Source organism: Leisingera aquimarina DSM 24565 (assembly GCF_000473165.1).
Classification (GTDB): domain Bacteria; phylum Pseudomonadota; class Alphaproteobacteria; order Rhodobacterales; family Rhodobacteraceae; genus Leisingera; species Leisingera aquimarina.
Genome location: NZ_AXBE01000012.1, coordinates 115,343 through 230,685 on the forward strand (window position 1 = coordinate 115,343; position 115,343 = coordinate 230,685).

Consider the following 115,343-nt stretch of genomic DNA (forward strand, 5'->3'; position numbering starts at 1 on the left):
GCTATCAGATCGCCGGCGGCGAAGCCGCGTTCCGGGCGCGGCCCTTCCTGACGGTGATGGTCTGCCATGTGGTGCCGCCGATGCGGTTTGCCGAGGAAGCCTGCGAGGTGCTGGAGGCGGCGATCAGGGCCGGCTTCCCGGTGCAGCTGATCAGCGCGGGTCAGGCCGGGGCAACCAGCCCCGCCACAATCGCCGGGTCGCTGGTGCAGGCGGTTGCCGAAACATTGGCCGGGCTGGTTTTTGCCCGGCTGGTGGACCCGGAGGCCAAGTCGATCTTTGCCCCCAAGCCGCTGGTGGCCGATCTGCGCACCGGGTCGATGTGCGGCGGCGGCGGCGAGCAGGCAATACTGATGGCGGGCGCGGCCCAGATGGGGTGGCATTTCGGCCTGCCGGTTTCCTCCATCGCGGGGATCACTGATTCCAAATGCCTGGACGCGCAATACGGCGCCGAGAAATCGCTGGCCGTGGCGATGGCCGCCCATGCAGGGTCCAACATTGTGACCCAGGCGGCGGGCATGCAAGCGAGCCTGCTGGGCGTCAGCCATGCGGCCTATGTGAGCGACAATGACCTGCTGGGCAACATCCTGCGCACGATCCGCGGGGTCGAGGCCACGCCGGAAAATATTGCCGCCGATGTGATCGCCCAGGTGTGCCGCGGCGAAGGCCACTATCTGGGGGAGCAGCACACTTTTGAGCGGATGAAGTGCGACTACTTCTATCCGCACATCGGCGACCGCCGGTCCCCTCGCGAATGGCAGGAGGATGGCGCCCGGCCGGTTGGCGACGCCGCGCGGGACACGGCCCGTGAAATTCTGGGCGCGCATTTTCCGCAGCATGTCAGCGATGAGACCGACCGCGCACTGCGCGCTGCATTTGATATCCGGCTCACCCGTGAACAGATCGGCAGGCCCGCATGAGCAACAGTGAACTTAGCAGCCGCGCCCGTGCGGCGCTGCCCGGCGGCGTCAGTCACGAGCTGCGCTACCGCGCGCCGCATCCGGTCTTCATCGAACGCGCCGCAGGTGGCGAGAAATGGGATGCGGTGGGGCGCCGCTACATCGACTTCAAGATGGGGTCCGCCAGCCAGATGCTGGGCCACGGCCACCCTGCAATTGTTGAGGCGCTGCAACGGCAGGCCAACCGCGTGATTTTCAGTGCCGACTGCCACGCGGCCGAGACCGAATGGGCGGAATGGGTCAACCGGCTGTTTCCCTGCGCTGAACGCACCCGTTTCACCTCCTCGGGCAGCGAGGCGACGATGCTGGCGATGCGGCTGGGCCGGGCCTGGTCCGGCAGGGACAAGGTGCTGCGGGTGGACGGCCATTACCACGGCTGGCACGACCACGCATTGAAAGGGGCCAAGGCGGGCAGTCTGCAGACAGCGTCATTGGGGGTTCCAGCTGCGGTGACGGGCCTGATCGAGGTCTGCGCTGCTGATCCGCAGGCGATGCAGGCGGCCCTGCAGGACAGCAGCATCGGCACCGTGATTATTGAGGCTTCCGGGGCCAATTATGGTTCTGTGCCGCTGTCTGCGGACACTTTGCGTGCCCTGCATGACGCGGCCCGGGCTGCAGGTGCAGTGCTGATCTTTGATGAGATCATCACCGGCTTGCGCTGGTCGCCCGGCGGGCGGCAGGCGCGCGACGGCATCGTGCCGGACCTGACGACGCTGGCCAAGGTGGTGACCGGCGGCCTGCCGGGTGGTGCCGTCTGCGGCCGGACGGAGATCATGGAGCTGATGAACAACGCCGCCGCGCGGGACGGGCTGTCGCCGCCGGTCAGCCACAAGGGAACCTTCAACGGCTCCCCGCTGATTGCCGCGGCCGCCTGCGCGGCGATGCCGTTGCTGGCCACCGGAGAGGCGCAGGTGCAGGCCGATGCCATGGCAGAGCGCCTGCGCCGCGGCCTTAATGCCCTGATGGCGCGGCACGGGATTGCGGGATGCGCCTATGGGGAGAGTTCAACCTGCCACCTGCTGTTTGGGGCAGCAGACCCAGAGGGGCTGAGCCCGGCTGCAATCCGCAGCGTGCCGCCTGCCTTGGTGGCCGGCCTTCGCGGCGGCCTGCTGGCGCGCGGCGTGGATCTGATGAGCCATACCTCCTGCGTGACCTCCGCGGCGCATACCCCGGAACTGATAGACGAGGCGCTGGACGCCTTTGATGCTGTGTTTGCCGCACTTATCCAGGACGGAGTGCTGCAATGACCCTGCCATCCTGCGCCCGCACAGTGATCATCGGCGGCGGTGTCATCGGCTGCTCCATCGCCTATCACTTGGCCCGCGAAGGGCGGACCGACATCGTGGTGCTGGAACGCTCCAAACTGACCAGCGGCACCACCTGGCACGCGGCAGGGCTGGTGCGCCGGCTGCGGCCCTCGGCGGCGCTGACCAGGCTGATCAACTACTCGATCGACCTTTATGGCGCGCTGGAGGTGGAGACCGGCCAGGCCACCGGCTGGACCCAGACAGGTTCGCTGACGCTGGCGACCAACCCGGACCGGCTGATCAACATCAAGCGGCAGGTGTCGCTGGGCCGTGCCTTTGGGCTGGAGGCCGAGGTGGTGGATGCCGCCCGAGCCAAGGAGCTGTGGCCGCTGATTGAAGCAGACGATGTGATTGGCGCGGTCTGGTCGCCTGCCGATGGCCGCGTGAACCCCTCTGACGTGGCGCTGGCGCTGTCCAAGGGTGCGCGGGCGCGGGGGGTGCAGATCTTTGAGGACACCGCCGTCACCGGGCTGCGGAAGAAGGGCGGGCGGATTTCCGGCGTCGCGGTGGGCGATCATGTGATCGAAGCGGAGGAAGTGGTGATCGCCTGCGGCCTGTGGTCGCGCGAGGTTGCGGCGATGGCGGGGGCGCATATGCCGCTCTATGCCTGCGAGCATTTCTACATCCTGACCAAGCCGTTGCAGGAAGTGCAGGCGCTCGGCAAGGGCGCGCATCTGCCGACATTGAACGATCAGGACGCGTTCCTCTATGCCCGTGATGATGTCGAGGGGCTGCTGGTCGGCTGTTTTGAACCGCACGCCAAGGGGCTGCCGCTGGACCGGCTGCCCAAGGATTTCTCCTTCGACCTGCTGGACGAGGACTGGGACCACTTCATGCCGATGATGGAAAACGCCTTGCGCCGCATCCCCGCCTTGGAGAAGGCCGAGGTGCGGATGCTGCTCAATGGCCCCGAAAGCTTCACCCTCGACAGCCAGTTCATGCTGGGGGAAAGCCCGGAGGTGCCGGGGCTGTTCCTGATGGGCGGTATGAACTCCACCGGCATCGCGCTGGCGGGCGGGGCTGGGCGCGCGATGGCGGAGTGGATCATTGCGGGCGAGCCGGCGATGGATCTGAACGAGGCTGACATCCGTCGCTTCAGCCCCGAGATGAACGTGCTAGGCGCGCTGGAGGCCCGCATTCCCGAGGTACTGGGCCGCCATTACGACAACCCTTATCCGGGCCAGTCGATGGAGACCGCCCGCGGCCAGCGCCGCTCGCCCATCCACGCAGGGCTTGTGGCGGCCGGTGCCCGTTTTGAGCCCCGCGGCGGCTGGGAGCGCGCGGTGCATTTCGGCGGTGAGGAGGCGCATCTGCCACTGACTTTCGGCGCGCCTGCCTGGCGCGATCAGGTGGGCCGCGAAGTGGAAGCCTGCCGCAGCGGCGCCGCCATTCTGGACCAGAGCGTCTTTGGCAAGATCATGGTCCAGGGGCAGGATGCCTGCGCCTTCCTCAACCGCCTCTGCGCGGCGCAGATGGACATCCCTGAGGGCCGTATCGTCTATAGCCAGGTCCTCAACGCCAGAGGGGGAGTTGAGAGCGACATCACCGTGCGCCGGCATGGGCCGCACAGCTTTCTGATGACCGTAGGTGCGGGCGAAGTGGTGCGTGACTTAAAGCGGATGCGCGAGACCAAGGGCGATTTCCACGTGGAGTTCACCGATGTGACCAGCGGCTATGCGATCCTTGGCCTTGCGGGCGCAAAGGCCCGCGAGGTGCTGCAAGCCACCTCAAACAGTCCTGTACCGGATCTGAGACGTTTTCAGTTTGCCCCGGTTGAGATTGGCCTAGCGCGCGGCTGGGCCGGTCGCCTCAGTTTCACCGGCGAGGAGGGCTATGAGCTTTACATCCCTGCCGACATGGCGATGGCGGCCTATGAGGCGCTGTTGGCAGCGGGCGCGACCCACGCCGGGCTTTATGCCAGCGGTTCGCTGAGGATCGAAAGCGGCTTCCGGGCCTTTGGCCATGAACTGGGTCCCGGCACCACGCCGCAGGAGGCTGGATTGGGTGCCTTTTGCGCCTTTGGCACCGGCTTCGCTGGTGAGGAAGCGCTGACGGGCCACACCCCGGAACGCCGGATCGTCTCGATCCTGTTTGATGATCCGGAGGCGATCCCGATCCATGACGAGCCGATCTATTTCGATGGCAAAGCCGTGGGGCAAATTACCTCGGCCGCCTGGAGCTACCGCTATGGGCGCTCGGTTGCGCTGGCGATGATCCATGCACCCTTGGACCAGCTGGCCAAAAATACTGTTGTCAGCGGTTTTGAAGTTGAAATCGCCTGCACCCGCCATGCCGCCAAGGCCTCCTTGAAACCCGCCAAAGAGGCGTTTGCACATGACTGACACCATCCGCACCACGCAGGTCGCGATCATCGGCGGCGGCATCATGGGCGTGGCTGCCCAGTTCCAGCTGGCGGAAAATGGCTGGACTGATACGATCCTGTTTGAAAAGGCCGAGCTGACTTCCGGTTCCACCTGGCACGCGGCGGGGCAGATCGCCCATGCGGTGGGTTCGCGTCTGGCCGGCTGGATCAACAAGACCTCGATCGAGACCTACAAACGGGTCGAACAGGAAACCGGCCAGTCCATCGGCTGGCACGAGGTTGGCGGCTTCCGCATCGCCACAACCGAGGACGAGGTGGACTGGATGAGATCCATCATGGGGGTTGGCAAGCTCCTTGACCTGCCGATGGAGCTAGTCGGCCCGGAAGAGGTCGCCCGCGTAAACCCTTTCTACAAGGTGGACGACGTCAAGGCGGCAGTGCGGACATTCGAGGACGGCCATATCGACCCGTCCTCTGTGACCATGGCGCTGGCCGCTGCGACCCGGGCGCGCGGTGCCAAAATAGAACGCCGCAATCAGGTTCTCGGCGCTTCCCGCAAGGGCGGTATGTGGCTGCTGCGCATGGAAAAGGGCGATGTTCTGGCGGAACACGTGGTGATCGCCGCGGGTTCCTATGCCAATCAGGTCGGGGAGTGGTTCGGGCTGAAGATCCCTTCGGTCAGCTGCCTGCACCATTATCTGGTGACCGACACTGTTCCGGAGTTTCTGGGCCGTCCTGAACTGCCTGTGATGCGCGACAACGCCTATGGCGGCTATATCCGGCAGGAGCAGAAATCCGGCCTCATTGGCATCTACGAGGGTCATGTCTGTCCCACCGTCTGGGAGATGCCGCAGGGCGCGCCCTGGGCTGCAGAGAATGAGCTGTTTGAGGCGGACTACGACTCCATCGGCGAATTCCTGATGATGGCGTTTGAGAAGATGCCGGTGCTGGCGGAGCTGGGCATCAAACGCGTGGTGCGCGGAGCGATCACCCATACGCCGGATGGCGGCATGCTGGTGGGGCCGTCGGGTGCGCCGAATGTCTGGCTGTCCTGCGGCTCCTCCATCGGGCTTGCCTGGGGCGGCGGCGCAGGCAAGGTGCTGGCTGACTGGATGGTGCATGGCGAGACCCAGATCAACACCCGCGGTCTTGATCCGCGCCGTTATGGCAATTTCTCGACCGATCATTTCATCGTAGAGCGCACCAAGGATGAATTCATGCGCCGCCATGACACCCCGTGCCCCGGCAAGCAGTTCGAGAGCCTGCGGCCGTTGAACCGCCATGTGCTCTATGACCGGCTGGCCGCAAAGGGTGCGGTCTTCGGCGAGGTCGCAGGCTGGGAGCGCCCGCGCTACTTCGGCGCGGTTGGCGAGGTTGAGCAGATCGGATGGGGCCATCAGCCCTGGCATGCCAAGGCGATGGCGGAGGCCAGGGCAACGCGGGAGGCGGCGGGTGTCATTGATCTTTGCGCCTTTGCCCAGTTTGAGATCACAGGCCGGGATGCAGGCGCGCTGCTGGACCGGCTGTCGGCCAACAGGGTCCCGTCCCGCGACGGGCGGATGAGCCTCAATCACCTGCTGACAGATAAAGGCCGGTTCGAGACCGAGATCACCATCTGGCGCATGGCCGAGGACCGCTTTTTCACCGGCTCGCCGATTGCCCGCGCTAACCCGGATTTCGGCTGGATCAAGTCGCATATCTGCGACGGTGAAGACGTTCAGATGATCAACCGCAGCCAGGATTGGGGCATGCTGGCGCTCTCTGGCCCGGCCTCGCGCCGGATCCTGGCGGAGCTGACGGATGCGGACCTCTCGAACCGGGAGTACCCGTGGCTGTCCGGGCAGGAGATCACCGTGGCGGGCATACCCTGTTACGCGCTGCGTGTTTCCTTCGTGGGGGAGCTTGGCTGGGAGCTGCACGCGCCGCTCGCGCAGATCGGTGCTCTCTATGACGCTCTGTTTGCCGCCGGGCAAAAGCACGGGCTGACCGATCTGGGGTCTTATGCTTTTAACGGGATGCGGATGGAGAAAGCCTACCGCGCTTCGGGCGAACTGACCACCGACGTGGGGCCGCTGGATGTGGGGCTGGAGCGGTTTGTGGCCGCCGAAGGCCGCAGCTTCCTGGGCAAGGACGCCCTGCTGGCGTGCGATCCGGCTAGGGAACTGCTTTACGCGGAACTTCACGCGGACGGAATCGACATCCACGGCGGCGAGCCGGTGCTGCTGGATGGTCAACCGGTCGGGCTGACCACCTCCGGCGGCTATGGGTACACCGTCGGCAAATCGCTCGGCTGGCTGTTTGTGCGCAAGGGAACCCCGCGTGAGGGCCTCAGTGTGCAGATCCTGAACCGTAAAATTCCCGTGACCGTCCACCCGGACGCCATCTTTGACCCGCAGAACCTGCGGCCCCGATCCGAGGATTAATACATGACCATGATTAATGGCGGCGAGGCCGTCTATCGCGTTTTGAAGGCCAATGGCATTGATACCGTATTCGGCCTGCTGGGCGGGTCCATGCTAGAACTGTACGACGCAATTTATAAGGGCGGGGAAATAGCCTATGTCGGTGCCCGGGATGAGCGTGCAGCGGGTCATATGGCTGACGCCTGGGCGCGGATGACCGGCAAGCCCGGGGTGGTGCTGGGGGCGCAGGCGGGGCCGGGGGTGGTCAACACCGTGACGGCGGTTGCAGAGGCGCAGCTGGCCTATTCGCCGCTGGTGGTGATCGCCGGAGCCATCACCCGGGCCGACCAGTGCAAGGACACCTTTCAGGAAGTGGATCAGGTGGCCCTGTTTGCGCCCATCTCGAAACGCTCGGTCATGGTCACTGATCCTGCGCGCCTGGCGCCGATGCTGGAGGATGCGATCCGGCTCGCCAATTCAGGCCGCCGCGGGCCGGTTGTGCTGCATGTGCCGCGCGACCTGTTTGCTGCCGACGTGCCGGCCACTGCTCCCAAGCCGGTGAATATCGCCCGCCCGGGGCCTGGGGCGCCGGAAGACATCAGCGCCATCGCGGCAATGCTTTCCGCTGCAAAACGTCCGGTGATCTTTGCAGGCGGCGGGTTCAAATGGGGCAGGGGGTGTACCGCGCTGACCGCTCTGGCCGAAACCTTGGAGGTGCCGGTGGTGGCTTCGACCGGCCATGCCGACGTGATGCGCCACGGCAATCCCTGGTTTGCAGGTCAGGCCGGGCCGCGCGGCAACCGGGTGGCCAGCCGCCTGACCAAGGAAGCCGATGTGATGGTGGTGCTGGGCGCGCGGCTGGGTTTCAACTCCACCTTTCACAGCAATGATTACGTCGGCGCGGAGACCCGTATCGCCCATGTGGACATCGACGGCTCTGCCGTGGGCCGCTACTTCCCGGCCGAGATTGCGGTGCAGGCCGATGCCGGGCTGACGGCCGAGGCGCTGACCACGGTGGCATCTAAACCGGCGGCGGATGAATGGCGCGCTGCCTTCAAGGCGGACATGGCTAGCCTTGCCGCTGAACGCGCGGAGGAAGCGCGGATCGCCACCCTGCCGATGCATCCGCGCCGGGCGCTGGCGGAGATCCGAGCCGCGTTGCCGGAGAACGCCATCGTCACCCTGGACACCGGCAACACCTGCCTGCAGGCCGCCGACCGGCTGGCCCACTATGAGCCGATGAGCCTGATCACGCCGCTGGACTTCGGTCTGGTCGGCTTTGGCCTGGCCGCGGCCATCGGCGCCAAGGCTGCCGCGCCGGAGCGCCCGGTGGTGGCGGTGATGGGTGACGGCGCAGTGGGCTACACGATGATCGAGATCCAGACCGCCATTCAGCACAGGCTGCCGATCATTGTGGTGGTCCTGGATAATGAGGCCTGGGGGGCTGAGAAAGCCTACCAGCAGGAATTCTATGGCGGCCGCCTGCTGGGCGCGGAAATCACCTCGCCGCGCTATGACAGGTTTGCGGAGCTTTGCGGCGGCAGAGGCATCTGGGTCGATGGGCCCGGCGAGATGGGTCCGGCCCTGGAGACTGCGCTGGCCAGTAATGAGACCACCATCATTCAAGGCAAAATTGATCCGGGTGCGCTGATGACCCTGCGCAAGGATCTGTTCAAGGCACCGCACAAGGACTGAGACCATGACGACCTGGGACACGATCATTATCGGCGCCGGCAATGCGGCCTTCTGCGCCGCCCACGCCGCGCGGGAAAAGGGGGCAAGCGTGCTGATGCTGGAATGCGCGCCAGAGGCGGAAAACGGTGGCAACTCCCGCTATACTGCAGGCGCCATCCGCTTTGCCTATGACGGGGTCGAGGACATCCGCGCGCTTTGCCCGGACCTGAGTGAAGAACAGATCGCCATCACCGATTTCGGCACTTACACCGAGGCGCAGTTCTTTGACGACATGTTTCGCGTCACCCGCTTCCGAACCGATCCCAACTTGTGCGAACGGCTGGTAACCACCTCGCGCGAGACCATGCACTGGATGCGCGGCAAGGGCATCCGCTTCATGCCGATCTACGGGCGGCAGGCGTTCAAGGTCGATGGGCGGTTCAAGTTCTGGGGCGGGCTGACGCTTGAGGCCTGGGGCGGCGGCCCCGGCCTGGTGGATGCACACACCAGAATTGCCAAAGAGGCCGGTGTCGAGATCCGCTATGAAACCCGGGCAGTGGAGATCTTGACCGACGGTTACGCAGTGACCGGCGTCAAGGTCCGCCACGGGGGAGAACTTCAGGATCTTCACGCGAAATCCGTGGTGATTGCCTCAGGCGGCTTTCAGGCCAGCCAGGAGATGCGCACCCGCTACCTTGGCCCCGGTTGGGAGATGGCCCGGGTGCGCGGCTCCCGCTTCAACACCGGCGAGGGGATCAAGATGGCGATGGCGGCCGGCGCCTCCACCTATGGCAACTGGTCGGGCTGCCACGCGGTCGGCTGGGACTACAACGCACCGGAGTTCGGCGACCTGGATGTGGGCGACGGCTTCCAGAAGCATTCCTACCCCTGGGGGGTGATGGTCAACGCAACGGGGCGCCGTTTTGTCGACGAGAGCGCGGATTTCCGCAACTACACCTATGCCAAATACGGCCGGGTGATCCTGAACCAGCCGGACCAGTTCGCCTGGCAGGTTTTCGACGCCAAGGTAACCCATCTGCTGCGAGACGAATACCGCATCAAGCGGGTGACCAAGGTGACAGCCCCGACGCTGGAGGAGCTTGCGCACAAGCTGGAGGGGATCGACCCGCAAGGCTTTCTCGATGAAATCCGCACCTACAATGCAGCGGTGGACACGGACACGCCGTTTGATCCGAACATCAAGGACGGCCGAGGCACCCGGGGGCTGAGCGTGCCGAAATCCAATTGGGCCAACACCATCGACGAAGGCCCGTTCGAAGCCTACCAGGTCGGTTGCGGCATCACCTTCACCTTCGGCGGGCTGAGGATCGACCCGGACAGCGCGCAGGTGCTGGACAATGACCTTGCGCCGATCCCGGGCCTGTTCGCGGCAGGGGAACTGGTCGGCGGGGTCTTCTATTTCAACTATCCTGGCGGGACCGGCTTGATCAGCGGATCTGTTTTCGGCCGGCTGGCGGGGGCGCATGCCTTTGGCGGATAGGGACAGCTGGCTTTCTCAAATGGAGACGGGCAGGCCACAGGATCTAAGTGAATGGGCTGATGGCTGAGTCGCCTGCACGACGTTGCATGATGAAACCACTTTCCGGAAACTGTTGTCTCTGACTGGCATGTCAGCTTTCTGACAAGTATCAGCCGTTCGCTGATCCTGAAGAATCCGGCATTCTGGGCTCGTTCCAGGTTTTCGCGGCGTCCGGCGTGAACGTCCGGTCTCGGCCGACCCAATAGTTAATGCGCCAGTTATAAACTGATGTAATTCAATGACTTAGAAGACGTCGAAGTCAGCCTTTTTGTGTGTAGGCGGTTAGCCGGGGTGCCGCGGCCCGGATGCCTCCTGGGCCACGCTGTGAGTGCCTTGTAAACCCCATCCAGGAATGTCACCGGCTGCGCAAAGCAGTAATGTCACCACAGGGCGCAACGGGAACAAGGCTTTTCAGCCCGCAGATCTCAAATATCGAAGGGCTGGAAAGCCTTGTGGGTAAAGGGGATGCCTATAGCGATTTTGACCTTGCGAGCTTAATGATCAGCGCTAGGAAAACCGCCGCCACTGCCGGTATTGCAACAAATGTGATCGGGATGCAGAAAAACACTGCGCCATGTCTCGCGATCAACTCGTCGCGTTCCGAAAGTTCGAAAGGCAGGTATCCCATCAGTGCAATCAACACGGCACCTGTTAGGAATGTCGCTCTCTTGAGCATTACAGATTGCTCGCCTCTTTTTTAATGAACTATGAGCCGCCTTTATTGGTAACTTGCCCACCGCAAACCGGTCAATCACCGATAACCGGCACCTCTGGCACACCCAGCTTGCGAGGCCTGGGCTGATACCCCATCTTCTCGGAGTTGGTCCGCAGCTTGGGCTTTGGCGGCGCCTTCTCCTGCATCTCTTTGACATAGGCAAGGACCGCGCCGAGCCGCTTGTTCTCGGTGACGGCCGCATGGGTGACGCGCTGGTCCATATCAAAGATCCTGTAGGGCAGGGCCTGGCCTTTCCAGCGCACCTCGAAGCCCCCATCCGCAAAGGCATAGGTATCAACGTATTTTCCGATAAGGGCGCGTGACAGCGCGTTCTCTTCCAGCATGATCCGCTTGCGGTCATAGGAGAACGTGAGCTGCTTGCCGACATAGCGGTTCTCGCGCCAGCACAGAACTTCCGCCAAACGGCCCGGTTCCACATTCAACGCCCGGTGCAGGTTATCCGGTTTGGCCGGGGCCTTGGAAAACTTGGCGTTGAAGCGAGTTTTGAAGCCTTCCAGAAAGGCGTTTCCGGCCTCCATATTCGAAACACCTGCCAGTCTCAGCTCTTTGACAAGCCGGTCCTGAAGCGTGCGGTTGGCCCGTTCAACGCGGCCTTTGGCCTGAGAGCTGTTTTCGCACAGGATCTCGATGTTCAGCTCATTCAGCGCGCGCCCGAGCTGGGTTATGCCTGCGCCATTCCTGGCGTCTTCTTTGCCACCCCGGAATACCGAATGTTTGTCGCTGTAAAAGGCCACGGGACGGCCATGCTGAAGCAAGTAGCTGTTCAGCGCCTCGAAATAGCTGAGCGTGCTTTCCGACTTCACAAACCGCAGTTCGGCGAAGACCTCAGGAAGCTACATCTTGGCTAACTGTAACGACCTGCGAACATAAACGACTCGACCTGCAATCATAGTGATTATCGGCCCGAATTATTTGCATCTATCGAAGGGGCCAAACCCGAATAATCTGCGAATGAACCCACATTGTTTGCAACCAGCCTGCAATCATCCGGGCCGAACCCAGATTACGTGCGAACGGTAGGCCGGTTGGAGTGCTTGGCATGTTTAGGTTGAGCGAAGGCAGCGCAGCAACTGCCGTTCGCTGCACGGGTCATAAACACGAAAGACGCCGGACAAAGTGCCGTTTCGCTGCATGCTGCCACAATGGCAGGAAACTGCGTACTTTGTCTGGGGCGGTCCTGATGAGCGCGGAAGCAGAAGTTCGCGGCAGCCTCTTGCCGGTCCTAAGGCGGGAAAGAAGCCGACGATCAGAACCGGCACCCGGACCGTTGCCCCTTAGCAAGGAGCTACCTGAACAGTTCAACACCGCCAACGGGCCGAAGCCCATGCAATTTCAAGCGGAAATTCGTTTACGCCCAGAACCCCTGTTAAGTTGCTGACTGGCTTAACTACCAGCCTTTGCCTGGAAAGCCTCCGCATGGCTGGGAAACAGTGTCTGAAGGAAATTCAGTGTCTGCTCCAGCGCCCCTTCCCGAGTGTAGATGTGCGGAAACAAGTGCAGCTTCTGCCAGTATCCGTCGGTCAGCGAGTCAATCCAGCCGCCGGCCTTGTCGGCCTTGCCGGGGTCCTCCGGTATCAGTTCGTGGCAGATCTCGGCGAGCATTTGAGACCTCTTTTCCTCGAACTCACCGGTGATTTCGGCGTATTGAGGCACGAAATTCTGCTCCCCGAAGAAGGCAAACCAGATGGCGAGCGCGCTGGGGTTGCAGATCTTGGGGCTGAAGTCCGCCTCGATGATCGTGCGCAGGCGGGCCGCCGGGTCCTCGGGCGCTTTTTCCAGTGCCGCCTGCCAGTGAGCCTCGTAGGTCTGGTACTGATCGCGCAGCGCCTCGGTCAGAATGCCGGTCTTGGACTTGAAATAGAAGACGGCAACGCCCTGCGACAGCCCGGCTTCATTGGCCACGGTTGCCAGCGTCGTCTTGGCCAGGCCATTGGCCACGATCGATTTCAAGGTAGCATCGAGAATCTGCCGCCGCCGCATGTCGGCGTTTTCCTTGCGTTCCTTGCGCGGCTTCCTGCCGCTGCCCTGCGATGCCACCATGAGAAATCCAGATTTCAATTTTCTTCCTTGTTCCACACTTCTTCGCGGCTGTCAGCCGGATTATTTTTATTTGAGCGCTCAAAAAAACTTTACCGGAAAATTCTTCTCCTCTAGGCTCCGGTGAACGACAGCCGGACCAGGAGAGATTCATGGGGCAACACGACAGATTTGACGCCATTGTGGCCGGGGCCGGGCACAACGGGCTGACCGCGGCCTGCTACCTGGCCAAGGCCGGGCTGAAGGTTCTGGTGGTGGAAAAGAACGATTGGATCGGCGGCGCCGCGGTGAGCCGGTCCCTGCATGAGGGCTGGACCTATTCCAATTGCTCTTACGTCTGCTCGCTGCTGCGACGTGAGATCGTGCGCGACCTGGAGCTGCCGAAATACGGGCTGCAGGTGATCCCCTATGAAGGCGGCGCCAGCTTTGACAGCGATGGCGACTACTTTGCCTATATGTCGGATCATGACGCCTTGCGCCGGGAAATCTCCCGCCATAGTGCCCGCGATGCCGATGCCTATGACCGGTTCAGCCAGACGGTGATCCGCCAGTGCCGTTTCATCCGGCCCTTCCTGCTGCGTAACGCGCCGGACCCGACCTCGCTGAAGCCGCGCGATATTGGCGAGCTGCTGTTCCTGATTAAGCAGGCGCATGGGCTGGGCAAGAAGGAGCTGGGCGAGACCCTGCGTTTCTGGTCGATGTCGATCGGCGATTTCCTGGATGAGCATTTTGAGAATGACCTGATCAAGGCGCATATCGCCGGCGCGGGCATCATCGGCACCGGGCTGGGCGTCTACTCCCCCGGCACCGCCTATGTGCTTCTGCACCACTACATGGGCGATGTGGACGGCGCGATCGGGGCCTGGGGCTTTGCCCGCGGCGGCATGGGCGCGATCTCCAACGCGCTGGGAGCCTGTTTCGAGGAGGCAGGCGGCACCATCGTCACCGGCTCCGGCGTCGACCGGTTTCTGGTCAGCAATGGCAGGGTGACCGGAGTGGCGCTGGCCAACGGCGACGAATACCACGCGCCCATCGTCGCCTCCAACATGGATGTGAAACGCACGTTCCTGCAGCATACCGGCGAGCAGTACCTGCCTGGCGATTTCGTAAAGGCGGTCAAACGGTTCAAGATCCGCGGCTCCTCGGGCAAGCTGAACATCGCGCTGGACGCGCTGCCGGAGTTCCCCGCCGCTCCCAAGGGCGCGCCTTTCCTGCGCGGCGATCTGCATTGCGCCGAAAGCCTGAACGAACTGGAGCGCGCATACGACGACTGGAAGGAGGGACGCTGGTCGCAGAACCCTTACTTCGACATGCTGATCCCCAGCCAGATCGATCCGACAATGGCACCGCCGGGCAAGCACATGATGACTGTCTTTGTGCAATACGCCCCATATGACCTGGAGGTCGGCGGCGTGCGCGCGGGCACCAACTGGAACGGCCAGACACGCGGCGCTTTTGCCAATTGCGTCTTTGACAAGCTGGAGCAGGCCTGCCCCGACATCCGCAGCAAGACTGTGCATGCAGAAGTCCGCACCCCCTGGGACATCGAGCAGGAGGTGGGCCTGACCGAAGGCAACATCTTCCAAGGCGAACTGACCTTTGACCAGCTGCTCTTCAACCGCCCGGTGCCGGGCTACGCGCAATACGACACTCCCATCAACGGCATGTATATCGTCGGTTCCTCCGCCCATCCGGGTGGCGGGGTGATGGCGGCGCCGGGGGCAAATGCCGCCCGCGAAATCCTGCGAAATATCGGCCGGGGCGGCAACATGACCGGCTACGCGGCCTGAGGAGCGGAAGATGACCACACCAAACTACGACGCAATTGTCATCGGCGCCGGCCACAACGGGCTTACCGCTGCTGCGACACTGGCCCGCAAGGGTAAATCCGTCTGCGTGATCGAGAAGAACGCAACCGCCGGAGGCATGGCCCGCAACACCACGTTTGCAAATGGGATACAGGCGCCGGAGATCGCGCATCTGCTGTATAACCTGCACCCCAAGGTGAAGAAGGAACTGGGCCTTGGCTCCGTCCGCGCACCGCTGGAGGTGCGCGATCTGCCCGCGGTTTCGCTGTCGGAGGACGGCAACCACGCTGTGATCCGCAACGGCAAGGCAGAACTGGCTGATGGCCGCCCGCACCCCGAAACCGCGCCCTTTGGCGAACTGATGCGCCGCCTGACGCTGTTTGCCGGGCTGCTGGGGCAGCTTTCAACCAAATCCCCACCCTCGCTTGAGGACGGCCTGGCCAGCCTGGACAAGCTCACGGAACTTGCCGGGCTTGCAAAGCTGGGGCTGGATCTGAAACGGATGGGCAAGAAGGACATGCGCGAATTCCTCCGCGTGCTATTGTCCAACGCCTATGACCTGATCCTCGACGACCTCGAGGACGGTCCGCTGGCGGGCGCACTGGCAGCGGATGCGGTGCGCGGCGCCTTCGCCGGGCCGCGCTCGCCGGGGACAGTGTTCTCTCTGATGTACCGTCTGGGCCAAGGCGGCGGCGCGCAGCTGCCGTTGGGCGGCATGGGTGCGGTTGCAGCAGCATTCGAGACCGCGGCCCGCGCCGCCGGGGCGGAAATCCGCACCGGTACTGGCGTGGCCCGGGTGCTGACCGAAAACGACCGCGCGGCAGGTGTGGTGCTGGAGGACGGCACCGAAATCTCCGCCCGGGCAGTTCTGAGCAACACCGGACCGATGCCCGCGATGATACTGGCGGGGGCGGAGCATTACGACGTGGAAGCGGTGCGGCGGATGCGCAACCAGCGCTGCAAGGGCACCGCGGCCAAGGTGAACCTGGTCCTGAACAGCGCGCCGAAGTTCAAGGGCCTCAGCCCGGAACTCACCGCAGGGCGGCTGCTGATCGCCTCCAGCGCCACTTATGTAGAGCGTGCCTTCAACCCCGCGAAGTACGGGGAAATGCCTGAAAATCCGGTGATTGAGGCGGTTATTCCCAGCCTGTCCGAGCCAGGGCTGGCCAAAGACGCGCAGCATGTGCTTTCCGCTGTTGTCAGCTCCGTTCCCTACGCGTTGGAGGGCGGCTGGGATGAGGCCGCACGGGAAAGTCTGGCAGCCGTCACAATTGCCACGCTGGAAAAATACGCCCCCGGCATCGGCGCGCTGGTCTCGGACTGCCAAGTGCTCAGCCCCGCCTGTATCGAGGCACGCACGGGCGCGCCGGGGGGGCATTGGCACCATGCGGAGATGGGCATCGATCAGATCCTGACGGTGCGGCCCGCCAACGGCATGGCGCACTACCGGTTCGGGCCGGAGGGCTACTACCTCTGCGGCGCAGGTGCCCATCCGGGCGGCGACGTGACCGGGCTGGCCGGCCGCAACAGCGCTTTGCAGCTTCTAAAAGACGGGGTGATCTGATGACCAAACATGTACCCATCGGGCTGATCGAAACCCCGTTCCAGCCACGGCTGGAGGCGCTTAGCACCGCCAAGAGCTGGACCAATTGGGCGGGCTATGTATCACCCGCGATGCTGGACACGGTGGAGTTCGAGTATTTCGCGATCCGCAACCAGTGCACCCTTTTCGACATCTCGCCGATGCACAAGTACCGCATCACCGGGCCGGATGCCTTGAAGGTGGTGAACCGGCTGGTGACCCGCGACGCGGCCAAGCTGCGCGACGGGCGGGTTGGCTATGTCCTGTGGTGCGACGAAGAGGGCATGGTGATCGACGACGGCACTCTGTTCCGCTTCTCGGAGACTGATTTCCGCCTGTGCTGCCAGGAGCCGATGTACACTTGGCTGCTGGACACTGCCTGGGGCTTTAACGCGGAGATCACAGACGAAAGCCAGGACATCGCGGCGCTGTCGCTGCAAGGCCCCACGTCGTTCTCGTTGTTGCAGGACGCGGGCCTGCAGGTTGTGGCGGAGATGAAACCCTTTGACTGGCGCGAAATAGAGCCGGATCTCTGGGTTTCGCGCACCGGGTTCACTGGCGATCTTGGCTATGAGCTGTGGGTTCCGAACGGCAAGGCGCTGGAGCTCTGGGACCGTTTGTGGGCCGCAGGCGGCCATTGGGGCCTGAAAGCGATTGGATTTGAGGCGCTCAACATCTGCCGGATCGAGGCCGGGTTCATCGCCGCCGGCTTTGACTTCCAGCCAGTGCATACCGCCATGCGTCTTGGCCGCGGCCGGAGCCCGCTGGAGCTGGGTTTTGGCAAGATGGTGGATTTCACCAAGGGTCACTTCAATGGCCGCCGCGCTTTGCTGAAACAGCAGGAAGCCGGTCTGCGTTACCACCTGCGCAAGATTGACATCGGCGGCTTCAAACCCGCGGATGGCGCGCTGATCTACCACAAGAAAAAGAAAGAGGTGGGGCATGTGACCTCCGGCGTCTGGTCGCCCACCACCAAGCGCAACATTGCGCTGGCCGAGTTCAAGGCGCCGTACGGCGAGAGCATCACCGATGACCTCTGGGCCGAAGTCTACGTTAATGAGGAAGGCCAATGGGACAGGCGGCTTGTGCCGGTCGCCATCGAAGAAAAGCCCTTCTTCATCAATAGCCGCGCGCGGGCGACCCCGCCGCGCCCGTTCTAATCCGTAACAGGTATCCCAATGACCAAGATGAAACCGAACACATTCGCAAACGAACCAAGCCCGGACACCCTGCATGAGTGGGATCGGACTCATCAGCTGCATCCTTGGATGGCAATGGACGACTGGCGCGGTTACGACAACATGCTGATGGAGACCGCCGATGGCATCCATCTGTGGGATGCTTCCGGCAAGCGCTATATCGACGGGCCGGGCGGCATGTGGTGCACCCAGATCGGCTATGGCCGCCAGGAGATGGCCGATGCCATCGCCGCACAGGTGATGAAGCTGCCCTATACCTCGCCCTTCACCAACACCACCGAGCCGTCGGCTGTGCTGGCGAAGAAGATCGCGGACATTGCCCCAGGGGATCTCAACAACGTCTTCTTCACCACTGGCGGCTCCACCGCTGTGGATACCGCACTGCGCACCATGCAGTACATGAACAACCGCCGCGGCCAGCCGCAGAAGAAAAAGATCATCGCCCGCGAGAAGGGCTATCACGGCTCCACCTATCTGGCCCATTCGGTGACCGGCAAGGAGCGCGACCAGAGCCAATTCGACTTCGAGACCCGGCTGGTGCATTTCTTGCCCGACGTGAACCCCTACCGCCGCCCCGAAGGCATGAGCGTCTCGGACTGGTGCGACGCCAAGGTCGCGGATCTGGAACACGCAATTGCAGAGATCGGCGCGGACAAGATCGGCGCCTTCATCGCCGAACCGATCCTGTCCTCCGGCGGCGTCATCGTGCCCGCGCCCGGCTACCACAAGCGGACTTGGGAGCTGTGCCGCGAGCATGACATCCTCTACATCTCCGACGAGGTGGTGACCGGCTTCGGCCGCCTCGGCCACTGGTTCGCGTCCGAGGAGGTTTTTGGCATCCAGCCCGACATGATCACCTGCGCCAAGGGGCTGACCTCCGGCTATCTGCCGCTGGGCGCCTGCATCATCTCCGACCGGGTGATGCAGCAGATGAGCCATCTGGGGACGCCCTCCTCCTACACCAACGGTTACACCTATTCGGGCCATCCGGTGTCCTGCGTCGCGGCGTTGAAGAACATCGAGATCATCGAGCGCGAGGGTATTCTGGAGCACGTCCGCGCCGTCACCCCGCATTTCCAGGCCCGCCTGCGCGACCTGATGAAATTTGATATCGTCGGCGACGCCCGCGGCGAGGGGCTGCTGGGCTGCATCGAATGCCAGGCAGAGGATCTGGGGGCCGAGCGCAGGATCGGTTCGATGATTGATGATGCCTGCGAGGAGATGGGCCTGATCGTGCGCCCGCTGATCAACATGGCTGTGTTCTCGCCGCCGCTGATCATCACCCTGGACCAGATCGACGAGATGTTCGACATCCTGGAGCGTGCCATCCAGCAGGTCGAGGCGCAGCTGGCAGCGTGAGGCTGGAGGAGGTGGCACAGGCTCCCGTCACCCTTCCCGAACTGGCGCGCGCCAAGGGTTTCCGGTGCCCGCCCTTTTTGCTCCTGCACTATCATGCCGCCGGGCATGCGGCCGCCATGCACACCACTGAACAAGCGGTGCGCCGATCCTCTCACAGTCAGTTTTGGAGAACGTGCGGTGCCGCGGACACTGCCGCGAAACCGGTATTTTTAGAGGGCTTCCCCCTTACACGGTATGCTCGCGCCGCCCGTATTTCTCGGCAATATCAATATTCTGGCCTAGGTCCATCGCCGCGCGGTAGCCGCTTTGCACGGCGGCGGCGATGAGATGCGGAGCTTCGGCATCGCCGATCCGGGCCACCGATTTGATGCCGGCCTCCTGCAGCCCGTCTCCCATCGCCTTCAGCCCGTCGTATAGCCTCAGAACCGGCAGGCGGCGAGTGAGGGGGATGATGGCGTCGCAGACAAAGATGCTGCGGGCGCCCGAGAATATGCAGGAAAGTACTGCTTCCCCCTTCTGTGCGGCCACCAGCATCCGATTGGGCACCACCGCGACGCCTGACTCGATCAAGGCGGCGTTCGACTGGTAGACCTCCGTGGTCCACTGTCCCCAATCGCAGGGGCGGCCTGCGGGTGTCACCAGGGTGACCCGGTGCCCCTCCTTGCGCAATTGCAGCGCCAGCACCGAGCCGAGGTAGTAGTGGTCGTCATCATAGATCACCACGTGATCCGCGTTAAGCGCTGCGCCGTTCAGCACGGTTTCTGCCGAAACGATCATGCCGGGCACTTCCTCCTCCAGCCCGGTGTCGGAATGTCGTCCGACGGTGTCCGTTGCCCAGACCGCCCCGGTGGCTGCAATCACATGGGAGACGTCCAAGTCCAGCACATCAGACGCCTCCAGCGGGCTTTCCGGATAGACCTCCACATTGGGCAGCTTTTCGATCTGCCCGACGCGCCAGTCGCGCACGCGGGCCCATTCGCTCATCCCCGGCAGGCGGGATTCGCGGGTGACACGCCCGCCCAGGGTCCGGCTGGCTTCTGCCAGCATCACCGAATGGCCGCGCTCGCCCAGCACCCGGGCCGCTTCCAGCCCGGCGGGGCCGGCGCCTACCACCAGCACCTTCTCAGGGGCTGTGCTGCGGCCAGTTTTCTCCGGATGCCAGCCCTGGCGCCATTCCTCGCCCATGGTCGGGTTCTGGGTGCAGCGCAGTGGCACCCCCAGAGAGTCGTGGGCGTAACAGATGTTGCAGCCGATGCATTCGCGGATGTCCTCGCTGCGCCCCTCTTCGATCTTCTTGGGCAGAAACGGATCGGCAATAGACGGCCGCGCCGCGCCGATAAGGTCCTGCCCGCCCTGGCGGATCACCTGCGCCATTGTGTCGGGCGAGGTGTAGCGGCCCACTGCCACCACCGGTTTCGAGGTCAGCGATTTCGCCTGCGCAATGCTGTCGGTGAATGAAGCTTCTTTCACAAACCGGCTCGCTCCCATCTCGACGCCGTAGTCGGGCACCACCAGATCCCAAAGGTCCGGCAGATCCGCCAGCATCGCAAAGGCGTCATAGCTTTCCGCATCCCCCAGTCCGACGCTGAAGCGGGTGGCGACGGCGCATTTGTGGCCGACCGCCTCTTTGGTTTCCTTGATCAGCTCGCGCACCAGCCGCACCCGGTTCTCCAAGGAGCCGCCGTATTCATCGCTGCGGGTGTTGTTTACCGGGTCAAGGAATTCCGACAGCAGGTAGCCGTGGGTGGCGTAGACGTAAACAACGTCGAACCCGGCCTCGACAGCCCGCAGCGCCGCATCGCGGTGCCATTTGCGGATGTTGCGGATGTCCTCGCGGTCGATCTTTCGCGCTTGGCCAGGATGCAGCACGGTGGCATCCGTCTGCGGCCGGTTGCGCAGGCCCAAGGGCGCCAGCCGGGTGCCGAAATTGGTCACCATGCCGCCGCCGATCCACAGCTCCACACCGGCCAGCGCGCCATGCTCATGCACGGCGTCCGTCATCAGCCGGTTGGCGCGGATGTCATCCTGATCCCACAGCGCGGCATAGGGGTAATAGTCGTTGTCCGAGGTCGGGTGGATTGAGCAGAACTCGGTGTTCACAACACCCCAGCCGCCTTCTGCCTTCATCCCGCGCATCGCCGCCACGGTCCGCGGCCGCCGCCAACCCATGCCCGCGCAGTGCGGCACCTGGTAGAACCGGTTTTTTGTCTCCACCGGGCCGATTTTCAGCGGCTGGCACAGGATGTCATGACGGGGATCGCGCATCGGCAAGGACCTTTCAGGAGGCGGGTTTCATCTCTAATTTATTTGAGCGCTCAAATAATTCTTGTGTCAAGCCGATTTCCCTCCTAACCTTTTCCTATCACGGCCGGACCTGTGCCTGAGAGGGTAAAGCGCGGGGGAATAGGGCCGCGGCAACAGGGAGACTTTCATGAAAATTTTGAAAACAGCCACGGCGCTTGGCATGGTCCTGTCCCTTCAGGCAGGCGCGATCCTGGCCGCCGATGCGGACCTGACCGTATTCGACTGGGCCGGCTATGAGGATCCTGAGTTCTTCTCTGCCTATATCGCAGAGCACGGGGACGGTCCGACCTTTGCCTTTTTCGGGGATGAGGAAGAAGCCTTCCAGAAACTGCGTTCGGGGTTCCGCGCGGATGTTGTGCACCCCTGCTCGCAATCGGTCCCGAAATGGATCGAGGCAGGGCTGCTGGCACCGCTCAACACCGCCCGGATCGAGCGTTGGGATGAGCTGGAGCCGAGTTTCCGCGACATCGAGGCCTACACCAAGGATGGTAAGAGCTACTTCATCCCGGCCGACTGGGGCAACACCGCGGTCACCTATCACACGGAACACCTGAGCGAAGCGGATGTGGCCAGCCTGCAGGCGTTTGCGGATCCCAAGCACCAGGGACGGATATCCATCGGCGACAATGTGGATGACGCTTACGCCCTGGGGTTCCTGGCAACTGGTGTCACAGACTGGACCAACGCAACGGACGCGCAATTCCAGGCGGCCTCCGGCTTCCTGCGCAAGGTGCATCAGAATGTGCGCACCTACTGGTCCGACGGCGCCTCGCTGGCGCAGTTGATGCAAAGCGGCGAAGTTTATATGGCCTGGGCCTGGAACGAGACCTACTCAACGATGAGCTACGAAGGCCACCCGATCGCAATCAGGCGCGACACCGAAGAGGGCGCATCCAGCTGGGTTTGCGGCTATGCGAAACTCGCCAATGCGCCCGGCTCCGAAGACAAGTTCTATGACTTCATCAACGCCTGGCTGGAACCGAAAACCGCCAATTATCTCGTCAGCAGCTGGGGCTATGGCCACGGCAATGCCAAGGCGATGGCGAACATGAACGCCGGGGACTTGGCGGCAATGGGGCTTGAAAGCAGCGAAAGCCTGCGCGCCAAGACCCTGTGGCAGGCACCCGTTCCTTCGGCGTTGCGCGAGAAGATGATCGCTGAGTTTGAACTGATCAAGGCCGGGTTCTGACACAAGCCCAGAACCACCGATAATGAAACGCCCCGCCGGTTTGGCGGGGCGTTTTCTTGTTTGCCGAAGTGCTTTACGAGGGGTGTCGTCCGGCCCTCTCTATTGGAACAGCACGATGGAGTCCGCGCCCCACCCCACCGGCACCTCGCTGCCGGGCGGCACGATGGACCGGCCTGCGGTGTTGCGCATCGAGATGGTCACATCCTCGGCGTGGCCCGGCAGGCGCACGCTGTAGTAGGTCATGTCGCCATAGTAGGCGGTGCCCGTTACCTCGCCCCTGGCAACGTGTTCGGTCTGCTCGCTGCCTTCGAACAGGATGGTCAGCATCTCCGGGCGGATGCCGATGGTCTCCAGGTTCCGCAAGTCCAGCCCTTCGGGGACCTGCGCCGACGACAGCTCGATGCTGCCAAGCGCCGGAATGTCGAGCGCCAGATGGCCGTTCATCCGGCCGGTGGCGCGGGCGTCGAGGAAGTTCATCACCCCGATGAAGGATGCCACCCGCCGGTCTACAGGACGCCGGTATAGCTCCTCCGGCGAGGCCAGCTGGGCGATGCGGCCGTCGAACATCACCGCGATGCGGTCCGACATGGTCAGCGCCTCCTCCTGGTCGTGGGTCACCAGGATGAAGGTGATGCCGAGCCGCTGCTGCAGCTGGCGCAGCTCCACCTGCATCTGGTCGCGCAGCTGCTTGTCGAGCGCCGACAGCGGCTCATCCAGCAGCACCACCTTGGGCTTCATCACCAGCGCCCGCGCCAGCGCCACCCGCTGGCGCTGACCGCCCGACAGCTCATGCGCAGCACGGGACCCCAGCCCGCCTAGATCCACCATCTGCAGCGCCTGTTCCACTTCGCGGGCGATCTCGGCCTTGGGCGTTTTGCGGGTCTTCAGGCCGTAGCCCACGTTCTCGGCCACGCAGAGGTGCGGGAAGATCGCATAGGACTGAAACACCATATTGGTGGGGCGCCGGTTGGCGGGGACGCCTGCCATGTCCTCACCCGCGATCACGATGGTGCCGTCCGTCGGCGTCTCGAACCCGGCGATCATCCGCAGCAGGGTTGTCTTGCCGCAGCCCGAAGGCCCCAGCAGCGAGAAGAACTCGCTCTCGTGGATGGTTGCATTGATGCCTTTCAAAGCCTGGAAGCTTCCGAAGGTCTTGGTGACGCCCGCAAGGTCAATGATGGGCTTGGTAGATAGGCTGGCCATGTCAGGCAAATCCTCCGGTGGCTGAAGCTTCGATACCCTGTTTCCGCGCGGCGCGGCGGCGGAACCACTCGGCCAGGATCAAGAGCAGGACGGACAGGGCCAGCAGGATGGTCCCCAGCGCCATCACCGACGGCAGCTTTCCGGGGAAGCGCAGCTGGCTCCAGATGTAGACCGGCAGGGTGACCTCCGTGCCGGTCAGGAAGAAGGCGATGATGAACTCATCCAGCGAGATGGTGAAGGTGATCAGCAGGCTGGACACCACGCCCGGCATGACCAGGGGCAGAACCACGCGGCGGAAGGTGCCCCAGCGGCTTTCGCCCAGGTCATAGGAGGCCTCCTCCAGGCTTTGATCCAGCCCCTGAAAGGCGGAGTTCAGGATGACGATGGAGAACGGCGTGCAGATCAACACGTGGCCCAGAACCACGGTCGCCAGCGACAGCGGCATACCCAGCTGCATCAGCAGCACCAGCAAGGCTACCGCCACGATGATTTCCGGCAGCACCAGCGGCAGCATGATGAAGCTCATGATGCCGCGTTTGGCGGGAAACCGGTAGCGCGCCGCAGCCCGCGCCGCGCAGGCGCCGAGAATGGTGCTCAGCACCGCCGACGACAGTCCAACGACCAGCGAATTCCGCACCGCGCCATGCAGGGATTCGGTCTGCCACAGCACGTCGAACCATTGGGTGGTGAAGCCGGTCAGCGGAAAGGAAATGATCGTGGCATCGTTGAAGGCAAACATCGGCAGCAGGATCACTGGCGCGTAGAGAAACACCATGTAGGCAACGGCGTAGAGTGCCAGCCATTTGGCCGAAAGACCTTTTAAGGCGGATTTCATTGCACTTTGCCTCCAAACCGTTTGCCAAGAAGGAAAATCACTGCGCTGATGCTGGCTACGATCAGCATTGATGTGATTGCCAGCGCAGCCCCCAGCGGCGCGTTGTTTGCCTTGCCGAATTGAATCTGGATCATGTTGGCGATCATCAGCCCGTCGGTGCCGCCAACCAGTTTCGGGGTGATGAAATCGCCGATGGTCGGGATCAGCACGATCAGGGTGGAGGCGACCACACCGGGCATTGCCAAGGGCAGGGTGATCCGGAAGAACCGCCGCACCGGCCCGTCGCCCAGGTCTTCCGCCGCCTCCAGCAGCGAGCGGTCGATTTTCTCAAGCGCCACGAAAATCGGCAGGATCGCAAAGGGCGCCCAGGCGTGCGCCAGAGTCAGCACCACGGCGTTGGCATTGTAGAGCAGGAAGGTCAGTGGCTCGTCGATGATGCCCAATCCCGTGAATGCTGTGTTCAGCACACCGTTGTAGCCCAGGATGACTTTCCACAGGAACACCCGCAGCAGATAGCTGGTCCAAAAGGGCACGGTGATCAGGAACAGCCACAGCGCTTTGCGCTGCTTGACGTGAAAGGACAGGTAATAGGCGATCGGAAACGCCAGACCCACGGTCACCGCCGTGACGATCAGCGAGATATTCAGCGAGCGGAGCAGCAGCGCACGGTAGATTGGCTTGGTCCAGGCCTCGCGGTAGTTGTCCAGCGTGAGTGTGGTGTCGAGATCCAGATAGTTCTGGGTCCAGAAGCTGAACGTCAGCACCATCACCAGCGGTGCGGCCAGCATCAGCAGCGAATAGAGCAATGTCGGGCTGATCAATGCGAGGCCCTGGCGCCTCTCTCCGGTTAACATTCCTGGCTCCTCCTGGCCGGTTTTCAAGGCGCCGCCGGTGCTGAGGCGGCGCCCGCACTCATGTGCTGCCCTGCTGCGCGAGCAGTGCGGCGTTGCGGGCTTGCAGCTGCCCAGATTCCGGTTCGTCATGCTCCAGAACCGGAAACAGCTTGCGCAGCTCATCGTGGTAGCTGCGCACGCCGTGCTCCAAATCCGACAGGATCACGCCATCATAGCCGCTGGAGAAGGCCGCCTCCCAGCACCATTCGATCAGCTGCTCGTCCTCTTTTGAAGTGATCCGGTCGATCCGCCCGCTGAGGTAGCGCGCAGCGCGCAGCTGCCGGTCCTCGGAGGGCCGTTTGTAACAGGCGGCACGCTGGATGGTGCGGCCGTTTTCCACCGGAAACTCGTGGTAGAAGATCACCGAGTCCGGGTAGATGCCGAACACCAGGTTGGGGAAAAGCCCCAAATAGAGCCAGGCGGCTTGATGTTCGTCGTCGAGTGCCTCGGTGCGGGGCAGCAGCTTCTTGTAATTCTTCACACTCCACATCCGCCCGGAACCGGGGCGGAAAGCGCCGAACGACCGCGCAGCGCCATTGCTGAACGGCTGGTCTGCATAGTTGCTGCCGAACAGATCATGCAGGCCGGGATGCGCCAACGGCACATGGTAGCCTTCGTTGTCCACATCGCGGACGCATTTCCAGTTGGCGGCAATTTCCGTGGAGCTGATTCCGCTCCCGTCCGGCAGCAGCTCTGCCAGGCCGTAAGGCGCCAGCTCTTCTTCGAACTGCGCCATCACCTCGGAAACGGCGGGCTGCGGTCCCGGCTTGAAACGGACAAAGACAAAACCGTGCCAGATGTCCATCTCAACCGGTTTCAGGCCCCATTCCACCGGATCCAGATCCGGCAGGGTCTCGGGCCGTGCTGCCCCGCGCAGGGTGCCATCCAGATTGAAGGCCCAGCCGTGGAACGGGCAGATGATAGCGTTCTTGCAATGGCCCTTGTCCTCAGCCACGACACGGCTGCCGCGATGGCGACAAAGGTTGTGAAAGGCGCGCACTTCGCCATCCGCCCCACGGACCACCAAGGCCCGCTCGCCAGTGAAATCCGCGGCCATGAAATCGCCGGGCTCCGGCACATCATTGACGTGGCAGACAAGCTGCCAATGACGGCGGAATAATAGCTCCTTTTCTTCTTCCAGAAGTTCCGGATTGGTATAGCTCCACGCAGGCAATCCAGTACGGCCGGCTCTCGGATCAGATTTAAACAGCACGTCGTCCTTCATGTGGGTCTCCTTCCCTCTGACCGGAATCCGTAGCATTTTTTATTTAAGCGCTCAAACAAAAAATTTTTGCCGGGATTTGCATTCGTGGCTGGACAAAGCAGGAATCCGGCCTCAAATTTGAGCGGTCACTCAAACGTCGAGGGGAGAAGCAATGCGCCGCGCGAGAAGCCGCAGAAGACCCGCCGCCTCCGTTGCAGCACCTGTCAGCAAGGGCCCGCACTCGCTGGCCACGCCTGCCTACGCGCCGCTTACGCAGGCGCAGGTGGACCGGGTCGTGGACACGGCGATTGAGTTGCTGGCTACCTCCGGCGTGGTATTCGAACCTGGCGGCGAAGCGGACACCCTGCTGCGCGGTGCCGGCTGCACGCTGTCGGATGAGGGCATCGTAACGATCCCGGAAACCGTCACCCGCAGGGCGCTGGAAACCGCCGCCCGCTCCGCCACGCTATGGGACCGCAACGGCGAAAACCCCATTTCAATTGACTGCGATCACACCTGGTTCATGCCCGGCATGACCTGCATCGCGGTCTATGACGAGGAAACCGGCGAGCCGCGCCCCTCGACCCGCGAGGACCTGGCCCTGATCACCCGGGTTGCCGACAAGCTGCCGCATGTCGACGGCGTTTGCATTGCAGTGAAGAACGTCGAAGAGTCGAACCAGTTCGGCGAGATCGACGAATTCGCCTGCCTTATGGAAAACACCACCAAGCCGCTGGAATACCTTTGCGAACACCCTTCCTCGCTGGATGCGGTGATCGAGATGGCGGCCGCGCTGCGCGGAACGCACCAGGCGCTCCGGCAGAAGCCTTATTTCCTGCATCTGATCACACCGCTGCCGGTAAACCTTGCGCGGATCCATTCGGACCAGATCATTACCGCCGCCAGGGTGGGCATCCCTGTGAGTGTCGGCACCCTGCCGATTGGCGGTGCGTCGTCGCCCATCACCCTGGCCGGCTGCATCACCCACGCGCTGATGACGGACTTTGCTGCAGTCGTCCTTGGACAGCTGGCTGCCGAGGGCAGTTTCTGCGTGGGCAGCTCTGACGTGAATTTCATGGAGCCGGTCACCGGCGCCATCGGCAGTTTCTCCCAGACATCAGTCGGCGACATGGCGATGTGCCAGGCGCGCCGCTCGCTGGGGTTTCCGTCGCTGACAGGGATCGGCGGCTGTTCCGTTGCCCGCCGTTTCAACCAGGATGCAGTCTGGGAAATCTCATCGAACATGACCCAGATGTTCTACAACCGCCCGGCCACGATCGATTACATGGGTTCGCTCGATCAGGGGCTCACTTATTCGCTGCACGCCCTGCTGTTGTGCAACGACCTTGCGGGGTTGCTGCGCAAGATGTGGCAGGGCCTGGAAATCTCGGCCGATCAGATGGCCATCGACCTGATCCGCGAGGTTGGCCCCAACGGTAATTTCCTCGCCCATCAGCACACGGTCGACAACTGCCGGACCCAGGTCTGGAATTCCCGCTACTTCGGCCCGAACATCCCGCTGAGCAACGCCGGGCTTGCGGATCAGGACCTGCTGAAGCGCATTGACAATGACCTCAAGGAGATGCTGGCAGTGCTGGAGCAGCCGGAACTGCCGCCGGAAACCAAGGCAGCTGTTTCCGCGATTTTAAACAAGTACAGTGATCACGCGGTCTAATCCGGGACGCAGCTTTGATTTTTTCCCGGGCACGTCATAAAAGCTGGCTTCCTGCCCTTTGAGTCTAAGCCGACCGCTTCCGCGGAGAGGTTTTGGCTTGCAGCGACAGTTCGGCTGGATCAGCACCGCGGTCAGCTAGCACTGGCAAATGCCGCCGGGCGCACAAACGGCAGGAATGCTAAGCCTGCGCTGCGACGTCAGCCGGCCTGGCGAATGTCTTTTGGGGCCAACCCTACCGTGGTCGACGTCAATATCGCGAGCTTGGCGCTAGTTCATGCAAGACGCAGAAATCGGTAATAATGGGCTCGTTCGTTGAATCCGCCGCGCTAAGGACGAACGTCGGCTTAGCCGAAAATCCTTAGACCCCATGATCGGTTTCTGAACAGACTGGGTTAGCGGCCTCTCCCGCGGCATTCTCCGTTCGAGGGTTGCGCCCGGTTGGCGGGTGCCGTGCCTCAAGAATGGGGGAGAGACCACATGCAGGATAGCACGTTCATCGGTCTGGATGTCCACAAGGCGACAATCTCGGTTGCAATTGCAGAGGGCGTACGGGGCGGAGAAGTCCGCCACCTGGGGAAGGTGCCGCACCGCCCTGATCAGGTCCGCAAACTGGTCGTAAAGCTGACGGCCAAGGGGGCACGGCTGCATTTCTGCTATGAAGCAGGCCCCTGCGGCTATGGCCTCTATCGCCAGCTTGTCGAGATGGGGCATGACTGCATCGTGGTGGCGCCATCGCTGATCCCGGTGAAAGAGGGCGACCGGGTGAAGACCGACCGTCGCGATGCAGTGATGTTGGCGAAGCTGCATCGAGCTGGAGAGCTTACGGCGGTCTGGGTGCCGGATGCGGCGCACGAGGCGATGCGCGATCTGGTGCGTGCCCGCGCGACCGCGATGCGGGTGGCAGGCAAGGCGCGTCAGCACCTTCAGGGCTTTCTGTTGCGCCACAGCCGGAATCTATCCCGGCAAGAAGGGCTGGACGGGGGCATACCGGCGCTGGCTTGCGACAGTGGGCTTCACACATCCAGCGCAACAGATCGTCCTTCAGGATTACATCGATGCCGTCGCGGATGCCGAAGCGCGGGTCGAGCGCCTGACGCGGCAAATCGCAGACCTTTTGCCAACCTGGAGCCTCGCGCCGGTCGTTGATGCGATTCAGGCGATGCGTGGTGTCGTCTTCATCGTTGCAGTGACGGTGGTGGCCGAGATCGGAGACTTCCAACGTTTCGATAATCCGCGGCAACTGATGGCTTATCTGGGGCTGAAGCCATCGGAGCATTCCAGCGGGGGCAGCGTGCGGCGAGGCGGGATCACGAAAGCAGGCAGCGGACTTGCCCGGCGCGCGCTGATCGAGGGCGCCTGGAGTTACCGGATGCAGGCGCGCGTCAGCCCGAAGCTCCTTGCCCGGCTGGAGACGCTGCCGCAAGCTGTCCGCGACATCGCCTGGAAAGGACAGCTCAGGATGTGCCAGCGCTATCGGCATCTGATTGCGGCCGGAAAAGCCAAAGTGGTGGTCATCACGGCGATCGCGCGCGAGATGGTTGGGTTCATTTGGGCGATCGCCCGCACCGTCTCACCCGCCAAAGCCTGAGGAGACCACGAGCAACAACGCCTCGACCCTTTCCGGTGCGCAGGGTTGGGGACGGAACGCGGTGGGGAACCCTTGTGCCCTGTTATGGGCCGACACTGGAGCAACCTCGCGGGCAATGGCCCAAATGAACCCAACCATCTCCCGCGCGACCGCGGTTGTGGCAACGACCTTCGGTTTGCCCGCTGCCATCAGATGGCGATAGCGCCGGCACATCCGCAGCTGCCCGTTCCACGCAATATCGCGCACCGGCTTGGGTAGCGCTTCGAGCCGGTCGTAGAGCTTCCGGCTCACGCGCGGCTGCATCCGGTAGCTCCAAGCGCCTTCAATCAGCACCCGGCGTACCAGCCCGCTGCCCGCCTTGGTGATCCCGCCGCGGCGGACCTTCTCTCCGCTTGACGCTTTTGAAGGCGTCAAACCTAAATACGCCATCAGCTGGCGCGGATTGCCGAAGCGGCTGAAGTCGCCCACCTCGGCCACGACCGTCACCGCCACGATGAAGGCCACGCCTCTCATTGCCTGCACGGCCTCGACCACCGGTGCCAGGCTCCACTCCGGCAGCTGTGCCGTGATCTGGTCCTTCAGGCGTCGGACGCGGGCCTCTGCATCGGTTACGGCATCGACATAGTCCTGGAATACGATCTGCTGCGCCGGGTGCTCGAACCTGACAGTGGTCAGCCAGCGCCGGTAGGCCTTGGTCCATCCCTTCTTCCCAGGATACACCCGGCCATGCCGCACCAGGAAACCCTGAAGATGCTGCCGCGACTTGCCCAACAGCTTCATTGCCGCGGCACGTGCCCGGACCAGGTCCCGCATCGCTTCATGCGCCGCATCCGGCACCCAGACCGCGGTCAGTTCTCCGGCACGGTGCAGCCTGGCCAGCATCACGACGGTCTGTCTTCACCCGGTCTCCAGCCTTCATTGACACCAGAGATGGCGCAACCACGTCACAGGCATGGCCGAGTCCGGTGATCTGCCGGTGCAGACCATATCCGCACGGGCCGGCTTCATAGCAGAAATGCAGCTGCCGGGCTCTTCTACTGATCCTCTCGACGAGCTTGCTGATATGATCGGGCCGGTTGGGAATGTTGCCCCAGGCGCGGACTTCGCCGCCGCGTTCTTCGCTCGCAACCGCAACCGAAACCGTGGCTTTGTGGACGTCCAGGCCTATGAATATGATATCCTGCATTTGGTCTCTCCCCCATTCTTGAGGCACTACGCCAGCCAATCTGGCGCAACCCTCGAACGGAGAATGCCGCGGGAGAGGCCACCGGCCCAGTCAACTTGTGACCCCGATCATCCGGTCTAATGGGCAACCACCAGGTCCGTCGGCTGCCGGTGCTGGATGAGGAGGGGCGGCTGGCGGGGCTGTTGCCGGTTACGGACATTGCCGTGCATGCCTCGGAGCAGCAGGCCGGGGAGGCGCTGGGTGGAATTGCCGAGTACCGTTAGCGGCGGGGCCTAGGGTCAGGATTCATAACCAGTAAATGACTAACGCCGCGCGGGCGATTGCTGACAGGAATACCTCGGGGCACCTGTCGCAGCGTGTTGCGGCGCGCCTGCAGTCCTTGAGCCTGCCGGACATGATCTCGATACGGTTGCGCCGTTTGTAGCGGCGTTTGCCGTATTTCACAGGCTTCTTGCGCTGCTTTCGACCGGGGATACAGCCGCGCCCCCTTTGTCTTTTAACGCTTCCCTGAACCCGCCGGCGTCATAGCCGCGGTCCCCAAGCAGCCAACCGGCTTTTGGCAAGCTGCTTAGCTGCGCCCGCGCGCCGATGTCGTCGCTGACCCGCCGCCTGACAGGCGATGTTTGCATCGCCGAGAAGGGGCCCGGCGGTGATAAACAGGCTGAGCGGCCGGCCCTGGCGGTCGCAGATGGCATGCAGCTTCGTGTTCATGCCGCCTTTGGTCCGGCCCCTCTCGGGACATTGCTGCGCAATGCCCTGCCGGGCAAGGGATCAGGCGTCCACGCCCCCCTTTTTCACGCCCGTACCGGTCGCTGTCCGATGGGCTTTCAGATAAGTTGCGTCCACTGCCCGGCAGTCGAAACGCAGTTTCGATGAGAGGGGGTCATCACAGTCTTCTCTTCCCTGTGACCGGAGACCGGCCCGGCCATCATTCGAGCGAAGATGCCATTCTCGCTCCAGCGCTTCCACCGGCTGTAAAGCGTTCACCGGGCTGACGCCGCCCCGCTGGGGCGACGGTCCCGCCTCACTGCGCGGACAGTATTCAGCAGGAGCGTCCCGCCAGCGCAATCCATTGCGGTTGATGAAGGTTCGTCGGGAAAACGATTCACTGGATCGTTTTCTGATCCTCCTCACTCCCGCTCAAAACGCGCCGGTCATCGACGCGAGGCTTGCCGGGGGACCTGGGAAAGAAGGGTTCAAGACGCGCCATCTGCGCGTCGCCCAGCCGGAAAAGATCAGACATGTACACCGCTCGTTTTCGAGCTCTGAATCACACGGCAAATCGGAAATCAATGCATCCTGACCCTAGTCCGGAGGGCATTCCCCGCAATAGTCACGTTTCAGGTGAAAGCTTTGGGCAGGCAAAATGTACACCCGAAACTTTGTTACTGTAGAGTATGTTTTCTCCTCAATGAGGAGACATTTGGGCAGAAAGCAAATCCGTCCATGGGTATTCCCCTCAGTGATTTTGGGCAGGATAAGATCCAACAGTTCCTTGGTCGGGTTCCAATACCGGTTTGCACCAGGATGGTCTGCGCCGATTGGCGGATCTTCTGCATCCCTGCCTTGGACGGGGTCCTGCAACGCCCACCGAAGAGGCATGCACCGAAAGCTTGGGAAGGCGTTGGCTGGGTGCGGGGCGGCAGCGCGAGCCTCGCGACCACCGCTACGGCCCTGGGTTTGGATTTTGGTGACGCCAACCATATAGAGGTTTCCGGAAATGTACCAGCAGGCCGTTTCATGCCGCCTGGAGTCGCTTTGAGAGCTCAGGCTGATCAGATCATGTTGAAGTAGCTGCGGTAAAAGCCGGGCAGGCTCCATTCCATCTCGGACAGCGGGCCGGGCGCAAAGCGGTGCGAGTTCACTCCCTCCTGATTGTGGCGGATGATCCGTTCGTCATCAAGCGAGGTGACATGCCAGAGCCAGGTCAGGGCGCTGGTGTCATAATCGACGCCGGGTTCGGCATCGCCGCGCACATACCACGCGATCTGGATGTCCGTTTCCTGCAGGGATCTGGGCACAAACCGGTAGCCCACCAGGTGGTCGGCATAGATCAGAAAATAGTTCAGCGTACCGACAGCCAGGTCGGTTGCTCCGCCATCGTGGCCGGTCAGGCGGCCCAAGGGCGGGGCCAGCGGCCCGCCCTCCTGGCTGCCGGTCTGGTAGCCGGGGAACAGCGGGTAGCGGCGCCAATAGACATCGGACCCCGGCGCCAGCGCGTTGGGACCGGTCAGGTCCAGTTCCTGCACCGGCAGGCCAATGGCTGCGGAGCGTTCGCGCAGGGCTTCGCCATATTTTTCCACATCCGCAGGATCCTTCAGCGAGTGGCTGCGGGAATATTCCTGGTGCGACGGGGCGCAATGGTAGCACTCAAGATAATTTTCAAGCGCCAGTTTCCAGTTGGCGGGAACCGGATAGGAAGCCTCATGCGCGAGTTTCAGATTCTCCAGCTGCATCGGTGCAGACAGCGGCGCCAGCAGGTTCAGGCTTTCCTCAAGCGGCGGCGGATTGTCATCGGCACAGACGAATATCAGCCCCTGGAAGATCTGCACCTGCACCGGGAACAGGCCATAGTCGGCAGGATCAAAATCCGGCCCCATCGCGCGGCCGCCGCGCAGGCGCCCGTCCAGGCCGAATGTCCAGGCATGGTAGGGGCAGGAGAACACCCGCGCAGTGCCCTGCTTTTCCAGGCAGACACGGGAGCCGCGGTGGCGGCAGACGTTCAGATGCGCGCGCACTTCATTCTCGCGGTCACGCACCACGATCACCGATTCCGGGCCGTAGTCGAACAGGAAATAGTCGCCCGGCTCTGCAATCTGGCTGACATGGCCGACCCAGATCCAGTTGCGGTTCCAGAACATCTTGATGTCGTGGTCATAGACCGCTTCCGAGGTATAGAAATGGCGGTCCAGCGCAAAGCCCTCCTGATGGCTGTCCATCAGTGCGTGCATCACTTGCAAATCATCGTTGGGCATCAGGTGCCTCCCATATCGTTCAGAGAGATCAGTTCACGGCGGAACCATTCGGCGTCAGCCGCCGCCGGATCGCGTTCGAAATTGCGTGCGGCCAGATGGCCGGCAAAGACCGCATCGGCAATCAGGCCCGGAGCAGCAGCGTCGCCGATCAGCTCCAGCGTGGTGAAGCGGTGGGCGTGGTTTGCCTTCAGGTCGTCGCAAAGCGCGGTGTCCCGCTGGCGGGAGGTCACCATCAGCAGGCTGGCGCAATTCACGCGGCGGGTGAGGCTGGTGTAGATGCAGGCCAGCTCCGCGCCGGTGGCATCCGCTGATTGCAGGGCATGCAGCGGAGCGATCTCCACACCCGCTTCCAGCAGCTCGGCTTGCACCCGGTGCTGTTCCAGCGTGAGTTCGGTGAACGCTGAGGCGATCGAGCCCGGCGTCACCAGCACAACCTTGCGGCCTGCGGCAGCCAGATGGCTGGCCAGCACCCCGCCGATGTAGCCCTGATCGTCATCGTAAAGCAGCACCGGGCCATTGTCCGGCGGCAGGGTGCCCGCCATCACATCGTCGGGCGTAAACACGGGTATGCCCTTGATATCCAAGGGCAGCGGCGACGTCCGCCCGCGCCCGTCGCGGTGCCAGGTGCTGCCGGTGGCAAGGAACACATTGGGGATGCCCAGATCTGCGACCTCCGCTGCGGTGACCGGGCTGCTGGTGAACATCTGCACATTGCCGCGCTGCTGCAGGTCCCACAGGCGGTTGTCGGCAACCCGTTTCCAGGCGGACAGGCCCTTCAGCCGGCTTTCCTTCAGTACCCTGCCGCCGAAGTCCTCTGCGGCTTCGGTCAGCGTCACCTGATAGCCGCGCTTGGCCAGCTGCATCGCGCATTCCAGCCCGGCAGGGCCGGAGCCGACCACCAGTGCCGCTTCCTCATTCTGTTTCGGGGCGATCACTTCGGGGTGCCACTTGCGCCGCCATTCCTCTCCCATGGTGGGGTTCTGGGTGCAGCGGATGGAAACACCCAGATTGTCAGCTGACACACAGATATTGCAGCCGATGCATTCGCGGATCTCCTCGATCCGGCCTTCCTCGATCTTTTTCGGCAGGAAGGGGTCGGCAATCGACGGACGTGCGGCACCGATGAGGTCCAGCACGCTCTTGGAGACCAACGAGGCCATAAGATCCGGCGAGGTGAACCGCCCGACGCCTACCACAGGCTTGTTCGTCACCTGCTTCACGAAATCGGTGTAAGGGATCTGATAGCCGTCCTCGGGCTGGAAGCGTGTCGTCATACTGTCGTTGCTCCAGTCGGCGACATTCACGTCCCAAAGGTCGGGCAGGTCCGCCAGCATCTCCACCACGGCGCGGCCTTCCTCGCCGGCCTGCATGCCATCAGCGCCCATCATCTGGTCAACAGCAAAGCGGAAGGCGACGGCGCAGTGGCCGTCCAGAACTTCGCGGGTGTCTTCCAGCAGTTCGCGGGTCAGGCGGACGCGGTTTTCCAGGCTGCCGCCGTATTCATCGCTGCGGCTGTTGTACTGAGGCAACAGGAAGTGGTGGGCCAGCGTCATCTGGTGGCCGGCGTAGACATAAACGATGTCGAACCCGGCTTCCTTAGCGCGCAGTGCCGCGTCGCGGTGCCAGCGGCGCAAGTCGCGGATGTCCTGCTTGTCCATGGCGCGGGCTTGCTTCGGATAGACCGCATCAATGGGGCGGTCGCTGACCCCCAGTGCCGGGGCGCGGGTCAGGTGGTTGGTGGCGTGATGGCCGTTATGGGCAAGCTGGATCGCCGCCAGCGATCCCTTGGCGTGAACCTGTTCCGTCATCAGCTGCAGTGCCGGGATGTCATGTTTGTCCCACAGCCGGTGCTCTGCATAGGGGCCAAGATCGGAGGTCGGGTGGATCTCGGTCTCTTGCGTTGAAACCACGGACCAGCCGCCTTCGGCTTTCATTGCGCGCACGGCGGCTTCGGCCTGGGGCCGCACATGCCCCAGCCCGGTGCAATGCGGCACCTGGAAAAAGCGGTTGCGGGCGGTGACGGGGCCGATTTTCACCGGCTCGAACAGAATGGAATACCCATTTGCGCCTGGCATGCTGGCACATCCTTTGTGTCTTGATTGTTTGGTCTTGGCGGTGCGGCGGGTTTCAGTGCCCGCCGCCGGTTGGATCAGAACCCGGCTTTGATGCGTTCGAATTCCTTCAGCATCCGGCCCTCAAGTTCGGGCTTTACAGCGTCAAAGAACAGGCTGTCCTCAAAGAAACTGTCCACATCGGCAAAGCCGTATGTCGTGATCAGATCCTGATCAGCTGAGGCAAAGGCATCTGCATTGGCATGGGCGTAACCCCAGTTCTCGATGATATATTTGCCGCTGGCTTCGGAGCTCAGCGCGTTCAGCATGTCATAGACCTGCTCATCGCTTTGGGTTGAGGAGTTCAAGTGCACATAGCCGCAGACCCAGGTGGCAATGCCCTTGTCGGTGTCGCGCATCATTTTGGCGGGGGTTTCGTTCCAGATCAGGTTCAGCTCTGACTGGTTCCAACCCCAGCCCATGGTGACCTCTCCCGAGGCAAGGGCCTGGTCCAGCTGGCCGGCATCGGACCAGTAAAACCGCACATTCGGGTGGATCTGGCGCAGAAAACCGGAGGCTTTCTGGAATTCTTCATCCGACATATCGGTATAGCTGGAGGCGCCGGTGGCCAGCGCCGCCATCGCATAGGCAGAGGAGGCGGCGTCCGGGATGGCGATCTTGCCCTGGTGTGCCGGATCACCCAGCAATTGCAGCGAGACATCGGCAGCGTCGATCTGGTCGGTGCGGTAGATCAGCCCGGTGTTGCCCCACTCAAACGGCACCATGTAGGTCTGGCCGTCGATGGTGATGCCGTCCACATCCTTGATCTGCGGCAACAGATTGTCCCAGTTGCTGATTTTCGAGGTGTCGATGGGCTTCACCAACCCCGCTGCCACCCATTTGCGCAAGCCGTCGGTGCAGGGGTGGGCAAGGTCGGCGGCAAAACCCGATTGCAGCTTGGTAAAGGCCTCCTCGACACTGCCGAAGTAGGTATAGCTGGGGCCGCCGCCGTATTTGGCGACGTAATCGCCATAGAATCCCTGATCCTCGTAACCGGACCAGTCAAAGACCGACAGGCTGGACGCATCGGCGGATGCGATCCCAGCCGAGGCGGTCACGGCCGCAGCTGCGGCCAGCACTGTGTTGAGATGTTTCATGTGTTTCCCTCCCTTTATTCTCATGCCTCGCGGGTGCCGAGGTCGATGACGGAGGCGTTCTGCACCCCCAGCCAGACCGGGTCGCCCTGCTTGTGATCAACCGTGTGGAAGTAGTTCGGCACCGACACTGCAATGGGCTGCTGCAACCCGTCGGCGGTGACGTGGTAATGCACGTTCTCACCGTAGAAGGCGGCGTTGGTGACGGTGCCTTGCAAATAGCCGTCGTAGCCTTCGGGTTTTTGCGCCGAAATCTCCAGCTGCTCGGGGCGGATGCCCGCCAGCAGCTGCGGGCCGCGCTGCGCCACATTGGAATTTACATCAATGGTCAGCGGGCCGAAACCCTGCACCTGGGCCTGCAGCTTGCCATCCGCTTCGCCGGTGACAGCCGCGTCCAGGAAATTCATGCCGCCGATGAAGGCCGCGACCTCCCGGCTGCAGGGCCGGGCATAGAGGACTTCCGGCTTGTCGACTTGCTTCAGCTGGCCCTTGAACATCACGCCGATGCGGTCGGACATGGTCATTGCCTCATACTGGTCGTGGGTGACCATGACAAAAGTGATGCCCAATTTCTGCTGCAGGCGCCGCATCTCGAACTGCATCGCCTCTCGCAGGTTCTTGTCGAGCGCCGACAGCGGCTCATCCAGCAACAGCACCTTGGGCCGCATCACCAGCGCCCGGGCCAGTGCGACCCGCTGGCGCTGGCCGCCCGACAGTTCAGTGGCCTTGCGCGATTGCAGCCCGCCCAGCTCCACCATCTCAAGCGCTTCAGCGACGCGGTCATTGATCCCGGCCTTTGTGAGCTTCAGTTTGCGCAGCCCGAAGGCGACATTGTCGCCGACATTGAGATGCGGGAAGATCGCATAAGACTGGAACACCATATTTGCCGGGCGCTTGTTGGCAGGGATATGCGCCATGTCCTGGCCGCCGATGCGGATGGTGCCCTCGTCATGATCCTGAAAACCCGCAATCATCCGCAGCGCCGTTGTCTTGCCGCAGCCGGAGGGGCCGAGGAGCGAGAAAAACTCGCCCTCCTTCAACTCGAGGTTCAGATCACGCACTGCCACAAACGTGCCAAAGCGCTTTTCCACGCCGGAGATTTCGATGATGTTCTGAGTGGTCATCAATAGATCCTTACTCTCAGGCGGATTTGGAGGAGCGGCGGCGGAAGTATTCGGCGGTCAGCAGCAGCAGGACCGAGGCGAGCAGCAGCAGCGAGCCAAGCGCCAGCGTGTTCGGCAGCTTGGCCGGAAAGCGGATCTGGCTCCAGATATAGACCGGCAGGGTGGGCTGGTTGCCGGACAGGAAGAAGGCCAGCACAAATTCGTCGAACGACACGGTGAAGGTGACCAGCAGGCTGGCAACAATCCCCGGTGCCACGATCGGCAGGGTCACCCGGCGGAAGGTGCCGATGACGCTTTCACCAAGGTCAAAGGCGGCTTCTTCCAGCGATTGGTCGAAGTCGTCAAAGGCGGATTTCATGATCGAGACCGCAAAGGGCAGGGCGACAAACACATGGCCCAGTATCACAGTCGTCAGCGACGGCTTCAGCCCAAGGGAGATGAACAGAACCAGCATAGAGGAGGCGACGATAATGCCAGGAATGACCAGCGGCAGCATCACCAGCCCCTCGGAGATGTCACGTCCCTTGAACCGGTAGCGGACATAGGCGCGGGCGGCGAACAGCCCCAGCGACGTGGCAACCACTGCGGTGACCGCGCCGACGATCAGCGAATTCACCATCGCCTGCAGCAGCGTGTCCTGCGCGCCCAGCAGGGCATACCATTTCAGCGTGAAGCCCTTCATCGGGAACGCAACAATCGTGCCGTCGTTGAAAGAGAACAGCGGCAGCAGCAGCACCGGCAGATAGAGGAAGATCAGGTAGCTGATGGCATAGGCCAGCAGCCAGGGGAAACGGAAAGGTCTGCTCATCGGATCCTCCTGCCCAAGGCGGTGGCGAGGATCACAAACAGGATCGCCACAAAGCCGACCGAGGCCATGGCCACCAGCGACAGGGTTGCGCCCAGCGGCCAGTTGTTGGCGGGGCCGAACTGTACCTGGATCAGGTTAGCCACCATCTTGCCCTGCGAGCCGCCGACCAGCGACGGGGTCACATAGTCGCCGACGGTGGGGATAAAGATGATCAGGCTGGCGGCAATGATGCCCGGAATGGTCAGGGGTAGGGTGACACGGAAAAAGCGCTCCAGTTTGCTGCATCCCAGATCGGTGGCGGCTTCCAGCAGCGAACGGTCGATCTTTTGCAGCGAGACATAGATCGGCAGGATCGCAAAGGGCGCCCAGGCATGGGCCAGCGTCAGCACCACGGCAAATTCATTGTACAGAAGGAAGGTCAGCGGCTCGGTGACGATGCCCATTGAAAGCAGCGCTGAGTTCATCACTCCGTTAAAGCCCAGGATCAGTTTCCAGCTGAACACTCTGAGCAGATAGCTGGACCAGAACGGAATGGTGATCAGCAAAAGCCACAGGGTTTTCTTGTGGGTGCGGAAGGCGATGAAATAGGCAATCGGATAGGCCAGCGCCACGGTCGCCGCCGTCACCGCCCCGGCGATGGCGATGGAGCGCAGCATCAGGTGGCGCACCAGCGGATCGGTGGCGGCCTCGGCGTAGTTGGCCCAGGTTAGCGTCTTGTCGATCTCGACATAGGTCTGGGTCCAGAAGCTGTAGGCGACCAGGATGCCCAGCGGCGCCGCAACCAGCAGGCCCACATAAAGCGACGCCGGCGCGCTGAGCGCCAGACCTTTGCCTGCTTCGGTTTTTAGAATTCCGGCCATTGCTGGGTATCGCTTACCGTTTTTGTTTGCGCGGGTGCCGCATTAAAAATGGACAATCGTCCATAAAAGAGTGGCGGTCAGGGCATGCATCTGTCAACAAGATTCTCAAGAAAATGGACAAACGTCCATTTTTACTGGATATTCTGCAGGTGATATGCGAACAATGCTGGCATGGCGCTGCCTGCTGCGGGGTGCCGAATTGTGAATGCCATCAAAAACAACAGTAGTCAGATGCCGGGAAAACGGGAACAGAACCGCGAGCAGAACCGCCAGGCCCTGATCGGGGCTGTGCTGGATTCGGTTGCGGAGAAGGGTATTTCGGAAACATCCGTCAGCGAGATTATCCAGCGGGCCGGCCTGTCACGCGGCATGATCCACCTGCATTTCGGCGGCAAGGACAAACTGGTTCAGGCGGCGGCGCATCATTCGTCGGAGGAATATTACGACGGCCTGGAAGCGCTGTTGCAGACCGCAGGCGACAGCCCGCAGGAACGGGTCGAGATGATCGTGCGCGGCGACCTCAGCGAGCGGGTGCTGAACCGGCGCAATGTCAGCATCTGGTACGCCTTCCGCGGCGAGGCCAGGAACCGCAAGGCCGTTGCCGAGTATTCCGATACCCGCGACGGACGGCTGCGCGGCATGATCCACAACGCCTTTTCCCGGATCGTGCGCGAGGCCGGAACACCGGATGCCACCGGTGCGGCCCGGGATGCAACCCATGGCACATTGGCACTGCTTGAGGGCATGTGGACCGACTTCCTGCTGCACCCCGACCAATTCGACCGGGAAGAGGCGTCGCGAGTCATCTTCCGCTTCCTCGCGGCCATGTTCCCGACACATTTTTCGCTGAAGGGTGCCATTCCCCCCAAGCAGGCGCGCGCCCGGTAAACAGCTGGCCCGGGCTCAGATGCCCGATTTCACCTTGGTCCAGGCCCGGGTGCGCTGGCGCAGGGCCTTGCCTCCCAGGGTTTTGTCGGGGAACAGACGGGCCAGGGTAGCGGCGTCCAGATAGATGCCCGGATCTGCGAGCACTTCCGGCAGAACATGTGCATCTGCGGCCGCATTTGCATTGGCAAAGAAGACGGTGTCGGAGACTTCGGCGATCACCTCGGGCTGCAGCATTTAGTCGATGAAGGCATAGGCCGCATCCGCATTCGGAGCATCCTCCGGGATCGCCATCAGGTCGATCCACATCAGCGTGCCCTCCTTGGGAATGGGATACAGGATTTCCACCCCGTTGCCGACCTCCAGCGCGCGGGCCTGGGCAATGCCCGCGTCACCGGAATACATCACCGCCAGGCAGGTCGGTGGAGGGCTTCTGGTTGCTGAAGTAGCGGATGTTCTCTGCCGCCCCGGCCAGCAGCTTCTGCGCCTTGGCGATCTCGCCCTGGCCCTCGGAATAGGGGTCCGCACCGAGGTAGTTCAGGGTGACCGACAGCATCTCAACCGGCGAACCCAGCACCCCGATGCCGCAGTCCGCAAGCTTGGACGCATAGTCCGGATTGAACAGCAATTCCCAGCTGTCGACCGGCATGCCCCCCAGCCGCAAAGTCCCGGCCGCGGCGGAAGCTCTCCATTGGGGGTGCGAAGGCCTTGATAGCCATGGCACTCACGGGCCCAATTCCAGGGGCCGTTTGTAGTCGCGCCGTTTCGGGATCATCGCGTGCCTCGTCGCGCAGGCGACGTTCAATTACAGCGATCCGCTCGTTGCAAACTTGAAGGTGGTCGAGATGGACGCGGGCCAGTTCGACGACGAGAGGGGGCAGATCAACCTCGGGGTCTTCGATCCGCGCCATGAGCGACTTTATGGAGGCCAATCCCGCTGGCGCGATGACGCCATATTCCATGAGATGTCCACGGAGCGCGTTGACGATCTGACTGCGCTGCCGGACTAACAGATCGCGTGTTTTGAACACCATGGCGCGGGCCAGCTGTTCGGCGGACTTTACGGCAACGAAGCGCATTGTCGGGCGGAACGACGCCTCGACGATGGCTTCAGCATCGTTGGCGTCGTTTTTCTGTCGTTTGACGAAGGGCTTCACGTAAATTAGTGGGATCAATCGGACTTCGTGGCCGAGTGCTTCCATTATCCGCCCCCAGTGATGTGCAGAGGCGCAGGCCTCCATAGCGACCCGACAGCGAGGATGGCGCTCCATGAACAATTGGAACTGCGCGCGCGAAAGTTTCTTGCGAAACACAACCGAGCCGTCCGCAGCTGCGCCGTGCAACTGGAACACCGACTTCGCCAAATGCACCCCGATCACCGATACATTCTCCATGGATACCACTCCTACCTATTGGACCAACCTCAACAGCTTGCCACGAAGCAGGCCGTTGGGGGTGGGGCATCCACACCATCAGTGTCCGAGTTTCGGGGGGTAGCTCAGTTCCCATAAAAAATGACCCAGAAACGACAGGATCAGCAGATCGACTTCAACGGGAATCGTACGGTTTAGGCGCATTTGTCGGACTCTCACAGTTTCGTTATATCCCTTGCGGCTTTGTCTTGACTCAAATCATGGCGCTACAGTGTCGAATCTTGTCGCTCTTAGCTATGGAGAACTGCCACGTGAATCTTTCTGCATGTAAAAATATGCTTCTTGCGGCGTGCCATGCGACGGCATTGGTACTGATTGTGGTATCGGTGCTGGCCGCAGGTGTCGCTCACGCTCATGTGGATGACGTCACGGTGGCTAGTCCTAGGGTTTCTGCCGTTACCTCCCTTCACGATGTTTCGTCCGAGGGGCCAGTATCCGCAAATGTGATGCCCGCGCATTGCGGGACGGTCGCATCCTGTCACACCCTGTTCTTCGGCAGCGCACAAAGCGCCACGATCGACCTTGGAGGCGTAAGCATCGTACCTGTCCCTCTGCAGTATTCGACGCCTCCGGCACTCGTTTTCGGTCTGTTTCGTCCTCCCCGGCACGGCTGAGTGCCTGCCGTTGATGCGGACCGCCAGACGGTTCGTTCAGCATAACTTCGTGCTGTCTCTTCATCGGCGCATTGCCCGTAATGCTTCGCCCTTTGCTGCGTCTACAGCTTCGAACGCCCATGAAAGGACCACAATCATGGAACCTTCCAAATCACTCCCCCGGGAACAGGTGACGCCGTCAGCGACGCAGACCAACTCTTGTTGCTGCGGCGATGTCGTAACAGCAGAACCGGCGGCACAAACGCCCCTCGGCACCGACCAGCCCACGCTCGAACCGGCGCGCCGGACAAGCGGCGGAGGCTCGCGCTGATTTTCCAGTGATCCGGAGCTCTGCTGCGCAAGGCGGACGCCCTACACCCTTCTTCAAGATGAAAAGGACCACTCCGATGAAAACTGCGACTCTCGCGACGGCTCTTGCCATTTCCCTATCCACCGCTCTAACCGCGGTATCGGCAAATGCCGATACTGCGCGCGTCTACATTCCCGAAGGCCGCGCAGATGCGATCCGCATCGTCGATGCTGTCACGGGCCAGGATGTAGGCCGCATTGTAGGTACCGAAGCGGTGCACGGCCTCGCTGGCAGCCCGAATTCCCGCTACCTCGTTGCAGGCAGCTATATGGAAATTGACCGCGATGACGCCACCGAAATGTCAAAGCCCGCTGCTGTCAGTGACGACGAACACGCGGCACACCATTCCAAACCCAAGAAAGCACTTGGGCCGAGCGATGCCGGTGTCAGCCTTTTGTCGGTGATCGACGCCGCAACCGGTGATTTGCTTCGCAAAATCGAGGTGCCGGGTGCCGTGCACCATGTAGCGATTTCGCCGGACGGACGTTTTGCCGTATCCACCCACCCAAGTAGCGACGGGATATCCGTTGCCGATCTCGACAATTTCGAACTGGTTGCCTGGATTCCCACGGGCTCCATGCCGAACTACGCAGTCTTCGGTACTAATCCAGGCATCGTTTATATCTCGAATGCTGGGAACGGGACAGTCAGCGAAGTTGATCTCGAGCTCGGGATCGTTCGCCGGAACATGATCGCGGGCGAGGCGCCCGAGCATCTGACGATGAGCTCTGATGGCGGCATGCTCTTCGTGGCTGACGCAGACATCGGTCGGATCGTTGAGATCGATCTGTCAACCGGCCGGGACGTGCGAACATTTGAAATCGGCGGTGAAATCCACGGCCTGGATTTGTCCGAGGACCAGGCGCACCTGATGGTCGCCGCCAAGGAAACGGATAGGATCGTGTCGATTGACCTGCGATCCGGCAACATCGTCGACGCTGTTTTGTCCCCCGCGCCCTACCACCTGACGACGATCCCCGGGACGGGGTCGATCTTCGTGTCAAGCCGCGACGAGCCCAAGGTCTGGATTGTCGACGGAAAAACGCTGACGGCAACCAAGGAGATCCCGATCGAAGGCGAGGGGCACCAGATGGTCGCACTGAGCAAGTAGACGTTCGCGACCCTTATTAGGTGAAAGGAGAACGATATGACCTTCCATGGCCAACCGACACTTCGCTTTCTCGGCGCGGCCGGTACCGTGACAGGCTCGCGTTACCTGGTCGAGTGGGCAAACCGCCGGATCCTGATCGATTGTGGGCTGTTCCAAGGATTCAAGCAATTGCGGCGGCGAAACCGGAAGCCTTTTCAGGTACGGCCAGGCACGATCGACACCGTTCTTCTGACCCATGCGCATCTTGATCACTCCGGTTATCTGCCGGCGCTGATCCATGCGGGATTTCGTGGCCGGGTGCTCTCAACCCCGGCCACGAAGGAGCTCTGCGGCCTGATCCTGCCCGACAGCGGGCATTTGCAGGAGGAAGAGGCGAAATACGCGCGGCGTAAGCAATATTCCGAGCACAAGAAGCCGACGCCTCTTTATACGCTGAAGGACGCGCAGGCGGCTCTGGAGCAGTTTGACACCGTCTCGTTCAACGAACGTATCGACCTTGGCGATGGGATCCGTGCCGAGTTCATTCCCGCTGGCCACCTGCTGGGGGCAGCGCAGATACGACTGACCATAAATGGCACCACAGTGCATTTCAGCGGCGACCTGGGGCATGCCAAGGATCCGATGATGCGCGCGCCGGTGCCATTCGGTGGGGCCGATGTGCTGGTCTGTGAGTCGACCTACGGGAATCGCAAGCACCCCGACATCGACCCTGAGGCGGAATTGGCGCCTGTTTTGAAGCGGGTCTTTGCGCGGGGTGGTGCGGTTCTGATCCCGTCTTTCGCCGTGGGCCGTGCGCAAGGGCTGATGTACCACGTCGCGCGGCTGATGAAGCGCGACGAAATTCCCTTCGCCCCGGTCTATCTCAACAGCCCGATGGCGGTGGATGCGACCGAAATCTATCACCGGCATCATGAAGAGCATCACGTCAGTTGGGAGGACTGCGTGAACATGTTCCGTGTCGCCAAACGGGTGAACAGCGTCGAGCAATCAAAGGAACTCAACACCCGACGAGGACCGATGATCATTATCTCAGCCAGCGGCATGCTCACCGGAGGACGCATCTTACACCATCTGGTCAGCTTTGGTGGTGATCGGCGCAATGCCATCATCCTCTCCGGGTTTCAGGCCGGCGGCACCCGGGGTGCCTCGCTGGCTGGCGGCGCACGCAACCTGCGCATCTTCGGACAAGAACACCGGATAGAAGCCGAGGTCGTGCAACTCGAGACCTTCTCTGGGCATGCGGATGCCGATGAGATCCTGTCTTGGATGGGCGCCGCGGCACCGCCGCGCATGACCTATCTCACCCATGGCGAGCCGGAGGCCGCGGATACGCTTCGACGCCGGGTCGCGCATGAACTTGGCCGCAACGTGCGGGTGCCCGAGCATCTTGAGACCATCCGGCTGGACGCTCCGAAATGACAGGACGCCACAATATCCTGCCGCTTGTGCCTGCCGATATCGACACCTATCGGCAGCCGGTCGTCTACATGCGCGAGGACTGCCACGTCTGTCGTTCCGAAGGCTTTACCACGCAGACTCGCGTCGAGATCGAGGTCGAGGACAAACGGATCATCGCGACGCTCAACGTGATCACCGGCGGCGATTGGTTGCCACCTGAAACCGCGGCACTCAGCAATACGGCATGGGAGGCGCTTGCCCTGCAAACAGGTGCTGTCGGCCGGTTTTCGCACCCCGAACAACCGGCATCAGCTTCGGCGATCCGCACCAAGGTCTATGGCGGCCGGCTAGATAACGCCGCTTGCCGCGCGATCATCTCAGATACCATCCAAAGACGGCTCTCGGACCTGGACCTGGCCGCCTTCGTGACGTCCTGCGCCGGAGACCGGATGGATGAGGCCGAAACCATCGCTCTGACATTGGCAATGCGGGACGCGGGCGCACGGCTCGACTGGGGCAAGGGACCCGTTCTCGACAAGCATTGTGTCGGAGGCCTTCCAGGCAATCGAACGACGCCGATCGTCGTGGCGATCGTGGCGGCCGCGGGGCACCTGATCCCAAAGACATCGAGCCGGGCCATCACGTCGCCCGCGGGCACCGCCGACACGATGGAGGTCATGGCACCCGTCGCCTTGGACCAGGCGGCAATGCGAAGCGTCGTCGAGGCTGAGGGCGGCTGCATCGTCTGGGGCCGCCGGCTGGACCTGAGCCCCGCCGACGACATGCTGATCCGGATCGAACGTCCGCTCGACTTCGACAGCGAAGGCCAGATGGTGGCCAGCATCCTGTCAAAGAAGGCAGCTGCGGGATCGAGCCACGTACTGATTGACATGCCAGTTGGATCTACGGCGAAGGTGCGCACCGAAGCCGCAGCCAAAACGCTTGCCGACAGGCTTCAGGCCGTCGCAGCAGCACTGGGCCAAAAGCTTTCAATTCATAGAAGCGATGGCTCTGCCCCGGTTGGTTGCGGGATCGGCCCGGCGCTTGAGGCGCATGACGTTCTGGCAGTGCTGAGGCGGAGCCCGCAGGCGCCCGCCGATTTGCGCGAGCGTGCCCTCGATGTCGCGGGGGCCTTGCTGGATCTGGTCGGATCGAACGGGCGCCAATGGGCAGGCGAGCTGTTGGACGATGGCAAGGCAGAGGCTAAATTCATGGCGGTTTGTACAGCGCAGGGTGGGTTCACCGAACCGGGCAAAGCGCCACAAATCCAACCGATCAAGGCCACTCACGCAGGACAAATTACGGCAATCGACAACCGTCGCATCGCCAAGATTGCCAAGCTCGCAGGCGCGCCTGGACGCAAAACATCGGGCGTTCTGCTGCACGCGCGCGTGGGAGACACCGTCGAAATCGGTCAGCCCTTGTTCGAAGTTCATGCAGAGTCACAAGGCGAATTGGCGTGGGCGCTGGAGTATGCCGCCAGTGGCGACAGCCCGTTCCGCGTGGAGGATGCGCCATGACCCCCTTCATCCTGGCCTTTCCGGAAATGGCGGCCTTGGCCAAAGACCTTGCCAAGCAGATGGGTGCAGGGACAGCAGCTGTTGACCTGCACCAGTTCCCCGACGGGGAAAGCCTCGTGACCCTTCCAGACAACATGAAGCGCCGCGATGTCGTCCTTCTGGCCACGCTGCGGGACCCGGACCCGCTGGCACTGCCGTTGCGCTTTGCGGCGACCACGGCGCGCGAACTGGGGGCCGCGCGCGTGGGGCTTGTGGCGCCTTACCTCGCCTACATGCGTCAAGACAAACGGTTCGCACCCGGTCAAGCCGTGACGGCCCCGCTGTTCGCGCAGTTTCTGGAGGACAGTTTCGACTGGCTGGTCACCGTCGATCCGCATCTGCACCGCATTCCGTCGCTTGACCAGGTCTTCGGCATTTCCGCAATCCGCGTTCGATCCTCGCCGTTTATCGCCGCCTGGATTGCGCGGGAGGTGCCGGACGCGGTCATCCTGGGTCCCGACAGCGAAAGCCAGCAATGGGTGGCCGAGGTCGCCAGAATGGCCGGGCGCCCCTACGAGGTGCTGACCAAGGTGCGATCCGGTGACAGGCAGGTGGATGTCAGCGTGCCCAAAAGCGACGCATTGAAGCACGGCACACCCATTGTTTTGGACGACATCGCCTCGTCCGGGCGCACAATGATCCGCGCGATGGAGCATCTGACTGCGGCCGGAATGCGGCCGCCCATCTGCGTGATCATCCACGCGGTATTTGCGGGCAGTGCCTACGAAGACATCCTTGCTGCCGGCGCCGCGCACGTGATCACGACGGATAGCATTCCGCATCACAGCAACGCCATATCGTTAGCCGATCCGCTGGCCACCAGCATCACTCACGCGATGTCTGCTAAGGTTGAAACACCAAACGGACAGACACTGTGGCCCTAAACGAATTCTCGACGGAACTGAAAACATGAACAACCACCAACACCATGCCGACGCCAATCACAACGCCACCGTCTACGTTTGCCCGATGCATCCCGAGGTGCGTCAGAACGGGCCAGGCGATTGCCCCAAATGCGGCATGCATCTGGTGCCCGAGGGCGAAGCCGGCGAACACGCGCATCACGACCACCACGCGCATGAGCATCACGGCCACGCGGGGGCAGGCGGCGGCGACTATGACACCGTGCCTGCAGGCTATTCCGGCGCGGTCTATACCTGTCCAATGCACGCCGAGGTCCGGCAGACACATCCTGGCTCATGCCCGATCTGCGGGATGGGGCTGGAACTGGAAAATGCAGCCATGGCCGAGGAGGGGCCCAACCCGGAACTGGTGGATTTCACCCGTCGGTTCTGGATCGGCACGGTGCTGACGATCCCGCTTCTGGTTTTCACCATGGGGCCCTACGTCGGATTTCCGGGCGTACGCGAGATCTTCGGCGAACGCACGACGCTTTGGATTGAGCTGGTGCTGGGCACGCCCGTGGTCTGGTGGTGCGGCTGGCCCTTCATGGTGCGTGGCTGGAACTCGTTCCGGACATGGAACTTGAACATGTTCTCGCTGATCTCGATGGGGGTTCTGGCTGCATGGGCGTTCAGCGTCGTCGCCGTCCTGATGCCGGACATCTTCCCTGACGGATTCCGCGATGCCGAGGGGCATGTCGGCGTCTATTTCGAAGCCGCGGCGGTCATCGTCACACTGGTCCTGCTGGGGCAAGTGATGGAACTGCGCGCCCGTGAAGGCACCGGCAAGGCGATCCGGGCGTTGCTGGACCTGGCCGCAAAGACCGCGCGGATCATCCGCGATGATGGGAGAGAAGAGGAAATCCCGCTGGAAGACGTGCAGGTGGGCGACCGGCTGCGGGTGCGCCCGGGCGACAAGGTTCCGGTGGATGGCATAGTCGTCGACGGGCGGTCATCAATCGATGAGAGCATGATCACGGGCGAGCCGATCCCGGTCGAGAAGGTCGCAGGCGAGACGGTCACCGGTGCCACGATCAACGGCACCGGAAGTCTCGTGATCGAAGCCAAACGCGTCGGCGCAGACACAATGCTGAGCCAGATCGTGGAAATGGTGTCGAACGCACAGCGCAGTCGCGCGCCGATCCAGAAATACGCCGACCAGGTGGCGGGGTTCTTCGTGCCCGCCGTCATCGGCATCGCACTGCTGTCGTTCATCGGCTGGGCCCTCTGGGGGCCTGATCCGGCACTCTCTTACGCCTTGATTGCGGCAGTGGCGGTGCTGATCATCGCCTGCCCCTGTGCGCTTGGATTGGCAACGCCGATGTCGATCATGACAGCAACGGGGCGCGGGGCGCAGGCCGGCGTGCTGATCAAGAACGCCGAGGCTCTGGAGCGGTTCGAGAAGGTCGACACGCTGATCGTCGACAAGACTGGCACCCTGACCATGGGCAAGCCGCGCTTGACCGCAGTTCTGCCTGAGGACGGGCATGACGAGGCCGAGGTGCTGCGCCTTGCAGCGACGCTCGAGAAGGGCTCCGAGCACCCGCTGGCCGAGGCCATCGTAGAGGGCGCCGAGGAACGCAGCGTGAAAATGGGCGATGCAGGCGACTTCGAGGCGGTCACCGGCAAAGGCGTCAAGGGTATGGTGGACGGCAAGGCTGTGGCGCTTGGCAACCGCAAGCTCGTGGAGGATCTGGGGTTGGAAGCGGGCCATCTGGCCGACGCCGCCAACACCCGCCGCGACGAGGGTGAGACGGTGATGTTCGTGATTGTCGATGGCGCGGTCGCGGGGTTGGTCTGTGTTTCCGACCCGGTGAAGGAAACCACGCCCGCCGCGCTGAAGGCGCTGCACGAGTTGGGCTTCCGAATAATCATGGCCACGGGCGACAATGAACGAACGGCCAGGGCCGTGGCCGCGCGGCTGGGCATCGACGAGATTCGCGCCGACGTCCTGCCCGAGGATAAGGCCCGCATCATCAAGGAACTGCAGGATCAGGGCCGTAAGGTCGCCATGGCCGGCGACGGCGTGAACGACGCACCCGCGCTGGCCCAGGCCGATGTCGGCATCGCCATGGGCACCGGCGCCGACGTGGCAATCGAGAGCGCCGGGATCACGCTGGTCAAGGGCAACCTCGACGGCATCGTGCGCGCCCGCAGGCTGGCCCGCGCGACGATGCGCAACATTCGCCAGAACCTGTTCTTCGCGCTGATCTACAACGCCAGCGGTGTTCCCGTGGCGGCGGGTTTGTTGTTCCCGCTCTTCGGCATCCTGATCAGCCCGATGTTCGCCGCCTTTGCCATGAGCGCCTCGTCGATCTCGGTGGTTCTGAATTCGCTGCGCCTGCGAAGCGCGAGGATCTGAATTTATGGAGCGAAGCATGACAAACGACAAACCGATCCCTCGGCCATTGCTGATCGTTGGATCAGCGATTGCGCTGACCACGGCGGCGGAGATTTTCTATCTCGTCGTTTGGGGCATGGTTCTGTTCCCGGCGGGCGACTGGGCGGGCAAGGTCGTCTGGACGCTGACATGCGGTCTTGCGATGGGCGCGGTGATCGGAACGCTCACGCTGCTTTGGGTCGAACCTCGTTACGCCGGCCGATCAGCGCTGCTGCGGGCGGCGCTTGTTGTCGCCGTCATCGGGTCTTACTGCGCCTGGCTGTGCAGCCGGATCGATATCCGCTTCGGCTATTTTGGCGGGGCAGAAGAATCCTCCCTCTTCATCCTGTCAGGAGTCATCCCGGCCGTCCTTGGCGGGCTCTTCTATGGGTGGATCGTCGCAATACCGAGGCAAAACGGGTGACAATATGCAGACGCCGGAGAATACAAGCATGAGCGGCCCCGGTCCCGAAAGCCACCGGCAGCGTGACCGGGCCGCACTTTATCGCGCCCATGACCGGAGTTTCGCCGATTGGGCTGCCGGCGCTGGGGTGCTCGCCCACGATTGCCTGACCCAGGTGCGCGTTCACGACATGGTCGATGCGCTTCACCAGCGCGGAGCCATCCCCGACAAGGCTTCCGGCTACGCCATTCTCAGGGCTGCGGACCAGATCGCAAACGCCGCGATGTGGCTTGTTGTACACATGACGTATGCCTGCACCGTCCGCGCCGACGGACAGGCCCTTCGATCCGAGGATTTCAAGCCGAACCCCGACGGTCACACCGGAGGATCACTCAATATGGTCCCCGCTTATGTTGGCTATCTCGCAGCCAATGCGCTCAGCGGCACGACGCGGTCCTGGCTGATGGGCCAGGGGCACTGCGTCGCGGCGATCGACGCGGTGAACCTCATCGTCGACAACATGTCGCCAGCGCAGTCAGAGCGGTATTCCTTCTCCGACGACGGGCTGACCAGATTTGTTCGGGACTTCTACTCCTATGGGATCGACGCCGGCGGGCGACCAACGTCGCCGCTGGGAAGCCATGTCAATCCGCATACGGCGGGAGGGCTGATCGAGGGCGGGTATCTCGGCTTTGCCGGACTTTTCTACGGGCACATGCCGGAGCCCGGAGAGCGCCTCGTCGCGTTCTTGAGCGACGGTGCATTCGAGGAACAGCGTGGCAGCGACTGGGCGCCGCGCTGGTGGAGAGCGGACGACACCGGACTGGTCACCCCGATCATGATCGCGAACGGACGGCGGATCGACCAGCGCACCACAATGGCCCAGGTCGGGGGAGTCGAATGGTTTCGTCGCCATCTTCGCCTGAACGGCTTTGACCCGATTGACCTGGATGGCCGGGATCCTGCCGCCTTTGCCTGGGCAATCCTGGAGATGGAAGAGCGTCTCGGCGCCTGCGCGGCGGCGGTCCTGCGTGGCGAGCAACCCTATCCTGTCCCGCTGCACTACGGCATCGCCGAGACGATCAAGGGCTTCGGCTTTCCCGGCGCCGGCACGAACCGGGCGCATAATCTGCCCCTCGAAGGGAACCCGCGGGGCGATGCTGGCGCACGCCAAATGTTCAACGAAGGGGCAACAAGACTCTGGGTGCCCGCGGACGAGCTGGCGACTGCTGTCCGGCAGCTGAACAACCATTCGGCAACCGAGCGCCCGAAAGAGCGCGACCATCCGCTGATCTCACGCAAACCTGTCACAGCCAACCTGCCGGAGCCGCCATGGTCGGCTGCTGCAGAAGGCGAGCCGGCCTCGCCGATGGCGGGGATTGACCAGCATTTCCGATCCATCGTCATAGAAAATCCCAAACTTCGCGTGCGTGCCGGCAACCCTGACGAGATGCGGAGCAACCGGATGAACACGACCCTCGACCAGCTGAAGCACCGCGTGACCGCGCCCGAGCCGGGGCTGGCGGAGTCGGTCAGCGGCTCGGTCATCACCGCTCTCAACGAAGAAGCGGTGGTCTGCTCGGTTCTCGCGAACAAGGGTGGTCTGAACGTCGCGGTATCTTACGAAGCTTTCGCGACGAAGATGCTCGGGGCACTGCGCCAGGACCTGATCTTCACGCGGCACATGATCGATGCGGGGCGCGAGCCCTACTGGTTGGGCGTGCCGCTGATCGCCACGTCGCATGCCTGGGAGAACGGCAAGAACGAGTTGTCGCACCAGGACACGACGGTGGCCGAGACGATGTGGGGCGAGATGTCCGATCTTTCCCGCGTCGTCTTTCCCGTCGACTGGAACAGCGCGACAGCCTGCCTTGACGCGGTCTACCGCTCGCGCGGCGTGATCTGGACGATGATCGTTCCCAAGCGCGAGGTCCCGAACCGGCTCTCTCCCAAGCTGGCGAGAATGGCACTGAAAGACGGTGCGGTCTGCCTTCGTGATCTGGGTGAGGACGCACCAGAACTGCTTCTTGTCGCGACAGGCGCATACCAGCTTTCAGAGGCCTTGCGAGCCTCCTCCCGTCTGGCTGAAGGTGGCGTGAGGCACCGGGTCATCCTGGTGCTCGAGCCAGGCCGGTTCCGCCTCCCGCGGGACGGCCGCGAACAGGAACACTTGGCCTCGAAGATCGTGGTCGACACGTTGTTTCCTGAAACCGTCAAGGCACGGGTCTTCCTGTCCCACACCCGACCGGAGCCGTTCTGTGGTCTCGTCCGTCCACTCGATACCGGCCCGCGCACGTCCAGGTTCCTCGGGTTTTGCGGCCGTGGCGGCACCCTCGACACGAACGGCATGCTCTTCGCCAACCGGTCGACCTGGGCGCACGTCATCACGGCAGCCGCAGATGTTCTGGGCCGTCACGCCGAGGAATTTCTGACGAGTTCCGAACTCGACGCGGTGAATGGCCGCCGCCCGCCGAAACATGCTCTCTTTGAGAGGGCCGACTCATGATCCTTGTCGCCTATGCGGCCCTCGCGGTCCTCGGTGTCTTTCTGTTTGAACGCGCCTACCTGTCGCGTTGGCTGGCGCCGCAAGATGGGTCAGCCCACAGTTGACGGATCATGTCACACAATCGGTTCGCGATGGGCGGCGTGCGGGCCTTGCAATGCTCATCGGTCTTGCTCTGGGTATGGTGGCCGCGAATTCGCCGCTGGCGGATACCTACGCGCTTATTCACCATCTGCCTCTGCGGGTGGGACCGGTCGCGTGGGCAATCGAAGCCCCCCTGATCGAGTGGATCAATCAGGGCCTTCTGGCGGTCTTCTTCTTTCTGATTGGCATCCACACAAATCATGAGCTGAGCCGAGGTGCGCTGTCCGAACCCGGCGCGGCCGTGCTTTCGGCAAGTGCGGCACTCGGCGGCATGATTGTGCCGGCAGCCATCTATCTTGGAGTCAATGTCGGAGATATTGTCGCCCTTCGTGGGTGGGCGATCCCGATCGCAACGGATATCGTGCTGGTCCTTGGTGTCCTTTCGCTTGTTTCAAGGCAGGTGGCACCCGCGATCATCGCCTTTGCGACGGCTGCAGCGATATTCGACGACCTCGGGTCAGTGGCTGTCATCGCATTGTTCTACGGAGAGTTCGATCAGCTTTGGCCGCTTTGGATCGTGGTTGGCGGCCTGGCAGGTCTGCTTCTGCTCAATCGAACCCGAAAGGCCTCGCTGGTGCCTTACCTTGCCTTCGGCTGCGTTCTCTGGGCAGGACTGATCATAACCGGCCTCGAAGGAGCCGTTGCAGGTGCAATAGTCGGGTTTTCCCTGCCGCTTTCGGCGTTTCCGCCAAAAGCGGCCGCGCGCGCCGAGCGGCGCATTTCGCCGTTTGCTCTGTTCTTTGTCCTGCCGGTCCTCACCTTCTTCAACGGCGGCGTCGTGTTGGATTTTGTTTCCGCTGACCCACAGGCATGGTCTGTCGCAATCGGCATTGCGATTGCTTTAATTGTCGGAAAGCCTTTGGGACTTCTCGGTGGAACACTTCTGGCGCTTCGCCTGCGCATCGGAACACTTCCTCCCGACACTTCGCTGCGGGACGTATTCGGGGTCGCACTTCTGGCTGGTGTCGGATTCACCATGAGCTTGTTCATCGTCGGCGCGGCATTCGATTCAACCCCGATTGCTGCAACGGCAAAGCTCGCAGTCGTGAGCGGTTCGGCTGTCGCCGCCTTGCTCGGCATCTTCGTTTTCAAAACACGCCGATCAGTCAGACAATAGAGAAGGTTAGCGCACTCCTAGTCCTCTGGTTCCACGCAGGGCCGCCAGTCCCACAGGCGGTTCATCGTCGCAAACAGGAAGGACGCTGACCAGGCGATCAGCAAGAGCCCGTTCAGCGCCTCGACACCGGTGAGAAACCGCAGATGCCCGGTTGGAACGATGTCACCGATCCCGAGCGATGTGTAGGTGACGGCCGAGAAGTAGAGGTAGTCAAGCGGGTGTGCCATTGCAGCCCCTTCGAAGCCACCGATCCCGAACACGGTCTCCGCAATCCAGAAGCCGCCCGCGAAGAGCCCGATCTGCAACAGATGGGTGAGAAACAACAGACTCACGATGGAAAGCACGCGCATATGCGGCCGCATGGGAACGGATGCCATGGGGCCTGAGCAGAGGCGCAGGGACATCAGATGCAAATACGCCGTAGCGACAAATAGGGCGACGGATATGGTTATCGAAATCAGCAATTTACGATCCCTCTTTTGATCTTGTCGACGCAAGAATGGGTTATGTCCGGATTACCGGGACGACTTCAATCCCTGCTGGGCGGGCCGAGAACCGTTCGCTCCAAAACCTGACCACCGGACAAAATGCCAGACAAACCGTTCGCAATGCGGATCGAGCCGAAACTGTGGTGACGCCCTGCCGGAAGATTGCTACCGTAGACAAAGCCGCGCAAACACTAATGTCGAGATCTGATCAGTGTGCCTGTCCCAAGAAGTCAGCTTTGCAGCCAGCGCCTTTCTGGTCGTGGGTGGAACCTATGCAGTCACGCGGGCCTGGGCAATCAATCGCCGATATCTGCCCGTTGCGCTGATGCCGGTCTTCGCGGGGCTGCAGCAGTTCACGGAAGGCAACGTCTGGTGGGGGGTGAACTCCGGCGACCCGGCCACCACGCTTCTGGGCGCGCTGGGATTCATCTTCTTCACCTGGTTCATGTGGCCCTTCTGGATCCCGCTGGCATCCTGGGTTTTGGAGCCCCCCGACAGTCGGCGTCGGCCCTTGATGGCGGTGATGTCAGTGGCCGGCCTTGCGTTCGGGCTGGCCCTTTACGTACCGCACCTGGCCAATCCGGATTGGGTTGAGGTGACGGTGAACCAGGATTCGCTGGCCTATGAAGGCACGATGTTCCTAGATTACCTGATGCCGCGCTGGATGACCTACGTGATCTATCTGGCCTTGATCATCCTGCCGCCAGCGATATCGACCTACTACCACATGCGCTGGTTCGCGCTGACCATCGTCGGGGTGGTCGTGGTCGACATCCTGTTCCTGCGCTACGCCTATATTTCGTTCTTCTGTCTGCTGGCCGGTCTTGGCACCCTTCACTTGATCTATATCATTGCGCGAAACAAATGCGCACGCGAATGTCCTGTCCTGTTTGCTTGAACGGCCAACCATCCGCGTGAGGAAGGACAGTAGCGATGTGTAAATCCGCAGGCCCAACTCGTAGCCGCGGCTGCGCTGAAAGCCAGGAGCTCTCGCAGACTCTTGTAACAAACCAGAGCGCGTTTTTCGGCTTCCTGATGAAGCGGCTTGGGAATCGTGCCGACGCGGAGGATGTCCTGCAGGAATTCTGCACGCGCGTTCTGGCGCGGAAAGATCAGCTGCGCGAGGCGAATCGCATGGATGCCTGGCTCTATGCGGTGTTGCGCTCGGCACTCAACGACCATTACCGCAAATCGGGCCGATCCCGTCGTCTGAGAGATGCTGTCGCGCAGGAGGCCCAGTCTGCTATGGTCGCGGATGACCCTGTCGAAGACATGGACGTGATCTGTAAGTGCGTCAAAGGGTTGGTCACCGAGTTGCGCCCGGGTGATGCGGAACTGATCCGCCGCATAGATATCGACGACGATGATCGCGCGATGGTGGCGGCGGACTTGGGGCTGAAACCCGGAACTCTTAATGTACGTCTTCACCGCGCCCGTGCCGCATTGGGTGACGCGCTATTAGCCCATTGTGGACCGTGCTGTCGGCATGGCTTTGACGATTGCTCCTGTCCACCACCAGGGTGTGAGCATCCAGTCGAAGAGACCGCTTGCGAGGAAAAAGACACCGTCTCGTAACGCGGTTTTGTAATGCTGTGCTCCTAACTGCGTCTTCATACCGAAGCCGCTCGGGAGGATCACATGACCAGGGAACCGACAGAAGCACAGGTGATCGCAGACCTGGTTTCGGATGTGTTCTGCGAGTGCCGAGGGACGGTGCAGGCCGATGTCGGGGCACTGTCGGGAGAGTTGTTTCTTGAGGTAGATGTCGAGGGTCGGAGTCTTCGGTCTGCAGCGGATTCCTTGGGGCTTACCCCGCAAGAGGCCAGAACGATTCTCTTTTTGTTCCGCCGTCAAATGGTCAATGCGCTGGTCGGTTCAGTGTTAGCCGAAGGGTTGCCAGCCGATCATACGCGCAGGGACGGCGCGCCAAGGGGTCAACTCTGAATGCCCCGGATGGGGCTGGTCGTGTTGCAAGGACAAGACCGACATCGGCGAGCCCCGCACGCATGTAACGAAATCACCGAGCAAGCGTCTTTTCTTATGAACCGCGCAAACAGCGTTCGTCAGGAAAGGAACACGGAAATGCTCGCAACTCTCATTCTCGCTGGTGCCCTCGCTTCTGCACTGCTCGCAGGCACCGCTATCGTCCGGCTACGTGATCGTCCCAAAGTCAAAGAGGCTGTCGTGGACATTCCGGTAGAAACCCCGAGACGCCCACGCCGGCACTGAGATCAGCACTCGGAATACCGCTTGAGAACCGTCGGAAACCGCGATGACGAACTCGACCAAGATAGTAATCGTCGGGGCTGGACCAGCCGGCCTTGCTTGCGCGATCGTGTTGGCGCGCGCCGGTCGCCAAGTGATTGTACGCGAGTGGAAGGATTGTGTGGGCCACAGGTTCCACGACGATTTCCAGGGGCTTGAGAGCTGGACCAGGGAACTGGACGTTCTCGAGGAACTGGCCGCCGCCGGGATCACCGCCGATTTCGACCATCATCCGTTCGAGCGTGGCACTGTGTTCGATCCGTCCGGACATCGGTATGCCGTGAAGGGACTGCGCCCGCTCTTCTACCTGCTCCGGCGCGGTCCGGGTCAAGGCACACTAGATAGCGCCCTTCTGGCCCAGGCCCGCGCCGCGGGTGTTGAGATCCGTTTCGGCGACTGGGTGAAGACGTTCGCCGACGCGGGCGTCCTGGCCGCCGGGCCGCGCGAGGCCGGCGTCATCGCCGCAGGGCACGTTTTCGAGACGGACATGCCCGACGGGGCCTGGCTCGCGCTTGGCCACGAGGTCGCGCCAGGAGGATACGCCTACCTGCTGGTTCAGGCGGCCTAGGCACGATCGCGAGTTGCATGTTCACAGGTTTTCGCGCCCATGCCGGACTTGAGATGCGCAACGCCCGCAGCTTCGGCGGGTATGGCGCCTACCGATCGCCTCGTAGCGCCATGCAGGGCGTGCACCCGGTAATTGGCGAGCATGCGGGCTTTCAGGACGCGCTTGCCGGATTTGGGATACGCCATGCGATCCGCTCGGGCGTTCTGGCGGCGGAATGTCTGCTGACAGGCAACGACTATGTCACCCGTTGGAAATCGGAACTTGGTCCGCTTTTGGAGGCAGGCATCGTCAACCGCTGGATGTTCGGCTTGGGCGGCAAAGTCGGCATGCGCATCGCCAGCCGCAAGTTGGCCACTGGCGATGCGGGGGGCGTGCTCCGCCGTGCATACTATCTGACCACCTTCAGGCGGCTGGCGCTGCCGTTTGCCCGCCGTCGCTATCGCAAGGCTCTGGAAGACCCGAGTTGCAGCCACATCAATTGCGATTGCGTCTGGTGCCGCCATGGCGATCACGGCGCATAGGGGAAAGGAATCAAGGTGGGGGAAATGCATGAAACACGATGAGATCCTTCGCGCGTCGAAGACAGATCGCCGCGCACCGGTGGCGTTGTGGCTTCTTGATCGCGAACTCCGCAGGGTCATCCGGACAGGAGTGCTCGAAGTTCGTTTGCCCGATGGCGAGACCAGGCGTTACGGCATGGGATCTTCTGCGATTTCAATCGCGATCCGCGACTGGCCAACACTCCGCCGGATCGCCATCCATCCTGACCTCGCTCTGGGGGAAACCTGGATGGAGGGTGGACTGACGGTCGAAAAGGGCGATCTCTACGGCCTGATCGCCCTTTGTCTTGAAAACTGTCGGAACGCCCGCTTGCCCATGCTGTGGCGGGTCCGCGACCGACTGAGGATGACGCTCAGGCGGTTCACAATGTACAATCCCATCCCGCGGTCGCGCCGGAATGTCGCCCATCACTACGATCTGGGCGACGGCCTCTACGACCTCTTTCTCGACCCCGAACGGCAGTATTCCTGCGCCTATTTCGAGACCTCCGAAGAGAGTCTCGAGATCGCGCAGGTTCAGAAGATGCGCCACATCTCGGCCAAGTTGCGCGTGCTGCCGGGACAGAAGGTTCTCGACATCGGTTCCGGCTGGGGTGGTTTGGGGAGGTATCTTGCCCGTGTGACGGACGCGCAGGTAACCGGGGTCACGCTGTCGGTGGATCAGCAGAAATACGCCACTGATCGGGCGCGGCGCGATGGGTTGGATGACCGGCTCCGCTTCGATTTGCGCGACTATCGCCACCAGACGGGCCGCTTCGACCGGATCGTGTCGGTCGGCATGTTCGAGCATGTCGGCGTCGGACACTACAGCGCGTATTTCTCCAAGCTTGCGGACCTTCTCGATGCAAACGGTGTGGCTCTGGTGCATACGATCGGGAGTGCTTGCCCGCCGCGTGCGCCTGACCCGTGGATATCAAAGTACGTCTTTCCGGGCGGCTATGTTCCGTCGCTCTCGGAAATCGTCCCGGAGGTTGAACGGGCGGGGCTCGTTATAGCGGACATCGAAGTGCTCCGCCTTCACTATGCCGAAACGCTGAAAGCCTGGAGGGAACGCTTCATGGCGCACCGGTCCGAGGCGGCCGCGCTGTATGATGAACGCTTCTGCCGGATGTGGGAATTCTACCTCGCGTCCTGCGAAGCAGGGTTCCGCCACAACTTTCTGGTCGTGTTCCAGATCCAGCTTGCACACCGATTGGATGCTGTCCCAATGACACGGGACTATATGGAAGCCACCAAAAGACAGCTGCCCCATTCGAGCCGCGGCAGGAATGCGGATACCGTGAAGTCGAATGCGCGCAGAGAGGACTGGGTCGCCGCCGAATGACCATCCGCAAGACATCGCTGATCGCCCTGGTCATGTTCCTGTGGGCCGTCTGCTTCCCTCTCATCGTAGCGGGTTTTGCCTACGCCCCGCATCTGACCTTCGCTTCCTTACGGGCGTTTTTCTCCGGATCGGCGCTCGTGGCCATCGGGATGATATTTGGCCGCCCCTGGCCGCGAGGCATGCGGGTATGGCTCACGATCATCGGCATAGGTCTCGGGGCCACGTCGCTTGGATTTCTTGGCATGTTCATGGCCTCGGAATTCATCCTGCCCGGACTTGCCACGGTGCTGGCCAACGCGCAGCCGCTGATGGCCGCGGTGCTTGCGACCGCAGTCTTGGGCGAGCGTTTGAGTGGGCGCGGCAAAGCGGGCCTCGCCTTGGGCTTTGTTGGCATCGTGCTGATCGCCGCGCCACAATTTCAGGCACCTGCCGGGAGCGCGTTCGGGCTCGGCGCTGCCTACATCCTTTTGGCCGCCCTGGGCATCACAATCAGCAACGTTCTTATCCGCGCGTTGGCAGGGCGTGCGGATACCCTGATGGCGATGGGAAGCCAGATGCTGATCGGTGGAATCCCTCTCATGGTGGGTGCGTTTCTTTACGAAGACCCGATATCGGTCACGTTCTCACCGCAGTTCGTTCTGATTCTGCTCGCGATCAGTCTCCTCGGTACATCGCTTGCCTATTGGCTGTGGAGCGAGATTCTTCGAACGACCGACCTCAGCCGCGCCAACGCATTCGCTTTCCTGGTGCCTGGCTTCGGACTTGCCATGGGCGCGGCCTTTTTCGGAGAGACCATCGGTCTTTTGACGAGTTTGGGAGTTCTTGTTACGCTTTTCGGTATCGCCATGACCAATACCGATCGTTCCGAAGCCGAATAGTCTCCGGCGTCCTGCGCGAAGTAATCCGCGGCAGCCAGGAAACCAAAAAACGTGTAATGTATCCGGCTCTCGGGCGTCTTGATTGTGAGGCGCTTTTGAACGCGCTCCTTGACAAAAGGAGGTCCCGAAATGACCAGCATCAGCAACACGCCCCGCGCCGCTCGGATCCCAATTCAGGCTCTGGGCTGGAGCCTCGGCATTTTCTTCGCGATCACCTACACGATCTGCGTGGTTTTCGACCTGGTCTTTCCCAGCCAGAGCATGACCAGCCTGTGGAACCCGCTTCTGCCATGGGTCGATGGCATCAGCCTCGGAGGCTACGTCGTCGGCATAGCCGAAACGCTGCTTTATGGCTGGTTCGTCGCGCTGATCTTCGGCCCGTTGTTCAACTTCTTTGCTGAGCGGAGTGCGTGATGGCCACGACCAGATCCCCAAAACGGCAGCTCAAGTCGGTAGCGACTGGACAAGCCGCTTCACCGGCCAACCAAAGCGGCCCGAAAACTGAAGAACCGAAGGCCGCGCAGGTCGAAAGCCCGACCGCTGCCACCACGACGTATCCTCAGGACCTGTTCGAACGCTGGGTTCTGTTCCTAGACACATTGCGCGAGCGCGCCGACAACATGATCGAGCACGAGCGGCGTGGAATGCCGCCGCTTCTGGATTTCAAATATGAAACCCTTCTCGACGCGCGCCACTTCGACCGTCCCGCCAACTACGCGCTTCTCAGGATCACCGAAATCGGCGAGGACTGCTGGGACGATTGCGTTGACATGGCCAAGCCGCCGGTGATCGTGGTCGACCCTCGCGCCGGCCACGGTCCGGGCATCGGCGGCTTCAAGCGCGACAGCGAGGTGGGCATTGCGATGCATGAGGGCCGCCCGGTCTACTTCGTGACCTTCTACCCGGAACCCGAGCCAGGCCAGGCCCTGGCCGATGTCCGTCACGCCTTGCGCCGCTTCGTCGAAGAAGTTGCCCGCCGCCATCCCGACCATGCGCCCATTCTCTACGGCAACTGCCAGGCGGGCTGGGCGATTACACTCTTGGCTGCTGACTGCCAGGGGCTTTCTGGTCCAATTGTCCTAAACGGCTCGCCGCTCTCCTACTGGGCCGGTGAAACCGGAACCAACCCGATGCGTATGATTGGCGGGCTTGTCGGGGGCACCTGGGCCGCGCATATGACCGCGGACCTCGGCGACGGGCGCTTCGACGGCGCGTGGCTCGCGCAGAACTTCGAGAACCTGCAGCCGGAAAAGGCGATCTGGGACAAATACGCCCACCTGTTCTCGCATTTCGACGGCGAACGCGAGCGATTCCTGGAATTCGAGCGCTGGTGGAACGGCTTCTACACGCTGAGCCGCGAGGAGATCCTTGCGATCGCCGAAAACCTCTTCATCGGCAACAAGCTGGAAACCGGCGAGATGCGGGTCTGCGAGGGCTGCACCGCCGATCTGCGACGGATACAGAACCCGATCGTGATCTTCGCCTCGGAGGGCGACAACATCACCCCGCCGGCACAGGCACTCGGCTGGATCCCGAAGGTCTACGCCGACACCGCCGCGCTGAAGGCTGCAGGACAGCGGATCGTCTATCTCGTGAACCCCCATGTCGGACATCTAGGCATCTTCGTCTCGGCCTCGGTGGCGCGGCTCGAACACCGCGCGATCCTCGAAAGCCTTGACGAGATTGAGTCTCTTGAACCCGGTCTCTACGAAATGAAGATCGACAATCCCACTGGCGATCCCGACTGCAAGAAACAGGCCTATTCGGTCAGCTTCGAGGCGCGCGACGTCTCCGAAATCGGCGAGGTGCACCCCGAGGATGCACTCAGGAATGTCGCACAAGTCTCGCGCGTGGGAGAAGCAGCCTACGACCTGTTCCTTGGCCCTTGGCTGAGGGCGCTGACCACACCACAATCAGCGGAGGCTCTACGCGCGATGCACCCGATGCGCTGGAGCAGCCTCATGTTCTCGGCGCGCTACAACCCGTGGATGGGTGCCGTACAGGCGATGGCCGCCTCGATCCGCCCGGACCGTGTGCCGCTGCCCGAAGACGACCCCCAACTGACGGCAGAGCGCGAGAATTTGGAGCGGATCGGGGCCAGTCTCGGGGCGATGCGTGTAGCCCGCGATCATGCCATCGCAACCCTTTTCAAGGCACTCTACGCCCCCGGCGCCGGCTTCGTAAATCAAGACAAGGATTAGATCATGCAATGGATCGTGGACAACTGGCTGATCCTTCTACTCGGCGGCGGGATGGTCGCCATGCATCTCTTCGGTCATGGCCATGGCGGCCATGGTCGGGGAGGCCGGAGAAAGAACACTTCCAACGACCGCACCGCGCATGTGCACGACACCCGGGATGCCCGCAGCGCCACAGATGAAGAAACGGCGACAGCTCGGGAACGTCCGAAGGATGACGGGCGGGCATGAGATGCGACGTCCGGCCGTCCTCGTCCTGAACGCGGGGTCCTCCAGCCTCAAGTTCGCCCTCTTCGAAGCCGGGCAGGGCGGCGCGCGAATTGCCGGTGGGGCGGTTACGGGAATTGGGACCGATGCCGCCCGGCTCACGTTGACCGCGACCGGCGACGCGAAAGACATGGAACGAGACGGCGCTTTTCCGGGCCATCACGCAGCACTCGACGCCGTAGTCTCCGAGGTCAGCTCTGACCGCCTTGCGGCCTTCCCGGTCACCGTTGGTCATCGTGTCGCCCATGGCGGGCCGGATTGCGATTGCCCGGAGGAGGTTACACCCGACCTTCTGGCGCGTCTGCGCAGTCTGGTGTCCCTCGCGCCGCTGCATCTGCCCCACAACATCGCGGGGATCGAGGCCATCGCGACCCTGCGCCCGGACCTGCCGCAGATCGCCTGTTTCGACACCTCGTTTCACAACCGCCTGCCGCGGGTGGCGAGGATGACCGGCCTGCCGCGCGAGTTGGAAACACCCGAGCTTCGGCGCTACGGCTATCATGGGCTCAGCTATGAATACATCGTTGGTGCGCTGGCCCGGGACGGCGTCGATGTCGAGGCCGAGCATCTGGTCGTCGCGCATCTCGGCAACGGGGCTTCACTGGCCGCCATCCGGGGTGGCAGGTCGATCGAAACCACGATGGGGTTTTCGCTGGTCTCCGGCGTGCCCATGGGGACCCGGTCCGGCGATATCGACCCCGGTCTGATCCTGCACCTTCAGCAGGAAGCCGGAATGTCAGCGGAGGATCTTGGGAACCTGTTGCGAACCCGGTCGGGCCTCCTCGGCCTGTCGGGGATAAGCCGCGATATGCGTGTTCTTATCGAGCGCCATGACGCTGCCTCTGCCGAGGCGATCAGGTACTTCTGCTATCATGTTCGGCGCCACCTGGTCGCGCTGACCGCACCGCTCGAAGGCCTCGACCGGCTGGTCTTCACGGGCGGCATCGGTGCCAATGCCGCACCAGTGCGCGAATTGATCTGCGCTGGGCTTGGCTATCTTGGGGTCCGTATTGACCACGAGGCCAATCTGGCGGGGAGTAAGACCATCTCCGCAGCCGGTTCGCGGGTCAACGTCGAGGTCCGCCAGACCGACGAGGAACAGGTGATCGCCGATCACGTCGCGCGTCTTTGCCAAGAATGCGCTTCCGAACCGAAAGCGGCGTCACGATGACAAGTCAGCAGTCACCCAAGACACTTACTTCACTCGTTGCCCGTGCACGCGCGACTGGACCGGTCCGCGTCGCTGTCGCCGATGCCGCGCAGGAGGTCGTTCTGGCCACCATGCGGCGGGCAAAGGAAGAGGGGCTGGCCGAACCGCACCTGGTGGGCCCCCGGGCGGACATCGAGCCTCTGGCCGCAGCTGCGGGGCTGGGGCTCGACTCGGCTTGCCTGCACGACAGCGGAGCGGACGCCGACGCGGCGCGAGTGGCGGTCAGGCTGGTGCGGGAAGGCAAAGCCGACGTCGTGATGAAGGGCAATCTGCATACCGACGTCTTCATGCGCGTTCTTCTAGATGCGGAAAGCGGGCTGCGTGTTCCCGACCAGCGCGTGAGCCATTTGTTCCAACTAGAAGTGCCGGGACACGAGCGGCTGATCGGTATTACCGACGCGGCGATCAATATCGCCCCAGACCTCGCCGCCAAGGCGCAGATCTGCCAGAACGCAGTGGATGCCTTCCGCGCAATCGGCGTGGACAAACCCCGCGCTGCGGTCCTGTCGGCGGTCGAGACGGTGACGGCGTCCATAGGTTCCACCCTGGACGCCGCCAGCCTGACCCTGATGGCGCGGCGCGGGCAGATCACCGGTGCCCTTGTCGACGGGCCGCTTGCATTCGGCAACGCGGTTTCGCCGCTTGCCGTGGCCGAAAAGGGCATCGTCTCGGACGTGGCGGGTTGTGCCGATATCCTGCTGGTGCCCGATCTGGTCAGCGGTAACATGCTGGCCAAGGCGCTCGAATATCTCGGCAGAGCCAAAGCCGCCGCCGTGGCGCTCGGACTGGCCGCGCCGGTGGTCCTGACGTCACGTGCGGATACCGAGGAGACGCGGATCGCGTCGCTTGCCCTGGCGTCGCTGCTCTGGCGGAGCGGCGGCGCACCAGGCACCACTGAGATGGGCGAGGAATTGCACCGCACGCTGCGGCCCGCGCCGATGGCCGATGCCGATTGCCACCCACTCCCTCTAACAAAGGCCAAGAAATGAGCCCCGAGAAACGGAAAAATCAGGATCGTTCGGCCGAAACCCGCGCCAAGGCATCTGGCATGTCAGCTAAACCCCGGTTCGAAGACTGCTGCGATCCGCGCGAATTGCTCGATCTTACGGGCCGTAAAGGGCTGGAGATCGGTATCGCCAACGAACGCAGTCTCGCCTGGCCCGGTGGCGACGCGTGCCGCGTCCGGACTGGTCGGGTCCACCGACCTTCTGGCCGCCAGCGCGAGGATCGCGCCGCTTCGACGCAATATCGAAACCGACGACGTCGGCCTGGCCACGCTGCTTCTCGCAAGCGATTACACGGCTGCCATCACTGGTGAGACCCTGCATGTCGATGCCGGTGTGCACATCGAGGGGCCGGTCGGCAGAGGTCAGATGCAGGGAGAGACCAAACCACGGGAGCAGGAGAAATGACAGTCATCGGCAGAAGCACGCCTGAGCCGGGTCAAGATAACTCCGAAAGCAGACGGGATTTTCTTTACTACGCAACAGCTGGAGCGGGTGCAGTGGCCACGGGTGCCGCCGTATGGCGCCTCATTAATTCGATGAACCCGTCTGCAGACGTCCTCAGCCTGTCGACTGTACGCGTCGACTTGTCCGGCATGGAACGAGGTCAACGGATTACCGTCAGCTGGCAGGGCAAGCCTGTCTTCGTCTGGCGCCGGTCACAAGAGGCCATCGATGTGGCGCGCGCCACACCGCTTGACGCGCTGGTCGACCAGACGGACAGCGCCAGAGAAAACCCGAACCACACACAGCCGGAGCCTGCACTCGACCAAAACCGGACGGCAGACGAGGCCGGTGAATGGCTGATCGTCATCGGGATCTGCACGCATCTTGGCTGCGTCCCCGTTGGCCAGGGATCGGGAGATGCTCTTGGGGAATTCGGCGGATGGTTCTGCCCTTGTCACGGATCGCACTACGACACGTCCGGACGGATCAGGAAGGGGCCTGCCCCGCGCAACCTCGACATCCCTCGCTACACGCTCGCCGACGATCTCATGCTGACGATCGAGGCATGAGACCACCAACAAACAGAAAGGACCCTGAACCATGAAGGCCAAGGACGTGATGAAAACCGGTGTCGTCACTATCCGTGACGACGGAACTGTCGAAGGGGCAGTCAAGTTGATGCTGGACAACCACATCAGCGCTCTTCCGGTTCTCGACAGCGACAACAGACTCGTCGGCCTGATTAGCGAAGGCGACATCATACGACGGATGCGAGACGGCGGAGCACAGCGCCGTTCGTGGTGGCTGGAGTTGTTTGCCGGCGAAGCCGATGCGAAGGACTACGTCAAGGCCCGCAGTCATAAGGTCGCCGACGTGATGACCCGCGATCTTGTCACGGTCGATGAAGGCACACCGGTCGGCGAGATTGCCAAGACACTCGAAACCCGCCGTATCAAACGCGTTCCGGTCCTTCGGGACGAAAAGATCGTCGGAATTGTATCCCGCGCCGACCTCGTCCGCGCGCTGGCACAGTCGACCAAGGGAAAGCTGCCGTCGCCCACGCTCGCGGACGAGCCGTTGCGCAAGGCGGTCGAGGCCGCGATCGCCGAAGTTCCCGGCGCATCGGTCAACCTTATCAACCTCATTGTGGAGAACGGGAACGTCTCCGTGTGGGGTGTTGCCGACAGCGATTTCGTCGAAAACGCGATCCGGGTCGCTGCCGAAAATGTCGATGGTATCCGCTCGGTCGATGTCCACATGGGGCGGCTTCCTGCATGGGGGTATGGGATTTGAGGTTTCTGATGTCGGTCGCCTAAAAGGGCGCTTGAATTACCGGGCGAAGAGTCCAAGGGCTGAGTGTCAACTTGTTCATCGGCACGAATTTCATCTCCGGAGATGTCATTCACGCTGCGTTACTGGCCCAAAAAATCATTTCTGGCTGAGCCCTGTTTTGATGCTGAGTGAGGCAAGACGGAGAGAGACACTCGTTCAGAGTGACGGATGAAAGCCGAAAACTGTGGCACTAGCTGTAATGGTTGCCGCCGCCGAGCGTCTACTTTGTGAACCTTGAAAACGGAGGCACCCATGAAGAACGACAAAGTGACCCAAGTGCAGCAAAGCACCGCAGGCGTAAATGCGGGATGTTGCTGCAGTGGTTCGAAACACGCGGCGAATGACACGGATCATCAATCCGTCGCGGCGGCCCAGCCATCTGCAAAGCCAGAAACACCAGCAAAAAGCGGAGGTGGGTGTTGCGGGCATAACTGAGGCGCAAAGGCGCGTCTCAACGCCAAGCTGACAAGGGCAGGCTGCGAAGTCGAGGCGAAGCCCCTCCCTCATGTGCTCACTTTCAATACCCACTTCGCGCGGGGCCGCTCCGAGAGCGTCCCGCGCACAACATACTGACAATATGGAGTTTTCGAAATGGAAACACACGATCATCACGGCAAACCGGAAGAAGAGCCGATGCCTGTGCCCTACTGGAAATCCCGCGCCGGTATTTATCTGATCGTCGCGCTGGCTCTCGGCGGTCTGCTGCTCGGCTATGAGCACCGCGTTCATATTTTCGCCAGCGAGTGGGTCCTGTTTCTGCCCCTGCTGCTCTGCGTCGGGATGCATTTTTTCATGCACGGCGGGCACGGATCGGGAGATGACAAATCATGACCGACCCGGGCTCCTCTTACGGCCTGTGGCTGCTCGTGTTCATCAATTCAGCGGTCTTCATTCTGTTCGCTTTCAGCTTCTTCAAGCCGCAAACATCGCGCGACTGGCGTAGCTTTGGGGCCTTCAGCGCCTTCATCGTCGCGCTCTTTGTCGAGATGTATGGCTTCCCACTGACGATCTTCTTTCTGTCAGGTTGGCTTCAGTCGAACTGGCCGGGGATTGACTGGTTCGCGCATGACAGCGGGCACCTGCCGGAAATGATCTTTGGTTGGAGTTCGAACCCGCATTTCGGGCCGTTTCATTTCCTCAGCTTCCTGCTGATCGGTGGGGGCTTCTGGCTGATCTCGGTGGCCTGGCACCATCTCTGGGCTGCTCAGCGGGCCGGGCGACTTGCGGTCACAGGCCCCTACGCCCGGATACGGCATCCGCAATATGTGGGGTTCGTTCTCATCATGGCAGGGTTCCTCGTGCAATGGCCGACAATCCTTACGCTCGCAATGTTCCCGGTTCTGGTCTGGATGTATGCGCGACTTGCAAAAAGCGAGGAGGCCGATAGCCGTGCCCGGTTTGGCGAGGCTTGGGAGAGATATGCAGAGGATGTACCGGCGTTTCTGCCTCGATTGCGTGATTTTTCTGCGCAGTGAACGTAAAGGCTTTGCCCCGTTCTTGCGAAGCGCCAGCAGGCTGCCCCCCGATGGGAAGAGCGAAGCAGGCTCGATTTTCGCTGAAGACCGGGCGCCACTGCGCAGTCTGCATCTTGATTGAAGGATGAATTCGGCTACGGAAATGGACGACGGATTTGCGAATTGAAAGCGCCAAGACCAGGAGGGCGGGAGGAGCGGACAATCTGGTGATCCTTGGCGGATCCGGTGATGTTGGCTCACGGCTCATTTCCCTCCTTTCGGACCACGAGGGCTGGAAGGTTTGGGCTGTTTTCAGACGACGTCGGCCGGCTGATTCTGCACATCCAAACCTCGTCGCGATCACACTCGACGTGGCGAGTCACGGGGTGGCTGATGCGCTTCCCGAGGACGCCATCGTCATCAATCTTACCGAAGCGGCACCTCCGGGACTGGTCGCGGAGGTTCTCGCCAGGGGCGGCACGGTTCTCGATACGTCCGCGACGCCGAATTATGTCGATGGTCTAGTCAAAGCCGCTGATGGGAAAGACGGATGCCTCATAACGGGCGTTGGTACGGCACCGGGTCTCAGCACCTTGATGGGCGCAGATCTGGCGAGGGACGCACGGGTGCGAACGGTGCGTATTGGGCTTGAGCTAGGGATGGGCCGTCATTACGGGCAGGCGGCAGCTGAGTGGTTCTTTCGGACGCTTGGACAGCCTTATGACGACCCGATTACCGGCCGTTCTGCATTTCCTGGCATGAACCCTTGGAGGTTCAAGTTCGCGCGGAACGAGGCTCCGCGACTGGCGCTCGACATAGCGTTTCCCGATGCCGGAATATTTCCCAACGGACGCGAGGGCTGCGTTCGCAGTTACTTGGCCGTCGATCCGCCCCTCGTCACACGCCTTTTTGCAGTGCCACAGAGGCTTGGGCTCGGACGCTGGATGGCAAGGCATTCCCCGCGATTGACACAACTTTCACAGTGGCTGCCTAACATCGGGCCCACAAGAACACGGATTGCGGCGGTTGCGTTCGATAGCGATGGCAAAGAGATTGCGTCGCACCTTTTCGAGGGCGGCGATCAGGCCGATTTGACGGCCATTATGATATTGCTGACAGTTCAAGCAATATGTTCCGGCGACGCGCGGCAGACAGGGGGCACTTCCATCGTTGACCACCTCGATCTTGCGCAAGTGCTGAGAGGGCTGCGTCGGCATTTTCCTGACGCGGAGACGATTCACACGAACACTTGGCGAAGGCCGAACTAAGAGACGAAAGTGACAAGACACGTTATGAATCACGACCACGACAGCAACGGCTACAAGAAGAATTCCATCGCGCTGGGCGGTGCGGTTGCCATGGGGACCGGCGTCATGATCGGCGCTGGAATCTTTGCCCTGACCGGTCAGATCGCCGAGCTTGCCGGGCCGCTCTTTCCCATTGCCTTCATCATCGGCGCGATTGTGACCGGGTTCAGTTCCTACAGCTACATCAAGATGTCCAACGCCTGGCCCTCGGCAGGGGGTATCGGGATGATTCTGCAGAAGTGTTACGGACCGGGGGCGGTTGCGGCAGGGGCGGCGCTTCTTATGGCGCTTAGCATGGTGATCGCCGAAAGCCTCGTCGCCAGGACCTTTGCCACTTACCTCCTGCGCGCATTCGATATCGAGGGCGGGCCGCTTGTGCCCATCCTTGCCGTCGGGGTGATCCTTTTTGCTTTCCTGGTGAACATCGCGGGCAACCGGTCGATCGGGCTGTTTTCGATGATCATGGCCGCAATCAAGATCGGTGGCATCGCGCTCTTCGGGATCGCCGCCCTGTGGTCGAGCGGCTTCGACTTCGCCGCGGCGTCGCAGGATACTATCGATTTTGGCGCGATGGGCTTCGTTGCGTCGGTCGCGCTTGCCATTCTTGCGTTCAAAGGCTTCACAACCATCACCAACAGCGGTGCCGAGATCACCGATCCGAACCGCAATGTGGGGGGCGCGATCATGATTTCGATTGCGCTATGCGTGGTCGTCTATCTGCTTGTGGCCTTCGGCGTTGGGTCCAGCCTGACCATCGACGAGATCATTGCCGCCAAGGACTACTCGCTGGCCGAGGCAGCGGAACCGGCGTTGGGTCAGGTGGGCTTTCTGCTGACGGTCCTGTTGGCGGTGGTGGCGACGGCGTCAGCCGTGCTGGCCAGCGTCTTTGCCGTCTCGCGGATGCTGGCCATGCTCACAAATATGAAGATGATCCCGCATAGCCATTTCGGCATGTCCGGTCTCATCCAGCGGCATACGCTGGTCTATACGGTGGTCATCGCGTCCTTCCTTGCCGTCTTCTTCGATCTGAGCCGCATCGCGTCTCTCGGCGCGTTCTTCTACCTTATCATGGATATGGTTGTGCATTGGGGTGTCTGGCGCTTCCGTCGGGCGGACATCGGCGCCTCTGGCGTCGTCATTCTTGCGGCGCTCGGGTTCGATGCGATTGTTCTGGTCGCCTTCACCGCTATGAAACTGCAAAACGATCCCGCAATTGTTATCTTTGCCTTAATCGCAATCCTGATAGTCTTCGCTTTTGAAAAGACATATTTGCGTGCTTGGATCGCAGCGGCTGCAGATTGACGCCTGTGATTTTGCACAAGGACAGAGGCCCTCAACCGATGATGTCATTTACGCGAAACGCCTGGTGGTTCCGGCATGTTTTGATCGTCATCTTCGCAGCGGTCGCAACTGCGCTGGTTCTGTACAGTCGCGCCGAATGGTCCCCGATGCATCGCTGGAACCGCGCCATCGGGGACGTGTCACTGGTTCTTATCGCCATGGCGATGATGCTTGGGCCGCTGTCACGGCTCTGGCGCCAGGGGACGCGTGTCTTGCCGTACCGTCGGGAACTCGGGATTTATGCCGTCGTTCTGGCGTTCGTTCATGCGACGATCATCCTCTTCGGTTGGGTCGAACTTGATCTGATGCGCCTGTTTGGCTTTGAATTCCATCCCGGTTTACAACGCTATGTCATGGTCAACCACGGGTTTGCTCTGGCAAATGTCTCGGGCCTTTTGGGATTGATCTATGGCCTCGTTCTCGGGCTGACATCGAAGGACGCCAGCCTGCGCCTGTTGGGGAACAGTATCTGGAAATATGTGCAACGGGGGACGTATGTGCTCTGGTGGTTGAGTGTCGCACATACCGCATATTTCCTGTTCATCCACTTCCTGGACTACCACCGGCAAACGCCCGAACCGAACTGGGCGCAATGGCCTTTCGTCGCGCTTGTCGCCGCTGTTCTTGGCTTGCAGATTGCAGCGTCCACGGTGACGTGGCGAAAATCCATTGGTGGAGGAGCAAATGCAGCCGTGGCCGAATAGCGCGGCGGGCCGTTTGACCTTTGATCAAGGAGTTGAGCCCTGGTTCAAACCTGGCAGAAACGCGCGCAGGCCGTCCCGTCACGGGTCGCTTGCGTGGCTGGAAGTAGATGCCTGAATTGCAGTTTCAATCCTCTGGTGCCACGCAGGGCCGCCAGTCCCACAGACGGTTCATCGTCGCAAACAGGAAGGACGCAGACCAGGCGATCAGCAAGAGCCCGTTCAGCGCCTCGACACCGGTGAGAAACCGCAGATGCAAGGCAGCTGCGTTGATGGAGCTGTACGAAAGTCGGGCCTGGGAGGAGATAATAGAATCTGGCGACTGCGGCTGTGAAACCCGCTTTCCTGCTTGGGATAGCGCCGATGGCGAATACCATGAAAGGTATGCGGGCCTTGGCCAAGCCGAGCATTCGGCGCTTCGCCGCGACTGGATTGAAGTACGGAAGCAACTCGAGCCGAGAGTGCGCGCAATCTGCGAAGCTCAAGGCAACTGGTAGTGGGCGTCGTCAGCTGGATGGTCGGAACGGCAGACGCGTTTCTTGTCGATGCGGCCGAGTCCCAGTTTGGGACCGTGGGCGGCATTGGACTCGTTATGTTGAGCTGAATTAGTCTCGATGTGATCTGACACCGCCCCTTCTCAGCACGCTGAAATGGGGACGGCGCATCTCTTGATGGAGATGATGCTGACACTCATGCCTGGTCTCGCTCCGATCATGATCGCTCTGTCGCTCTTCGATGCGACCAAAGACTTCTTCCACAGGAGGGTCTCGACGACGGTCAGCTATGCCTTCTATCCATCGTCATCGCAGCCATGTTCTCGACCGTGGTCGGCATGGCGAATTCTCTTCTGGCTCAACTCGGCGATCCTAACTCGGCAACCAACATCGGATCGCTCATGCCGTTCTTCGTCATGGTGTTCCTGGCGAAGGGCTTTGTGGCAGCAACGCCTCTGATCGTGCAGGGAATTTCAGGGAACCTGATGGTGGCGGCCGCGCCCGCAGTTGCCGCTGGGTCGACCGGAATCATGCGCGGGCTCTTCAATACAACTGGCGTCAAAGGCAGATCACGGATCGGCGAGTTGACCACCGGTGAGGTTATTGGGCGAGGCGTAGCGCAGAGTCCAGCCGCTGCGAGGGCGGCAGCAACAACCGCCAGCGCTCAGCTAGTCAGGATTTCAGAAAGGGAGAAGAGGTTGATCCATTGATGGAATGTTTTAATTTTTACTTTTCACTAATGGTTTGATTATTTCAGTTTGTAGCGAGCGTTCACTCTTAGATCGCACGAATTCGCGTTATGTCGTGCGGATTTTGTATCGCAATTGGGTTGCCAAGCTAGGGTCAGGACTCATAGCCAATAGATGACGGTTGCGGCGAGAGCGATAGCGGAGAGGAAGACCTTCGGGCATCTGTCGTATCGCGTAGCCACACGCCTCCAGTCTTTGAGCCTGCCAAACATGAATCTCGATGCGGTTGCGGCGTTTGTAGCGGCGTTTGTCGTATCTGACGGGTGTCTTGCGCTGCTTTCGGCCCGGGATGCAGGCGCGTATCCCTTTGTCTTTCAATGCTTCCCGGAACCAATCGGCGTCATAGCCGCGATCCCCAAGCATCCAGTCGACATTCGGCAAACTGCTGAGCAGCGCCCTTGCCCCGATGTAGTCGCTGACCTGTCCAGCGGTGACGAACAAGCTCAGCGGGCGGCCCTGGCTGTCGCAGATGGCATGCAGCTTGGTATTCATGCCACCTTTGGTTCTACCGATCAGGCGGCCACGCCCCCCCTTTTTCACGCCCATGCTGGTCGCTGTCCGATGGGCTTTCAGATAAGTTGCGTCCACTGCCCGGCAGTCGAAACGCAGTTTCGATGAGAGGGGATCATCACGGTCTTCTCTTCGTTGTGTTCAGTTGCCAAACCGATCATCATCTGAGCAAAGATGCCCTTGTCACTCCAGCGTTTCCAACGGTTGTAAAGCGTTCACCGGGCTGACGCCGCCCCGCTGGGGCGACGGTCCCGCCTCACTGTGCGGGCCGTATTCCTCGGGTGCATCGCGCCACCTTAAGCCATTGCGGTTTATGAAGATAATCCCACTCAAGACACGCCGGTCATCAACGCGCGGCTTTCCATGGGACTGCGGGAAATAGGGCTCAAGACGCGCCATCTGCGCATCGCTCAGCCAGAAAAGATCAGACATGTTCACCGCTCGGTTTTCGAACCGTGAACCACGCCGCCAGGCGAAAATCAATGGGTCCTGACCCTAAGCTTTCTAGGGAACGAATGAGGATCGGACTGATTGTCGTCAAACTTCAATGAGGTGGACTGCAGCTGTGTGCAGGTAGTGTGCATAATCGTAGGTTCAGCGTGACATCGTCCAGAATGCGGCGGCCATAAATCACCCGTGTGCTGCGATGATCGCCCGCGTCGTTTGCACTGCCGCTGCCAGTTCTGATCGTTCTGCATAGTTGAGACCCAGCCCTGCCAGATCGAACGACAACTGACCTGCACCGCCGACGGGCGCGGCCGCTCGTGCCGCCCGGCCGCGTGCACAACTATTCATTGCGAGCTTGTGAACCTTCACTTTCGTAGCCGGATACTCAGACACGGTCGGTGCGGTTTCACCACATAGGCAGCTGTTTCACGATCATCTTCGGCCAAAAGAATCTTCATGCAGCGCGGTCTTTCCAAAAACGAGTCCCGGCCGCCTGACGCGGCCGGGCAATGGTCTGAATTCTCGAGGGGACGTTCGATCAGCCGTCGTTCGTTTCGCCGTCGTGATCTTCTTCGTCCAGGGCTGGCCGTCGCCGCCGATCACCACCGCCTCGTAGGCCGCACGGCCATTTTCGCCGCCAAAAGCGACAGCCGCCAGCGTGCCAGCATGCGCCTGCAGCGCAGCATCACCCGCTTGGCTGATCGTGAGCGATGCGGAGCGGAACATGTCGAGCTCGCTCTGGTCCATGGTTTCGGCCGATGCCGCGAACGGCAGGGCAGCAAGGAGCACGGCGGGCAGGAAGATCTTGGATGTGCGAGGCATTGAGTGGTTCCGTTGAAGAGTACAAGTGAGGTCGCTTACTCTAAACAGATGCAGGCCGGTTACACGGATCACATTGGATCTGTCGCGGGCGTGCCGGGCCCCAGCTCGATCCTGACTTCGCCTGAGACGATCCGGATCACCTCTTCCGGTGCCGCCATGTCCGGTTCCGACTGCACCTCCGGCACATCGCAGACCACCAGCGGGACGAAGACCGGTTCGTCCAGCTCCGCTGCTGGCAACACCAGCTTCCCCCGCTTCGCCAACCGGCGCCAGGCCGACAGCTGGTTTGGCAAGACTCCATACCGCGCCGCCACGCCATTCACCGTCGCGCCCGGCTCAAGCGTATCCGCCACTGCCCGGGCCTTGGCTTCATCCGGCCACCGCCGGTGACCCGACGCGTATATCTCGACACCCAACGAAATTAGAAACGAATTTGTAGCGCACATTGCGAAACGCACTCCCCACTGTGAGATGCGCAATATCTCGCAGCACGGGATAGGCGCTACAACGTGGGGCCAGGACACCGGTTACCTTCAAAGCCAGTTCCGCCGCCGCAAAATCAGAACAGGAGGGATAGAGCCGTTGACCCAGACATAACCACCAGAACATAACTATCAGGCGGGTCAGTTCTTGATGAAAATCCCGGGGCAGATCTCAGCGGAAATCAACAGAAAGCCCTTCAGGCGTGGCATCGAGGTGGTGGGTATCGCCATGGCGCCTCGCTATCCGAGATAGCGGAGTCCGACCAACTTGGCAGTGCCAGCGGAATTCAGGTCAGAAAGCCTGGCTTAATTTACATAATTTCACTTATGCGTTTACAAAGGTGCACCGTTGGCCCCTTTAAATTGTGGGCAAAAACAGGTCTTGAAGAGTCACCTTGTCATAATGAAAATTTTGCAATTAAATCAGCAGCTTGAAATGACATGCAGCTTGCTGCGTGAGGTGTGGAACAAATCTGAGGCCCCCGAGGCCGAACTCACCCCCGTTTCTCCAGTTTCGATACTTTCAGACGTTAAATCCACGCCTGATCAGAGCGCGGATGTTCACAATACATGGGCATGCTCTGGCTGAGAGCTTAGCCTTCGGTGAGGAAGAACCTGAAGCCTAGCCGAGCGCCCCTAGCGAGATCCGCTGGAACCTCTGCCTCCGCAACGAAATCCTCCCACCGGCTTGCCGCGGCCTCGACCTCGCGTACAACCTCCTCGGTCTGGCGAGGTTTCAAGTCCGCCATCCTCCCGAGCTGATGCAGATCCTCGAGGATGAAATCGTCCGATTTGCCGTTGATTGTCATCTGGTGGGCATTCGTCCAATCTCCCGCCGGATTGTGCGCGTAGACGACATCGTAGGCCGGCGCGAGCTTCCATTTTCCGGCCCTGTCCATCAGGAATGCAATGTTTTTCACGTGGTCATCCTGATTGCGGATGACCACGTTGACGAAGGCCCGGCGCACCATCTCTTCAAGCGTTTCCCGCCCCAGTCCGAGCCCCCGGATCGTTTCCAGCGCCTGCTCGTAGGAATAGCCCCGTGGCATATTGAAATCGAAGTGGCGCAGCGCGCCGAGCGAGAGCATGTGCAGCTTCTCACTCTGACCCTTGTCTGCCGCCCCATCGCGATCGAACCTCTGGGTCATGAAATGCGCGCGGCCGCCTTCGTGGTGAAGGCGGGACCGCATCATCTCTACGCCGGCCTCTCTGGCTAGCCGGTAGCAGGCAAACTCAAGGCGGCCAAACCCTTGGGGATCAGCGAGCCCGTGGTCGCCGCTCTTGGCAACCCCGTCAAACTTGAAAAGCCATTGCGTGAATCCAGGGCCGGCCTTGAGCTGGCCGGAGTGAAATTCTCCGGTCTCTTCGTTCCAGGCGAGTACCGCCTTTGCGCGCGCGCCACCTGCGGAAGTTCCGACCCGAAGGATTTCTGCGAGAGCTTCCTCCTGGTTCTTGCCAGTCATTACACCGGAAAGCTCTCTGCGATCGTTCAGAACTCGGTTCGCCAGTTCCACCAAGGGTGCGATGTCCACCGGCGCCCCATCTTCACGGCGCACGCCGGCGGCAGGCTCGAACTCCAAAGCACCCATGCCGCGGCGGCCGGTGTAGAGAAGGCGCTCCACCGGGTCCATGCTGTCTATCGGACGGCCTTGCTCGGCAAGCCAGCGGTTGATCAGCGCGTTCCCGAAGCGGTCAGGAAGACTGTCAGCGAGCAGTCCCGGCAAACCATGGAAGGTACCGAATGGAAGGGCTGGAAAATCGAACGGCCCAGCACGCAGGGGGACCGTCAAAGGCGCAATCTCTATGTTTGAAAGCAGGAAGGATGGCTCGTATTCGAACGTGCCAGTCGAGCGGCGTTCATCCCACAGGACCGCCCCGATCCTGCGACCCCAAAGGCGTACATCTGCGCGTGTTGCCATTACTCACCCCAACTCCAAGGTTCTTCGGCGGACTTTTCGGTGTGCCCGCTCCGTGCTCGCTGCCTCGGACCGATTTCGCTTCGCGGGTCGAGCGGGCTGAGGCTGGCATCCGGGAGCAGTATCTCGACGCGATCCCCGATGTCGAGCGCCTGCATGATCCGCAGGAGGCTATCGATCGTGCCGCCCTCCCCAGCTTCAATGCGGGCAACCGCGCCGCGGGATATGCCGCCGCGCTCAGCCACATCTTGCTGGCGGAGGTTTCGCGAGAGCCGGTAGCTGGAAAGGCGCTCTCCCAGCTCTTTGGCCAGTACACTGATGGGTTTGCCTGATGACATTTAGTGATCCATTTTGGGAACGGTAAGTCGCAGCGAAGAGCTAATGTATCAACATTAGATCCTTAAGTAAATTGCCAACAATGATCCGAAACTGGACCACTAACCCAAAAAGCGAAGATAATGACCTAATTTTGAGACACAACTTGATCCAACCTCAGATCTTTCAACCTATCCGTTCGATGACACCACCCTCAACCGCGCGAGAGATGGGTGCAGCGATTATTCCCGCGGCCTTAAGTACGCAGGCACACACCATTGTCTGCGCGACTAGAATAGCGATCAGAAGGTCTCTTGTGTCCGCATCTCTTCCAAGCTCTTGTTGCGCTTCCGCAATCGCCTCGGCATCGATGAGGTCGTTCTTGTGGGACTTTACGTACGGCTTGACGAACTGAGCCGGAATGATATGGCCGTCACGGCCAATTTCCTTGAGCTTTCTGGCCAGCCACTGGGAGCCTGGGCAGGCTCCCATGCTGACGAGGGTTCGTTCTGCCTGTTCAAAGAATTGCAGCAGTGTCTCACGCCGGAACTTCGCTTATTGGATCGGTACTCCTGAAGTGTCGAGACCAACGACGTGGAACACTGTCTTTCCAATATCGATACCAAAAACGGCGCATGTCTTGGGTGGATTTTGCATTCTGGAACCTCCTCTGGTGTTGGACCACACGATTGCCAATTAGGGCGGCGGGGTGAACCATCCCATTAGCTTTGAGGCCTGCCCGGAAAAGCACGTTGGTCGACGGGATACGGGCGGATTGGCAAGTGTCGGTCCGCTGGGCCCGCGAGGTGGTCCGGCTCGATCCGAGAACCTATCGCAACAAATCCCGCCGGCCTGGGCAGGCCGCTTTGGAGCAGCGGATACGCAAGGAAGTGAAGCAGCCGACGCCTTCAAACTGTCCCAAGTCAGTGCATCTCAGGTGCACAATCTCTGACCTACGCAAAGAATCCAGAACAGCTCATACGTTGGGACGCATAAAACTTACTTACTCGTTCGGGTATCTCCCTTAGGCATTCCTGCTGGCGATGGCTGTGCTGGACGCTGGCATAGCGATTAACTCCTAATTCCTTTGGCCCACCAAGATTAAGATACCATCTTCAAGAACGTCTTTCTTGCATTGATAAATGCTCATGGCATCGCCGCAGGAGGACGCGCACATACGGTGTTGCGGCACATGTTTTCCAGAAGTGGTGATGCCATTTGCGAAACAGGGTGGGAAATTTTTCGCGCGTCAATTACTATGACGGAAGCCTTTCTGGCAGGGTCGCATTGACCTTGCCATACCCAGTGCAGACAAAGCGGGCCCCTTCATGGATGACAAAAAGATACGGAACATGGAGGAATTCGCGGCGGTCAGCGGCATTTCCCGTCCGACGCTGTCGAAATTCTTCAACGACCCGTCCAGCGTAAGGGCCTCGACCAGGCAGCGCATCGAAGCTGCGCTCGACCGCTACGATTACCGACCCAACCTCTATGCAATCAATCAGAACCGCCGTCTGACCAAGAACATCGGCATCATCGTTCCCTATCTGGCTGACCCCTTCTTTGCGGAAATCGCCCGTAATATTGAAGAGCACATTCTGAGCACCGGGTACCGGCCGGTCCTGCTGGGCTCCCACGGCAGCCCAGATCAGGAGATCGAAAACCTCGAGAATCTGCGGCTGCTCAAACCGGCCGGTGTTCTGCTCGCCCCCTTGGGGCGGGCATCGGATCAGGCGCGCATTGCCGCCTTTTGCGAAGAGGTTCCGACGGTGCTGTTTGACGCCAATGTCGGCTCCGCGGGTCTGGCATTTGTAGGTTCAAACAACGATCAAAGCATTGATCTTATTGTGGACTACCTATGCAGGACAGGCGAACCACCGGCATTCTTTGAGATGAAGGAGCCCTCGAACCCTAACGCCTACAAACGGCGCCACGCCTATCTCGCCGCCATGGAACGGCTGAACCACACACCGCATTTGATCCAGGCCGCCGGTGAAGGCTGGGAATTTGAAGAGATCGGCTTTCGGGAAGGAACTCGGGTGGTCCGTGACAGGAACCTGCCAACCGATACGATCCTGTGCAGCAATGACCGCCTTGCTATCGGCTTCCTGTCGGCGGCCTATGAGGCTGGGATACGGGTTGGTCTGGGCACAGACTGCACCATGCGGGTAGCCGGGCATGATGACCACCCGTTCTCCCGCTACACTTGCCCGACATTGACGACGGTCTCGCAGGATTACGAAGCCATCGCCCGGAAAAGTGCTGAGACACTGATGAACCTTATTGAGGCGGAAAAACCGGCTGATTCGCGGGAGGAAACACTGTTTGACGGCCGGTTGGTCATGCGGGGGTCCGCCTAAGCTGCTGATTTTTCGGGCAAGCACCTCAAACTTTACGCGCGTAAAAAATAAATTGACGCCAGCACACCGGCGCCGGTAATCTTGGAGGCGACATCTCAACAGGGAGGTAGAGGATGTTTGCTAAGTACGCATTGGGTGCGGCAACGGCCATTTCACTGATCGCAGCAGGCAGTGCCTCTGCCGAGACCATCACCATCGCCACCGTAAACAACGGCGACATGATCCGGATGCAGGGTCTGACAGACGATTTCACCACCAAGACCGGCCACGTCGTCGAATGGGTGACGCTGGAGGAAAACGTGCTGCGCCAGCGTGTGACCACCGACATCACCACCAAGGGCGGCCAGTTCGACATCATGACCATCGGCATGTACGAAACGCCGATCTGGGGCAGGAACGGCTGGCTGGTGCCGCTGGATGACTTGCCTGCCGAATATGACGCCGATGATATCCTGCCGGCCATGCGCGGCGGCCTGAGCGTCGATGGCACGCTCTATGCCGCGCCGTTTTATGGCGAAAGCTCCATGATCATGTACCGGACCGACCTGATGGAGAAGGCGGGCCTTGAGATGCCAGACGCCCCGACCTGGGAGTTCGTTGCCGGGGCCGCCCGCGCCATGACCGACAAGGACAACGGGATCTATGGCATCTGCCTGCGCGGCAAGGCCGGCTGGGGCGAGAACATGGCCTTTTTGACCGCCACCGCCAACGCCTTTGGTGCGCGCTGGTTCGACGAGAACTGGCAAGCCCAGTTTGATCAGCCGGAGTGGAAGGAAACCCTGGAGTTCTATGTGAACCTGATGAACGACGCTGGCCCTCCGGGCGCGTCGAACAACGGCTTCAACGAGAACCTGTCGCTGTTCCAGCAGGGTAAGTGCGGCATGTGGATCGACGCCACCGTAGCGGCGTCCTTCGTGACCAACCCCGACGACTCGACAGTCGCCAACAAGGTCGGTTTTGCGCTGGCGCCGGATACAGGCAAGGGCAAACGCGGCAACTGGCTCTGGGCCTGGGCGCTGGGTATCCCTGCAGGCACCCAGAAAACGGATGCTGCCAAGGAGTTCATCCAGTGGGCCACCTCCAAGGAGTACATTGAGCTGGTGGCCGCGAAAGAAGGCTGGGCCAACGTGCCGCCAGGTGCGCGCACCTCTCTGTATGAAGACCCCAACTACAAGGACGTGCCATTTGCCCGGATGACGCTGGAAAGCATCCTGTCGGCCGATCCCACCAATCCGACGGTAGACCCGGTTCCCTATGTCGGCATCCAGTTCGCAGCGATCCCCGAATTTGCCGGCATCGCAGGCCAGGTCGGCCAGGAATTTGCAGCTGCGCTGGCTGGTCAGCAAAGCGTCGATGAAGCCCTGGCCAAGGCTCAGGCACTGACCACCGACGAGATGGAAGCCGCAGGCTACTGATCTCCCGCACGGACACCCGGGGGCGGCCAAGCCGCCGCCCTCTGGCCCCAGCGATCCCCCAGAGCGCATAATCGTCCAAGGCGGCACGCGTGCCGTCAACGGAGGAGGTACACCAAATGGCAACGCAACACTCCCAATCCGCGGACCGGCTGACGATGGCCCCGCCCGCGCCCAAGCCGGAAAGCCAGCCCGCTGCGGCGGACCACCAGAGCGGCACGAAACACGCCCGCACCGCAGCCCGGCTGATGATGGCGCCGGCCGTGATCCTGCTTCTGGGCTGGATGCTCGTGCCACTGACGATGACGCTCTATTTCTCGTTCAAGAAGTTCCTGCCGCTGCGGGGCGGCGACCTGGGCTGGGTCGGCTTTGACAACTACGTCCGCTTCGTTTCCTCCAGCGCTTTCTGGCCCAGCGTACAGGCTACACTGGTTATCGTTGGCGGTGTTCTGGCGATTACCGTGGTTCTGGGCGTGCTGCTGGCAACTCTGCTCAATCAGCCGATGTGGGGCCGCGGCGTTGTCCGCATCCTGGTGATCGCGCCCTTCTTCGTGATGCCCACCGTTTCGGCGCTGGTCTGGAAGAATATGTTCATGGACCCCGTGAATGGCTTACTGGCCCATGTGTGGCGGGCCTTCGGCGCCGAGCCTTTGGTCTGGCTGACCGAGGCTTCGACCCAGTCGATCATCCTGATCGTCAGCTGGCAATGGCTGCCCTTTGCAACGCTGATCCTGCTGACCGCCATCCAGTCGCTGGACAGTGAACAGCTGGAGGCCGCGGAAATGGATGGTGCCCCGCCCGTGAAGCGCTTTGCCTACATAACCCTGCCGCACTTGTCGCGCGCCATCACCGTGGTGTTGCTGATCCAGACGATCTTCCTGCTTTCGATCTTTGCCGAAATCTTTGTCACCACCCAAGGCGCCTTTGGCACCAAAACCCTGACCTATCTGATCTTCCAGCGGGTGCTGGAAAGCCAGAACATCGGGCTGGGTTCGGCCGGAGGGGTCTACGCCATCATCCTCGCCAACATCGTTGCCATCTTCCTGATGCGCATCGTCGGCAAGAACCTGGACGCGTAAGGAGGCCCTCATGGCACGTGCAATCACATCGCAACGCAAAGCCCTGAATACTGCCCTGGCATGGGGTGTGGGCCTCTTGATCTTCTTCCCGATCCTCTGGACCATCCTGACCAGCTTCAAGACCGAGGCCCAGGCCATCAGCGATCCGCCGGTCTTCCTGTTCTTTGACTGGACGCTGGAGAATTATTCGGTGGTGCAGCAGCGTTCCGACTACGGCCGGTTCCTGTGGAATTCGATCATCATTGCCGGCGGCTCCACCATTCTGGGCATCATCATCGCGGTGCCCGCCGCCTGGTCGATGGCCTTTGTGCCCTCGAAACGGACCAAGGACATCCTGTTGTGGATGCTGTCCACCAAGATGCTGCCGGCCGTCGGTGTGCTCTACCCGATCTACCTCATCTTCATCAAACTGGGGCTGCTGGATACCAAGACCGGGCTGGTCATCGTGCTGATGCTGATCAACCTGCCGATCATCGTCTGGATGCTCTACACCTACTTCAAGGAAATCCCCGGAGAGATCCTCGAAGCGGCCCGGATGGATGGCGCCACCCTGCGCGAAGAGGTGCTCTACATCCTCACGCCGATGGCCATTCCCGGCATCGCCTCGACGCTTCTCTTGAACGTGATCCTGGCCTGGAACGAAGCCTTCTGGACACTCAACCTGACTGCCGCCAAGGCGGCGCCGCTCACCGCTTTCATCGCCAGCTACTCCAGTCCTGAGGGCCTGTTCTACGCCAAGCTGAGCGCGGCCTCCACCATGGCCATTGCCCCGATCCTGATCCTCGGCTGGTTCAGCCAGAAGCAACTTGTCAGCGGCCTGACCTTCGGCGCTGTGAAATAAGGAGACAAAGACATGGGACGTATTACTCTGGACAAGGTCTCCAAGAACTTTGGCGACTTGCAAGTCATCCCGCCCCTGGACCTGACCATCGACGACGGCGAATTCACTGTCTTCGTCGGCCCTTCGGGCTGCGGCAAGTCCACCCTCTTACGGCTGATCGCCGGGCTGGAAGACGTGACCTCCGGCCAGATCCGCATCGACAAGCAGGACGCCACCCACGTGCCGCCCGCCAAGCGCGGCCTGGCGATGGTGTTTCAGTCCTACGCGCTCTATCCGCACATGTCGGTGCGCAAGAACATCGCCTTTCCGATGAAGATGGCCAAGGTCCCGGTTGAGGAACAGAACCGCCGCATCGAAGCCGCCGCCAATGCGCTGAACCTTTCCGATTACCTGGACCGTCGTCCCGGCCAGCTGTCCGGCGGGCAGCGCCAGCGGGTGGCCATCGGCCGCGCCATCGTGCGGGAGCCTTCGGCGTTCCTGTTCGACGAGCCGCTGTCGAACCTTGATGCGGCCCTGCGCGTGGGGATGCGGCTGGAAATCTCCGAACTGCACGAACGGCTGGAAACCACTATGATCTATGTGACCCATGACCAGGTCGAAGCCATGACCATGGCTGACAAGATCGTGGTGCTTCATGCCGGCGTGATTGAACAGGTCGGCTCACCGCTCGAACTCTATCACACACCGCGCAACAAGTTCGTGGCAGGCTTCATCGGCTCGCCCAAGATGAACTTCATCGAGGGCGAAGAAGCTGCCAAACACGGCGCCCACACCATTGGTATCCGTCCCGAGCATATCGAGGTGTCCGGCGAGACAGGCACCTGGTCGGGTGTGGTCAGCGTCTCAGAGCATCTGGGGTCTGACACGTTCTTCCACGTCCATGGCACCGGTCTGGCGGATACCATCACCGTGCGCGCCGGTGGCGAAGTGGGGTTCCGCCACGGCGACCGCATCTTCATGACGCCGCGCGCCGATGTGATTCACAAGTTCGATGCCGAAGGGCTGCGGATCGCATGAAACGGCTGGCAGGCAAAACAGCGCTGATCACCGGCAGCGCCCGCGGGATCGGCCGCGCCTTCGCAGAGGCCTATGTCCGCGAAGGCGCCCGTGTAGCCATCGCCGATATTGATTTCGGCGGCGCGCAGACAGCGGCTGAGGAACTGGGCGGCGGATCGGTTGCCGTCCCGCTGGATGTCACCGATCAGACCAGCATCGAACAGGCCGTTGCCCAAACGGTCTCAGAGCTGGGCCGGATCGACATCCTGATCAACAACGCAGCCGTTTTCACCGCTGCTCCGTTGGCGGAAATTACCCGCGGCGAGTACGATCGCGCCTTTGCGGTCAATGTCGCCGGAACGCTGTTCACTCTGCAGGCGGTGGCCCGGCACATGATTGAACGCGGCGGGGGCGGCAAGATCATCAACATGGCCAGCCAGGCCGGCCGGCGCGGAGAACCGCTGGTTGCCGTCTATTGCGCCACCAAGGCCGCCGTCATCAGCCTGACCCAATCCGTCGGCCTCAATCTGATCCGGCACGGGATCAACGTGAACGCCATCTCCCCCGGTGTGGTGGAGGGTGAGCATTGGGACGGGGTCGATGCGCTCTTTGCGAAACATGAGGGCAAGGCGCCGGGCCAGAAGAAGCAAGAGGTGGCGCAGGCGGTGCCTTACGGCCGCTTGGGACGGGCGGAGGACCTGACCGGCATGGCCGTCCTTCTGGCCTCTGACGAGGCCAACTACGTCGTCGCCCAAACCTACAATGTGGATGGCGGACAATGGATGAGCTGATGGAACGCGAAACAGCACAAAGAACGCCGGTTAAACTGAACCAGGAAGCGCTGAAGGATCTGCCCGAAGGTGTTGCAGGCCCCGGATACGACCGCGCTGCGCTGAAGCCGGGGATCATCCACATCGGCCTCGGCAATTTCCACCGCGCCCACCAGGCATGGTATCTGCACCGGCTGATGCAGGAGGGTCTGGCACAGGATTGGGCCATCATCGGCGCCGGGGTGCGCCCCTATGATGCCGCGATGCGGCAGAAACTTCTGGCGCAGGACTGCCTGACCACCCTGATCGAACTGGCGCCCGGCAGCGTCTCTGCCGAGGTCACCGGGTCGATGATAGATTACCTGTCGATAGAAGACGGGAACGGCAAGCTGATCCGCGCCATGGCCGATCCCGCAATCCGCATCGTGTCGCTGACCGTGACCGAGGGCGGTTATTTCTTGGACCCGGCTACCGGCGGGCTGGATGTGCGGCACCCCGACATTCGTCATGACGTGGAGAATCCAACCCGTCCCTGCACTGTTTTCGGAGCCATTGCAGCTGCGCTGAAAAGCAGGCGCGATGCCGGAGCGGGCCCCTTTACCGTTCAAAGTTGTGACAACCTGCGCGGTAATGGCAACGCCACCCGGCAGGCGGTGGTCTCGCTGGCAAGGCTCACCGACCCGGAGCTGGCGGATTGGATCGACCAGACCTGCAGTTTCCCGAACTCGATGGTCGACTGCATCGTGCCTGCAACCGGCCCTGGCGAAGTCACCCTTGCCCGCGAACTGGGCATCGAAGATGCCGCCCCCGTCACCCATGAAAACTACCGCCAATGGGTGATAGAGGATGACTTCTGCGCGGGCCGCCCCGATTGGGACAAGGCCGGGGCGGTGTTCACACCGTCCGTGCATGACTACGAAGTGATGAAAATCCGCATTTTGAATGCGGGCCATCAGGTTCTGGCTAATGCCGGAGAGATGCTGTCGGTGGAGACTATCGCCGATTGCATGGCGCATCCGCTGATTGCCGCGTTGTTCCGCAAGGTCCAACAAAAGGAGATTGCCCCCTACGTTGCAGCTGTTCCGGGAATGAACCCGCAAGACTATGCGGAACTGATCGAGCGGCGCTTTTCCAACCCCGCCATCCGTGACACGGTCCGGCGGGTTGCCTTTGACGGCTCCTCCCGGCACCCGGGATTTGTCCATCCTATTCTGCGTGACGCGCTGGCAGCAGACGGCCCGATCGCAGGCCTGAGCCTGGTCGAGGCGCTTTGGGCGCGCATGTGTGCGGGCACGCGGGAGGACAAAACCGGGATTGAAGCCAACGACCCCTATTGGGAAGCGCTGACTGAGGCTGCAATGGCCGCAAGGCTGCATCCGCAAGCCTGGCTCGAACAGCAACATATCTACAGTGATCTGGCCACCAACCAGCGGTTCGCTGTGGAGTTTTCCCGCTGGCTCAGCCTGATCTGGTCGGAAGGGTGCGAAGCTGCTTTACGCGCCTATACCGGGCATGAGCAGGCCAAGGGGGGCTTGGAAACATGATCCTATGCAGCGGAGAAGCCCTGATTGACATGATCCCCGCGCCAACTGGGGACGGACCGGACGGGTTTGTGCCTCATCCCGGAGGGGCGATGTTCAATACAGCAATTGCGTTGGGGCGGCTTGGGGTGCGGGCCGGGATGCTGACCGGCCTGTCTACCGACATGTTCGGGCGGCAGCTGGCCGAGTCTCTGAAGGCCAGTCATGTTGACACTTCGCTGGTGATCCAGTCCGGCCGCCCCACCACGCTGGCCTTTGTCCGCCTAGTGGATGGCCATGCCACCTATTGCTTCTTCGACGAGAACTCAGCCGGGCGCATGCTGATGCCTGGGGATATGCCTAAGCTTCCTCAGGAGATCTCGGCCCTGTTTTTCGGCGGGATCAGCCTGGCCTCTGAGCCTTGCGCCGATGCCTATGCCGCGCTGCTGGACCGCGAAGCCGCGTATCGTGCAGTGATGATTGACCCGAACATCCGCCCCAGGTTCATCAAGGACATGGCCAGGTACCGCGCCCGGCTGGACCGCATGGTGGCGCAGGCGGATATCGTGAAGGTTTCTGACGAAGACCTGAGCTGGCTGCTGCCGGACCCGCTGTCGCTGAGCGAGAAAGTGTCCATCCTTCTGGAACGGGGGCCATCCGTACTGATCCTGACCCGCGGCGGCGAAGGGGCGACCGGGTATCTTGCGAACGGCGGCGAAGTGCGTGTGCCTGCTGTTCGGGCCAAAATATCCGACACCGTCGGGGCCGGCGACACCTTCAATGCGGGCGTTCTTTCCAAACTGTCCGAGCTTGGCCGGCTGACGAAACCGGAGCTGGCTGCTTTGCCGCCTGACGTTCTGCAGCAGGCAATGGAGCATGGTGCGAAAGTGGCGGCGATTACCGTGTCGCGCGCCGGCGCCAACCCGCCCTGGGCCGGAGAGCTGTAAATGCACACTTTCTTGTCCTCTTTTCCGCTCAGAAATGTTAGCGCTACCTATGAGATTTCAATTTATGAACCCGCAGCAAAGCCGTCAGGAGAAAACGCCATGACCATCCAGTTCGCTGCCATTGGCCGCAAGCCGCGGGCCGGGGCGCCCTTCAAGCGGGTGGGCTAAGCTGATGGTGTCCCGTGTCATCCCCGTCGATCCTTTTGACCTGGTCCTGTTCGGTGCCACCGGCGATCTTGCACGCCGCAAAATCCTGCCTGGCCTATTTCACCGGTTTGCGGTGGGGCAGATGCCGGAGGGGGCACGCATCATCGGCACTGCCCGCTCAGCGATGAACCGGGCGGAGTTCACCGAGGCGGTGCATGCCAGCCTGCTGGAATTTGCGCCGCAGGCCGCCAAACAGTCAGCCCTGCTGGAAAAGTTCCTTGCCAGCCTGGAGTACGTTCGTGTCGATGCCGGAGGCGAGGACGGTTGGGACATCCTTGCCGAGGCGATCAGGCCGGATGTGGTGCAGGCGTTCTATCTCTCGGTCTCGCCTGCGCTGTTCGGCTCCATCGCGTCCAATCTGAAAAGCCGGGGCATCGCATCGGCGAACAGCCGGGTTGTAGTGGAAAAGCCCTTCGGTCACGATCTGGTGTCGGCGCGGGATTTGAATGCGGATCTGCGCCGCAACTTCGACGAGCATCAGATCTACCGGATCGACCACTATCTGGGCAAAGAAACCGTGCAGAACCTGATGGCGCTGCGCTTTGCCAACGCGCTGTGGGAGCCTTTGTGGAACTCCACCCATGTGGACCATGTGCAAATCACCGTGGCCGAAAGCCTCGGCGTCGAGGGGCGCGGCGAATATTACGACCGCTCCGGTGCGATGCGGGACATGGTGCAGAACCACCTGATGCAGCTCTTGTGCCTGACCGCGATGGAGCCGCCGTCGCGCTTTACCTCCGACGCGGTGCGCGATGAGAAGGTCAAGGTGATCGAGGCGCTGGAACCGGTGGCGCCATCGGACATCGTGCGCGGCCAGTACCGCGCCCAAGGCAGCGCGGGCAGCTACCGTGACCATGCCGGCAACCCGCACAGCAGCACCGAAAGCTTCATCGCCATGAAAGTGAATATCGGTAACTGGCGGTGGGCGGGCACGCCGTTCTACTTGCGCACGGGCAAAAAGCTGCGGGCGCGCTGTTCCGAAATTGCGGTGGTGTTCCGCGACCCGCCGCACATGATCTTTCCGGACATGGCCGGGCGGCGCAGCAACGCAATGATTATTCGGCTGCAGCCGGATGAAGGTATCACCCTGCGCAACACGATCAAGGAGCCGGGTCCGGGCGGTTTCCGCCTCGCGGAAGTGTCCCTGGATATGACCTTTGCCGAGGCGCTGGGGGAGCGGGCCGAACCGCAAGACGCCTATGAACGCCTGATCATGGACGTGATCCGTGGCGACCAGACCCTGTTCATGCGCGGCGATGAGGTTGAGGCAGCCTGGGCCTGGGCTGACCCCATCATTACCGGCTGGGAGGACTTCGGGCCTGCCCCGTCTCCCTATGATCCGGGAGGGTCCGGCCCGGAGGACGCCCTGATGCTGTTGCACCGCGAGGGCCGGCGGTGGCGCGAGATCGGGGGCTGAGCAATGCAGCAGGATTGCCCGTCCCTGGCACCGGCCAACCCTCAACTTTTTTGTAACGTCCCGCCAATCCGTTTTCCCAAGGGAGCGCACCAATGAGCCAGCTCAATGACACTCTTCTGCTCGTGACCGATCGGATCATTGCCCGCAGCGAAACCACCCGTGCCGCGTATCTGGACCGAATGCACCGGGCCGCGGAAAAGGGCCCGGCCCGCGCGCATCTGTCCTGCAGCGGCCAGGCCCATGCCTATGCCGCTTCCGGTGGCGACAAGGCGCATCTAGTCGAGCGCAAAGCAGGCAACCTCGGCATCGTCACCGCCTATAACGACATGCTGTCCGCCCATCAGCCCTTTGAACATTATCCGGCCCTGATCAAGCAGGCCGCCCGCGAAGCGGGCGGCACCGCGCAGGTGGCCGGCGGAGTGCCTGCCATGTGCGATGGCGTCACCCAGGGCGAGGCTGGCATGGAGCTGAGCCTGTTTTCCCGGGATGTGATCGCGCTGGCGGCCTCGGTCGCGCTCAGCCACGCGACATTCGACGCCACCGTATATCTGGGGGTCTGCGACAAGATTGTGCCCGGGCTGGTGATCGCGGCGCAGGCCTTTGGCCATCTGCCGTCGGTTTTTTTGCCCGCTGGCCCCATGGCCAGCGGATTGGCCAATGATGAAAAAGCCAAAGTCCGCCAGCAATTCGCCACCGGTGAAATCGGGCGCGATGAGTTGCTGAAAGCGGAAATGGCCGCCTACCACGGCCCCGGCACCTGCACCTTCTACGGCACCGCCAACACCAACCAGATGCTGATGGAGTTCATGGGGCTGCACCTGCCGGGCGCCAGCTTTGTGCCGCCGGGCACCGGGCTGCGCGATGCGCTGACGCAGGAAGGCGCCAAACGCGCCCTTTCGCTCAGCGCGCTTGGAAATCACTACACACCGGTCTGCAGCATTCTTGATGAGAAAGCCTTTGTGAACGGCATTGTCGGGCTGAACGCCACCGGCGGCTCCACCAACCTGCTGATCCATCTGGTGGCCATGGCACGGGCGGGGGGAATCGTGCTCGACTGGCAGGACTTCTCGGACCTTTCCGAAGTCACCCCGCTAATGGCACGGGTCTATCCCAACGGGCTTGCGGATGTGAACCATTTCCATGCCGCAGGCGGCCTTGGTTACATGATCGACCGCTTGCTGGAAGCCGGGCAACTGCATCCGGACACCATGACCGTGGCAGGCGAGGGGCTGGAGAATTACACTCAGGAGCCTGTGCTGGATGATGGCGTTCTGGCCTGGCGCAAGGGTGCGGGCCGCAGTCTGAACGAGGCCATCCTGCGCCCGCCGCACGACCCGTTCCAGCCGACCGGCGGCCTGAAGCGTTTGACCGGCAATCTTGGCACCGCGGTCATGAAGGTTTCTGCCGTGGCGCCTGAACATCAGGTAGTCGAGGCGCCGGTGCGCGTCTTCGCCGATCAGAACGAAGTCAAAGCCGCTTTCAAAGCCGGTGAATTCACCGGGGATGTGATCGTGGTCGTGCGCTTCCAGGGGCCAAAGGCCAACGGCATGCCTGAGCTGCACAGCCTGACGCCGCTGCTGGCGATCCTGCAGGGTCGCAGCCAGAAGGTTGCACTGGTCACCGATGGCCGCATGTCCGGCGCCTCTGGAAAGGTGCCCGCCGCGATCCATGTCAGCCCTGAAGCCGTCGACGGCGGCGCAATTGCCCGCCTGCAGGACGGCGACCTCCTGCGTGTGGATGCCACAGCCGGAACACTCGATATCCTGACCGAAGGTGTCTGCGAGCGCCCGGCGGCGGTTGCGGACCTGACCGCCAATCAGTCCGGGACTGGCCGCGAGCTGTTCGCAACCTTCAGAAACTCTGTCAGCGCCGCAACGGACGGCGCCTCCATTTTCGGAGCCTGATCCATGACTCTGTCCCCCAAAGATGCCAGTCGGCTGACCCGCGAAATCTGCGGCCTTGCCCCGATTGTTCCGGTGCTGGTAATTGAAGATGCCTCCACAGCCCGCCCGCTGGCCGAAGCGCTGGTCGCGGGAGGGCTCCCCGCCCTGGAAGTCACCCTGCGCACCCCGGACGCGCTGGAGGCGATCCGCTCCATGTCCGGGGTTCCGGGCGGCCATGTCGGCGCCGGCACGCTGATCACGCCGGAGGATGTCCGCGCCGCCAAGGCCGCCGGGGCAGCCTTCGGGGTTTCACCCGGTGCCACCGAGGAGCTTCTGGCTGCCTGCGAGGCGGAACAGCTGCCGCTGCTGCCAGGCGCTGCAACCGCGACCGAGGCCATGCGGCTGCTGGCGCGCGGCTACGGCATGCTCAAGTTTTTTCCTGCAGAGGCCTCAGGCGGCGCCCCGGCATTGAAGGCCATAGGCGCACCGCTGCCGCAGATCACCTTTTGCCCCACCGGTGGCATCAGTCCCGCAAACGCTGAAAATTATCTATCCCTCAGCAACGTGCTGTGTGCGGGGGGCAGCTGGGTTGCGCCAAAGGATCTGATTGCGGCCGGGAACTGGGACGGGATTGAATTGCTGGCCAGACAGACAGCGCAACTGGCGGGAGGCGCATGATGGATATCTGGACCAAGCTGCAGGAGAACCACAGCGCGACAGAAGGGCGGCCGATCATTTCCCTGTTCGACGACCCGCAGCGCTTTGACAGGTTTTCGGTTGAAGCAGACGGGCTGCTGCTGGACTTCTCAAAGACCAGCATCGACTGTGCGGCACTTGATCTGCTGCTGGAACTGGCCGAGGTACGGGACGTTGCCGGCCAGCGCGATGCCATGCTCCGCGGCGAGCGGATCAACAGGTCCGAAGACCGGGCGGTGCTTCATACTGCCCTGCGCGCCGGAGATGATGAGCCGCTGGTGGTTGATGGAGAGGACGTGCGCCCGGGGATAAGGAAAACCCTGCAAGCGATGGAGGATTTTGCCGACGGCATCCGCTCGGGCCGTATCACAACCGCAGGGGGCGGGGCATTCACCGATGTCGTGAATATCGGCATCGGCGGCTCCGACCTCGGGCCTGTTATGGCTGTCCGGGCACTTGGCCCGTATCACAACGGACCGCGCTGCCACTTCGTCTCCAACGTCGACGGCGCCCAGATCTCCGACACGCTGCGCAAGCTCGATCCCCGCTCGACGCTGGTCATCATCGCGTCAAAGACCTTCACCACGATTGAGACGATGACCAATGCCGAAACGGCGATCAGCTGGCTGAAGAATGCGCTGGGGGACGCAGCCGTTTCCCATCTGGCCGCCGTATCCACTGCGCTGGACAAGACCGCCGGCATGGGGATCAGCCCAGAGCGTGTTTTTGGCTTTTCCGATTGGGTTGGCGGCCGCTACTCGCTTTGGGGGCCAGTGGGAGTTCCGATCATGCTGGCCATCGGCCGAGCGGAGTTTCGCAACTTTCTGGCGGGTGCCCGGGCGATGGATACACATTTCGTGACCGCTCCCGCGCGGGAAAACATGCCCTTGCTTATTGGGCTCGTAGGGATTTGGCACCGAAACATCTGCCGCCATCCGACACGTGCAATCCTGCCCTATGACCAGCGTCTGGCCAAATTGCCCGCCTACCTTCAGCAGCTTGACATGGAGAGCAACGGCAAGCGTGTTTCAAACGGCGGAGACCAGTTGGTACGCGGCTCTGGACCCGTTGTTTGGGGCGAAGCGGGAACCAACGGGCAGCATGCGTTTTATCAGCTGTTGCACCAGGGAACCGAAATTATCCCCGCCGAGTTTCTGGTGGCTTCGCGCAGTCATGAACCCAGTCTGCGGGAACATCATGATTTGCTAAAGGCGAATTGCCTGGCCCAATCCGAAGCCCTGATGCTTGGCCGCTCCTTGGAGCAGGCCTTGGAGATTGCTGCAGCGCTTGGCTATACCGGTGACGAGCAGCACGTCCAAGCGGCATATCGGACCTTTCCAGGCAACCGCCCTTCGATGACGCTGGCCTATCCGCTGCTGACGCCGTACTCCCTCGGCCAGATCATCGCGCTATATGAACACCGGGTGTTCGTTGAAGGCGCCATTTGGGGGATCAATTCTTTTGATCAATGGGGAGTGGAATTGGGCAAGGAACTGGCCAGCGCCTTGGTGCCAATGATCAAGGGCGCCTCATCTGAGGGCAAGGACCAGTCAACAATTGCTCTGATCCGGAAACTGTCTGCGTGAATGACCCCTTGGGTCACCCAGTTGTCGACGAACGCCGCCAATACCAAGGTGCCGGACATTCACAAACGGGCGTTGCGCACATTTTCCGCAATCTGGACATTCATGTTTGGCGCAGCGAAAGCTCAATTTGTCGAAGGTTTTTCGATGCGGGCCGCGGCGCATCGGTGGCGTTCGTGTGCAACCCGGCCCGCGTTGAATAACCTGACAAGGAGGAAGCTGCGGGAGGCTGGGCGGCGTCTATGGGGAAAGTATGCTGCGGGTGATTGCGAGAGCCGGTTCTGAGCGCCAGCCAGGCAGGAAGCGCCGGTTTAGAAAGGTTGTCCAGCGGGGTGTGATCATGCGTTCCGTGTGCCGGCGGAGCCGTTGACCGGGTGATTGCGGGCCAGCCACAGGACCGGGCGTACCGGGGGCGTTCCGGAGCACGAATTGGAACCGGGGCAGTCTTCGCGGCGTGGACGGGCGTTTCGTCATGCGGCCTGCTCCCTGGGTGGCGCGCGGCTCATCGGTTTTTGCCCGCGCCGGAAGATTTCGACGATGTGCATCGGGCCGCCGCAGCAAGGGCACGGCTCGCGCAGGGTGAGCGGTACGGTCTCAGCAGTCTCCTGCGTTTCCTGTTCGGCCGGGGTCTTCACAAGCAAGCCGCGGATGCGGGCAATGGTGGCCTTGCGGGTGGCGCCGGCCAGCAGGCCGTAGACCGCCTTCTTGTTCCAGTAGGCGATCCGTGCGATCTCCGTCGGCAGGGTGAAGACCACGTGGAAATACTCCACCGGCAGCAGGTCATCGGCCCGCGCCGCCATCCAGTCCCGCGCCGCGGGCCCCTGGCACTTCGGGCAGTGCCGGTTCTTGCAGGAATTGTACGCGACGTGCCGGTGGCCGCACTTGGCGCAGGCGGCCACATGCCCGCCGAGCGCCTCGGTCCGGCAGGCTTCGATCGCCGACATCACCCTGAGCTGGGTGAGGCTGACATGCCCGGCATTGGCCCGCCGCCATGCGGGACCATGGGCGCGAAAGATGTCAGCGATTTCAAGCCTCGGGCGGGGCACCGCCCCGGTCCGCTAATCCCGGCTTCGATCCTGCAGCTTGGCCAGCGTCTCGTAGGGGCTCGCCGTGTCACGGATCAGCTTTGTGGCGACATGTGTATAGCGTTCCGTTGTCTCGAGTTTGGCATGCCCGAGCAGTACCTGGATCACCCGCACATCCGTCCCGGCCTCCAGAAGGTGCGTCGCGAAGCTATGCCGCAGCGTGTGCAGCGTGCTGCCCGGCTTCTTGATCCCCGCGATGAGCTTTGCCGGGCTGAAGGCGCGGTGGAGCTGGCGCGACGAGAGGGGGGTGATCTTGGGCTTGCCCGGAAACAACCAGCCCTCGGGCCGCGCCTCGCGCCAGTACTCGCGCAGCAGGTTCAGCAATCCCGGCGACAGCATGACCTTCCGGTCCTTCCGCCCCTTGCCCTGTTCGACATGGATCAGCATCCGGTCGCTGTCGATATCGCTGACCTTGAGATTGCAGACTTCAGATGCCCTGAGCCCGGTCCCATAGGAAATGCTGAGCGCCGCCCGGTACTTCAGCCCCGGTCCAGGCGCGCCCCGCAGCAGCGCCGCTACTGCCTCGGCGCTGAACACCACGGGGAGCTTGCGCGGCTGGGTGCGGAACTGCATATGCCGCTTCATCTCGCCCCGCCCGCAGGTCGTCTCGAAGAAGAACCTCAGTGCGATGATGCGGGCGTTGTAGGTCGGCGGCGTGACACCGCGGTCGGTCATGTGAAGCTGGTAGGCGCGCAGATCATCCGGCGTCGCGGTGTCCGGCGACCGTCCCAAAAACGCTGCGAAGTCCTTGATTGCCCGGATGTGCGACTTCTGAGATCTGTCACCCGGCCCCTTGATCCGCATGTCCTCGATCATCCGCGCGCGAAGCGGCGTTGTTCTCCCCTCCGCCATGGGAACCTCCTGTCTTTCGATTGAGAGGTCCCAATCGTCAGACAGCCGCGCCCATTCCCAAATGCACAGCGGTCAGATCAATGCAAAACGCCTGCCACAGGCGCCAGTGCCGCGCGAGCGGCTTCGTCCTCGTCCCGCATCTCGGCCATCAAGCGTCCAGCACTGAAAGTTCGGTCTGTGTCAGAAATGCTTAGCGTTTGAACTGAACAGGACTGACAGCCGCCATCGTCGAGACTATTGGTTCTCCACCATCACAACGGCTGCAAGCCGTTTTCTTAGAGTGAATGATCCGGCCGTACCCCTGCGCACAATTCCAGCCCCTTTCCTGCGGGGCTTTACCGTTCACGCCCCCTGCCTGACCGCGAGCGGTCTGGATACCCTCGCCCTGGCTCCGGGTATTGCTTCGTCCCGCGGGGGCCGGTTGTACCGCCAGTGCGGCCATGCAACGGCACCACCTCCAATGATCTTGCGATCTCTGCCCGCTGGGTGACGACCTCCGTTAGCCGGGTGGTAAAGCGCTCTGTCTCCTGTGCCAGATCCCGGTCCGCGGGATCATCGGACTGCGCCAGTATCCGGACGGCTCCCGTATAGGTCCGCATGACCCTGTTCCGGCGATCAGCAATTGCCGCGTCCCAGGCATGGGTTGGAAGCACGCCGTTGTTGCGATCCAGATCCCGGCGCACCTCATTGCGCTTTTTCGCATCGATAAAGGGTTTCCCGCCGCGCTGGCGGATCTTGTAGACCGGTGTGCTTTCGCCCCGACGGGTCTTGCCCCGGGCATGCCGCGGGGTGGATTCCGCCTCGATGCCGCGCTGGCGCAGCTTCTCTGCAAAGGTATCGCGCAAGTGCTGCAGGTCAGCTTTGCGCAAATTGAGTTTCACGCCGTCATGCCCAACCGTGCGCACCGTCAGGTGCACATGCGGATGCGGGGTGTCCGTATGGAGCGCCATGGCGTAATCGTGGCGGCCCCCGAATTCCTGTTCCGCCAGCGCCCGCACTGCATCCTTCACACCGCTAGCATTTGTATTGCCCGGCATTGAAAAAGAATGCTGGTAGTGATCCTTGTGCGGTCCGTCGCCATGCCTGCAGCCCGTGCATCGTCATGCTTCTCGATCCAGTCCCGGTACAGTTCTGCGGTGGCCTGTTTGCCCTTCGGCACCTCGCCAGCGGATGTCTCAACCTCAAGCTTGCCGTTCCGGCTGATGTAGTTGATGTGATCAGCCACGCGCCTCGCCTCGGTTCCCCGCGTGACCTTGATCGGGCTCCCGTGCTTGTCGGTCTTGGCTGGCTTGGTCACCTTCACCATGACCTCAGTCGTGCCTTTGACCACCCGTGCCAGGCGCGCCTTGTCAACCGCAGAAATCGTCTGCCCGCCCCGGGCAGGTAACGTCGCCCGGTCTGCTTGCACGCCTGGATTGGACTGCTGAGAGCCGCCGTCCCTTTCAGTCTCTGCAACAAAAAAACCGGACGCCGTATTCTGCACCATGCAGCCCCTCCGGGGCGGCCAGCAGTCCTGAAAACCGAAAATCTCCTTGAAGTCGCTCAATCCAGAAGCTCCTCTTCCTCAAGACCGAGCTGAAAAGCAAGCCGGCCCTTGGCGAAGCCACGCACTTGCTGCCGCAGCTCCGCCACCTCTCCGCGCAGCTGCGCCACTTCCTTCCTGACTGGAGCGTAGCTGTCCCCGGTGAAGACCCCGCGGTTCATCGCATATGCGATCTGGTTCACGTTCGTGGCCAAGCCATGTATCTGCCGCAGACCTGACATGAAACGGTGGCGGTCGCGCACCGTCGGCTGAGGAGCTGCATAAAGCCGCGCGGTCAGCAGATTGGCCGCCCAGGTAGACGCTGTGACCCCGGCCCGCTTTGCTTCCTTCGACAAAGTGTCACGGGCATCAGAGGCCAGGCGGACTGTGACCTTGCCCTCGCGGCGGGACCGCGAGGATGGCCGCTGAGGCTCCGCCGGACTCTCCTCTTCTCCCAGAACAATATCGATCAGCTGACCCAGAAAAGCCGAAACTGTTTACCCCTTGGCCTCTGCAACGCCTGCAAGCTGGGCATGGCGGTCTGGCGGCAAATAGGCCATCGCGGCTTTCTTTTGTGTCGGCATTTCAATCTATGGTAATGTACTTGCTGGCGATACGCCTATCCTGCATTAGCTCCACAGGAAAGCGGATTTGTGGTCCCGGACCACACTTTGCGTGGCCCCCTTGGTCAGAGACAGGCTGAACCTCACCGCCCATAGCGCGGCGAGGTGCTTCCGGCAGCGGGCCATCCGCTAGGTGCACTCGCCGAGGAAATGTGGTCCCGGACCACGCGCTTGGCGCCGGGCGTGCGTCGCGACGGCACCACCTCCAATGATCTGGCAAGATCAGGCATTCTAGAAATTCCGCCGGGGCATTGGAAAAATTTCAGACCCTCGGAACCCGACGGAATCCGCAAATGTGGTCCGGGACCACATCCCTCAGAGCAGCCTGTTGCACCGACAGGCCCTCTGGCTGACGCTGAATCTGCAATCGGCAGAAGCGGAGAATGGGCAAAACTGATTGCATCACCGGTCCTGATAATGTGGTCCCGGACCACATCTCCCAAAACCGAAAACGCGCCACCCTCCGGGCAGCGCGTTACTCAATGCTTGGATCTGCAGCGGCCTTCGCGTCCGGTCAAACCGCCTGGCAAACACACAAGCGGCCCGCTTCTGGGAAAGGCATGCCTGAACTTCTACAGCGCGACGACCTCGATCAGTTCCAGCTCCGACAACAGGACCTCCTCCACCCGGATCCCGTTTTCAAAACTCACCAGGATGGATTTCGGACTGGAGGCAAGCTGGTCCGTCAGAAGGCGGCCAATAGCTCCGCCATGCTTGCAGATGATGGCAGCCCCCCTGCCCGCCTGAACCTTCTGCGCACCAGCCACGCTTTGCACCTCCGGCGCTTTGACAGTTCCGCCTTGGCCCAAGAATGCATCCTGTCCGGCAGCCGTGTCGCCGCCGGCTTGCATTTCTGGGGTGTGCACTTGATCTCTGGACCCGCCTGCTGCGTCCTGCGCAATACGGGGAACCTGGACTGGGCCCGCGGGATCTTGGGCCACTCTGGAACGCAATCTCGCAACAGTCACCCGCGAAATATCCGCCGCATCCGAAGTCTGCACAAATTCTTCCACATCTTCTGGGTTCTTCTTCCAAAGCGCATAGAGGTCGGACAAGGCCCGGACCGGGACATCCTTTTCCGCCAACTGCTGCAGCGGCTCAGGCATCCCAATGACCGCTGCAAGCAGGGAGACTTCGCTTTCGCCCCACCCCAGCGCGCGGGCGATGTCGCTCCGGGACTTGCCTGCTTCGCGCATGGCTGACACGGCTGCGGCGACCTCAAAAGTGGTGAGACCATCGCGCTGCACATTCTCGGTAAGCTGCGCCATGCGCAGTTCCTCGGTCATTTCCCGTTCAATGGCCGGGATCGACTGCAGGCCTGACAGTTTCGCAGCGCGGTAGCGCCGCTCCCCCATGATGATCAAATGCCTGCCGTCGCCATTGAGCGGCTGGACCGTGATCGGCTGCAGGACACCCTGCGCGCTGGGGCTCTTCGCCAGGGACGCAAGCTTGTCCGCGTCGAAGTGTTTGCGGGGCTGATCCGGATCCGGCGCGATCAGATCGAGCGGGACATCACTCGGGCCCGCCTGACCGCTCTCACGGGGTGCGCGTATCAGGTCGTTGAGGGCACCGGCCTCCTTCAGCGAAGACAGCATGGACCTGTTGACCCGCGAGTTGGATCCTTTGCCGCTCATCTGCCTGCCTCCACATTCTCAAGGAACCATTCAAAGAAGGCCTGGAACTCGGCCGCGGCCTCCCGGCCGCTTCTGCTTGAAACCTCACTGACCGGCATGCCTTCCGCCTCAGCCTTTTCGTAAGCAGTCCGGTTCCGGATTGCATGCGGGATGATGAGCTGCGGAAATTCCGCCGCCATGACCCGCAAGGGCTCGCGCTCCATCTCCTTCACCGCGTCAAACCGGGACGGCAGCAGCCCCAGGAACTTCACATCCGGGTTGATCTCCCGAACCTCTACCAGAGCTTTCAGGACGGTCTTGATCCCATCCACGGAAAACCGCTTCAGCTCGATTGGCGCAAGAATGTAGTCGGCAGCCAGCATCGCCCCATAGACGGTTGCGCTGTAGGTCGGCGGCGTGTCGATGATACAAAAGCCCGCCCCCTTCAGCCCTCGCAGCGCTCCGGCCGTGTTGCGCAAAATAGCATCGTCTCGCACCACCGGCATGTCGGCATGCCCCTCGATCAGCACCAGTTCACCGGGGGCCGCCCTAAACTCAGGCGGCTCCTCAGCCTCCACCAAGTCGAGCGCATTGCCGGCCACCCGCTGACGTGGCAGCGCCGTCGTGAGATTGCATTGGCTATCCAGATCAACCGCCACCGTGGAATATCCCGTAAGCATCAAAGAATAGGCAAGCTGTGTGGTGACAGTCGTCTTGCCGGTGCCCCCTTGTTGTTTGTTATGACTATGGTTTTCAATATTCAGTCCTTCCTTGCCGCGCTCGCGCCCGCTTGAGGAGGCCCGGCCGTCAAAAAGCACCGGGCGAATTCTCCGAGGGTTCAGCAATCACATCGGGCGCGGCAGCAAAATTTGAATGCGTCTTGTTCCGCCCGCCGGACCTTGCTGCAGGCCCTTCATCAGAGAGAACCAGGCACAAGCTCCGAAGCGGCGGTTGTTCGGGAGAGCACGGAGTCCAAGTGGATTGCGGGCTGCACCCGCGAGGTTCCGGAAAAGAATACCTTCCATGCAGGCCTCTGCCCTTGCGTGTAATCACCACCTAGAGTTGAATTACCTTCCGTGACGCGGGACTTCAATCACCAAAGCATGATCCTGCCTGCAGTTCCAAGCAACGCAGAGCATCGCGGTTCAAATTAGCTCATTTGCCGCCCGTGCTTCATTCAGCGGCGGCCCCCTGCCCTATTATTAGGACACTCGGACCACTCGCCGCTTGGCGGCCCCGCGCCGGCAGCGCAAGCCCATGGCGGCAGGGTCCCTGGCCCCGGCCGCCATGGGCACCGTGAACGGCAAATGAGGAAACACTGCTAATGCAAGGCTAGGCCCTTCTCCCGGCCACAAGGAACGAGGGAAACTATTCGCTGGAAATTTGCGCGGCGTCCCGCGATTTTGCGATCACACCGTCGTGCCGGATAGCGGCAATCGTCGTATCTGTTCTGCGGGTCAGTTCAACCCCGTCACCCGACACCATCGCCTCCGCAAACTTCGTTTTCTTCAGAACTGCGCCATCTGCCTCCAGGTAGGTCGTATCTCCGTCGGCTTCTCGGGAAACAGATCCATCCGCAAGGATGCGGATCCACGTCCCATTGACCTGAACGGACAGGCCGGTTTCCTCAACCACGATGCCTTCCCAACCCGCGCCGGGATCGCGGCGCAGCACGATGTTGTCCGGGCGAAGCTTGATCTGAACGTCTCTCGGATCTTTTGGGGTCCGCAGCTTTGAGGACCACAAAAGCTTCCTGCTCCTCCGGGTCTGAATGCAGGGTCGCGTTTGCATTCTTCGGCGGCCACACCTTCGCAGTATTGCGCTTCCGTCCGGATGGGTCGCGGTGAAACCCTATATAGAGCTGTGCCGCCCGCCAAACGCGGTGGATGTTCTTCTTCACAATAAGTTCCTGTCCCGATCTTATTTCACCCCCTGCCCCACCGGCGCAGAGCGGCCCGTACCTGGTTCATGTTCTTTGGCTGAAACCGCCGCAGCCTTCGGCTTTCCCTAGCAAGTGATCTTTCGTTTACCATTGCCCACTGCACGTCGGTGCACCGCTTGATTGCAAGCCACCAAACAAGCTCGCCCCTCTGATGTCACCCTTCACGAGTTCAGGCAATGGATGAAACCGGTGGCTGGCGCTGCATCGCTGAGATGGTCTCGGAATTCGCAAGCGGGTGCGAGTACCCTGGGTAGCGCACGCTTGCCTCGGTGCTTTCGCTGCTTGGCCCTTTGGGCATTCCTGAACTTTCCTGCCATTGATGCCCCAGAAGCGTGAGAGCTCATGGTGTTCTGTGCTAGATCAGGAAGCGGTGGCCGATGCCAAAGATGCCACCCTTCCTGAGAAGCGCCCAAGCCTCATTGATCCTGGCGTTTATTATAAACTTTCTGATAGTTCTCACCTCCTTCCCGGCGCGTGACAAACCAGCCGGATCGCGGCCCCGAAGGGCCGCGCCGGTGTCAATATTCGCTTGGCAAAAGCAGCGGCAGAACGCGGCGGGTGTTCTTGTGGTCCAGCGGGTCATCTGCCCCGTAACGGTAATCCGTATCATACAGGTCGAGTTTCCACCACACGACCTTGCCGCAGACCTGAACTGCACCCATGGAGTGATCTCCGTAGGGATCATTGTCCTCGGTGAAATTATCAAAAACAGCGGTTTCAAGAAGCGCGCGGGTGACAAACTCCGACCCCTCGGCGGAAACACCCCGGGTGGCCACAACACGGCCCTGATAAACCGGATGCCGCCAATAGGTGCCTGGGCCCGGAAAGCATCGTTTGCCTTGGCGGTTTCAGCCGCCTGCAGTTTCGGGTTAACTATGTTCCCCGCTGCGCAATGCGGGCAGTATTCCGCTGCACCTTGCTCCTGTTCAGCCTCTGCGCCGCAGGTATTGCATTGATATTGTGCCATTTCGGCCTCCTTTTGATGGGGCGTTGGGGTTTGGTGCCCTTCTTCCGCCAATGGGCGCGGCCTCTCTGCACTGCCAGCTGAAAGACCCGTGTCTTTCGGCTGGCAGAGCGGGGAGGGCGAAGCCCTGCCAGCGGACTGGGCAAGCGCCGCGCAATGCGCGGCGCTTGCCCCTTGACCGGCCTGGCCCAGGATGCGGGCGGACAAAGTTCAATGAAACATGCCGGGGCTGGGGTGAGCGGGCGCAGCCCGCCGATCCCCTGCCCTGTCGCCTGGACCACGCAATCCGCGCGCCCCGCGCGGATTTCTTCTATTTCAAAGTGCAGTCCGACGCCCAGACGAGGTGGTGGCCGTCAACCGCCCACCTTCGAAACATCTCGCACGCCCCGAATAGCTCGCCCCCAAGAAACTCTGTGCGCTGCCCGGCGAGTACCTCCACTATAAGGACTGCGTAGCCAAGCAGACCTTCGGGAACGGGAGGCCGTCGTGGTGAGGTTTTTCTCGAAGCCGGCCGCGCCGTGAGGACACTGGCGAACTTGGGCCAATTATTCCGCGATCAGTTTACGAACGACACTTACAGGCAAGAACATCCGCAACGGGTTCGAGGACAGCGACTGAAACCCATAGCTTTCATAAAGCGCCTTGCGCCGCGCAACCCGGTCAGGATTCCCGCAGTCAAGAACGTCAAGCATGACGATTGCCATACCGATAGCATCAGCTGCAGCGGCTATCCGGCGTAGCGCATCGACGAGCAGATCCCCCCCATAGCCCCCACCCCGGAAATTCTGATCACGGCCGATCATCGAGATATAGGCCGCCGGAATGTTGCCGTGTGCAGGCCGTGTACGGGCAAATTTCGAAGGTAGATCTCCGTAGTGCACTGCATGCGCATTGAGGGCGTAAAAGCCAATTACGCTGCCTTCACTCGTGGACATGACAAAAAGCCGGACATTGTCCGCCTTGGCGAGTTTGTTCGCAGTCTTCTGGAAGTAATTGTCAACTTGCTCCACGCCGCAAGAAAAGACCGTTCGATCGTGCTTGGAAGGATCGATCGGCTCGATGACGCTGCCAGCAGACTCTGTTGCAGCCATTATTTTGAGGTAACGGTTTGTCTGTGCCTGCGGAAAGCCGCAGCCAATGCTTCAGTGGGCGCTGCAGGCGCGTCCAGAGCCGTGAAAAATGCTTCATGATCGACCGGCTGCAACACAGTGCGCTCATGAGCCGAAATCGTTGCCAGGGCAGCCTGGTAAGCTGCATTCATCGTGAAGACAGAGTCGTCCACACCGGACAGGGCCGCAGCTTGCTGGATCGCGTTTTTAATACGCGGCTTGGTCCGGAAGTTCATCCGGGCTTCGTTGCGCTCATCTATGGCGCGGATGGTGTCGTGGAAACCAAGCATAGCCGCCTCCTACTACATGAACCCACATGTACGTCAGATTGACGTACATTTCAAGAGGCCACTTTTAAGACTTCAATTGAACTTCTCCCTGCGGCCGACCGTGTCGCAGGGAGAAGTTTACCGGCGTAGCTGGCCTGGCAGAAGGCCACCAGTTACGGCCAGAGATCACGCAGCGAGGCTCAGATCGGGCGCTAAAAGAACGTCATCGAACCTGACCTGCGCAGCTGCAAAATGGAGACCCAGACAACCGAAACCCGGACCGCTGTCAAAGCCCTCAACCGCATGACCCGCCTCGGTCGTGCGACCTATGAGCGTTTCGCATAATGAACCGGTGAAGGGACAAGTATGGCCAAAGCTCTATTCATGCAACACGGTTTGTCCCCGGCTGACGGCCGGTATGCAAATCTCTATGACAACATTTGGGCGCCGGCCGGAACCCCTGCCCCGGTCATCGCATCCGGCATCTTCGACTTTTAGGCGAAGCTTGGTGCCACACATAAATCGACCTGCAGCTCGATCTCTGATCATGCTCCAGTCTGGATGCGCAACGACACGGATGCAAAATTTACAATCCTGGACGCTGCAATCCCCGCTTCGCCTGGCTCGTCAGCGGCAGGCAGTTATCAGTTCAGCTCGGAGGCTGCCGGTCCTATTCGAGGAAACCGGAAATCGAAGATCTACCACCTCGATGGCTGTTCAGGATTTGGCGAATTTCTGCAAGGAACGTGGTCGTCTTCGAGTCAGACTGAGCGGCCGAGGCCCAAGGATACCGCAAGGCAAAGAACTGCGATCGGGTTCTTCGTAAACCGAGTGAAACATTACGGAGGATTTGACCACCGTCAAATGGCCAACGGCTCCGCAACAGCTTTCGTTGGGATTTCGGCAGCGCCATAGAGGGCAGGTCAAGAGTCCTGGATTCCGGAACGTCTTGAATCGCGTCGGCACATCGCCACAGCTCCTTCACCCCAGCGAGTTGGCCATGGCCAACTCCGTGCTCTTGTGGTCGGCCCTGCCCGCGGCACACGCCAGATCCGCGTTCTGCTGAGCCGGTGATGAATTCACCGAAACCAAGTACAACGAGAGCCTCTGTGCAAGTTGGCCATGGCCAACTTCTGATTTTAAGACCCCCGCTAGTGCGACTAATCTCAACCGAAATGACGATCGAATGACCGCTATCGGAGCCGGCAGGCCATTTCCAGGAGCAGCTCATATCTCTGCGTTTGGCTAAAACCCTGACAAACATTGCCCATGAGGTGGCCAACTTTTTAGTCAGCCCTTTCGGCGGCCTCAGGATCAATCCTTGTCATGAGCCATACGTCTTGAGCGAGTAGCTGAGCGTACCAGGCTGTCGATAAAGGGTAGCTCCGGGCAAGAGGTGGAAGCTGCCAGACTGATCGCTTGAAAAAGTGCTCGCATCTGCAAATGCTGCGCGGTCCAGCATAGTCAGCACGATGGCTTGCGGCTGATCGAATCCCGAACTGTGGGGTTATCACGTGCCTCGCTATGGCAAATCAAGCAAGCAACAAGATTATGGAGTTCCAGATATAGCCAGGCGATAACCTTTCATGACGGGATCGGCTGGTCGAGATCTATGGCTTCAAACGCATTTCAATGCAGCGAATTGCGCCGGGCGCGAAAGCTGCCTTTGGAAAGAGCTGAGCATAGCCAACACTACGATCCCGCGCGATGGTTGGCGCCGTTTGCAGAGTGCGGGAATGGCGTTTACGGCAGCGCACTAGGGCAGGGCGGCTATCTAAAAAGCCTTGACGGCGCAGGCATACCCTCATCGTGCAAAGCGTCATGCAGGCAGATGAGCAGAAGGCAGGCTTGCGAAGAGAACGTTGGCCGAGGCCAACACCCTTGCGCGCCTGTTCAGTCCCTTGCAGCGCCTGTTGGGGGATGGGGCGCCAAGCCTCATCAGGAAGGGATTAGGCCTCCAATAGCGCATTACAACGGTTTCCTAATGCTGCCGTACGCGACAGAGTGGTTATGACCTGCAAGGCTGATAAGGTATGCTTCCGGGCGTTCGATGTGCATCGCATTCTCAGCGATATAGTTCAGAGATCTCAAGAGCTCTCCGAGCCCGAGCCTTGCCTGGGTCTTCGCTAGGCATTCCCAGCCAATCCCAACATAGTTCGCCATCGTCTGCACGATGGTTTGCAGATCCTGATGGCTCTTGGGTGGCTTGGGGAAGAGCTCCGCGATTTCTCTGCATTCATTCCACAGTTCCAGAAGCGAAGCATCGCTTCTCTGCGAGACTTTAAATGTATCTGTTTTTTGTGACTCTACTTGGCGGACATTTTGACCGTTCCCGGCGGACTCTTTCGCGGTTTCCACATGCTTGCGGTCATGGGCTGTACGCGGTTCGTTGGCTTTGATTTCCCCAGTGCAAGGATGCTCGCTGGGGTTCAGGTTGTGGGAAACATCCTGAACTTCGGAGATTTCCTTGAGCCGGGTCAGCAGTGATTTGACTTCTCTCAGCTTCAAAGTTGACCGGCGAAGGATGGTTTTTGCTTGGGTCACATACTCCAGAATCTCATCGGTCAGTGTATGTGCAGCCTTCAGCAGATCGGCGCGCAGTGTCAGTGCCTGGGCGCGCAATCCGCGAATTTCTTCCTCTTCCAGCTCAATGTCGGCGGCCATCTGGATAATGTTGTCCGCGGCCAACAGGAGGGGGGTAAGATCCAGTCCGTAGGCCGCGCAGACTTTGCCGTTCGATTTGATAGGAAAACGCTTCCTGGTCGCGCTATCACGTCGACGCAGAAGGCCGAGTTTCACCAGCTTTGAAACATGTCGGCGCAAGACGCGCTCGCACATATTGTTTGCGCGGCCGCAAATGGTCTGGTTCGAAGCATAGATCACTAGAATGAAGCTTGGATCTACCGGCAGCTCCGCGCCCGTTTTGGTTTCCCGGCAGGGCAGAAAACTCAGCAAAGTATCAACAACAAGAACATCGCCTGTAGTGAGTCCGATTTTGCTGCGGCACTTGCGCAATGCGCGCATGAGATCTCTGCGCAGTACCGGCCGGAAGCCTGCGTGGTCAGTTTGGACACAGCTCAACTGTGCCCCGGCACTGCATGCCGCGGATGTGATGGTTTTCATGCCTTTTCAGACGGCAAAAAGGTACCGTTCACCGAAATCGGTGTTGCAGTGGTTCGGTTTTCGGGGTACCAAGTAAGTGTCTAAGTTACAGGGACCCTCTGTAAAGCCTCACCGCTTTCGGGGGGTTTCTTTTTGCTTAAGTGTCTGCCTCCTTTGTGTTTTTGCTTCTGCTGCTCAACTCACCATGGGGTTGGCCATGGGCAACTTAATGAAATCAATGACTTACAGGAATTGGCCAAGCGAAAGCCCTGGCCAATTCCCGATCACGAACCCTTCTTTGACCAGGTCTCGTATAGAGACGACAGGTTGCTTTTGACGAATTCAATGAATTCTTCCTCCTGCTTTCCGCCGACCTGGATTGTCAGTTTTCCCTTGCCTACCTGGTATTTCACCTGAGAGCCCGGGAGCTGCGTCGGAGCCGGGGCAGGGGGGCTTTCCGGCTTAGCGGCCCGTGTCGGCGTAGCGGCACGTCGTTCAATCTCCTGCAATGCTTCGATGAGCTTGTTTACCCTGGCTGGAGCCCCTTCGGCTTCATCCGGTATCAGCGCGATCATCTTATCCTCTGAAGGCGCGCACTCAAGCAGCGCCAAGCGCCGAAGTTCCATCCAGGGGCGCCTGCCGACATCATGAGCGGCACCAATGCGGTTAACTACACCTGCCGGGATGTCTCGCACGATCGACAACAGGCGGCTGAGCGTGCCCTTATCAACTGCGAGTGCTTCACAGATCTCAGTGCGTGAAAACTCTGCCTTTTCGAGCTCCGTTGCAAAGACCGCCTGTTCAATGAAGCTGCGCTCTAGGCGGGCTGAGTTTTCAAGTGCCTGCGAGACAAGGGCCTCACGCAGGTTCATCTCTTTGATTAGTGCGCGGACCCTAATTCCTAGCCTGCGGCATGCAGCAATGCGGCGTCGACCATAAACAACCTCATAGCGCGGTCCTTCGCCCCGGCGGAACCGGAGCATAACAGGAAGTTCCTGGCCGGAGTTGCGGATTGATTCAACAAGGGGGTCCAGTCCAACCGTAACGTCGAACCGGTCCGAAATATCGGAATCAGCAATGTCGGATACATCAACATCTTGGGCCGCCTGAGAAGCAACCTGCGTCAAGACATCAGACATGTTTAGCAACGATTTAGGCGCGCCCTCTTTCGATGGCGCGGCCGCAACTGAAGGAGCAGGGGCCTCCGACTTCTTTTCCGCCATTTTTTGGAGACTTTTAGCGAGCAGGTCACGCTTCATCGTCTACCTCCCGCCCCCAGGATGCCTGGATCTTGCGCTCGATATCGTCGGCAATGCCATTTATGGATTCGATGGCGCGATCGTATGTTTTCCTGTTTTTTGAGCCGCTTAGGTCGACCTCGAAGACGGTCTTCTGCCCAAGCCCGGCGTCGCTGACAGCAGAGGACTTAACAAAAGGCGTCGGGATCACGCTGTCCCCCAGGATCTCCCTGATCCATTCCGCGAGATCCTGCTGGGCGCTGATCGAGGTATCAAAGCGGGTCAGCAGATATGTGAAGTTGTCATAGGCGCCGATGCCGCCATTGGAATGGAGAACCTCAAGGACGCCAGATGCCATGTTCAGGAACTGGCTTGCGGACGCAAGGTCCACCCGTTCCGGGATGATGGTCATCAACAGGGAGGTCGACGCGCAGACCGCCGACATGGTTAGGTAGCCGAGCTGCGGCGGGCAGTCGATTATGACGATGTCATAGTCATCTTCCACCTGGCGCAGTGAATCACGAATCCGGTTGAAGAAAACCGGCTGCTCCCCGCGGCTGAGGGCGGTAGGGGTTTCAGTCTCGAACTCGGATAACATGATGCCGCCCGGGACTAGATCCAAGTTCGGGAAGTACGACTTCCTAAGAACTTCCGTGATCGGGACGCGGTTGGTTTCACCGTCATTATAGCGGATGGCATCATACAGAGTTCCGCCGTGGCGGAAGTCAATTTCGGGCTGGTATCCGAAGAAGGTTGTAAGAGACGCCTGCGGATCAGCATCGATAGCCAGAACCCTATAACCCCTCAACGCAAGTCGCTGTGACAAGTGAACAGAGGTGGTGGTCTTGGAACTGCCGCCCTTAAAGTTGACGGTAGACCAGATCTGGAGCTTATCGCCTTCACGGCGGCCTGGCAGGAACTGGAGAGGATCCTTGGCGTTCTGCGCCAGAATTTTACGGATCTCCAGGATGTCCTCGGCCGTATAAGAGCGTTTGTTACCTGGGCCTTGTTCGACCTCGGGAATTTTCCTGTCGAAATGCGACTTGCGTAGGTATCCATCGCTCACGCGAAGGAGCTGAGCAACTTCTGATGAAGTGAATGTCCTGAGCTGCTTCTGTTCCTTCGGTGCGAGGAACAGTTTCGACATTGCGTCGAGCGCTTCCGAGAGCCTATCGGCGTCGGTACGAAGCTTGCTGTGCAATACTGCGTCCATATTTACTGCCCGTTCTATGGTCTTTCTGACTTCCGTTACTCGCCGTTGCGATCAAAACGAACGGTGTAGAAACGGAAGCTGAGACCTTTCTGACGTTATCTCGTTACAAGCTATGCAGGGGCAGGGGAACAAACTCAAGGAAAAACAGCAGGTTTAGGTTGTGCTTTTTGCTCCACAGATGGACCCGTTATTGAAGGTGAACCGTTAAAGGGTTTGGGGTGCATTACTGTAAGTAACTGAAAAGCAACATCAATAACTATCCTCATCGTTCCTGTGGATAGTTTCCCCCTGACGCATAAACACATTGAAACTCCAAAACACATCCAAGCCGGTGCTGTAACGCAGGCGCACATGGGTACATGGCAGCCGAGCGACAAAGGAGATGGCTTTGTGCTGCAGTCTTGATTCTGGAAGGGTACGGGAATCAGTTACAGAAACGCTCTGCCGCGTTTCCCGTTCATGATTTTGCTATGCAAAACCGCAAGAAGCAGTGCCGCGCGTCGCTTGCCGCATGGTCAGTTGTGCGCTGCGGTGAGGTTTGTAATTCGAAAACGACCTAGCTTAACAGGCCCTGGGTCTTGGCCCGGTCCAGCAGCATTTTTACCGACGAGCCGGACCATTTCGACCGGCCACGCGGGGTGCGCTCATGCATGGCTTCCAGCCGGTCAGCGATCTGAGCGAGCGTCATGTCCGGGGAGGCGCCCGCGATGCCGGCTATAATCGCCAGAAGCCGGTCATCCGTATCCTTGCGCGGGGCGCGCTCGAGCACCGCAGACTCCATCAAACCCTCCCGCACATAACGCCTGACAGCGCGCTTCAGCCGCTCGATCGACCATTTCCGGGCATCGGCTGGCAGCTTTGCGTTGATGATGCGTGTCACGTCTTCCCAAGGCATATTGGGCCGCAGCCTGCGAACCTCGGGAATCCATTGGCTGGCGCTGCGCTCCAGCTTGCTGAAATGCGCCTGGTCGCGGGCGTCCCGGACCTTGCGGATGGCTTCCGGATCCTGGGACCGCAAGCCGGGGTTGCCGCCAATGCGCCCCTCGGACCGCGCCGAGCGCAATCCGTACAGGGTCCGCTCCCGGATAAGGGCCCGCTCAAGCTCAGCGGCCGCACCAAGCACCTGCAGGGTGAACTTCCCCTGCGGGCTGGAGGTGTCGACCGGGTCGCGGAGCGATTTGAAATGCGCCCCCTTAGCCTCAAGGCCCTCGATCACCTCAAGCAGATGGGAGAGGGATCGCGCCAGGCGGTCGAGCCTAACAACAACCAGCGTTTCGCCCGCTTTCAAGCTGTCGCACAGATGGCCAGGGCAGGGCGGTCGCGGCTACCGCCGGAGCCATGCTCCTCATGGACTTCGATGCAACCGGCCGCGCGCAGCTCCTGCACCTGGGCGGCATTGGACTGCTCATCCGTCGAGACCCTTGCGTAGCCGATCAGGGGCATAGCAGCTCCGCATCGCTCAGATCCGGCGACAGGGCGGGGAACAACCGGGCGGCGACCTGGCGCAGGAGCAGCACGGCCACCCTGAGGGAAACGGCGTCTTGCCACATTCTCACGGTCTCATCCCAGGCAACCCGGATCGCATCCAGGCTGGGAGAGGGCTTCCTTGAAAGACGTGAAGATGCTGGCCACCTCACGGGCGCTAAGCCGGACGGCTCCGTCCGGCAGCTCCCGGTCGGCCCAGCCCGCCACGAGATTAGGGATAATGGTCTCAGGATCGATGTGGGCCTGATCCTCAAGCCAAAGCCGATCGAAAAGAGACCGGCCTTTCGGGGGCAGGTACCAGCTGTCCTCCTGCAGCTTGCGCCTTCCGCCTTGGTTGGGCTTGGCGAGGCCGCGGGCTTTGATCAGGTTCGGCGCGGAAGGGGCCATCCCCTCATTTTCGCCGACCCACATCAGCGTGGCAGTTTCTTTTGGCCCCATGTCACGCCGCCTCCATTTCGTTTTCCGTGGTGATCAGCGCATCATAGACGGCCAGTTTTGCCTTCGCATCCTGAATGTCCTCAAGGATAAGGCGCTCTAGCAGGCGGCTGAATTAGTCAGGTCAGCGGGACGTTGTTCTCTCTGAGGGGGGCTGCCTTGTCTCCCTTCCGGATCGGGCGGCTGAAAGCAGGCTTGTGGCCACCTCATACAGCCTCATGCCGCCAGCAACCGGGGCAGCCGGGCGAGATTTCCAGCAGCGAGCGTCAGGATGAAGCGCGACCGCACCCGTTCGACGCCGCGATAGACGGTCTGGGACATGCCGCCAACGGTCTTAGCCCAACCAAACGCCTCCTCGATCCGTTTGCGGTGCTTCTGGGACAGGGCATAGCCTTTGTGCGTGGTTGTGCGCCCGTCGATTGCTGAATGCCGGGCCTTCCTGGCGACGTGCGGGGTGACGCAGGCCTGGCGGAGATCCGCGACGAATTCGGCCGCATCGTATCCCTTGTCGGCACCCAAGGTCAGCTGCCGGGTCGATCCGGGGGAGTGGCGGTGCAGCATGTCCAGCGCGGCCTTGCGCTCAGCGCGGCCGTCAGCCTGGGTCAGGTCGCCTTGTACAACCAGTCCGTGCCGGTTCTCCATCAACGCGTGCCCCATAAAGCAAAGCGCCGCACCCGTGCCGGGGGATTTCTTATAGAGCCGTGCGTCCGGGTCGGTGACCGAAGCATGGGTCGCATTCGAACGCTTCTCGCCCTTGAAGTTGACCTCGGGATTTCGGCTGCGGCGGTTGAAGCGGGGCATTTGATCGGTCTCGGTTTCGGGTCGGATGGGCTGTGCGGCAGGGGCAATCGATGTCGCGGGCGGGTCATCCAGCCCATCATCGCCGGGCGGCGTGCCCGCCGCCTTCGACTGGAAACTCTTCATCGACGCCCAGGCCTTGATGAGCGTGCCATCGACCGAGAAGTGGTCGTCCGACAGGAGCGGCGCGACCTCCCGGTGGGCCAGGATCGCCGCCATCACCTTGCGCGACATATCGGCTGTCAGCAGCCGGTCGCGGTTCTTGGTGAACACCGTGGGAACCCAAACAGGGTCATCGATCCCGAGGCCGACAAACCAGCGGAACAGCAGGTTATACTGCATCTGTTCTATCAGTTGCCGCTCGGAGCGGATCGAGAACAGGATTTGAACCAGGGTCGCCCTGATCAGCCGCTCCGGCGGGATCGAGGGGCGGCCGAAACCAGTGTAAAGCGCCTCGAAATCGGCATCCAGGCTGGCCAGCGCGTCGTTGACTACCTGCCTGATCTTGCGGAGAGGGTGCCGCGCGGGGATGCGTTCTTCCAGATCGACATAGCTGAAAAGCGATCCGCTCGCTTCATCCGCCCCGCGCATCATCACCCCCCCCGCCGAAGTTGTGCTGAGGGTGAATCACGTTCCTCAGACCGCGTCGAAAGCCGACTTCTTCAGCAGCCTGTTAGTTCCTGCTCAGAATAGCTGATGGCGCCTTCTTCGGAACCCTGCCCGGATTTGGTGCACTCATTGACCACCGCGAACCACTCCCCGTCCAGCACCGAACGGAAGTTCCGCGCTTCATCCCCGCCCGGGAGCCGCACGCGGCGGCTGGTCGGAATGGGGTCGTCGATCTTCGACCAGGAGAAGGTCAGCTTCAGTTTGACCGGAGTCATCTTGCGTCCTTCAGTGGAGCGGCGGGCCTAAGCCCATTCGCGGGATAGTGTTCTGTGCTCCACCAGCGCCGGCCGAGCTGGCGGTTGTTTGTCGGGTTGCTCTTGAGCAGGCCCGCGCGCTCCGCCTTGCGAAGCGCCTCCAATTTGTTGGCTCCGGTGAGGCGCGTCACATCAGCTGATGTCATACCCCGGCTCTTCTCGGCGGCGATCATCTGGGCGAGGTCTTCAGGGCTTGAAATCATCGCTTGCGTCCTCCTGGGCTGGCTGCGCCATTCCATTTTTCGCAGATCGCCAGAGGTGCGCGACAAATTCAATTTCATAAGTCATCTTCAATCGGAGGTTTGAAAATAATTGTGAAAGGCGGCTACCAGGCCCGGTGGCCCGCAAGTCTCTTTAATTGGGTCGTTGAAGAGCGGCCGGCATGATCCCGATCAATCCGCCTCCCCTCCCGGCGTGTCACACTGGTGCGGCAATTGTTCAGGGAAAGCTGCGGTATGAAGTACAGGGACTATTACAAGATCCTCGGTATCGCCCCAACGGCGGAGGCGGACGAAATCAAGCGGGCCTACCGCAAGCTTGCCCGGAAGTATCATCCGGATATCAATGCCACATCAGAGGCCGAAGCGAAGTTCAAGGATGTGAACGAAGCTTATGAGGTGCTGAAAGATCCGGAACGCAGGGCTGCCTATGACCAGCTGGGCAAACCGGAAGCCGGGGCGCAAGGCGGCTTCCGGCCGCCGCCGGGATGGGAGGGCGGTTTTGAGTTCTCCAGCAGCAGCCCGGCGGATGCGGAGTCTTTCAGCGACTTCTTTGAAACCCTGTTCCGGCGCCAGGGGCAGCCCTTTGGCAGGGCGGAAAGCGGGCAGGGCAGAGACCAGCATGCCCGCTTGCAGCTGGACATCGAGGATGCCTACCGCGGCGACGCCAGCGTCCTCACTCTCAGAATACCGCAAGTTGCGGCGGATGGCACGGTGCAGTTGCAGGAGCGCAGCATAGCGGTCCAGGTGCCCAAGGGGATCACTGAAGGGCAACACATCCGGCTGCCGGGGCAGGCAATGCCGCCGTTGGGCGGAGGCACGCCGGGCGATCTGTTCCTGGAGGTGAGCTTTGCCCCGCATCCGGTCTACCGGGCTGTTGGCCGGGATCTGCATCTAGAACTGCCGGTGGCCCCTTGGGAGGCGGCACTGGGCGGCAAGGTGATGATGCCGACGCCGGATGGCAAGGTGGCGCTAACTATCCCCGCTAATGCCCGCAGCGGCCAGAAGCTGCGCCTCAAGGGCAAGGGGCTGCCGGGAACCCCAGCCGGGGACATCTTTGCAACGCTCAGGATCGTGAACCCAAAGGTGACAACGGAGGAGGCGCGCCGGGTCTTTGAGCAGATGGCCCGGGAGGTGCCGTTCAACCCGCGCGCCGGTATCGGAGGATAGACGCATGAAACCTGCAAAGGCCAAGAGCACCGTCATCGTCAGCCTGACCCTGGAGGAGCTGTGCCGGTTTTGCCACGCTGACAGAAGCTGGGTCATCGAGCTGGTCGACCACGGGGTTCTGGAGCCCGAAGGGGCCTCAATCCAGAACTGGCGGTTCCACAGCGTCAGCATTGCCCGCGCCAAGAAGGCACGGCGCCTGAACCGGGATCTGGGAGTCAATGCCGCCGGGATTGCACTGGTGCTGGACCTGCTGGCGGAACGGGACGAGATGCTGAGGCGGCTGGCGTCGTTCGAAGAAGTCTAGCGGATGTGCTGGAGCGCAGAAGCCTCTGCCGCGATGGTGGTTGCGGAAACGGCCGCAGCGGTGGTCTGCTGGCGGCAGGGCCAGCCGTTGGCCGTGTGGGGAGTGCTTGGCTATTTCACGGTCATGGAGGCCCTGCAGTTGGCCGGATACCAGATCGCCGATGACTGCAGCGCAGCAGCGAACAAGGGGGTCACGCTGCTGTCTTATCTGCACATCGCCTTTCAGCCCCTTCTGATCAACGCCTTTGCGCTGGAGCTGGTGCCTGCCCCCGTCAGCGCGCGCTGCAGGCCGTGGGTGCTGGGCCTTGGCTTCGGGGCAGCGGGGGTGATGCTGCTGCAGCTTCTTCCCATGTCGGCATTAGGGAGTTGTGCGGCTGGAGCGCCGTTGTGCGCCGAAGTTCTGTGCACCGTATCAGGGACCTGGCACATCGCCTGGAATGTGCCCTACAACGGCCTGCTGGTGCCGCTGGACAATGCACTGGGGGTGCAGTCCGGCTTTCCGGCCTATATGGCGGCAGTTTTTGCGCTGCCGCTGGCCTATGGGGCGTGGCGGTTTGTGATGATGCACCTTTTTACCGGGCCGGTGCTGGCCTGGACGCTGACCAGCAACCCGAACGAGATGCCCGCTGTCTGGTGCCTGTTTTCAATCGTGATCCTGTGCATCGGCCTCAGCTCCTGGATGCGCGAAGCCTTCACCGCAAGGAGCTGGTGGGGGCTGCGGGTGTAGCGGCGGCGGCCCCTTGGGTGATCAGGATCAACCCGGGGGGCGCCGGTTTGAGGTATGCTGCCCCACAGGAGTCGCAAGATGCGTGCTATGGTGTTCCGCAAAGCAGGTGAGCCGCTCTGGCTGGAGGATATTGCCCGGCCGGACCCGGGACCTTGGGACGTGCTGATCCGGGTTGAGGCCTGCGGCGTGTGC

General features: G+C 61.4%; 98 protein-coding genes and 9 pseudogenes (2 of these 107 running past the window's edge). 62 read left to right on the forward strand and 45 right to left on the reverse strand.

Annotated elements, in window-relative coordinates:
• The 7 genes from AQUI_RS0101730 to AQUI_RS30525 all read left to right on the forward strand — a co-directional run.
• Window positions 1–917, forward strand: the 3' portion of a protein-coding gene (locus AQUI_RS0101730) for a trimethylamine methyltransferase family protein (protein ID WP_027255986.1). 631 nt of this gene lie to the left of the window's left edge; the window shows 917 of its 1,548 coding nt (coding positions 632–1,548); its start codon lies beyond the left edge, outside the window; its stop codon occupies window positions 915–917.
• On the forward strand, window positions 914–2,203 hold the full coding sequence (locus AQUI_RS0101735; protein ID WP_027255987.1) for an aspartate aminotransferase family protein: 1,290 nt from the start codon (window positions 914–916) through the stop codon (window positions 2,201–2,203). Before AQUI_RS0101730 ends, AQUI_RS0101735 begins: the two co-directional genes overlap by 4 nt.
• On the forward strand, window positions 2,200–4,605 hold the full coding sequence (locus tag AQUI_RS26805) for a GcvT family protein (protein ID WP_035919544.1): 2,406 nt from the start codon (window positions 2,200–2,202) through the stop codon (window positions 4,603–4,605). The genes AQUI_RS0101735 and AQUI_RS26805 overlap by 4 nt, the downstream gene beginning before the upstream one ends.
• Complete coding sequence (locus tag AQUI_RS0101745; RefSeq protein WP_027255988.1) at window positions 4,598–7,009, forward strand: FAD-dependent oxidoreductase; 2,412 nt, start codon at window positions 4,598–4,600, stop codon at window positions 7,007–7,009. The genes AQUI_RS26805 and AQUI_RS0101745 overlap by 8 nt, the downstream gene beginning before the upstream one ends.
• A gap of 3 nt (window positions 7,010–7,012) precedes the next feature.
• Complete coding sequence (locus AQUI_RS0101750; protein WP_027255989.1) at window positions 7,013–8,683, forward strand: thiamine pyrophosphate-binding protein; 1,671 nt, start codon at window positions 7,013–7,015, stop codon at window positions 8,681–8,683.
• Between the two features lie 4 nt (window positions 8,684–8,687).
• Window positions 8,688–10,163: an FAD-dependent tricarballylate dehydrogenase TcuA gene (gene tcuA / locus AQUI_RS0101755; RefSeq protein WP_027255990.1), complete on the forward strand. Its 1,476-nt coding sequence runs from the start codon at window positions 8,688–8,690 to the stop codon at window positions 10,161–10,163.
• A 416-nt stretch (window positions 10,164–10,579) separates the two neighbouring features.
• Window positions 10,580–10,903 (forward strand): hypothetical protein, encoded by a 324-nt coding sequence (locus tag AQUI_RS30525; protein ID WP_156916744.1) that lies wholly within the window; start codon window positions 10,580–10,582, stop codon window positions 10,901–10,903.
• 46 nt (window positions 10,904–10,949) lie between these two features.
• Here the strand turns inward: AQUI_RS30525 and AQUI_RS26810 are convergent.
• Together AQUI_RS26810 and AQUI_RS0101770 are read right to left on the reverse strand one after the other, a co-directional pair.
• Window positions 10,950–11,753: pseudogene (locus tag AQUI_RS26810) on the reverse strand (ISNCY family transposase); the annotation flags it as partial.
• A gap of 568 nt (window positions 11,754–12,321) precedes the next feature.
• On the reverse strand, window positions 12,322–12,996 hold the full coding sequence (locus AQUI_RS0101770) for a TetR family transcriptional regulator C-terminal domain-containing protein (RefSeq protein WP_245596835.1): 675 nt from the start codon (window positions 12,994–12,996) through the stop codon (window positions 12,322–12,324).
• Window positions 12,997–13,127: 131 nt separating this feature from the next.
• Between AQUI_RS0101770 and AQUI_RS0101775 the strand changes: the two genes are divergently transcribed.
• From AQUI_RS0101775 to AQUI_RS0101790, 4 genes are read left to right on the forward strand one after another with little or no spacing between them, the layout of a single operon-like run.
• Window positions 13,128–14,765 carry a phytoene desaturase family protein gene (locus AQUI_RS0101775; protein ID WP_027255993.1) on the forward strand — a complete coding sequence of 546 codons (1,638 nt, stop codon included), beginning with the start codon at window positions 13,128–13,130 and terminating at the stop codon, window positions 14,763–14,765.
• A gap of 10 nt (window positions 14,766–14,775) precedes the next feature.
• Window positions 14,776–16,347 carry a phytoene desaturase family protein gene (locus tag AQUI_RS0101780; protein WP_027255994.1) on the forward strand — a complete coding sequence of 524 codons (1,572 nt, stop codon included), beginning with the start codon at window positions 14,776–14,778 and terminating at the stop codon, window positions 16,345–16,347.
• Window positions 16,347–17,525 carry an aminomethyl transferase family protein gene (locus AQUI_RS0101785; RefSeq protein WP_035919546.1) on the forward strand — a complete coding sequence of 393 codons (1,179 nt, stop codon included), beginning with the start codon at window positions 16,347–16,349 and terminating at the stop codon, window positions 17,523–17,525. Before AQUI_RS0101780 ends, AQUI_RS0101785 begins: the two co-directional genes overlap by 1 nt.
• Window positions 17,526–17,552: 27 nt before the next feature.
• Window positions 17,553–18,923: an aminotransferase gene (locus tag AQUI_RS0101790; RefSeq protein ID WP_035919612.1), complete on the forward strand. Its 1,371-nt coding sequence runs from the start codon at window positions 17,553–17,555 to the stop codon at window positions 18,921–18,923.
• A gap of 225 nt (window positions 18,924–19,148) precedes the next feature.
• On the opposite strand, the gene AQUI_RS0101795 is transcribed toward AQUI_RS0101790, so the two are convergent.
• Window positions 19,149–21,188: an oxidoreductase gene (locus AQUI_RS0101795; protein WP_035919549.1), complete on the reverse strand. Its 2,040-nt coding sequence runs from the start codon at window positions 21,186–21,188 to the stop codon at window positions 19,149–19,151.
• 166 nt (window positions 21,189–21,354) lie between these two features.
• Between AQUI_RS0101795 and AQUI_RS0101800 the strand changes: the two genes are divergently transcribed.
• Window positions 21,355–22,416 (forward strand): extracellular solute-binding protein, encoded by a 1,062-nt coding sequence (locus AQUI_RS0101800; protein ID WP_027255997.1) that lies wholly within the window; start codon window positions 21,355–21,357, stop codon window positions 22,414–22,416.
• A 99-nt stretch (window positions 22,417–22,515) separates the two neighbouring features.
• Here AQUI_RS0101800 and AQUI_RS0101805 read toward each other — a convergent pair whose 3' ends face one another.
• From AQUI_RS0101805 to AQUI_RS0101820, 4 genes are read right to left on the reverse strand one after another with little or no spacing between them, the layout of a single operon-like run.
• The gene (locus AQUI_RS0101805) at window positions 22,516–23,619 is read right to left on the reverse strand and encodes an ABC transporter ATP-binding protein (RefSeq protein ID WP_027255998.1); all 1,104 of its coding nucleotides are present in this window, start codon (window positions 23,617–23,619) and stop codon (window positions 22,516–22,518) included.
• A gap of 1 nt (window position 23,620) precedes the next feature.
• Entirely contained in the window at window positions 23,621–24,454 is an 834-nt protein-coding gene (locus AQUI_RS0101810; RefSeq protein WP_051371749.1) for an ABC transporter permease, read from the reverse strand.
• Entirely contained in the window at window positions 24,451–25,308 is an 858-nt protein-coding gene (locus AQUI_RS0101815; protein WP_027256000.1) for an ABC transporter permease, read from the reverse strand. Before AQUI_RS0101815 ends, AQUI_RS0101810 begins: the two co-directional genes overlap by 4 nt.
• Window positions 25,309–25,366: 58 nt before the next feature.
• Window positions 25,367–26,572 (reverse strand): aromatic ring-hydroxylating oxygenase subunit alpha, encoded by a 1,206-nt coding sequence (locus tag AQUI_RS0101820; RefSeq protein ID WP_051371750.1) that lies wholly within the window; start codon window positions 26,570–26,572, stop codon window positions 25,367–25,369.
• Window positions 26,573–26,723: 151 nt separating this feature from the next.
• Here AQUI_RS0101820 and AQUI_RS0101825 point away from each other — a divergent pair, with 151 nt between their 5' ends.
• Together AQUI_RS0101825 and AQUI_RS26815 are read left to right on the forward strand one after the other, a co-directional pair.
• Window positions 26,724–28,226 carry a trimethylamine methyltransferase family protein gene (locus AQUI_RS0101825; RefSeq protein WP_027256002.1) on the forward strand — a complete coding sequence of 501 codons (1,503 nt, stop codon included), beginning with the start codon at window positions 26,724–26,726 and terminating at the stop codon, window positions 28,224–28,226.
• 477 nt (window positions 28,227–28,703) lie between these two features.
• Window positions 28,704–29,814 (forward strand): annotated as a pseudogene (locus AQUI_RS26815) (IS110 family RNA-guided transposase).
• 96 nt (window positions 29,815–29,910) lie between these two features.
• On the opposite strand, the pseudogene AQUI_RS26820 reads toward AQUI_RS26815, so the two are convergent.
• Window positions 29,911–31,000: pseudogene (locus tag AQUI_RS26820) on the reverse strand (IS110 family RNA-guided transposase); the annotation flags it as partial.
• A gap of 119 nt (window positions 31,001–31,119) precedes the next feature.
• Between AQUI_RS26820 and AQUI_RS29650 the strand changes: the two are divergent.
• Window positions 31,120–31,263 carry a CBS domain-containing protein gene (locus AQUI_RS29650; protein ID WP_245596836.1) on the forward strand — a complete coding sequence of 48 codons (144 nt, stop codon included), beginning with the start codon at window positions 31,120–31,122 and terminating at the stop codon, window positions 31,261–31,263.
• 22 nt (window positions 31,264–31,285) lie between these two features.
• Here the strand turns inward: AQUI_RS29650 and AQUI_RS29655 are convergent.
• The 7 genes and pseudogenes from AQUI_RS29655 to AQUI_RS0101880 all read right to left on the reverse strand — a co-directional run bounded on the left by AQUI_RS29655 (window position 31,286) and on the right by AQUI_RS0101880 (window position 39,972).
• Window positions 31,286–32,243 (reverse strand): annotated as a pseudogene (locus tag AQUI_RS29655) (IS5 family transposase).
• Between the two features lie 532 nt (window positions 32,244–32,775).
• Window positions 32,776–33,975: an aromatic ring-hydroxylating oxygenase subunit alpha gene (locus tag AQUI_RS0101855; RefSeq protein WP_035919550.1), complete on the reverse strand. Its 1,200-nt coding sequence runs from the start codon at window positions 33,973–33,975 to the stop codon at window positions 32,776–32,778.
• On the reverse strand, window positions 33,975–36,050 hold the full coding sequence (locus AQUI_RS0101860; RefSeq protein ID WP_027256006.1) for an oxidoreductase: 2,076 nt from the start codon (window positions 36,048–36,050) through the stop codon (window positions 33,975–33,977). Before AQUI_RS0101860 ends, AQUI_RS0101855 begins: the two co-directional genes overlap by 1 nt.
• Window positions 36,051–36,124: 74 nt before the next feature.
• A complete protein-coding gene (locus AQUI_RS0101865; protein WP_027256007.1) occupies window positions 36,125–37,183 on the reverse strand; it encodes an extracellular solute-binding protein in 1,059 nt (352 codons plus the stop codon).
• Between the two features lie 20 nt (window positions 37,184–37,203).
• Window positions 37,204–38,304: an ABC transporter ATP-binding protein gene (locus AQUI_RS0101870; protein WP_027256008.1), complete on the reverse strand. Its 1,101-nt coding sequence runs from the start codon at window positions 38,302–38,304 to the stop codon at window positions 37,204–37,206.
• 16 nt (window positions 38,305–38,320) lie between these two features.
• Window positions 38,321–39,112: an ABC transporter permease gene (locus AQUI_RS0101875; protein WP_051371751.1), complete on the reverse strand. Its 792-nt coding sequence runs from the start codon at window positions 39,110–39,112 to the stop codon at window positions 38,321–38,323.
• A complete protein-coding gene (locus AQUI_RS0101880; RefSeq protein ID WP_027256010.1) occupies window positions 39,109–39,972 on the reverse strand; it encodes an ABC transporter permease in 864 nt (287 codons plus the stop codon). Before AQUI_RS0101880 ends, AQUI_RS0101875 begins: the two co-directional genes overlap by 4 nt.
• A 231-nt stretch (window positions 39,973–40,203) precedes the next feature.
• On the opposite strand from AQUI_RS0101880, the gene AQUI_RS0101885 reads away from it, so the two are divergent.
• On the forward strand, window positions 40,204–40,860 hold the full coding sequence (locus tag AQUI_RS0101885; protein ID WP_027256011.1) for a TetR family transcriptional regulator C-terminal domain-containing protein: 657 nt from the start codon (window positions 40,204–40,206) through the stop codon (window positions 40,858–40,860).
• A 15-nt stretch (window positions 40,861–40,875) separates the two neighbouring features.
• On the opposite strand, the gene AQUI_RS31705 is transcribed toward AQUI_RS0101885, so the two are convergent.
• The 4 genes and pseudogenes from AQUI_RS31705 to AQUI_RS26840 form a co-directional block, all read right to left on the reverse strand.
• Window positions 40,876–41,094, reverse strand: a complete 219-nt coding sequence (locus AQUI_RS31705) for a hypothetical protein (RefSeq protein WP_027256012.1) — start codon at window positions 41,092–41,094, stop codon at window positions 40,876–40,878.
• A complete protein-coding gene (locus tag AQUI_RS31710; RefSeq protein ID WP_245596838.1) occupies window positions 41,095–41,262 on the reverse strand; it encodes a hypothetical protein in 168 nt (55 codons plus the stop codon).
• Window positions 41,249–41,434 carry a hypothetical protein gene (locus tag AQUI_RS31715; protein ID WP_027256013.1) on the reverse strand — a complete coding sequence of 62 codons (186 nt, stop codon included), beginning with the start codon at window positions 41,432–41,434 and terminating at the stop codon, window positions 41,249–41,251. The genes AQUI_RS31710 and AQUI_RS31715 overlap by 14 nt, the downstream gene beginning before the upstream one ends.
• A 79-nt stretch (window positions 41,435–41,513) precedes the next feature.
• Window positions 41,514–42,251: pseudogene (locus AQUI_RS26840) on the reverse strand (IS110 family RNA-guided transposase); the annotation flags it as partial.
• A gap of 1,039 nt (window positions 42,252–43,290) precedes the next feature.
• Here AQUI_RS26840 and AQUI_RS0101910 point away from each other — a divergent pair.
• From AQUI_RS0101910 to nhaA, 8 genes are all read left to right on the forward strand, one after another.
• Entirely contained in the window at window positions 43,291–44,364 is a 1,074-nt protein-coding gene (locus AQUI_RS0101910; RefSeq protein ID WP_051371753.1) for a YncE family protein, read from the forward strand.
• Between the two features lie 36 nt (window positions 44,365–44,400).
• Entirely contained in the window at window positions 44,401–45,783 is a 1,383-nt protein-coding gene (locus AQUI_RS0101915) for an MBL fold metallo-hydrolase RNA specificity domain-containing protein (RefSeq protein ID WP_027256015.1), read from the forward strand.
• Window positions 45,780–47,282, forward strand: a complete 1,503-nt coding sequence (locus AQUI_RS0101920) for a thymidine phosphorylase family protein (protein WP_027256016.1) — start codon at window positions 45,780–45,782, stop codon at window positions 47,280–47,282. The genes AQUI_RS0101915 and AQUI_RS0101920 overlap by 4 nt, the downstream gene beginning before the upstream one ends.
• Window positions 47,279–48,205: a ribose-phosphate diphosphokinase gene (locus AQUI_RS0101925; RefSeq protein ID WP_035919553.1), complete on the forward strand. Its 927-nt coding sequence runs from the start codon at window positions 47,279–47,281 to the stop codon at window positions 48,203–48,205. The genes AQUI_RS0101920 and AQUI_RS0101925 overlap by 4 nt, the downstream gene beginning before the upstream one ends.
• Before the next feature lie 85 nt (window positions 48,206–48,290).
• Entirely contained in the window at window positions 48,291–50,585 is a 2,295-nt protein-coding gene (locus AQUI_RS0101930; protein ID WP_425411806.1) for a copper-transporting P-type ATPase, read from the forward strand.
• 16 nt (window positions 50,586–50,601) lie between these two features.
• Window positions 50,602–51,027 carry a hypothetical protein gene (locus tag AQUI_RS0101935; protein WP_027256019.1) on the forward strand — a complete coding sequence of 142 codons (426 nt, stop codon included), beginning with the start codon at window positions 50,602–50,604 and terminating at the stop codon, window positions 51,025–51,027.
• 28 nt (window positions 51,028–51,055) lie between these two features.
• Window positions 51,056–53,512, forward strand: coding sequence for a phosphoketolase family protein (locus tag AQUI_RS0101940; RefSeq protein ID WP_027256020.1), 2,457 nt, complete (start codon window positions 51,056–51,058; stop codon window positions 53,510–53,512).
• A 100-nt stretch (window positions 53,513–53,612) separates the two neighbouring features.
• Complete coding sequence (nhaA, locus tag AQUI_RS0101950) at window positions 53,613–54,770, forward strand: Na+/H+ antiporter NhaA (RefSeq protein WP_027256021.1); 1,158 nt, start codon at window positions 53,613–53,615, stop codon at window positions 54,768–54,770.
• Between the two features lie 17 nt (window positions 54,771–54,787).
• On the opposite strand, the gene AQUI_RS26845 is transcribed toward nhaA, so the two are convergent.
• Window positions 54,788–55,147 (reverse strand): potassium channel family protein, encoded by a 360-nt coding sequence (locus AQUI_RS26845; protein ID WP_245596839.1) that lies wholly within the window; start codon window positions 55,145–55,147, stop codon window positions 54,788–54,790.
• Window positions 55,148–55,469: 322 nt separating this feature from the next.
• Between AQUI_RS26845 and AQUI_RS0101965 the strand changes: the two genes are divergently transcribed.
• The 20 genes from AQUI_RS0101965 to AQUI_RS26880 all read left to right on the forward strand — a co-directional run bounded on the left by AQUI_RS0101965 (window position 55,470) and on the right by AQUI_RS26880 (window position 72,117).
• Window positions 55,470–56,156, forward strand: a complete 687-nt coding sequence (locus tag AQUI_RS0101965) for a DUF6629 family protein (protein ID WP_027256023.1) — start codon at window positions 55,470–55,472, stop codon at window positions 56,154–56,156.
• 35 nt (window positions 56,157–56,191) lie between these two features.
• A complete protein-coding gene (locus AQUI_RS0101970; RefSeq protein WP_027256024.1) occupies window positions 56,192–56,833 on the forward strand; it encodes an RNA polymerase sigma factor in 642 nt (213 codons plus the stop codon).
• Between the two features lie 63 nt (window positions 56,834–56,896).
• Window positions 56,897–57,202 carry a hypothetical protein gene (locus AQUI_RS0101975; protein WP_027256025.1) on the forward strand — a complete coding sequence of 102 codons (306 nt, stop codon included), beginning with the start codon at window positions 56,897–56,899 and terminating at the stop codon, window positions 57,200–57,202.
• 328 nt (window positions 57,203–57,530) lie between these two features.
• Window positions 57,531–58,091 carry an NAD(P)/FAD-dependent oxidoreductase gene (locus tag AQUI_RS0101980; RefSeq protein WP_027256026.1) on the forward strand — a complete coding sequence of 187 codons (561 nt, stop codon included), beginning with the start codon at window positions 57,531–57,533 and terminating at the stop codon, window positions 58,089–58,091.
• 17 nt (window positions 58,092–58,108) lie between these two features.
• Window positions 58,109–58,612: a hypothetical protein gene (locus AQUI_RS0101985; RefSeq protein WP_035919561.1), complete on the forward strand. Its 504-nt coding sequence runs from the start codon at window positions 58,109–58,111 to the stop codon at window positions 58,610–58,612.
• Between the two features lie 28 nt (window positions 58,613–58,640).
• Window positions 58,641–59,975, forward strand: a complete 1,335-nt coding sequence (locus tag AQUI_RS26850) for an SAM-dependent methyltransferase (RefSeq protein ID WP_084294212.1) — start codon at window positions 58,641–58,643, stop codon at window positions 59,973–59,975.
• A complete protein-coding gene (locus AQUI_RS0101995; protein WP_027256028.1) occupies window positions 59,972–60,853 on the forward strand; it encodes a DMT family transporter in 882 nt (293 codons plus the stop codon). The genes AQUI_RS26850 and AQUI_RS0101995 overlap by 4 nt, the downstream gene beginning before the upstream one ends.
• A 129-nt stretch (window positions 60,854–60,982) precedes the next feature.
• Window positions 60,983–61,267, forward strand: coding sequence for a DUF5676 family membrane protein (locus AQUI_RS0102000; RefSeq protein WP_035919562.1), 285 nt, complete (start codon window positions 60,983–60,985; stop codon window positions 61,265–61,267).
• Window positions 61,267–63,054, forward strand: coding sequence for a DUF3141 domain-containing protein (locus tag AQUI_RS26855; protein ID WP_084294214.1), 1,788 nt, complete (start codon window positions 61,267–61,269; stop codon window positions 63,052–63,054). The genes AQUI_RS0102000 and AQUI_RS26855 overlap by 1 nt, the downstream gene beginning before the upstream one ends.
• A 3-nt stretch (window positions 63,055–63,057) precedes the next feature.
• On the forward strand, window positions 63,058–63,282 hold the full coding sequence (locus tag AQUI_RS26860) for a hypothetical protein (protein WP_035919563.1): 225 nt from the start codon (window positions 63,058–63,060) through the stop codon (window positions 63,280–63,282).
• A 1-nt stretch (window position 63,283) separates the two neighbouring features.
• Window positions 63,284–64,489: an acetate/propionate family kinase gene (locus tag AQUI_RS26865; RefSeq protein ID WP_051371773.1), complete on the forward strand. Its 1,206-nt coding sequence runs from the start codon at window positions 63,284–63,286 to the stop codon at window positions 64,487–64,489.
• Window positions 64,486–65,517: a bifunctional enoyl-CoA hydratase/phosphate acetyltransferase gene (locus AQUI_RS26870; RefSeq protein WP_211235988.1), complete on the forward strand. Its 1,032-nt coding sequence runs from the start codon at window positions 64,486–64,488 to the stop codon at window positions 65,515–65,517. Before AQUI_RS26865 ends, AQUI_RS26870 begins: the two co-directional genes overlap by 4 nt.
• Before the next feature lie 174 nt (window positions 65,518–65,691).
• Window positions 65,692–65,940 carry an SDR family oxidoreductase gene (locus AQUI_RS31720; RefSeq protein ID WP_027256030.1) on the forward strand — a complete coding sequence of 83 codons (249 nt, stop codon included), beginning with the start codon at window positions 65,692–65,694 and terminating at the stop codon, window positions 65,938–65,940.
• A complete protein-coding gene (gene petA, locus AQUI_RS0102030; protein ID WP_051371755.1) occupies window positions 65,937–66,548 on the forward strand; it encodes a ubiquinol-cytochrome c reductase iron-sulfur subunit in 612 nt (203 codons plus the stop codon). Before AQUI_RS31720 ends, petA begins: the two co-directional genes overlap by 4 nt.
• A 31-nt stretch (window positions 66,549–66,579) precedes the next feature.
• A complete protein-coding gene (locus tag AQUI_RS0102035) occupies window positions 66,580–67,272 on the forward strand; it encodes a CBS domain-containing protein (protein WP_027256032.1) in 693 nt (230 codons plus the stop codon).
• A gap of 630 nt (window positions 67,273–67,902) precedes the next feature.
• On the forward strand, window positions 67,903–68,142 hold the full coding sequence (locus AQUI_RS0102040) for a DUF2933 domain-containing protein (protein WP_027256033.1): 240 nt from the start codon (window positions 67,903–67,905) through the stop codon (window positions 68,140–68,142).
• Window positions 68,139–68,786, forward strand: a complete 648-nt coding sequence (locus tag AQUI_RS0102045) for a methyltransferase family protein (protein ID WP_027256034.1) — start codon at window positions 68,139–68,141, stop codon at window positions 68,784–68,786. The genes AQUI_RS0102040 and AQUI_RS0102045 overlap by 4 nt, the downstream gene beginning before the upstream one ends.
• 155 nt (window positions 68,787–68,941) lie before the next feature.
• On the forward strand, window positions 68,942–70,033 hold the full coding sequence (locus AQUI_RS0102050) for a saccharopine dehydrogenase family protein (protein ID WP_027256035.1): 1,092 nt from the start codon (window positions 68,942–68,944) through the stop codon (window positions 70,031–70,033).
• Between the two features lie 24 nt (window positions 70,034–70,057).
• Window positions 70,058–71,374 (forward strand): APC family permease, encoded by a 1,317-nt coding sequence (locus AQUI_RS0102055; protein ID WP_027256036.1) that lies wholly within the window; start codon window positions 70,058–70,060, stop codon window positions 71,372–71,374.
• 38 nt (window positions 71,375–71,412) lie between these two features.
• Entirely contained in the window at window positions 71,413–72,117 is a 705-nt protein-coding gene (locus tag AQUI_RS26880) for a ferric reductase-like transmembrane domain-containing protein (protein WP_245596840.1), read from the forward strand.
• 124 nt (window positions 72,118–72,241) lie between these two features.
• Here the strand turns inward: AQUI_RS26880 and AQUI_RS32190 are convergent, their stop codons facing one another.
• Window positions 72,242–72,373 carry a hypothetical protein gene (locus AQUI_RS32190; RefSeq protein WP_281171983.1) on the reverse strand — a complete coding sequence of 44 codons (132 nt, stop codon included), beginning with the start codon at window positions 72,371–72,373 and terminating at the stop codon, window positions 72,242–72,244.
• Window positions 72,374–72,925: 552 nt separating this feature from the next.
• On the opposite strand from AQUI_RS32190, the gene AQUI_RS31730 reads away from it, so the two are divergent.
• Entirely contained in the window at window positions 72,926–73,318 is a 393-nt protein-coding gene (locus tag AQUI_RS31730; RefSeq protein WP_245596849.1) for a hypothetical protein, read from the forward strand.
• A 140-nt stretch (window positions 73,319–73,458) separates the two neighbouring features.
• Here the strand turns inward: AQUI_RS31730 and AQUI_RS29665 are convergent.
• From AQUI_RS29665 to AQUI_RS32400, 5 genes and pseudogenes are all read right to left on the reverse strand, one after another.
• Window positions 73,459–74,299: pseudogene (locus AQUI_RS29665) on the reverse strand (IS5 family transposase).
• Window positions 74,300–74,746: 447 nt separating this feature from the next.
• The gene (locus tag AQUI_RS0102080) at window positions 74,747–75,136 is read right to left on the reverse strand and encodes a PepSY domain-containing protein (protein ID WP_027256037.1); all 390 of its coding nucleotides are present in this window, start codon (window positions 75,134–75,136) and stop codon (window positions 74,747–74,749) included.
• Between the two features lie 68 nt (window positions 75,137–75,204).
• On the reverse strand, window positions 75,205–75,582 hold the full coding sequence (gene tnpA / locus AQUI_RS0102085) for an IS66-like element accessory protein TnpA (protein ID WP_027256038.1): 378 nt from the start codon (window positions 75,580–75,582) through the stop codon (window positions 75,205–75,207).
• A gap of 629 nt (window positions 75,583–76,211) precedes the next feature.
• Entirely contained in the window at window positions 76,212–77,537 is a 1,326-nt protein-coding gene (locus AQUI_RS0102090) for a type II toxin-antitoxin system HipA family toxin (RefSeq protein ID WP_027256039.1), read from the reverse strand.
• Window positions 77,537–77,872, reverse strand: a complete 336-nt coding sequence (locus AQUI_RS32400) for a helix-turn-helix domain-containing protein (RefSeq protein ID WP_035919566.1) — start codon at window positions 77,870–77,872, stop codon at window positions 77,537–77,539. The genes AQUI_RS0102090 and AQUI_RS32400 overlap by 1 nt, the downstream gene beginning before the upstream one ends.
• Window positions 77,873–78,574: 702 nt before the next feature.
• Here AQUI_RS32400 and AQUI_RS30540 point away from each other — a divergent pair.
• The 13 genes and pseudogenes from AQUI_RS30540 to pgi form a co-directional block, all read left to right on the forward strand.
• Window positions 78,575–78,736, forward strand: a pseudogene (locus AQUI_RS30540) (IS3 family transposase); the annotation flags it as partial.
• Window positions 78,737–79,177: 441 nt separating this feature from the next.
• On the forward strand, window positions 79,178–80,209 hold the full coding sequence (locus tag AQUI_RS0102105) for a LacI family DNA-binding transcriptional regulator (RefSeq protein WP_027256042.1): 1,032 nt from the start codon (window positions 79,178–79,180) through the stop codon (window positions 80,207–80,209).
• Between the two features lie 113 nt (window positions 80,210–80,322).
• Window positions 80,323–81,624 carry an ABC transporter substrate-binding protein gene (locus AQUI_RS0102110; RefSeq protein WP_027256043.1) on the forward strand — a complete coding sequence of 434 codons (1,302 nt, stop codon included), beginning with the start codon at window positions 80,323–80,325 and terminating at the stop codon, window positions 81,622–81,624.
• 245 nt (window positions 81,625–81,869) lie between these two features.
• Window positions 81,870–82,700, forward strand: a complete 831-nt coding sequence (locus AQUI_RS0102115) for a carbohydrate ABC transporter permease (RefSeq protein ID WP_051371776.1) — start codon at window positions 81,870–81,872, stop codon at window positions 82,698–82,700.
• Window positions 82,701–82,710: 10 nt separating this feature from the next.
• Window positions 82,711–83,541, forward strand: a complete 831-nt coding sequence (locus AQUI_RS0102120; RefSeq protein WP_027256045.1) for a carbohydrate ABC transporter permease — start codon at window positions 82,711–82,713, stop codon at window positions 83,539–83,541.
• A gap of 12 nt (window positions 83,542–83,553) precedes the next feature.
• Window positions 83,554–84,558, forward strand: coding sequence for an ABC transporter ATP-binding protein (locus AQUI_RS0102125; protein ID WP_027256046.1), 1,005 nt, complete (start codon window positions 83,554–83,556; stop codon window positions 84,556–84,558).
• Window positions 84,555–85,328 (forward strand): L-iditol 2-dehydrogenase, encoded by a 774-nt coding sequence (locus AQUI_RS0102130; protein WP_027256047.1) that lies wholly within the window; start codon window positions 84,555–84,557, stop codon window positions 85,326–85,328. The genes AQUI_RS0102125 and AQUI_RS0102130 overlap by 4 nt, the downstream gene beginning before the upstream one ends.
• The gene (locus tag AQUI_RS0102135; RefSeq protein WP_035919640.1) at window positions 85,328–86,851 is read left to right on the forward strand and encodes a mannitol dehydrogenase family protein; all 1,524 of its coding nucleotides are present in this window, start codon (window positions 85,328–85,330) and stop codon (window positions 86,849–86,851) included. The genes AQUI_RS0102130 and AQUI_RS0102135 overlap by 1 nt, the downstream gene beginning before the upstream one ends.
• Window positions 86,848–87,774: a carbohydrate kinase family protein gene (locus AQUI_RS0102140; protein ID WP_027256049.1), complete on the forward strand. Its 927-nt coding sequence runs from the start codon at window positions 86,848–86,850 to the stop codon at window positions 87,772–87,774. The genes AQUI_RS0102135 and AQUI_RS0102140 overlap by 4 nt, the downstream gene beginning before the upstream one ends.
• A gap of 172 nt (window positions 87,775–87,946) precedes the next feature.
• The gene (zwf, locus tag AQUI_RS0102150) at window positions 87,947–89,398 is read left to right on the forward strand and encodes a glucose-6-phosphate dehydrogenase (RefSeq protein WP_027256050.1); all 1,452 of its coding nucleotides are present in this window, start codon (window positions 87,947–87,949) and stop codon (window positions 89,396–89,398) included.
• A gap of 92 nt (window positions 89,399–89,490) precedes the next feature.
• Window positions 89,491–91,302 (forward strand): phosphogluconate dehydratase, encoded by a 1,812-nt coding sequence (edd, locus tag AQUI_RS0102155; RefSeq protein WP_027256051.1) that lies wholly within the window; start codon window positions 89,491–89,493, stop codon window positions 91,300–91,302.
• A 3-nt stretch (window positions 91,303–91,305) separates the two neighbouring features.
• Window positions 91,306–91,959: a bifunctional 4-hydroxy-2-oxoglutarate aldolase/2-dehydro-3-deoxy-phosphogluconate aldolase gene (eda, locus tag AQUI_RS0102160; RefSeq protein WP_027256052.1), complete on the forward strand. Its 654-nt coding sequence runs from the start codon at window positions 91,306–91,308 to the stop codon at window positions 91,957–91,959.
• Window positions 91,956–93,563 (forward strand): glucose-6-phosphate isomerase, encoded by a 1,608-nt coding sequence (pgi, locus tag AQUI_RS0102165; protein WP_027256053.1) that lies wholly within the window; start codon window positions 91,956–91,958, stop codon window positions 93,561–93,563. The genes eda and pgi overlap by 4 nt, the downstream gene beginning before the upstream one ends.
• A 650-nt stretch (window positions 93,564–94,213) precedes the next feature.
• Here the strand turns inward: pgi and AQUI_RS0102175 are convergent.
• The 19 genes and pseudogenes from AQUI_RS0102175 to AQUI_RS0102275 all read right to left on the reverse strand — a co-directional run.
• Window positions 94,214–94,606 (reverse strand): annotated as a pseudogene (locus AQUI_RS0102175) (IS91 family transposase); the annotation flags it as partial.
• A 12-nt stretch (window positions 94,607–94,618) separates the two neighbouring features.
• Window positions 94,619–95,497, reverse strand: coding sequence for a tyrosine-type recombinase/integrase (locus AQUI_RS0102180; protein WP_027256056.1), 879 nt, complete (start codon window positions 95,495–95,497; stop codon window positions 94,619–94,621).
• Window positions 95,498–95,832: 335 nt separating this feature from the next.
• Entirely contained in the window at window positions 95,833–96,534 is a 702-nt protein-coding gene (locus AQUI_RS31740) for a relaxase/mobilization nuclease domain-containing protein (RefSeq protein ID WP_245596842.1), read from the reverse strand.
• On the reverse strand, window positions 96,504–97,043 hold the full coding sequence (locus AQUI_RS31745; protein ID WP_051371758.1) for a hypothetical protein: 540 nt from the start codon (window positions 97,041–97,043) through the stop codon (window positions 96,504–96,506). Before AQUI_RS31745 ends, AQUI_RS31740 begins: the two co-directional genes overlap by 31 nt.
• Complete coding sequence (mobC, locus tag AQUI_RS29085) at window positions 97,040–97,375, reverse strand: plasmid mobilization relaxosome protein MobC (protein WP_051371759.1); 336 nt, start codon at window positions 97,373–97,375, stop codon at window positions 97,040–97,042. The genes AQUI_RS31745 and mobC overlap by 4 nt, the downstream gene beginning before the upstream one ends.
• An 839-nt stretch (window positions 97,376–98,214) precedes the next feature.
• Complete coding sequence (locus tag AQUI_RS26910; RefSeq protein ID WP_035919569.1) at window positions 98,215–99,276, reverse strand: ParB/RepB/Spo0J family partition protein; 1,062 nt, start codon at window positions 99,274–99,276, stop codon at window positions 98,215–98,217.
• The gene (locus AQUI_RS26915) at window positions 99,273–99,935 is read right to left on the reverse strand and encodes a ParA family protein (protein WP_245596848.1); all 663 of its coding nucleotides are present in this window, start codon (window positions 99,933–99,935) and stop codon (window positions 99,273–99,275) included. Before AQUI_RS26915 ends, AQUI_RS26910 begins: the two co-directional genes overlap by 4 nt.
• A 688-nt stretch (window positions 99,936–100,623) precedes the next feature.
• A complete protein-coding gene (locus AQUI_RS0102205; protein ID WP_156916746.1) occupies window positions 100,624–100,929 on the reverse strand; it encodes a hypothetical protein in 306 nt (101 codons plus the stop codon).
• A gap of 786 nt (window positions 100,930–101,715) precedes the next feature.
• Window positions 101,716–101,973, reverse strand: a complete 258-nt coding sequence (locus AQUI_RS26920) for a DUF3768 domain-containing protein (RefSeq protein ID WP_051371760.1) — start codon at window positions 101,971–101,973, stop codon at window positions 101,716–101,718.
• A gap of 733 nt (window positions 101,974–102,706) precedes the next feature.
• Window positions 102,707–103,252 carry a hypothetical protein gene (locus tag AQUI_RS0102215; RefSeq protein ID WP_027256058.1) on the reverse strand — a complete coding sequence of 182 codons (546 nt, stop codon included), beginning with the start codon at window positions 103,250–103,252 and terminating at the stop codon, window positions 102,707–102,709.
• The gene (locus AQUI_RS0102220; RefSeq protein WP_027256059.1) at window positions 103,252–103,560 is read right to left on the reverse strand and encodes a type II toxin-antitoxin system TacA family antitoxin; all 309 of its coding nucleotides are present in this window, start codon (window positions 103,558–103,560) and stop codon (window positions 103,252–103,254) included. Before AQUI_RS0102220 ends, AQUI_RS0102215 begins: the two co-directional genes overlap by 1 nt.
• 1,947 nt (window positions 103,561–105,507) lie before the next feature.
• Window positions 105,508–106,662 carry a plasmid replication protein RepC gene (gene repC, locus AQUI_RS0102235; protein ID WP_084294224.1) on the reverse strand — a complete coding sequence of 385 codons (1,155 nt, stop codon included), beginning with the start codon at window positions 106,660–106,662 and terminating at the stop codon, window positions 105,508–105,510.
• Window positions 106,663–106,925: 263 nt separating this feature from the next.
• Complete coding sequence (repB, locus tag AQUI_RS0102240; protein ID WP_027256061.1) at window positions 106,926–107,900, reverse strand: plasmid partitioning protein RepB; 975 nt, start codon at window positions 107,898–107,900, stop codon at window positions 106,926–106,928.
• Complete coding sequence (gene repA / locus AQUI_RS0102245; protein ID WP_027256062.1) at window positions 107,890–109,092, reverse strand: plasmid partitioning protein RepA; 1,203 nt, start codon at window positions 109,090–109,092, stop codon at window positions 107,890–107,892. Before repA ends, repB begins: the two co-directional genes overlap by 11 nt.
• A gap of 556 nt (window positions 109,093–109,648) precedes the next feature.
• A pseudogene (locus AQUI_RS26925) lies at window positions 109,649–110,535 on the reverse strand (recombinase family protein).
• Window positions 110,536–110,652: 117 nt separating this feature from the next.
• Window positions 110,653–111,015: a hypothetical protein gene (locus AQUI_RS0102260; protein WP_027256063.1), complete on the reverse strand. Its 363-nt coding sequence runs from the start codon at window positions 111,013–111,015 to the stop codon at window positions 110,653–110,655.
• 213 nt (window positions 111,016–111,228) lie between these two features.
• Window positions 111,229–112,401 carry an IS5 family transposase gene (locus AQUI_RS0102265; RefSeq protein ID WP_027256064.1) on the reverse strand — a complete coding sequence of 391 codons (1,173 nt, stop codon included), beginning with the start codon at window positions 112,399–112,401 and terminating at the stop codon, window positions 111,229–111,231.
• 71 nt (window positions 112,402–112,472) lie between these two features.
• Window positions 112,473–112,694: a hypothetical protein gene (locus AQUI_RS0102270; protein ID WP_027256065.1), complete on the reverse strand. Its 222-nt coding sequence runs from the start codon at window positions 112,692–112,694 to the stop codon at window positions 112,473–112,475.
• On the reverse strand, window positions 112,691–113,014 hold the full coding sequence (locus tag AQUI_RS0102275; RefSeq protein WP_027256066.1) for a hypothetical protein: 324 nt from the start codon (window positions 113,012–113,014) through the stop codon (window positions 112,691–112,693). Before AQUI_RS0102275 ends, AQUI_RS0102270 begins: the two co-directional genes overlap by 4 nt.
• Before the next feature lie 174 nt (window positions 113,015–113,188).
• On the opposite strand from AQUI_RS0102275, the gene AQUI_RS0102280 reads away from it, so the two are divergent.
• From AQUI_RS0102280 to AQUI_RS0102295, 4 genes are all read left to right on the forward strand, one after another.
• Window positions 113,189–114,121: a DnaJ C-terminal domain-containing protein gene (locus AQUI_RS0102280; RefSeq protein ID WP_027256067.1), complete on the forward strand. Its 933-nt coding sequence runs from the start codon at window positions 113,189–113,191 to the stop codon at window positions 114,119–114,121.
• A 4-nt stretch (window positions 114,122–114,125) separates the two neighbouring features.
• Complete coding sequence (locus tag AQUI_RS0102285) at window positions 114,126–114,425, forward strand: chaperone modulator CbpM (protein WP_027256068.1); 300 nt, start codon at window positions 114,126–114,128, stop codon at window positions 114,423–114,425.
• Between the two features lie 3 nt (window positions 114,426–114,428).
• Window positions 114,429–115,151 carry a DUF5765 domain-containing protein gene (locus AQUI_RS0102290; protein ID WP_027256069.1) on the forward strand — a complete coding sequence of 241 codons (723 nt, stop codon included), beginning with the start codon at window positions 114,429–114,431 and terminating at the stop codon, window positions 115,149–115,151.
• 78 nt (window positions 115,152–115,229) lie between these two features.
• On the forward strand, window positions 115,230–115,343 hold the 5' end (the start) of the coding sequence (locus AQUI_RS0102295; RefSeq protein WP_027256070.1) for a zinc-dependent alcohol dehydrogenase family protein. Its footprint extends 870 nt past the window's final position; only the first 114 of its 984 coding nucleotides appear in the window; the start codon lies at window positions 115,230–115,232; its stop codon lies beyond the right edge, outside the window.

Bases quoted from the DNA above. Each gene is read 5' to 3' on its own strand.
- repC (WP_084294224.1), bottom strand. From the start codon at position 106,662: ATGAAAACCATCACATCCGCGGCATGCAGTGCCGGGGCACAGTTGAGC.
- AQUI_RS0101885 (WP_027256011.1), top strand. From the start codon at position 40,204: ATGCCGGGAAAACGGGAACAGAACCGCGAGCAGAACCGCCAGGCCCTG.
- AQUI_RS0101865 (WP_027256007.1), bottom strand. From the start codon at position 37,183: ATGAAACATCTCAACACAGTGCTGGCCGCAGCTGCGGCCGTGACCGCC.
- AQUI_RS30525 (WP_156916744.1), top strand. From the start codon at position 10,580: ATGTCACCACAGGGCGCAACGGGAACAAGGCTTTTCAGCCCGCAGATC.
- AQUI_RS0101930 (WP_425411806.1), top strand. From the start codon at position 48,291: ATGCATCCCGAGGTGCGTCAGAACGGGCCAGGCGATTGCCCCAAATGC.
- AQUI_RS26880 (WP_245596840.1), top strand. From the start codon at position 71,413: ATGATGTCATTTACGCGAAACGCCTGGTGGTTCCGGCATGTTTTGATC.
- AQUI_RS0102220 (WP_027256059.1), bottom strand. From the start codon at position 103,560: ATGCTTGGTTTCCACGACACCATCCGCGCCATAGATGAGCGCAACGAA.
- AQUI_RS0102260 (WP_027256063.1), bottom strand. From the start codon at position 111,015: ATGGGGCCAAAAGAAACTGCCACGCTGATGTGGGTCGGCGAAAATGAG.
- AQUI_RS0102080 (WP_027256037.1), bottom strand. From the start codon at position 75,136: ATGCCTCGCACATCCAAGATCTTCCTGCCCGCCGTGCTCCTTGCTGCC.
- AQUI_RS29650 (WP_245596836.1), top strand. From the start codon at position 31,120: ATGGGCAACCACCAGGTCCGTCGGCTGCCGGTGCTGGATGAGGAGGGG.
- AQUI_RS0101780 (WP_027255994.1), top strand. From the start codon at position 14,776: ATGACCACACCAAACTACGACGCAATTGTCATCGGCGCCGGCCACAAC.
- AQUI_RS0101880 (WP_027256010.1), bottom strand. From the start codon at position 39,972: ATGGCCGGAATTCTAAAAACCGAAGCAGGCAAAGGTCTGGCGCTCAGC.
- AQUI_RS0101995 (WP_027256028.1), top strand. From the start codon at position 59,972: ATGACCATCCGCAAGACATCGCTGATCGCCCTGGTCATGTTCCTGTGG.
- AQUI_RS0101810 (WP_051371749.1), bottom strand. From the start codon at position 24,454: ATGAAATCCGCCTTAAAAGGTCTTTCGGCCAAATGGCTGGCACTCTAC.
- AQUI_RS0101750 (WP_027255989.1), top strand. From the start codon at position 7,013: ATGACCATGATTAATGGCGGCGAGGCCGTCTATCGCGTTTTGAAGGCC.
- pgi (WP_027256053.1), top strand. From the start codon at position 91,956: ATGATGGATATCTGGACCAAGCTGCAGGAGAACCACAGCGCGACAGAA.
- AQUI_RS0102125 (WP_027256046.1), top strand. From the start codon at position 83,554: ATGGGACGTATTACTCTGGACAAGGTCTCCAAGAACTTTGGCGACTTG.
- AQUI_RS0101805 (WP_027255998.1), bottom strand. From the start codon at position 23,619: ATGGCCAGCCTATCTACCAAGCCCATCATTGACCTTGCGGGCGTCACC.
- AQUI_RS0101875 (WP_051371751.1), bottom strand. From the start codon at position 39,112: ATGAGCAGACCTTTCCGTTTCCCCTGGCTGCTGGCCTATGCCATCAGC.
- AQUI_RS0102290 (WP_027256069.1), top strand. From the start codon at position 114,429: ATGTGCTGGAGCGCAGAAGCCTCTGCCGCGATGGTGGTTGCGGAAACG.
- AQUI_RS0101795 (WP_035919549.1), bottom strand. From the start codon at position 21,188: ATGCGCGATCCCCGTCATGACATCCTGTGCCAGCCGCTGAAAATCGGC.
- AQUI_RS0102055 (WP_027256036.1), top strand. From the start codon at position 70,058: ATGAATCACGACCACGACAGCAACGGCTACAAGAAGAATTCCATCGCG.
- AQUI_RS26805 (WP_035919544.1), top strand. From the start codon at position 2,200: ATGACCCTGCCATCCTGCGCCCGCACAGTGATCATCGGCGGCGGTGTC.
- AQUI_RS26855 (WP_084294214.1), top strand. From the start codon at position 61,267: ATGGCCACGACCAGATCCCCAAAACGGCAGCTCAAGTCGGTAGCGACT.
- AQUI_RS0102130 (WP_027256047.1), top strand. From the start codon at position 84,555: ATGAAACGGCTGGCAGGCAAAACAGCGCTGATCACCGGCAGCGCCCGC.
- repB (WP_027256061.1), bottom strand. From the start codon at position 107,900: ATGAAGCGTGACCTGCTCGCTAAAAGTCTCCAAAAAATGGCGGAAAAG.
- AQUI_RS0101820 (WP_051371750.1), bottom strand. From the start codon at position 26,572: ATGAAGGACGACGTGCTGTTTAAATCTGATCCGAGAGCCGGCCGTACT.
- AQUI_RS26865 (WP_051371773.1), top strand. From the start codon at position 63,284: ATGCGACGTCCGGCCGTCCTCGTCCTGAACGCGGGGTCCTCCAGCCTC.
- AQUI_RS32400 (WP_035919566.1), bottom strand. From the start codon at position 77,872: ATGTCATCAGGCAAACCCATCAGTGTACTGGCCAAAGAGCTGGGAGAG.
- AQUI_RS0101910 (WP_051371753.1), top strand. From the start codon at position 43,291: ATGAAAACTGCGACTCTCGCGACGGCTCTTGCCATTTCCCTATCCACC.
- AQUI_RS0102035 (WP_027256032.1), top strand. From the start codon at position 66,580: ATGAAGGCCAAGGACGTGATGAAAACCGGTGTCGTCACTATCCGTGAC.
- AQUI_RS0102180 (WP_027256056.1), bottom strand. From the start codon at position 95,497: ATGGCGGAGGGGAGAACAACGCCGCTTCGCGCGCGGATGATCGAGGAC.
- petA (WP_051371755.1), top strand. From the start codon at position 65,937: ATGACAGTCATCGGCAGAAGCACGCCTGAGCCGGGTCAAGATAACTCC.
- AQUI_RS0102215 (WP_027256058.1), bottom strand. From the start codon at position 103,252: ATGGCTGCAACAGAGTCTGCTGGCAGCGTCATCGAGCCGATCGATCCT.
- AQUI_RS0101735 (WP_027255987.1), top strand. From the start codon at position 914: ATGAGCAACAGTGAACTTAGCAGCCGCGCCCGTGCGGCGCTGCCCGGC.
- AQUI_RS0101745 (WP_027255988.1), top strand. From the start codon at position 4,598: ATGACTGACACCATCCGCACCACGCAGGTCGCGATCATCGGCGGCGGC.
- eda (WP_027256052.1), top strand. From the start codon at position 91,306: ATGACTCTGTCCCCCAAAGATGCCAGTCGGCTGACCCGCGAAATCTGC.
- AQUI_RS26860 (WP_035919563.1), top strand. From the start codon at position 63,058: ATGCAATGGATCGTGGACAACTGGCTGATCCTTCTACTCGGCGGCGGG.
- AQUI_RS0101940 (WP_027256020.1), top strand. From the start codon at position 51,056: ATGAGCGGCCCCGGTCCCGAAAGCCACCGGCAGCGTGACCGGGCCGCA.
- AQUI_RS0101785 (WP_035919546.1), top strand. From the start codon at position 16,347: ATGACCAAACATGTACCCATCGGGCTGATCGAAACCCCGTTCCAGCCA.
- AQUI_RS31705 (WP_027256012.1), bottom strand. From the start codon at position 41,094: ATGCTGCAGCCCGAGGTGATCGCCGAAGTCTCCGACACCGTCTTCTTT.
- AQUI_RS0101920 (WP_027256016.1), top strand. From the start codon at position 45,780: ATGACAGGACGCCACAATATCCTGCCGCTTGTGCCTGCCGATATCGAC.
- AQUI_RS0102105 (WP_027256042.1), top strand. From the start codon at position 79,178: ATGGATGACAAAAAGATACGGAACATGGAGGAATTCGCGGCGGTCAGC.
- AQUI_RS0101800 (WP_027255997.1), top strand. From the start codon at position 21,355: ATGAAAATTTTGAAAACAGCCACGGCGCTTGGCATGGTCCTGTCCCTT.
- AQUI_RS0102000 (WP_035919562.1), top strand. From the start codon at position 60,983: ATGACCAGCATCAGCAACACGCCCCGCGCCGCTCGGATCCCAATTCAG.
- AQUI_RS0101985 (WP_035919561.1), top strand. From the start codon at position 58,109: ATGTTCACAGGTTTTCGCGCCCATGCCGGACTTGAGATGCGCAACGCC.
- AQUI_RS0101815 (WP_027256000.1), bottom strand. From the start codon at position 25,308: ATGTTAACCGGAGAGAGGCGCCAGGGCCTCGCATTGATCAGCCCGACA.
- AQUI_RS0101970 (WP_027256024.1), top strand. From the start codon at position 56,192: ATGTGTAAATCCGCAGGCCCAACTCGTAGCCGCGGCTGCGCTGAAAGC.
- AQUI_RS0101980 (WP_027256026.1), top strand. From the start codon at position 57,531: ATGACGAACTCGACCAAGATAGTAATCGTCGGGGCTGGACCAGCCGGC.
- AQUI_RS0101825 (WP_027256002.1), top strand. From the start codon at position 26,724: ATGCGCCGCGCGAGAAGCCGCAGAAGACCCGCCGCCTCCGTTGCAGCA.
- AQUI_RS0101790 (WP_035919612.1), top strand. From the start codon at position 17,553: ATGAAACCGAACACATTCGCAAACGAACCAAGCCCGGACACCCTGCAT.
- AQUI_RS0101855 (WP_035919550.1), bottom strand. From the start codon at position 33,975: ATGCCCAACGATGATTTGCAAGTGATGCACGCACTGATGGACAGCCAT.
- tcuA (WP_027255990.1), top strand. From the start codon at position 8,688: ATGACGACCTGGGACACGATCATTATCGGCGCCGGCAATGCGGCCTTC.
- tnpA (WP_027256038.1), bottom strand. From the start codon at position 75,582: ATGTGCGCTACAAATTCGTTTCTAATTTCGTTGGGTGTCGAGATATAC.
- AQUI_RS26910 (WP_035919569.1), bottom strand. From the start codon at position 99,276: ATGAGCGGCAAAGGATCCAACTCGCGGGTCAACAGGTCCATGCTGTCT.
- AQUI_RS0101935 (WP_027256019.1), top strand. From the start codon at position 50,602: ATGACAAACGACAAACCGATCCCTCGGCCATTGCTGATCGTTGGATCA.
- AQUI_RS0102140 (WP_027256049.1), top strand. From the start codon at position 86,848: ATGATCCTATGCAGCGGAGAAGCCCTGATTGACATGATCCCCGCGCCA.
- AQUI_RS26850 (WP_084294212.1), top strand. From the start codon at position 58,641: ATGAAACACGATGAGATCCTTCGCGCGTCGAAGACAGATCGCCGCGCA.
- AQUI_RS0101915 (WP_027256015.1), top strand. From the start codon at position 44,401: ATGACCTTCCATGGCCAACCGACACTTCGCTTTCTCGGCGCGGCCGGT.
- AQUI_RS0101870 (WP_027256008.1), bottom strand. From the start codon at position 38,304: ATGACCACTCAGAACATCATCGAAATCTCCGGCGTGGAAAAGCGCTTT.
- AQUI_RS0102270 (WP_027256065.1), bottom strand. From the start codon at position 112,694: ATGACTCCGGTCAAACTGAAGCTGACCTTCTCCTGGTCGAAGATCGAC.
- AQUI_RS0102090 (WP_027256039.1), bottom strand. From the start codon at position 77,537: ATGGCAACACGCGCAGATGTACGCCTTTGGGGTCGCAGGATCGGGGCG.
- AQUI_RS0102265 (WP_027256064.1), bottom strand. From the start codon at position 112,401: ATGCGCGGGGCGGATGAAGCGAGCGGATCGCTTTTCAGCTATGTCGAT.
- AQUI_RS0101925 (WP_035919553.1), top strand. From the start codon at position 47,279: ATGACCCCCTTCATCCTGGCCTTTCCGGAAATGGCGGCCTTGGCCAAA.
- AQUI_RS0102280 (WP_027256067.1), top strand. From the start codon at position 113,189: ATGAAGTACAGGGACTATTACAAGATCCTCGGTATCGCCCCAACGGCG.
- AQUI_RS0102040 (WP_027256033.1), top strand. From the start codon at position 67,903: ATGGAAACACACGATCATCACGGCAAACCGGAAGAAGAGCCGATGCCT.
- edd (WP_027256051.1), top strand. From the start codon at position 89,491: ATGAGCCAGCTCAATGACACTCTTCTGCTCGTGACCGATCGGATCATT.
- AQUI_RS0102275 (WP_027256066.1), bottom strand. From the start codon at position 113,014: ATGAAATTGAATTTGTCGCGCACCTCTGGCGATCTGCGAAAAATGGAA.
- AQUI_RS0102115 (WP_051371776.1), top strand. From the start codon at position 81,870: ATGATGGCGCCGGCCGTGATCCTGCTTCTGGGCTGGATGCTCGTGCCA.
- AQUI_RS31710 (WP_245596838.1), bottom strand. From the start codon at position 41,262: ATGTATTCCGGTGACGCGGGCATTGCCCAGGCCCGCGCGCTGGAGGTC.
- AQUI_RS0102120 (WP_027256045.1), top strand. From the start codon at position 82,711: ATGGCACGTGCAATCACATCGCAACGCAAAGCCCTGAATACTGCCCTG.
- AQUI_RS26915 (WP_245596848.1), bottom strand. From the start codon at position 99,935: ATGCTTACGGGATATTCCACGGTGGCGGTTGATCTGGATAGCCAATGC.
- AQUI_RS0101975 (WP_027256025.1), top strand. From the start codon at position 56,897: ATGACCAGGGAACCGACAGAAGCACAGGTGATCGCAGACCTGGTTTCG.
- AQUI_RS0101860 (WP_027256006.1), bottom strand. From the start codon at position 36,050: ATGCCAGGCGCAAATGGGTATTCCATTCTGTTCGAGCCGGTGAAAATC.
- AQUI_RS31730 (WP_245596849.1), top strand. From the start codon at position 72,926: ATGTTCTCGACCGTGGTCGGCATGGCGAATTCTCTTCTGGCTCAACTC.
- AQUI_RS0102285 (WP_027256068.1), top strand. From the start codon at position 114,126: ATGAAACCTGCAAAGGCCAAGAGCACCGTCATCGTCAGCCTGACCCTG.
- AQUI_RS0102045 (WP_027256034.1), top strand. From the start codon at position 68,139: ATGACCGACCCGGGCTCCTCTTACGGCCTGTGGCTGCTCGTGTTCATC.
- AQUI_RS26870 (WP_211235988.1), top strand. From the start codon at position 64,486: ATGACAAGTCAGCAGTCACCCAAGACACTTACTTCACTCGTTGCCCGT.
- zwf (WP_027256050.1), top strand. From the start codon at position 87,947: ATGGTGTCCCGTGTCATCCCCGTCGATCCTTTTGACCTGGTCCTGTTC.
- AQUI_RS0102110 (WP_027256043.1), top strand. From the start codon at position 80,323: ATGTTTGCTAAGTACGCATTGGGTGCGGCAACGGCCATTTCACTGATC.
- repA (WP_027256062.1), bottom strand. From the start codon at position 109,092: ATGGACGCAGTATTGCACAGCAAGCTTCGTACCGACGCCGATAGGCTC.
- AQUI_RS26845 (WP_245596839.1), bottom strand. From the start codon at position 55,147: ATGGCATCCGTTCCCATGCGGCCGCATATGCGCGTGCTTTCCATCGTG.
- AQUI_RS0102135 (WP_035919640.1), top strand. From the start codon at position 85,328: ATGGAACGCGAAACAGCACAAAGAACGCCGGTTAAACTGAACCAGGAA.
- AQUI_RS0101775 (WP_027255993.1), top strand. From the start codon at position 13,128: ATGGGGCAACACGACAGATTTGACGCCATTGTGGCCGGGGCCGGGCAC.
- AQUI_RS31740 (WP_245596842.1), bottom strand. From the start codon at position 96,534: ATGCCGGGCAATACAAATGCTAGCGGTGTGAAGGATGCAGTGCGGGCG.